At 59.9% G+C, this 115,343-nt stretch carries 93 protein-coding genes (2 of these 93 running past the window's edge); 55 read left to right on the top strand and 38 right to left on the bottom strand.

Annotation, left to right across the window (positions count from 1 at the left end; all coding sequences use genetic code 11):
- The 5 genes from ACSOSP_RS35615 to ACSOSP_RS35595 form a co-directional block, all read right to left on the bottom strand.
- Positions 1–127, bottom strand: the 5' portion of a protein-coding gene (locus tag ACSOSP_RS35615; protein WP_455315325.1) for a GNAT family N-acetyltransferase. 413 nt of this gene lie to the left of the window's left edge; 127 of the gene's 540 nt are visible here — the first part of the coding sequence; the start codon lies at positions 125–127; the stop codon falls past the left edge of the window.
- A 5-nt stretch (positions 128–132) separates the two neighbouring features.
- A complete protein-coding gene (locus ACSOSP_RS35610) occupies positions 133–699 on the bottom strand; it encodes a helix-turn-helix domain-containing protein (protein WP_455315324.1) in 567 nt (188 codons plus the stop codon).
- 272 nt (positions 700–971) lie between these two features.
- On the bottom strand, positions 972–3,092 hold the full coding sequence (locus tag ACSOSP_RS35605; RefSeq protein ID WP_455315323.1) for a phosphocholine-specific phospholipase C: 2,121 nt from the start codon (positions 3,090–3,092) through the stop codon (positions 972–974).
- Positions 3,093–3,938: 846 nt separating this feature from the next.
- Positions 3,939–4,415 (bottom strand): hypothetical protein, encoded by a 477-nt coding sequence (locus ACSOSP_RS35600; protein WP_455315322.1) that lies wholly within the window; start codon positions 4,413–4,415, stop codon positions 3,939–3,941.
- A gap of 644 nt (positions 4,416–5,059) precedes the next feature.
- Positions 5,060–5,245 carry a CsbD family protein gene (locus ACSOSP_RS35595; protein WP_455315321.1) on the bottom strand — a complete coding sequence of 62 codons (186 nt, stop codon included), beginning with the start codon at positions 5,243–5,245 and terminating at the stop codon, positions 5,060–5,062.
- Between the two features lie 260 nt (positions 5,246–5,505).
- Between ACSOSP_RS35595 and ACSOSP_RS35590 the strand changes: the two genes are divergently transcribed.
- Together ACSOSP_RS35590 and ACSOSP_RS35585 are read left to right on the top strand one after the other, a co-directional pair.
- Positions 5,506–5,865: a DUF2471 family protein gene (locus ACSOSP_RS35590; protein WP_455315320.1), complete on the top strand. Its 360-nt coding sequence runs from the start codon at positions 5,506–5,508 to the stop codon at positions 5,863–5,865.
- Between the two features lie 401 nt (positions 5,866–6,266).
- Positions 6,267–7,286, top strand: coding sequence for a tyrosine-type recombinase/integrase (locus ACSOSP_RS35585; protein WP_455315319.1), 1,020 nt, complete (start codon positions 6,267–6,269; stop codon positions 7,284–7,286).
- Between the two features lie 20 nt (positions 7,287–7,306).
- Here the strand turns inward: ACSOSP_RS35585 and ACSOSP_RS35580 are convergent, their stop codons facing one another.
- On the bottom strand, positions 7,307–8,521 hold the full coding sequence (locus ACSOSP_RS35580) for a DNA-binding protein (RefSeq protein WP_455315318.1): 1,215 nt from the start codon (positions 8,519–8,521) through the stop codon (positions 7,307–7,309).
- Positions 8,522–10,269: 1,748 nt separating this feature from the next.
- Between ACSOSP_RS35580 and ACSOSP_RS35575 the strand changes: the two genes are divergently transcribed.
- Positions 10,270–11,619 (top strand): RepB family plasmid replication initiator protein, encoded by a 1,350-nt coding sequence (locus ACSOSP_RS35575; protein ID WP_455315317.1) that lies wholly within the window; start codon positions 10,270–10,272, stop codon positions 11,617–11,619.
- Between the two features lie 103 nt (positions 11,620–11,722).
- On the opposite strand, the gene ACSOSP_RS35570 is transcribed toward ACSOSP_RS35575, so the two are convergent.
- Positions 11,723–12,787 (bottom strand): ParB/RepB/Spo0J family partition protein, encoded by a 1,065-nt coding sequence (locus tag ACSOSP_RS35570; RefSeq protein WP_455315316.1) that lies wholly within the window; start codon positions 12,785–12,787, stop codon positions 11,723–11,725.
- Positions 12,788–12,811: 24 nt separating this feature from the next.
- Positions 12,812–13,474 (bottom strand): ParA family partition ATPase, encoded by a 663-nt coding sequence (gene parA / locus ACSOSP_RS35565; protein WP_455315315.1) that lies wholly within the window; start codon positions 13,472–13,474, stop codon positions 12,812–12,814.
- A gap of 1,174 nt (positions 13,475–14,648) precedes the next feature.
- Here parA and ACSOSP_RS35560 point away from each other — a divergent pair.
- The 9 genes from ACSOSP_RS35560 (at position 14,649) to ACSOSP_RS35520 (ending at position 25,755) form a co-directional block, all read left to right on the top strand.
- Positions 14,649–16,034: a GntT/GntP/DsdX family permease gene (locus tag ACSOSP_RS35560; protein WP_455315314.1), complete on the top strand. Its 1,386-nt coding sequence runs from the start codon at positions 14,649–14,651 to the stop codon at positions 16,032–16,034.
- A gap of 66 nt (positions 16,035–16,100) precedes the next feature.
- A complete protein-coding gene (locus ACSOSP_RS35555) occupies positions 16,101–16,391 on the top strand; it encodes a DUF1272 domain-containing protein (RefSeq protein ID WP_455315313.1) in 291 nt (96 codons plus the stop codon).
- 169 nt (positions 16,392–16,560) lie between these two features.
- The gene (gene fae, locus ACSOSP_RS35550) at positions 16,561–17,100 is read left to right on the top strand and encodes a formaldehyde-activating enzyme (protein WP_455315312.1); all 540 of its coding nucleotides are present in this window, start codon (positions 16,561–16,563) and stop codon (positions 17,098–17,100) included.
- A gap of 77 nt (positions 17,101–17,177) precedes the next feature.
- Positions 17,178–18,215: an aldo/keto reductase gene (locus tag ACSOSP_RS35545; protein ID WP_455315311.1), complete on the top strand. Its 1,038-nt coding sequence runs from the start codon at positions 17,178–17,180 to the stop codon at positions 18,213–18,215.
- Positions 18,212–19,657: an NAD-dependent succinate-semialdehyde dehydrogenase gene (locus ACSOSP_RS35540; protein WP_455315310.1), complete on the top strand. Its 1,446-nt coding sequence runs from the start codon at positions 18,212–18,214 to the stop codon at positions 19,655–19,657. Before ACSOSP_RS35545 ends, ACSOSP_RS35540 begins: the two co-directional genes overlap by 4 nt.
- A 133-nt stretch (positions 19,658–19,790) precedes the next feature.
- Positions 19,791–21,158 (top strand): MFS transporter, encoded by a 1,368-nt coding sequence (locus tag ACSOSP_RS35535; protein WP_455315424.1) that lies wholly within the window; start codon positions 19,791–19,793, stop codon positions 21,156–21,158.
- A 374-nt stretch (positions 21,159–21,532) separates the two neighbouring features.
- Entirely contained in the window at positions 21,533–22,093 is a 561-nt protein-coding gene (locus ACSOSP_RS35530) for a fimbrial protein (RefSeq protein WP_455314379.1), read from the top strand.
- Between the two features lie 86 nt (positions 22,094–22,179).
- Complete coding sequence (locus tag ACSOSP_RS35525; RefSeq protein WP_455314380.1) at positions 22,180–22,932, top strand: fimbrial biogenesis chaperone; 753 nt, start codon at positions 22,180–22,182, stop codon at positions 22,930–22,932.
- 165 nt (positions 22,933–23,097) lie between these two features.
- Positions 23,098–25,755: a fimbria/pilus outer membrane usher protein gene (locus ACSOSP_RS35520; RefSeq protein ID WP_455315309.1), complete on the top strand. Its 2,658-nt coding sequence runs from the start codon at positions 23,098–23,100 to the stop codon at positions 25,753–25,755.
- A 220-nt stretch (positions 25,756–25,975) separates the two neighbouring features.
- Here the strand turns inward: ACSOSP_RS35520 and ACSOSP_RS35515 are convergent, their stop codons facing one another.
- The gene (locus ACSOSP_RS35515; RefSeq protein ID WP_455315308.1) at positions 25,976–26,845 is read right to left on the bottom strand and encodes a LysR family transcriptional regulator; all 870 of its coding nucleotides are present in this window, start codon (positions 26,843–26,845) and stop codon (positions 25,976–25,978) included.
- 296 nt (positions 26,846–27,141) lie between these two features.
- Here ACSOSP_RS35515 and ACSOSP_RS35510 point away from each other — a divergent pair, with 296 nt between their 5' ends.
- Positions 27,142–29,526 (top strand): GNAT family N-acetyltransferase, encoded by a 2,385-nt coding sequence (locus ACSOSP_RS35510; protein ID WP_455315307.1) that lies wholly within the window; start codon positions 27,142–27,144, stop codon positions 29,524–29,526.
- Positions 29,527–29,615: 89 nt separating this feature from the next.
- Here the strand turns inward: ACSOSP_RS35510 and ACSOSP_RS35505 are convergent, their stop codons facing one another.
- Positions 29,616–30,161, bottom strand: coding sequence for a hypothetical protein (locus ACSOSP_RS35505; protein ID WP_455315306.1), 546 nt, complete (start codon positions 30,159–30,161; stop codon positions 29,616–29,618).
- A 214-nt stretch (positions 30,162–30,375) separates the two neighbouring features.
- Positions 30,376–31,197 (bottom strand): IclR family transcriptional regulator, encoded by an 822-nt coding sequence (locus ACSOSP_RS35500; protein ID WP_455315305.1) that lies wholly within the window; start codon positions 31,195–31,197, stop codon positions 30,376–30,378.
- Positions 31,198–31,361: 164 nt separating this feature from the next.
- Between ACSOSP_RS35500 and ACSOSP_RS35495 the strand changes: the two genes are divergently transcribed.
- The 5 genes from ACSOSP_RS35495 to ACSOSP_RS35475 all read left to right on the top strand — a co-directional run bounded on the left by ACSOSP_RS35495 (position 31,362) and on the right by ACSOSP_RS35475 (position 36,035).
- Positions 31,362–31,727, top strand: a complete 366-nt coding sequence (locus tag ACSOSP_RS35495) for a UxaA family hydrolase (RefSeq protein ID WP_455315304.1) — start codon at positions 31,362–31,364, stop codon at positions 31,725–31,727.
- 4 nt (positions 31,728–31,731) lie between these two features.
- Positions 31,732–33,021 (top strand): UxaA family hydrolase, encoded by a 1,290-nt coding sequence (locus tag ACSOSP_RS35490; RefSeq protein WP_455315303.1) that lies wholly within the window; start codon positions 31,732–31,734, stop codon positions 33,019–33,021.
- Positions 33,022–33,056: 35 nt separating this feature from the next.
- Complete coding sequence (locus ACSOSP_RS35485) at positions 33,057–34,157, top strand: aldo/keto reductase (protein WP_455315302.1); 1,101 nt, start codon at positions 33,057–33,059, stop codon at positions 34,155–34,157.
- Complete coding sequence (locus ACSOSP_RS35480; RefSeq protein WP_455315301.1) at positions 34,154–34,996, top strand: amidohydrolase family protein; 843 nt, start codon at positions 34,154–34,156, stop codon at positions 34,994–34,996. The genes ACSOSP_RS35485 and ACSOSP_RS35480 overlap by 4 nt, the downstream gene beginning before the upstream one ends.
- Positions 34,997–35,186: 190 nt before the next feature.
- Complete coding sequence (locus ACSOSP_RS35475) at positions 35,187–36,035, top strand: ureidoglycolate lyase (RefSeq protein ID WP_455315300.1); 849 nt, start codon at positions 35,187–35,189, stop codon at positions 36,033–36,035.
- A gap of 396 nt (positions 36,036–36,431) precedes the next feature.
- Here ACSOSP_RS35475 and ACSOSP_RS35470 read toward each other — a convergent pair whose 3' ends face one another.
- Positions 36,432–36,875, bottom strand: coding sequence for a PaaI family thioesterase (locus ACSOSP_RS35470; protein WP_455315299.1), 444 nt, complete (start codon positions 36,873–36,875; stop codon positions 36,432–36,434).
- Positions 36,876–37,164: 289 nt separating this feature from the next.
- Positions 37,165–38,283, bottom strand: coding sequence for an AGE family epimerase/isomerase (locus tag ACSOSP_RS35465; protein WP_455315298.1), 1,119 nt, complete (start codon positions 38,281–38,283; stop codon positions 37,165–37,167).
- Between the two features lie 202 nt (positions 38,284–38,485).
- On the opposite strand from ACSOSP_RS35465, the gene ACSOSP_RS35460 reads away from it, so the two are divergent.
- Entirely contained in the window at positions 38,486–39,169 is a 684-nt protein-coding gene (locus ACSOSP_RS35460; protein ID WP_455315297.1) for an MgtC/SapB family protein, read from the top strand.
- A gap of 162 nt (positions 39,170–39,331) precedes the next feature.
- Positions 39,332–40,735, top strand: coding sequence for a hypothetical protein (locus ACSOSP_RS35455; protein WP_455315296.1), 1,404 nt, complete (start codon positions 39,332–39,334; stop codon positions 40,733–40,735).
- A 67-nt stretch (positions 40,736–40,802) separates the two neighbouring features.
- Here ACSOSP_RS35455 and ACSOSP_RS35450 read toward each other — a convergent pair whose 3' ends face one another.
- From ACSOSP_RS35450 to ACSOSP_RS35440, 3 genes are all read right to left on the bottom strand, one after another.
- A complete protein-coding gene (locus ACSOSP_RS35450) occupies positions 40,803–41,690 on the bottom strand; it encodes a VOC family protein (protein ID WP_455315295.1) in 888 nt (295 codons plus the stop codon).
- A gap of 9 nt (positions 41,691–41,699) precedes the next feature.
- Positions 41,700–42,497 (bottom strand): serine O-acetyltransferase EpsC, encoded by a 798-nt coding sequence (gene epsC, locus ACSOSP_RS35445; protein ID WP_455315294.1) that lies wholly within the window; start codon positions 42,495–42,497, stop codon positions 41,700–41,702.
- Positions 42,498–42,613: 116 nt separating this feature from the next.
- On the bottom strand, positions 42,614–43,525 hold the full coding sequence (locus tag ACSOSP_RS35440; protein WP_455315293.1) for a LysR family transcriptional regulator: 912 nt from the start codon (positions 43,523–43,525) through the stop codon (positions 42,614–42,616).
- A gap of 178 nt (positions 43,526–43,703) precedes the next feature.
- Here ACSOSP_RS35440 and ACSOSP_RS35435 point away from each other — a divergent pair, with 178 nt between their 5' ends.
- From ACSOSP_RS35435 to ACSOSP_RS35425, 3 genes are read left to right on the top strand one after another with little or no spacing between them, the layout of a single operon-like run.
- Positions 43,704–44,573, top strand: a complete 870-nt coding sequence (locus tag ACSOSP_RS35435; RefSeq protein ID WP_455315292.1) for an NAD(P)-dependent oxidoreductase — start codon at positions 43,704–43,706, stop codon at positions 44,571–44,573.
- 29 nt (positions 44,574–44,602) lie between these two features.
- The gene (locus ACSOSP_RS35430) at positions 44,603–46,114 is read left to right on the top strand and encodes an aldehyde dehydrogenase family protein (protein ID WP_455315291.1); all 1,512 of its coding nucleotides are present in this window, start codon (positions 44,603–44,605) and stop codon (positions 46,112–46,114) included.
- 55 nt (positions 46,115–46,169) lie between these two features.
- Positions 46,170–47,522 carry a DUF3100 domain-containing protein gene (locus ACSOSP_RS35425; protein ID WP_455315290.1) on the top strand — a complete coding sequence of 451 codons (1,353 nt, stop codon included), beginning with the start codon at positions 46,170–46,172 and terminating at the stop codon, positions 47,520–47,522.
- 106 nt (positions 47,523–47,628) lie between these two features.
- On the opposite strand, the gene ACSOSP_RS35420 is transcribed toward ACSOSP_RS35425, so the two are convergent.
- From ACSOSP_RS35420 to ACSOSP_RS35410, 3 genes are all read right to left on the bottom strand, one after another.
- On the bottom strand, positions 47,629–48,726 hold the full coding sequence (locus ACSOSP_RS35420; RefSeq protein WP_455315289.1) for a porin: 1,098 nt from the start codon (positions 48,724–48,726) through the stop codon (positions 47,629–47,631).
- 80 nt (positions 48,727–48,806) lie between these two features.
- Positions 48,807–50,153, bottom strand: coding sequence for an MFS transporter (locus tag ACSOSP_RS35415; protein ID WP_455315288.1), 1,347 nt, complete (start codon positions 50,151–50,153; stop codon positions 48,807–48,809).
- 551 nt (positions 50,154–50,704) lie between these two features.
- Positions 50,705–52,759 carry an FUSC family protein gene (locus ACSOSP_RS35410; RefSeq protein ID WP_455315287.1) on the bottom strand — a complete coding sequence of 685 codons (2,055 nt, stop codon included), beginning with the start codon at positions 52,757–52,759 and terminating at the stop codon, positions 50,705–50,707.
- Positions 52,760–53,249: 490 nt separating this feature from the next.
- On the opposite strand from ACSOSP_RS35410, the gene ACSOSP_RS35405 reads away from it, so the two are divergent.
- The 4 genes from ACSOSP_RS35405 (at position 53,250) to ACSOSP_RS35390 (ending at position 56,073) form a co-directional block, all read left to right on the top strand.
- Positions 53,250–53,402, top strand: coding sequence for a hypothetical protein (locus tag ACSOSP_RS35405; protein WP_200878703.1), 153 nt, complete (start codon positions 53,250–53,252; stop codon positions 53,400–53,402).
- Between the two features lie 560 nt (positions 53,403–53,962).
- Positions 53,963–54,262, top strand: coding sequence for a hypothetical protein (locus ACSOSP_RS35400; RefSeq protein ID WP_455315286.1), 300 nt, complete (start codon positions 53,963–53,965; stop codon positions 54,260–54,262).
- Between the two features lie 294 nt (positions 54,263–54,556).
- Entirely contained in the window at positions 54,557–55,456 is a 900-nt protein-coding gene (locus tag ACSOSP_RS35395) for a 3-hydroxyacyl-CoA dehydrogenase family protein (RefSeq protein ID WP_455315423.1), read from the top strand.
- Positions 55,453–56,073, top strand: a complete 621-nt coding sequence (locus ACSOSP_RS35390) for a flavin reductase family protein (protein ID WP_455315285.1) — start codon at positions 55,453–55,455, stop codon at positions 56,071–56,073. Before ACSOSP_RS35395 ends, ACSOSP_RS35390 begins: the two co-directional genes overlap by 4 nt.
- A gap of 61 nt (positions 56,074–56,134) precedes the next feature.
- Here the strand turns inward: ACSOSP_RS35390 and ACSOSP_RS35385 are convergent, their stop codons facing one another.
- Positions 56,135–58,114: a methyl-accepting chemotaxis protein gene (locus ACSOSP_RS35385; protein WP_455315284.1), complete on the bottom strand. Its 1,980-nt coding sequence runs from the start codon at positions 58,112–58,114 to the stop codon at positions 56,135–56,137.
- Between the two features lie 463 nt (positions 58,115–58,577).
- On the opposite strand from ACSOSP_RS35385, the gene ACSOSP_RS35380 reads away from it, so the two are divergent.
- From ACSOSP_RS35380 to ACSOSP_RS35365, 4 genes are all read left to right on the top strand, one after another.
- Positions 58,578–59,756 (top strand): quaternary amine ABC transporter ATP-binding protein, encoded by a 1,179-nt coding sequence (locus ACSOSP_RS35380; RefSeq protein ID WP_455315283.1) that lies wholly within the window; start codon positions 58,578–58,580, stop codon positions 59,754–59,756.
- On the top strand, positions 59,749–60,651 hold the full coding sequence (choW, locus tag ACSOSP_RS35375) for a choline ABC transporter permease subunit (protein WP_062085271.1): 903 nt from the start codon (positions 59,749–59,751) through the stop codon (positions 60,649–60,651). Before ACSOSP_RS35380 ends, choW begins: the two co-directional genes overlap by 8 nt.
- A gap of 57 nt (positions 60,652–60,708) precedes the next feature.
- On the top strand, positions 60,709–61,713 hold the full coding sequence (locus ACSOSP_RS35370) for a GlxA family transcriptional regulator (RefSeq protein WP_455315282.1): 1,005 nt from the start codon (positions 60,709–60,711) through the stop codon (positions 61,711–61,713).
- 147 nt (positions 61,714–61,860) lie between these two features.
- Positions 61,861–62,760, top strand: a complete 900-nt coding sequence (locus ACSOSP_RS35365; protein WP_419177980.1) for a choline ABC transporter substrate-binding protein — start codon at positions 61,861–61,863, stop codon at positions 62,758–62,760.
- Between the two features lie 51 nt (positions 62,761–62,811).
- Here ACSOSP_RS35365 and ACSOSP_RS35360 read toward each other — a convergent pair whose 3' ends face one another.
- Positions 62,812–63,918 (bottom strand): GlxA family transcriptional regulator, encoded by a 1,107-nt coding sequence (locus ACSOSP_RS35360; RefSeq protein WP_455315281.1) that lies wholly within the window; start codon positions 63,916–63,918, stop codon positions 62,812–62,814.
- Positions 63,919–64,200: 282 nt separating this feature from the next.
- Positions 64,201–64,335, bottom strand: a complete 135-nt coding sequence (locus tag ACSOSP_RS35355) for a hypothetical protein (protein WP_455315280.1) — start codon at positions 64,333–64,335, stop codon at positions 64,201–64,203.
- 407 nt (positions 64,336–64,742) lie between these two features.
- Between ACSOSP_RS35355 and ACSOSP_RS35350 the strand changes: the two genes are divergently transcribed.
- From ACSOSP_RS35350 to ACSOSP_RS35320, 7 genes are read left to right on the top strand one after another with little or no spacing between them, the layout of a single operon-like run.
- A complete protein-coding gene (locus ACSOSP_RS35350) occupies positions 64,743–66,137 on the top strand; it encodes an L-serine ammonia-lyase (RefSeq protein WP_455315279.1) in 1,395 nt (464 codons plus the stop codon).
- Positions 66,138–66,189: 52 nt separating this feature from the next.
- Positions 66,190–67,434 carry a sarcosine oxidase subunit beta family protein gene (locus ACSOSP_RS35345; protein WP_031356901.1) on the top strand — a complete coding sequence of 415 codons (1,245 nt, stop codon included), beginning with the start codon at positions 66,190–66,192 and terminating at the stop codon, positions 67,432–67,434.
- Positions 67,435–67,454: 20 nt separating this feature from the next.
- The gene (locus tag ACSOSP_RS35340; protein WP_031356900.1) at positions 67,455–67,757 is read left to right on the top strand and encodes a sarcosine oxidase subunit delta; all 303 of its coding nucleotides are present in this window, start codon (positions 67,455–67,457) and stop codon (positions 67,755–67,757) included.
- Positions 67,754–70,756: a sarcosine oxidase subunit alpha family protein gene (locus tag ACSOSP_RS35335; RefSeq protein ID WP_455315278.1), complete on the top strand. Its 3,003-nt coding sequence runs from the start codon at positions 67,754–67,756 to the stop codon at positions 70,754–70,756. Before ACSOSP_RS35340 ends, ACSOSP_RS35335 begins: the two co-directional genes overlap by 4 nt.
- A complete protein-coding gene (locus ACSOSP_RS35330) occupies positions 70,746–71,396 on the top strand; it encodes a sarcosine oxidase subunit gamma (protein ID WP_455315277.1) in 651 nt (216 codons plus the stop codon). Before ACSOSP_RS35335 ends, ACSOSP_RS35330 begins: the two co-directional genes overlap by 11 nt.
- Entirely contained in the window at positions 71,393–71,842 is a 450-nt protein-coding gene (locus ACSOSP_RS35325) for a dihydroneopterin aldolase (protein WP_455315276.1), read from the top strand. Before ACSOSP_RS35330 ends, ACSOSP_RS35325 begins: the two co-directional genes overlap by 4 nt.
- Before the next feature lie 7 nt (positions 71,843–71,849).
- Entirely contained in the window at positions 71,850–72,113 is a 264-nt protein-coding gene (locus ACSOSP_RS35320; protein ID WP_455315275.1) for a hypothetical protein, read from the top strand.
- 1 nt (position 72,114) lies between these two features.
- On the opposite strand, the gene ACSOSP_RS35315 is transcribed toward ACSOSP_RS35320, so the two are convergent.
- The 12 genes from ACSOSP_RS35315 to betI form a co-directional block, all read right to left on the bottom strand.
- Positions 72,115–73,347 (bottom strand): hypothetical protein, encoded by a 1,233-nt coding sequence (locus ACSOSP_RS35315; protein WP_455315274.1) that lies wholly within the window; start codon positions 73,345–73,347, stop codon positions 72,115–72,117.
- Positions 73,340–74,521, bottom strand: coding sequence for a glycosyltransferase (locus ACSOSP_RS35310; protein ID WP_455315273.1), 1,182 nt, complete (start codon positions 74,519–74,521; stop codon positions 73,340–73,342). The genes ACSOSP_RS35315 and ACSOSP_RS35310 overlap by 8 nt, the downstream gene beginning before the upstream one ends.
- Positions 74,481–75,572, bottom strand: coding sequence for a polysaccharide pyruvyl transferase family protein (locus tag ACSOSP_RS35305; protein ID WP_455315272.1), 1,092 nt, complete (start codon positions 75,570–75,572; stop codon positions 74,481–74,483). Before ACSOSP_RS35305 ends, ACSOSP_RS35310 begins: the two co-directional genes overlap by 41 nt.
- A complete protein-coding gene (locus ACSOSP_RS35300; protein WP_455315271.1) occupies positions 75,559–76,626 on the bottom strand; it encodes a glycosyltransferase family 4 protein in 1,068 nt (355 codons plus the stop codon). Before ACSOSP_RS35300 ends, ACSOSP_RS35305 begins: the two co-directional genes overlap by 14 nt.
- Complete coding sequence (locus tag ACSOSP_RS35295; RefSeq protein ID WP_455315270.1) at positions 76,623–78,071, bottom strand: hypothetical protein; 1,449 nt, start codon at positions 78,069–78,071, stop codon at positions 76,623–76,625. Before ACSOSP_RS35295 ends, ACSOSP_RS35300 begins: the two co-directional genes overlap by 4 nt.
- The gene (locus ACSOSP_RS35290) at positions 78,068–80,311 is read right to left on the bottom strand and encodes a polysaccharide biosynthesis tyrosine autokinase (RefSeq protein ID WP_455315269.1); all 2,244 of its coding nucleotides are present in this window, start codon (positions 80,309–80,311) and stop codon (positions 78,068–78,070) included. The genes ACSOSP_RS35295 and ACSOSP_RS35290 overlap by 4 nt, the downstream gene beginning before the upstream one ends.
- Positions 80,311–80,766, bottom strand: coding sequence for a low molecular weight protein-tyrosine-phosphatase (locus tag ACSOSP_RS35285; RefSeq protein ID WP_455315268.1), 456 nt, complete (start codon positions 80,764–80,766; stop codon positions 80,311–80,313). The genes ACSOSP_RS35290 and ACSOSP_RS35285 overlap by 1 nt, the downstream gene beginning before the upstream one ends.
- A 34-nt stretch (positions 80,767–80,800) precedes the next feature.
- A complete protein-coding gene (locus tag ACSOSP_RS35280) occupies positions 80,801–81,946 on the bottom strand; it encodes a polysaccharide biosynthesis/export family protein (protein WP_455315267.1) in 1,146 nt (381 codons plus the stop codon).
- Positions 81,947–82,034: 88 nt separating this feature from the next.
- Entirely contained in the window at positions 82,035–83,426 is a 1,392-nt protein-coding gene (locus tag ACSOSP_RS35275; protein ID WP_455315266.1) for an undecaprenyl-phosphate glucose phosphotransferase, read from the bottom strand.
- Between the two features lie 663 nt (positions 83,427–84,089).
- Entirely contained in the window at positions 84,090–85,778 is a 1,689-nt protein-coding gene (gene betA, locus ACSOSP_RS35270; RefSeq protein WP_455315265.1) for a choline dehydrogenase, read from the bottom strand.
- A gap of 11 nt (positions 85,779–85,789) precedes the next feature.
- On the bottom strand, positions 85,790–87,259 hold the full coding sequence (gene betB, locus ACSOSP_RS35265) for a betaine-aldehyde dehydrogenase (protein WP_455315264.1): 1,470 nt from the start codon (positions 87,257–87,259) through the stop codon (positions 85,790–85,792).
- 11 nt (positions 87,260–87,270) lie between these two features.
- On the bottom strand, positions 87,271–87,870 hold the full coding sequence (gene betI / locus ACSOSP_RS35260) for a transcriptional regulator BetI (RefSeq protein ID WP_031356884.1): 600 nt from the start codon (positions 87,868–87,870) through the stop codon (positions 87,271–87,273).
- Between the two features lie 210 nt (positions 87,871–88,080).
- On the opposite strand from betI, the gene fdhA reads away from it, so the two are divergent.
- Positions 88,081–89,280: a formaldehyde dehydrogenase, glutathione-independent gene (fdhA, locus tag ACSOSP_RS35255; protein WP_455315263.1), complete on the top strand. Its 1,200-nt coding sequence runs from the start codon at positions 88,081–88,083 to the stop codon at positions 89,278–89,280.
- Between the two features lie 950 nt (positions 89,281–90,230).
- On the opposite strand, the gene ACSOSP_RS35250 is transcribed toward fdhA, so the two are convergent.
- The gene (locus tag ACSOSP_RS35250) at positions 90,231–91,247 is read right to left on the bottom strand and encodes a GlxA family transcriptional regulator (RefSeq protein WP_455315262.1); all 1,017 of its coding nucleotides are present in this window, start codon (positions 91,245–91,247) and stop codon (positions 90,231–90,233) included.
- 454 nt (positions 91,248–91,701) lie between these two features.
- Here ACSOSP_RS35250 and ACSOSP_RS35245 point away from each other — a divergent pair, with 454 nt between their 5' ends.
- The 10 genes from ACSOSP_RS35245 (at position 91,702) to ACSOSP_RS35200 (ending at position 104,204) form a co-directional block, all read left to right on the top strand.
- Positions 91,702–92,991: a serine hydroxymethyltransferase gene (locus tag ACSOSP_RS35245; RefSeq protein WP_455315261.1), complete on the top strand. Its 1,290-nt coding sequence runs from the start codon at positions 91,702–91,704 to the stop codon at positions 92,989–92,991.
- Positions 92,992–93,005: 14 nt separating this feature from the next.
- Positions 93,006–93,977, top strand: coding sequence for a dipeptidase (locus ACSOSP_RS35240; RefSeq protein ID WP_299716374.1), 972 nt, complete (start codon positions 93,006–93,008; stop codon positions 93,975–93,977).
- Positions 93,978–94,011: 34 nt separating this feature from the next.
- The gene (locus tag ACSOSP_RS35235; protein WP_031356879.1) at positions 94,012–94,548 is read left to right on the top strand and encodes a DUF5943 domain-containing protein; all 537 of its coding nucleotides are present in this window, start codon (positions 94,012–94,014) and stop codon (positions 94,546–94,548) included.
- Positions 94,549–94,597: 49 nt separating this feature from the next.
- Entirely contained in the window at positions 94,598–96,661 is a 2,064-nt protein-coding gene (locus ACSOSP_RS35230) for an oxidoreductase (protein ID WP_455315260.1), read from the top strand.
- 2 nt (positions 96,662–96,663) lie between these two features.
- A complete protein-coding gene (locus ACSOSP_RS35225) occupies positions 96,664–98,583 on the top strand; it encodes a (Fe-S)-binding protein (protein ID WP_455315259.1) in 1,920 nt (639 codons plus the stop codon).
- Between the two features lie 3 nt (positions 98,584–98,586).
- Complete coding sequence (locus ACSOSP_RS35220) at positions 98,587–99,774, top strand: electron transfer flavoprotein subunit alpha/FixB family protein (RefSeq protein ID WP_455315258.1); 1,188 nt, start codon at positions 98,587–98,589, stop codon at positions 99,772–99,774.
- Positions 99,771–100,577, top strand: coding sequence for an electron transfer flavoprotein subunit beta/FixA family protein (locus ACSOSP_RS35215; RefSeq protein ID WP_455315257.1), 807 nt, complete (start codon positions 99,771–99,773; stop codon positions 100,575–100,577). Before ACSOSP_RS35220 ends, ACSOSP_RS35215 begins: the two co-directional genes overlap by 4 nt.
- Positions 100,578–100,651: 74 nt before the next feature.
- Positions 100,652–101,950 (top strand): aromatic ring-hydroxylating oxygenase subunit alpha, encoded by a 1,299-nt coding sequence (locus ACSOSP_RS35210; RefSeq protein ID WP_455315256.1) that lies wholly within the window; start codon positions 100,652–100,654, stop codon positions 101,948–101,950.
- Positions 101,951–101,992: 42 nt separating this feature from the next.
- Entirely contained in the window at positions 101,993–103,198 is a 1,206-nt protein-coding gene (locus ACSOSP_RS35205; protein WP_455315255.1) for an FAD-binding oxidoreductase, read from the top strand.
- A gap of 142 nt (positions 103,199–103,340) precedes the next feature.
- Positions 103,341–104,204, top strand: a complete 864-nt coding sequence (locus tag ACSOSP_RS35200) for a glycine betaine ABC transporter substrate-binding protein (RefSeq protein ID WP_455315254.1) — start codon at positions 103,341–103,343, stop codon at positions 104,202–104,204.
- An 81-nt stretch (positions 104,205–104,285) separates the two neighbouring features.
- On the opposite strand, the gene purU is transcribed toward ACSOSP_RS35200, so the two are convergent.
- Together purU and ACSOSP_RS35190 are read right to left on the bottom strand one after the other, a co-directional pair.
- Positions 104,286–105,170, bottom strand: coding sequence for a formyltetrahydrofolate deformylase (purU, locus tag ACSOSP_RS35195; protein WP_455315253.1), 885 nt, complete (start codon positions 105,168–105,170; stop codon positions 104,286–104,288).
- A 138-nt stretch (positions 105,171–105,308) separates the two neighbouring features.
- A complete protein-coding gene (locus tag ACSOSP_RS35190; protein ID WP_455315252.1) occupies positions 105,309–106,229 on the bottom strand; it encodes a choline sulfate utilization transcriptional regulator in 921 nt (306 codons plus the stop codon).
- Between the two features lie 142 nt (positions 106,230–106,371).
- Here ACSOSP_RS35190 and betC point away from each other — a divergent pair, with 142 nt between their 5' ends.
- The 3 genes from betC to ACSOSP_RS35175 all read left to right on the top strand — a co-directional run bounded on the left by betC (position 106,372) and on the right by ACSOSP_RS35175 (position 110,325).
- On the top strand, positions 106,372–107,910 hold the full coding sequence (gene betC, locus ACSOSP_RS35185; protein WP_455315251.1) for a choline-sulfatase: 1,539 nt from the start codon (positions 106,372–106,374) through the stop codon (positions 107,908–107,910).
- Between the two features lie 51 nt (positions 107,911–107,961).
- Positions 107,962–108,912 (top strand): choline ABC transporter substrate-binding protein, encoded by a 951-nt coding sequence (locus ACSOSP_RS35180; RefSeq protein WP_455315250.1) that lies wholly within the window; start codon positions 107,962–107,964, stop codon positions 108,910–108,912.
- 264 nt (positions 108,913–109,176) lie between these two features.
- Complete coding sequence (locus ACSOSP_RS35175) at positions 109,177–110,325, top strand: porin (protein WP_455315249.1); 1,149 nt, start codon at positions 109,177–109,179, stop codon at positions 110,323–110,325.
- 16 nt (positions 110,326–110,341) lie between these two features.
- On the opposite strand, the gene ACSOSP_RS35170 is transcribed toward ACSOSP_RS35175, so the two are convergent.
- The gene (locus tag ACSOSP_RS35170) at positions 110,342–111,325 is read right to left on the bottom strand and encodes a GlxA family transcriptional regulator (protein ID WP_455315248.1); all 984 of its coding nucleotides are present in this window, start codon (positions 111,323–111,325) and stop codon (positions 110,342–110,344) included.
- Positions 111,326–112,600: 1,275 nt separating this feature from the next.
- Between ACSOSP_RS35170 and ACSOSP_RS35165 the strand changes: the two genes are divergently transcribed.
- The 3 genes from ACSOSP_RS35165 to ACSOSP_RS35155 form a co-directional block, all read left to right on the top strand.
- On the top strand, positions 112,601–113,557 hold the full coding sequence (locus tag ACSOSP_RS35165) for a choline ABC transporter substrate-binding protein (protein ID WP_455315247.1): 957 nt from the start codon (positions 112,601–112,603) through the stop codon (positions 113,555–113,557).
- A gap of 14 nt (positions 113,558–113,571) precedes the next feature.
- A complete protein-coding gene (locus ACSOSP_RS35160; protein WP_455315246.1) occupies positions 113,572–114,501 on the top strand; it encodes a 3-keto-5-aminohexanoate cleavage protein in 930 nt (309 codons plus the stop codon).
- A gap of 132 nt (positions 114,502–114,633) precedes the next feature.
- Positions 114,634–115,343 carry the 5' portion of an L-carnitine dehydrogenase gene (locus tag ACSOSP_RS35155; protein ID WP_455315245.1) on the top strand. Its footprint extends 238 nt past the window's final position, so 710 of the gene's 948 nt are visible here — the first part of the coding sequence; it begins with the start codon at positions 114,634–114,636; its stop codon lies beyond the right edge, outside the window.

The raw sequence follows: 115,343 nt of genomic DNA, 5'->3' as shown, positions 1-115,343 counted from the left end.
CTTCAGGCTGCAGCGGATGCATGAAGCTGACCGAACCGCCGTTCGCAACCGTCTCGATCAAGAGCCCGCTGAGCATTTCGCACGTCGTCGACGAAGCGCGCAGTTCGCTGATTTCAATGTTCAACATGATGACTAAGTCCGGGCGAGAACAACGAGGTAGGTACAGGTCAAGGCGGTTTCGTTAGCGAGCGTCACCTCGGAAGGCGGACCGAACCCCAGGCAATCACCCGCGCTCAGATCGTATCGCTCGCCACCTTCCAGGATCACGAGATCGCCCACCAACACCCACACAACCTGACGGATATGGGCATAAGACGACGGCGGCAACGCCACCTGTCGTCTTGCCGGCAGATCGACCTGGACGATCTCCACCGGGTGATCCGGATTGTTGAATACCTGCTTGCGGAGATAGCCGGTCTTGGGATCGCGCCAGAGAGGCTGGTCGAGCGCCCGCGACAAGCGGTCTCCATTGCCTTCTGCCCTCACCAAAAGGCCCGCGAGCGTCAGGTCGAAGGCCGAGGCCAGTCGCACCAGCGTAACCGCGGTGGGGCTTATTTCCTCGCGTTCAATCTTGCTGATCGTCGCCTTGGCGACCCCTGAGGATTCGGCCAGATCTGCTAATGACCAGCCGCGCGCACTTCGTTCAAGCCGAATACGGCGGGCGATGCGAGGTCCGGTATCGTCTATTGAAAATGTCATATCGTCTATCATAGTAGACGATAGGGTCGTGCACAAGACGCGCTCAAAGCGTGGGGACTAGTGCGTTGATGGGTTTGAAGTTGGGATCAAGTTTTGTCTTCCAGCGCGGCCCGTCAGTGAGTACGGTGAGCGCGGCAGCGTCGGGTGCAGCGAATCACGCGCCCGGAAATAGCCGTGCTCGCAGCAGCAGATCATTTGGCAAATGCTTGCTGTGATCAGTTCAATACGCGCCGGCCGAAGCCGGCGCGCTCTGCCGCAGGTGCTCTTCAGACTCAGACAGCTTTCGTAACCGGCGCCGTGGCAGCAGGATCGCTCGTTCCCACCCGCCCCGTTTCAACGTGCCCTGCCAGGCGTCGCTGGAATGCCGGGTTAGATGGCATCGTGACCTGCAAGTCGTACCAGTTGCTGTTGCATGACAGGTCCCAATGGTCCTCTGCGGTTTTGAGCGCAGGTACCGCGATTGATCGCGGCGGCTGGCCGTAGGCCAGGTCGGTGACCGTGAAGACTACCTGCGCGGTGCTCTGATTGCTGAGCGTTAGATACACATTGCCGTTGGCCACGTCATAGCACGTCACCGTCTCGGGTTGCACGGCAGCGTCGCCTGCAACCGAGCCCGTGAAGCGGCGGAAGTACCCGTTCGGACCAAACACGCTCAGCGAGTATTGACCGTTCTTGTCGGCGGCCCAGGTATCGGAAAGCTGCTTGCCTGCTTCGACGGTATAACGCCTGGGCATCGCCGTTGGGTCAGCGGTGTACACATAGAAATTCGCGCCCACCTTGCCGGTATTCGCGAAGGTCAGCGTGTATGTCTGGCTTTGTACTTGCAACGTGCCGTTCACATGCAGCTCGTAGGGCAGCGGCCGCGTGGGACGTGTGCCCGGCTCCTGCGCCGCGATGACCTGCGCGGCGGTGGCAGCGGGCGCGGTCTGGCTGGTCGGCAACGCGCATTGCATATCGGCCGCAGCAATGTATCCCGACGTGCTCGGCAGCGCCGGGACGGTGGCATCGGGCTTCGAGAAATCGAACGCCGAAGTCAGGTCGCCGCAGATGGCGCGACGCCACGGCGTGAGGTTCGTTTCGATCACCCCAAAACGCTTTTCGATGAATTGCAGCACCGACGTGTGATCGAATACTTGCGAGCAGACAAAACCACCCTTGCTCCACGGTGAAACAACGGTCATCGGCACGCGCGGTCCGAGACCATAAGGCAGGTTGTCGGCGGTGTAGGTACCGGCTTGCGCGGCAGTCACCACGGTATGGCGTTCAAGCGTAATGTCCGCTGTGCTCAAGCCCGAGCCCGGCAACGTAGGCGCTTGCGGGGGCACCATGTGATCGAAGAAACCATCGTTCTCGTCATACATGATGAACAGCGCCGTCTTGCTCCAGACATCGGGGTTCGCGGTGAGGGCATCGAGGATCGACGCGATGTATTCCGCGCCGTAGAGCGGCGTGAATTTCGGATGCTCGGAGTAGGCGGCGGGCGGCAGCAGCCAGGAGACCTGCGGCAACGCGTTAGCCACCACATCCGCCTTGAGTTGCGTGAGCGTGCGCGCGACCATCGCCTTCGTGTTCAGCGCTGAACCGGCCGGCGCGTTCACGTAGTTCTGAAAGTTCGCCAGCACGTTGGTGCCGTAGTTGCCGCTGTAGTTATCGAAGCTCGTTCCCTGCTGATAGATCTGCCATGAGACGCCGGCCGCTTCCAGCCGCTCCGGATAGGTCGTCCAGTTGAACGGCGCCATCTGGAGCGTATCGAACTGGTTATCGACATAGTCGGTGTTGTCGAGCAACGGGCCACCGCCTGCTCCGGTCGGATCCACCATGCCGGTCATCAGATACATGCGGTTCGGATGCGTGTTGCCGGGTATCGAGCAGAAATAGTGGTCGCAGACGGTAAACGCGTCAGCAAGCGCGTAGTGAAACGGGATGTCCGCACGCACGTGGTAACCCATCGTCATGTCGGTCTTCTGCACCGCCCATTTGTCGGCGCGGCCGTTATCGATCGCGCCATGCGTGGTCGCCCATGTATGCGGCAACCCGCCTATACATTGCGCGTTGACGGCCGGGTTGGTCGTGTCGTAACGAAATGGCGCGATGGTCTGCGCCTGATTCTCCTGGCGCGGCTGGAACCATACCGGTAAGCCATTTGGAAGCGTCACGGGAAAGCGGTCGTTATACCCCCGCACGCCGCTCAGATGCCCGAGGTAGTGATCGAACGAGCGATTTTCCTGCATGAAGACAACGATATGCTCGACATCGTTGATCGTGCCGGTAACGGAATTCGGTTCGATCGCGAGCGCCTTGCGGATCGAGTCCGGAAAGAGCGACGCTGCAGCGCCGGCACCGGCCAGGCTGGCGGAAATTTTAAGAAAATCGCGGCGGCTCTTCGTGACCATGCGCTTACCTTTTTTGTGTTCTATGGGGAGTGATTGGCCGTCCGTCAAGCGTTCGGCAGCCGATTGCAGGGGACTATGTCGATACCATCCAAACGATCAGGATGACGAAGCAGGTGTAGCGGACGGGGGACAGCTCATCTTGGCCGACACGGACGCGCCACCGCATGCCGATTGATTCGACGAGTCCGAACTACCGCAGGCGGACAGCAATAGTCCGGGAAGTATCGACGCGACTATGAGCGCGCAGAGTCGAAGTTTCGACGTTTGCATGACTTTCTCAGGAAGGATCGGAGTGAACGGATACGCTCGGCGCATGCCCATCAAAGGAACGCACCGAAACGATGGCGCTGAGATTACCGGGTGTTTATGACAGGTAGGTGGGAAGATTTGAAAATATAAGGTAAGGATTATCGAGGCGAGAAGGTCTCGAGTCAGATTCGATTCGGGGTGACGTCGCTTGAGTGTTATGAGTTCGCACCCGGCTCCCGGAAAGCCTCACCGATGACGGTCCATGCTCTAAGAGCAGCACTTCTGCCAAGCCGTTGTTGGACACGATGCCGAAACTTTGTCGGTCTTAAGGTGAGCTGATACGGGATCGGCTTGAAGCGCAATCAGTCAGGGACGTTGACGCTTTTCGCGGAGGTGGCTTTTAATCCGGAGTCCATATCAGAGAGAAATCAGGACACAGGTGGCAAAGGGGCGAACGTCGGCAGGCCGATTTTCGTAGTCTATGAATTACGTGATCCGGCGACGCTCGAGATGGACTGCACGCTACCGTCTGCGATTCGCCTTTACTTTGCGACTCTCGAATGTGTCACGACTGGCCTCAACACCCTCGAAGAGATGTCACCAGAATCTGACGCGCAGTTGAAACCCTATCGTGAAGGGTAAGTCGCTAGAGGGGATCGGCGGAATCAGGATGATGTTTGCGCCAATACGACCGTACTCCGCCATGATGAGCGGCGCGAGGACTGGGCCCACTTTGTGATCGTGGCCGATACCCCATTTGCCATAGTCGTATCCCGATATCAAGCCGCCCATTGCGGCGAGTCGGATGTAACCCCAATGCGCGAATTCCGGCGCCCAGACACCGCCGCCGTAAAACGAAGGCGCCGTCAGCGAATTTCTGAAGTAGCCGCCGGCCAGCGCCCATTGCGGCGCAATCCAGCATTCAACGCCAATACCTGGATTGAATTGATCAAAGTGTTTTTTGGGATGGACGTGATATGAACCGATCATCGCGTCCGCCCATAAGCCATCACTGCAAACCTCGGCCGCCGAGACCTTCGATATCGCACCTAATGTCATCAGGGCCGCCAGCATGAGCGGGACACGGATCTTTTTTGAGACAGTCGCTGACGTTTTCATTCGGCTCAAACCTGTACGTTCTGCCGTCGCGGTCTCGCCGACCACGCCTTTTTATATAAAGTTCGAGCAGAACTTTACACGACTGCAATGGGCATTTGTGTGAAATTGGGGAACGAGTGTAGAGAAGCAAAGTTGTGCGCGGATGTGATATTTGGCTGAAGTCTTTTGGCTTTTTGAATACTTGGTGGCTGGACTGGATTCGTTTGCCGATTTGTAGTTCGTTTCCCGAGATAGCTCGCGGAGAGTTGGCAGGCGGGATGCGCAAGCGCGTAGCTTCCAATTGATGCGATCCGGGTCGCGTGAATCCGGGCGCGGCAACTGTCCGCCAGTGTCTGGAACTTGATGCGCATAAAGTTTTTCGGGTGCGCGTCGAAGAGGGGGGCCGAGCAAGCGAAGGGGGTTAGTTACAAAAGCTCTACCCATGAAGGATTCAGCAAGCCGTCTGGCAATACGCGCCAGGCTCGGCCAGCATATGCAACGGATATCGTGGCGAAGTAAACGTAAAAAGCCGTTCCAAATCCCTTTGGAACGGCCATTCACTTTTGGAGCGTGTGGCCAGCGACACGTGGTCAACTACCGCAGCGGCTCGGCATGATCGATCAAGGTTTTTTGAGCGCGTCCTTTAGGTTTTCGCGCGCATCGCCGACGCCTTTTTGCACCTTGCCAGCTGCCTGTTGCATATCGCCCTTGGCTTCCTGGCTCTTATCGCCGGTTACCTTGCCAACCACCTCGTTGACCTTGCCCTTGGCCTGATTTACCACACCGTCTTTCTGATCCTTGTTCATCTTGATCTCCTTTCGTATCGAGGCGCGAAATCCAGGTCTTCCGGGATTCGCGGCGTCATGTCAGGGAAAGCGCCCTGAACGTGTAATCAGAATGGCGATTTCGAACGCCGCAGAACAGCCTCACACGTCTGATTCCCACGTAGGCGGAATCGCACATACGCGGCGAGCGGTCAGCGCGACGCTAGAGGAACATTGCGATAAATACTGTATGTTTGTACAGTACACACCTTGGCGCAATGGCATGAGTGGAGGAGAAGACAATGGACTTCGACGAAGATCGTATGGACACCCCCGAATTCGCACGCGCAGTGCGCGACCTTGAGCGGATTACGCGCGATATAGCCGCGCGCTACATCGTGCAAGGTGTGCCTTTGACTTGGCGATTGTTGCTCGCCATTGAGGCGGAAGCGCTTGCGGATCTCGGTTTTGCGGGGCGACACGAGTCCGCACTCCGCGCATTGTTTGAGCGCCCGGACGATATGGCCTTCCCTGAAACCGATGATCTCGTCGATTTCGGCGCGTCGAATGCATTACCGCCCGTGTTTGTATTTGCCGTCGATGCCTACGATTGCGCAGCCCGTGCTGGACATCCCGAACTGGCAGTACCCGTGGCGCATTGAAATCTGAATTTGCGATCGTGCGGATTGCGCTCATTTCGACCGTGGCCGCCGGGAGACCGGCGGCCGTCACTCTTCCAATCGCGATTCGTGCTTGTGTCCTGCTCGAACAGGCTAGGGTCGCGTCGCCCGCCGTGCGCTGAGCAAACCACAATGGCCCGGCGACGTTCAACACGCCGTCATGCAAGACCTTACCCACGAGCGCCTGGCGACGCAGCTTTCAGGTTACGGGCGACATTGGGATAAGAGCTAAACCTCACAATCGCTTTGCATCACATGTCTTTCGACGCCCCCAATATTCGAAGTATTCAAATACACGGAAAAGCTCTGGCAGCAGACGCACAGTCAGCTTTCGCGTAACCTGTTGAACGCACGAGGTTTACAACTAACGGATTATCAAGCCAATGACCGCTCCCGCGAAAACGCACGAAATTTTCGATCACGAGCGCGCCAATTGGTACGCCGATCCGCATAGCGCGTTCGATTCCTGGATGGCGGATCAAGCGTTCAAAGCGTCTTCCGCGGACGTCTACCGAGCGCAATGGGGACTCTTCCTGGAATGGCTGACCGTCAAACGAATTGACCTTCGAACGGTTGATCGACTGGCGATCGAACAGTTCGTCACTCAATTAGAGATTCGAAAACCACAGCGCGTTCGCTATCTGCGCCTTATCGAACGGGTGCTTGACCATGTGCGCGAGATCGAGATGGCATCGACGAACCCAGCTCGTTTCATCGCCCAGGACGGCGAGGCCCCATGGCGAAATGCACGCGAAAATGAACCAACAGGGTTTCTCGCCCACGGTGAACGGGCGGCCCTGATCGGCTATCTTTTCTCTCCATTCGGCGATCTGCCGGCCGGACAGCGTTGGAGAGAGCGACGCGATCGTGCACTGGTCGGCGCATTCCTGGGCGGCGGGGTGAAAACGGGTGAAGCAGCAGCGCTGACCGTTAGTAACTATTCATGGAATCAGCCGTGGCTCGCTGTCGAGGCTACAAACCCCGCCTTGAATCGGGAAACCCGGCTCGCACCCTTCGCAATCGCGTTACTCGATCACTGGATCAGTGAGCGCAAAACAGCGCGATTACTCGGCAATCTGCTGTTTCCATCCGCACCATCGGGGCGCCCAATGCACAAGGCCACCATGCTGCGCGCGATCGATGCCGTGATCGAAGCCGCCGGCATTGCCGGTTCACGAACGGCACGCGCCAGTCCGCAAACCTTGCGCAATACCTTCGCAGCCGATTTGTTCGAAAGTGGTACTGCGGCCGAGCGCGTCGGGCAATGGTTAGGTTTCCAGCAACAAATCTCGGCGCATCGGCTGCATCGAGCATGGCAAAACTGGATAGGTGAGGAAATACGGGAGCGGGATCTGGCCGAGGCGCAAATAAGCGGTGTCGACGAAAGCCACCGATTCGAATAGCACCCGGCTCCCGAAAAGTCTCACCTCTCGGCCTGTTCACTCGCGTCAACGACCTCGGGAGAGTGAAATCGGGCTACGGCGAGCAGCCGTGAGGATGCCGTCCCTGATGACCGATCGCAATCGGGGCAGGACAACTCGAACTCGTCATCGTGCTGCGCAAGTTCAGGCTCGCCGGTGACGCACGTGGGACAGCTGGCCGGTACTGCGACAAAACCATCAATGTCTGTTCCCAACGTGCGCATTTCCTGCTCGGATAGCCGTCCTTCCTCGACCATCGTGCAGATTAGCCGGGCCACGTTTTCGCTCATTCCACTCTGTCCGAGCAACGCGTCACGTTCAAACGCCAGCGCATCGATCTCGTCCGATTGCTCGCGAATTTGCAGCTCCAGCCGGTCCGTGCGTGCCTTTGCGATGCTAAGTTGTTGAATAAAATCGAATTCCTTCTGGCTTGCCTGACGCACGCCCGCCTGGTAGGTCGCCGCCATACCACGCAAAGAATCAAGTTCCACGAGCATCGGCTTCACGCGCCGTTCGGCCTCACTGATTGCATCCTTGATCTGCTGCGCGTAATGCTCGGTGTTGTGTCGTAGTTCGCCATTCAACATATCCACGCGATCGCGCAGCGTGGCGTTAGCCGTTTGCTCTGTTTCGAGCCGTTGAGTCAGCGCAGCATGTTCCCGTTCCAACCGATGAATCGATGCCTGCAGGCTGCTTTGCGTGTCCAGTTCGCGTCCCCGCAACGATCCTAATTCGATCTCCAGTGCGGAATTGCGCGCTAACGCGGCGTCCGCGCGTGCTTCGCTGCGGCGAAGCGCTTCGTCGACCGTCGCACAGCGAACTTCTGCATCGCGAAGCCGGCTTAACGCGGCATCGACGTCATCTTTTGCAGCATGGCGCTCGTCTTCAAGCGACCGAATTGCAAATTCTTGCGCTTCCTGGAAAAGCTGCCCGAGCAATTCACCCGCTCGTTCCTGCAGTCCTTCCGGAATCGCTCCGCTGTCGATACGAACGCGCGACGCGGATCTGATCCGAGCCCAAAATGCGTCAATATCCTTAGGGATATCGCTTGCACTTCCGGTTTGCGTAAGATCCCTGACCGTCGCCATTGAAGGGCGTATGCCGAAATCGAAGAAAAGCCGCTTGCAAGCGTGCTGAGACAGATCTTGTCGGCGTGCACCATTGATCCGCATCGTCGCGAGTTCAGCGCGCAGCGCGAGACGTTCTGCGTCGTTCATACGAAGCTCCAAGTCAATTTCGTTCGTATAATAATACTTTACGTATCAACCGCTACACATTTAGGGCGGACGAACGGGCTCGTGCTTCTCGCTACTCTCTTTCTGCCCAAATAGCCTATATCACCCAACCAATGCAGTGGCATCCGTGAAACATGTCGAGGTTAATCCGTCAAGCCTTTGATTACTAGCGTTTTTTTCCAATCTACCCATTTTTGCTGATGTTCCACGGAGTTTTTGTTTCACGGTTCTCTTTCTCGGATCTCTCGGTTGCTTGAGAGTATTAGAAGTAAACACCTTTGAAACCTAGTTAAAGACGTTAACGCCACGGCAAAGCCTTACCAGATAAGGCTTTGCGAGCGGCTCGGTGAGGGTCTGCGGGATAGAAGGTGAGATAACGCGGGGGGCATCGGTGTATAGGTTCAGGGGCTAGCGTGAGGAGTCACGGGAGCAATCGTGAGCGAGTTCGGGAGGCGGGTGTTTGGCGACGGTGAGGAAATACAGGGGCTGCCTCGGCTGTCGTCCATATACAGGGGGACAGCGCACATCGACATGCCAATTTCTGCAGTGAGCGTTTGCAGGATAAAGGAAATAAGAAAATTCCAATGAAAATTAGGTAATTATTACCTATAGGTGAGGCTTTGCAGGGGTCAACCCGATTTCAGGGTGAGACTATGCGGGCGTGGACAGCTCATAGGGTCCAGTTTGCGGGACGTATAAACCGTAAAGGTGAGGGAATACAGGGGAGCTTCACTGCGGTATTCAAACCTGGCCAATTCGACAATCCTGCTGTTTTTATGGGGTATTTCTCGGAAACCAGGCTAGAGGTGAGGATTTTCGGGAGGCGTTTTGGGTTCGTCGAGGATCGCACCCACAGCTTTGGTTTAGTTCTAAGGTGAGGATTTTCGGGACCGCATGGTCTCGATCTAAGGCGCGAAAATCCTGTTTGGCGGTCATCCGGTCGACTTAAATCATATTAAGCACATGATTTAAAAAGACTTTGTATAAATTGGCTGAGGCCATATTGCGGCAAAGGTGAGTATTTTCGGGAGTGATGGTCTGCTGTTCGAAGCTACCTCCGTAGCCTGAAAAAGAGGCAAAGGTGAGCTTTTACGGGACTGAGTTTGGCTGAATTTGGGTACTGAAAGGGCTGCTTCGGTGCTGAATTCTAGAAAATCTTCGGTTTGTGACTCTAAAGGTGAGTGTTTGCAGGGGCCGATGAAGAGCATGTATCGATGCTGCGAACCGTGGCAAAGTACAAAGGTGAGGTTATGCGGGACCCCTTATCCGAGGTTCGAGAGGCTGTTTCGAGTCCTCAACTTGGCTGAATAGGGCTCCCCGGCGAGTCAAAGGTGAGCTTTTGCGGGAGTAATTGCGCGGTAATCGGCGTGTATCAGGGGGTAAAGCTTTGAAAACTCGACGATTCCAGCAATTTCTCTGCGTTTTCGTGAGCTTTCGCCTTCCGGGGAGATTTCGTAAAAACCACAGGGGCACGTAAAAAAATTTCAGGTGAGAAGATACGGGACCACGTTTGAGGCGGTTTGATTTGATTCCGCAAGCGCCCAATCCGTTTACCCGCATGGCGCGGGGCATAAATGAGATGAGGCGTGACGGTGAAGGTGAGAGTATTCAGGAGCGCACCTCAGTGAGTTTTACGCCTGACATCTCCTTCACCGCTACAGGGTGAGTGTGCACCTGTAGACGAGCTTCACCGTCATGAGTATGCTTTCCCAAAATCTCATGACTCCAGCATGGCAACCAAACGCGCGAAGAAGACCGATATAGTGAGTCCGAGTTCGGCTGAGCTGCGAAAAGCCGTCGAAGCTATCGCTATCCAGCCCAAAAGCGGCAAGATCACGCTTTTGACTCGCAAGTTATTCAACGTGCTGCTGGCTGTTGCTCAGCAGGCGGATGAATCTGGGGACACTTATCGCGCGCTTTTATCGGACATTGTCGCGAATGCGGCGTTCGATTCCAACGATACCGCGTTGGTGAAAGAGCATTTGCGCCGCATGGTGTCGGTGCAGGTTGAATGGAGCACAGGCACGTCGAGTCTGAAGCCTGGGCGCAAGTGGGGTATATCGACGTTGATCGCCGACGCCGAAATTCTCGAAGACCCTGCCACACGCCGGGTGTGGGTGGAATTTTCCTTCGCCCCGAAGATCAAGAAAAAGCTGCTCGACCCAGTGCAATACGCGCGCTTGAGTTTGCAATTTCAAAGTCAACTCCGCAGCAGCGCTGGCCTCGCGCTGTACGAAATCTGCGTCCGCTATTTGACGAACCCGAGTCATCTCACCATGCGCGAGACTTGGGAATGGTGGCGGCCGATTCTCTCAGGAACGCCTGACACCGAAGCGGGCGATGAAGCCAAGCGCGAGTACAAGTATTTCAAGCGCGACTATCTTCGGCCTGCAATAGCGGAAGTCAATGCCGTTACCAACATCTTTGTCGAGTTGATCGAGCACAGGGAGGGCCGGCGGGTAGCTGAAATTCAGTTTCGCGTGACCGAGCGCAAGCAACCCATGCTCGCACTCGACGAACATCCGAACGTGTTCGACAGTACGTTGGTCGATCGCATGGTGAAAATCGGGATTCCGCTGAAAGATGCGCAAACGCTTTACGCGGACAGCGAGGAAAACCGGATTCGTTCGGCGTTGCAAATGACCGAGCAGAGAATGCGGAGCACGTCGCTGCCCCCGGTTCGAAGTGCGGCGGCGCTTTTCAAGGATGCGTTGAAGAAGGGTTATGCGCCCCAGGTCGAAGCATTGCCGGCAATACCCGCTCCAGCGAAAACCAACGGGGCGCCGGCGGACGACCTGAAGGCGCGTTTGCTGAGCGAATATTCCGTGTTTCGCCGGAAGGAAGCGCGCTCGTTATACGAGGAACAAGGTGAGTCTGAACGGGAGCTGGCCCGTCAAACCTTTGAGGAAGATGTATTGCCGGAGCTCGGTACCCACATGCGTGACGATTGGCGCAAACGAGGGCTCGATTCCAAAATGGGCGAAACCTCGTTTTTCGATTGGCTTGCACGTAAGACATGGGGCGAGCCGACCGACGGCGACCTGCTGGCATTCACGTTGAATCAAAGCCGCACCACGTAAGAACCGCGTTGGAGGGACGCTTGCTGGGTTCGTATTTGCGTCTCCTGCGCGCGCCTCCCTTCTCGCTCTATTCATTTCCTCGTGGGTCGTTAGCTCAGTTGCATCATCGTTTTACCGTTTCCGCCTGGAGCATCTTCTCTATCTGTTGCAGGAGTTCGTCGCGTTTGTCTTTTGATAAACCACGTAAGCGCAATTCAAGCCTGTCGTCTCCATACGTCTTGAGATCGCCCACCGCAAGCCCGTCCAGCTTGATTTCCAACCGCTGCGCATAGCGTTGACGGCCTGCGGGTTTCGGCGTTTCTTGTGCGCTCGCACGACCTTTCACGATGTCTGCCACTTGTCGGGTGCTCAGATCATCCGATGCAATCTTGTTGATCAATCGCAGCGTGGCGTCCGCGCCGCGCGCCGTATGAAAGCGTGAAACCTGATAAGCCATGTTCGAACCAAATCGATCCGGCCGGGCTACCATCTCATGCATCACGTTCTCGGGTAACTTCGAGATAGCTAAAGCGACTGCGATGGTGGATTCGTCGAGGCCCAGGTGGTCAGCGAGTTCCCGCTGGCTCTGAAAGTGCTTTTCATCGAGGAAACGCTTCCAAACGATGGCGTTATCGAAGACGGTTTGCGAGTCCCGCTGGACGTTCAGGTCATAACCCAGCTTGTAGCTTTCGATGCCAATAGGAAGGTCGATGACAATCGCCTTCACGTTTTCCTTGTTGGCTTCCTTCAACGCCCGTACTCGCCGGCCACCGTCGCTAACAAAGAAAGTACCTGGGTTTTCGTGATCGGGGATTACGTGGATGGCTTGCTGCTGGCCCTGCTTTGCCAGATTGACGGCCAATTCTGCGATCGACGCCTTCAGATAAAAGTGCCTGGGATTGAAGGGGCTCGGTTTGATGGCCTTTAGCGGCAACTCAATTACCTGGCCGTGTACGTATCTGTTTTTCCGGCGCCACGCCTTGAAGTTTTCCGACTCCTGCGCAGTTGGGTCATCGTGAAACTCATCTTCGGCGTAAGCGCTGGAGCGGCCAGTAACCTGCTTATCGTTCCCTGCCTCTTGATTGACGATTTCGTCGATGGCGTTGATCCGATCAAGGGCTGTGCGCTTTTCGCTGCTGGTCGTATCCGGCCGGGCTTTGAAGCCTTTTGCGAACTGGGTAGGTTTCATTCAGGATCCTTTATGCGCATAAAGTCAGGGAAGCATGGCGAGAACTTCGTCTGCGCACGCACGTATTTCAATGGCGGCCAGTCGCGCGCCCCGGTCGCTCATCTGAAGTACGGTCTGGCCGAGCGCCATCGCTTGCTTGTAGCACTCGCGGGTCGGAATCTGCGTTTTCAGCAAGGGGAAACCCAACTCTTCCAACGCACGCTTCAGCTCGCGCGTCAGCATGCGTTTCTCCTCGGTTTTGTTGAGGAGAAACACTGCGCGCAGATCTTCATTCATGACCTGCGCTTGCTGAATGAGTTTGACGAGACCCACGCTGGACCAGTAGTCGGCGGGTGACGACGATGTCGGGACAATGGCAACCGTCGCAGCGAGAAGAACGACGCCCGATACCTTTTCCGTAATTGACGGCGGGCAATCGACGACGATTATGTCGTAGTCGTTGACGAACTTCCTGATCTCTCGATGAATTTGGGCCCCTGCTTCGGACAGGTTCACGATCGGGAACGGGATGCCGCTGGCCTCGTCGGACGCAGCGCTAGCCCAATGGACCAGGGTATTTTGTCCGTCCGCGTCGACGACGAGTACACGCTTTCCTTTCTCGTGAAACGCCGCGCCTAGATGCATTGCTATCGTGCTTTTCCCTACTCCGCCCTTCTGCTGCGTGATCGCAATGATTTCAGCTGCCACGTTTTGCTCCCAAATTTAGCTTTTCGAATTTTACATTGAAAAATCATTTTTTCTAGAGATAACTCGTCGCGTTGGCCGTTTGGTCGATTTTCTGTGGGGTTTATGCGCATAAAGTTGGGTGTGTGCAGTTGTTTGACGGCACGCCTGTCTTGTTGTCATTTAGAAATCCATGGGGGTGCGCCAAAAGCTCAGCGAGTGACTGGATTCTTGCGCTGCAGTCTGGTTTTGATGCTTGGTCTGTGTGACAGTGCGTTGGCGCGCTTCGGCAACAAATCGGGTTGTGAACTCTCGGTTAGTCGGATTGAATCGGGACAACTCAGCTTCGGTGTCGGGCCTCCGTCCGTTCTTTGGATATTTCACCAGCGGTTCGGCGTGCTCGGGCGCTGAATGAGGGTGCGGGCAAAGGGTCATGTCATCGCTGCAGAAGGCCGGTTGGTCTCGATTGATGAGCCCGCGAACCGCGTATTAAATGTAGCGGGCCGTCAGCCCTGCTTCATGGCAATTGACGTCCGTTCTTGATCGTCCCTGTTGCAGTGATTGCCTCGTTTGGCAGAAAGCGACCGCGAACCGAATGCGAGTCAGGAAGTGCGCCGCGGAGGCGGAGCTTTATGCGCATAAAGTCCACCGTCTCACCTGGTGATTCCAGAGGCTGTGAGTCCGACGGTCCGAATGTGCGCGCGTCGTAGATTAGATGAATCTCGATCAGTCGGCCTGGGGGGCGTCAGATGAGCGTACTTCTAGCCGTGCAGTTCGGGTACGAGAGATCGGGGGAAGGCACGACCGTCATCTACAGGCCGCCACCATCTCCCGGTGACATCGAAATTCACTGTCCCGTGCAGGACACTGCAGTCGTAATGCGCGCCACAATCGCTCATTTGGATTGAAATTTTAGTAATTGTAATTATTAAACATAATAGACGTCATATGCGAAAACCAACTCGCGGCCTCGCATCCACTTAATCCGGCACCTCCAATCAAACGTCATCCCCACCACATAAAATCACCTCCAAACCCCTACGGTCTGAAAGCACCCCAAGTATTTTGTAAGCCTTCGCTCGTAAAATCCGGCGACCGTGCGCGCCTGCTACTTACCAACACTGGCCGTCGCGGACAAACTGACAAATCAGCAAACGAACCAACCAGTCACTCCCTCCACTTAGCCAAGGGCATTTCAGTGCAACTGACCTCGACTCTCGCCGCGTGGTCCGCCCACGACACGCGTCTTCTTATCGCATGCGCGCTCGGTCTGGCGTCGATCATCGTTCTCATCAGCGCGCTGAAACTTGCGCCGTTTCTCTCGATCCTCGTCGGCACTTTCGTCGCGGGTTTCACGGCAAGCTTGCCGCTGGAAGCCGTCGCGGGCGCGTTCAGCAAAGGGGCGGGCGCAATCCTGGGGGACGTCGGCATCATCATCGCGCTCGGGGCGATGCTCGGGGCGCTGATGGCGGAATCAGGCGCGGCGGACCGGCTGGTCTCGACCATCCTCGATCACTCGACGCCGCGCACGTTGCCGTGGCTGATGGCGCTGGTAGCGATCATCATTGGCTTGCCGCTGTTCTTCGAGGTGGGTCTCGTCATGATGGTGCCGATCATCTTCGTGATGGCGCGCCGCTCGAAGCAGCCAATCCTGCGCATCGCGATTCCCGCGCTCGCCGGCATGACGACGCTGCACGCGCTGCTGCCGCCGCATCCGGGTCCGTTGATCGCGGTCAGTGCGCTGCACGCCGACCTCGGGATCACGATGGGGCTGGGTTTCATCATCGCCATTCCCGCCGTGATTCTCGCCGGGCCGGTCTACGGCATGTGGCTGTCGCGCCGCATGCACGTGGAGGAACCGGAGGAGATGGGCAAGCTGTTTTCATCGAAAGTCGATGCAAATGGCGCGCTCGATGCGCCGAGCTTCGGCATCTCGTTGCTGACCATTCTTTTGCCTGTCGTCCTGATGCTTGGCCGAACGGTGGCGAAACTGGCGATTCAGCCCGAAACCCTTCTCTTCGATACCCTCAATTTTCTCGGTGAGCCACTTATTGCCTTGGGACTCACCGTTCTTTTCGCGATCGTTGTGCTTGGCTGGACGCGCGGCATGCCACGTGACCGGGTGGGCGGCATCCTGCGCAAAAGCCTGCCGCCGATCTGCGCCTTGCTGCTGACCATCGGCGCGGGCGGCGGTCTCAAGCAGACACTGGTTGCTGCCGGCATCAGCACGACGATCGGCAAGATCGCTATCGGTTCGCACATGCCGCTGATCCTGCTGGCCTGGCTGATCGCAGTGGCATTGCGGCAGGCGACCGGCTCGGCGACCGTCGCGACCACGACCACCGCGGGGATCATCGCGCCGGTCGTGGCGGGGTTGAGCGCGACCCACAACTCGCTGCTGGCGCTGGCGATCGGCGCGGGTTCGGTGTTTTTCTGCCATGTCAACGACGCCGGTTTCTGGATGGTCCGCGAGTATTTCGGCTTGCAGTTGAAGCAGACCGTCTACGTCTGGTCGGTGTTGCAAACCATCGTGTCGGTAGTCGGCCTCGCGTTGACGCTGGTCATGTGGGGCGTGCTGACGTAAATCGTGGGTAGATTGACAAGGCAAGCGGGTGCTCCGATTCTAGAATGCGAAGAGGAGATATCGATCATGCTTGCCTTGCGCCCCTCTTGTGAATGCTGTGGAAAGTCGCTGCCGCCCAACGCGCGCGACGCGATGATCTGCAGCTTCGAATGCACGTTCTGCGAAACCTGCGTGGTGTCCCGGCTCGGTAACGTGTGCCCCAATTGCGGCGGCGGTTTCCAGCTCCGCCCGATCCGACCGAAAGCCATGCTCGAGAGGCGACCGGCCTCAACCGAGATACATCCGGCCGGCGTGGACGAATCAGCGCATCGCGCATTCTTCGATCGCTACAGTGCGATCCCGCCCGCCGAACGATAAACGCTGGCAGGCCCGAGGGCCGTCGGCCAGCGACGGCCATCTCCCCGGCCTCAGGGCATTCCCTGATCTGAGCGGCGCTCATACCTGTTCGCACGAATCGTCGATTCCTCCTCATCGACGCGCGCTCGCACAATCTGTTCATCGATCCACTCCTTGAACGGAAGCCAGCATGCCAACACCCCAAACCGGCCGCACCCTCCATATTGGCGAGGGCTTTGAAGGTCCCGGCGTCAATCTCGCTCACATCAACGTGCTTGTCGGCCCGCGCAACGGCCCCGCGGGCCAGGCGTTCGCCACGGCACTCGCTACGCCTTCGGCCGGCCACGCGCCGTTTGTCGTCATTGCACAACCCGGCGTGCCGACCAAACCGCTCACGCTCTATGTGAACAAGGCGCCTATCGCCGGCGAATTCCACGGCAACGCAACGTGGGGCGCATCACAGGCGGGAATAGCGAAGGCAGTTGCCGAATCACTCGAGGACGGCACGTTGCCGCCCGAAGCGGACAACGATTGGGTCGTGGTGACGGCGAACTGGGTGAACCCGTCTGCGGACGATCTCGACGCCGTCTTCCGCAACAACTACCGCGCGGCAAAAAACGCCATCAAGGCCGCCATGCTCGGCTCGCCGTCAAAGGAAGACGTGTTCGCCGCGGCGCGCGAAGTATCGAATCCTTTCTACACACCCCGCGTGCCCCAGTCAGCCCTTTAATCCAGCTAGCCCCGTAAAAATCAGCGCGCCGGTGCCGTGCCCGGCAACCGTCGCCGCGCGTCATGGAGACTCAAAGAATGGAATTCGTCCGTCTGGGCCAATCAGGCCTGAAAGTATCGCGCCTGTGTCTCGGCACCATGAATATGGGCACCCCGCAATGGAAGCCGTGGATTTTTGATGAACAAAAGAGTGAACCCATCGTCCGCCACGCGCTGGAGGCAGGGGTGAACTTCATCGACCTGGCGGATTTCTATTCGGCGGGCGTCGGAGAAGAAGTCGTCGGCCGCATTCTCGGGCGCCTTGCGCGGCGCGAGGAAATCGTGGTGACGACGAAGGTCGGCTATGACATGGGCGCTTACCAGAACGCCGGCGGTCATTCGCGCAAGCATGTGCTTGACGGTATCGACGCATCGTTGCGCAGGCTTGGCATGGACTACGTCGACATCTACATGCTGCATTACTTCGATACCGCCACGCCCGTGGAGGAAACCATGGGCGCGCTGAACGACATCGTCCGTTCGGGCAAGGCGCGTTATATCGGGGTTTCGACCATGTACACGTGGCAACTGGCGAAGATTGTCCAGATCTGCGAGCGGCACGGCTGGCACAAGCCCATCAACATGCAATTGCAGTTGAACCTCGCCTACCGCGAGGAAGAGCGCGAAATGATGCCGTATTGCGCCGACCAGGGACTGGGCGTGTCCGTCTTTAGCCCGCTCGCGCGAGGTCTCCTGACGTGTGACCCCGCGTCCACGCGTAACCAGACCGACTTCTTCACGTCGCAGATGTACGGCGACGCGGCGTCGCGAGAGATTGCGGCGTCGGTGGCACGCGTGGCGAAGCGGCGTGGCGTGAGCGCGGCGCAAGTCGCACAGGCCTGGGTGCTCCAGCGCGAGGGTGTCGCCAGCATGCTGGTGGGGGCAGATTCGCCTGCCCAGTTCGATAGCGCGCTTAGTGCGCTCGGCACTTGCCTGGACGCCGAAGAGTTATACGAACTCGACCGCAATTACACGCCGTGCGATGTCATCAATGACTACACGGCGGGCCGTCGTACCGCACGCGAAGCTCGCGCGCCGCAAGGCGACTTCGTTCAACCGATGAAGGACGCAGCATGAATCTGCTTCGCAAAGAGCATTACATCGATGGCGCCTGGCACAAAAGCGCCGAGACGTACGCGGTCCGTAATCCGGCTACGGGAGACGTGATCGCCGACGTCGCGAAGGCCGGTGCGATGGAAACGCACCAGGCCATCCGCGCTGCGGAGATCGCGTTTCCTGTCTGGCGCTCGCTCACCGCAAAGGAGCGCGGGGCGAGGGTGCGCCGCTGGGGCGAACTTATGCTTGAGCACCGCGACGCGCTCGCTGCACTGTTGACGCGTGAGCAAGGCAAGCCTCTTGCGGAAGCAAACGGCGAAGTGGCCTATGCCGCAAGTTTCCTCGAATGGTTTGCCGAAGAAGCGAAACGTAGCTACGGAGATGTGATTCCGAGTTCGAAACCCGGTTCGAAGATCATCGTGACACGCGAGCCGGTCGGGGTAGTCGCAGCTATCACGCCATGGAATTTTCCGCTTGCGATGATCACGCGCAAGGCCGGCCCCGCGTTGGCGGCCGGTTGCACGATGGTGTTGAAGCCGTCCGAGGAAACACCACTGAGTGCGTTGGCGCTCGCCGTGCTCGCGGCGCAAGCCGGCATTCCAGCGGGCGTGTTCAACGTCATATCCGGAGACGCTGTCGCGATCGGCGCGACGTTGACCGCATCGCCCGTAGTGCGCAAGTTGTCGTTTACCGGATCAACGCGTGTGGGCAAGCTGCTCGCCGCGCAATCCGCGGACACGTTGAAGAAACTCTCGCTGGAACTTGGCGGTAACGCGCCGTTCATCGTGTTCGACGACGCTGATCTCGACGCGGCAGTGCAGGGTGCGATGGCATCGAAGTTTCGTAACACCGGCCAGACCTGCATATGCGTGAATCGATTTTTCGTGCAGGCGGGGGTGTATGCCGCATTCACACAACGCTTGACCGAGGCAGTACGCAAGCTTCGCGTCGGGAACGCGCTCGAACAGGAAGTCGATCAGGGGCCGCTCATCAACGAGGCCGCTTTCCGGAAAGTCGGCGATCACGTCGCGGACGCACTGAGCAAGGGTGCGACCGTTCTAACCGGCGGCCGTGCCCACGCGCTGGGCGGGACGTTCTACGAGCCGACGGTGCTCGCTCATGCGAACCGCACCATGTCGATCGCGCAGGAAGAAACGTTCGGACCGGTGGCTGCGTGTTTTCGCTTCGAAACAGAGGCGGAAGCAATCAAGCTCGCCAACGACACCCCGTTCGGACTAGCCGCCTATTTCTATACGCGTGACCTGGGCCGCGCGTGGCGGGTAGCAGATGCACTCGAGACAGGCATGGTGGGAATCAACGAAGGAATCATATCGACGGAGGTGGCGCCCTTTGGCGGGGTCAAGCAATCGGGTCTTGGCCGCGAGGGATCGAAGTATGGCCTCGATGAATACATGGAATTGAAATACATGATGATCAGTGGCCTGATGGGCATGGACCACTGAACGCCGAAAGACGCTGGCTAGCGCCAGGCGGCGCTGCCGCGTACGCATAGCCAGCGTGTGCAATTGAAGAACATATAGGTAAGGAGACGCAGTGAGTCATCAGGACACGTCAAGCAGTGCATTCCCGATCAGTCTGCCGCCTCATGCGGGCACAACGCCTGTTCGCGGACCAGCACCTCAAACACCGAAGCCGGTTTTACTCGACGACATTCCGTTAAACCGGTTTCACATGAAAATTGCGGGCCTGACGTTTGGTGCGCACTTCACTGAGGGTTATGCGCTCGGCACGGTGGGATACGCGCTGGCATCGATGAACCGGCAGATGCCACTCGATTCATTCTGGATGGGTGCAATTGGCAGTTCTGCGTTGATCGGGATTTTCCTTGGTAGCCTCGTATTCGGCCGGCTGTCGGATCGACTGGGCCGCCAGAGCATCTTTCTCAGCAGTTTCATCATCATCACAATAGCGGCGTTCCTGCAATTCTTTGCTACGTCACCTATGGAGTTGTTCGCGTTGCGGGTATTGATTGGCTTCGGTATGGGCGGTGACTTCACAGTCGGCCATGCCATCCTCGCCGAATTTTCACCGCGAAAGCATCGTGGCGCGCTTTTGGGTTCCTTCAGCGTGGTGTGGACAATCGGTTACGTCGTGGCGAACGTGCTCGGCATGTCGTACGGAGATGCCGGACCCGACGCCTGGCGCTGGCTTCTCGCATCTGCGAGTCTTCCGGCGCTTATTGTGCTGGTGTTGCGTATCGGTACGCCGGAATCGCCGCGCTGGCTGCTTGGCAAGGGTCGTGTCAAGGAGGCGAATGCCATCGTGCTTAAGCATTTCGGGGCAGGGGTAACACTTGACGTGGAAGATGCAATGGCCAGGGTCGCCTCGAAACACGGTTATGCACGTCTGTTTCAACCTGACCTGATCCGCAGGACCTTGTTTAACTGCGGGTTCTTCGTGTGCCTGGTGATTCCGTACTTCGCTATCTACACTTTCCTGCCCGGCATCCTGAAAGTGATCGGATTGAACAACGGTTTCGGCGCAGATCTGTTGCTGAACGCGGTGCTGGTGATTGGCGCTGTGCTGGGAATTTGGCTGACCATCAAGTTGCCGCGCAGGCACTTCCTGATCGGATCATTCGCGCTCACGTGCGCAATGCTCGTGACCATGAGCTTGCTGCCATCGTCCGCAACGCTCGCCATGATTGTTGCGTTTGCTGTGTTTACTCTGACCATGTCTGCATTCAGCAATCTCGTTGGTGTCTTCCCACCAGAGTGCTTTCCGACAGAAGTGCGCGCGTCGGGTGTCGGGCTAGCGATCGCATGCAGTCGGCTTGGTTCGGCGATTGGCACGTTCCTCTTGCCCGTTGGCATCGCGGAGATCGGATTCCATTACACAATGATGGTGCTGGCCGCTGTGCTGCTGATTGGCATGATCGTATCGATGGCTTGGGCGCCCGAGACGCGTAACCTCACTTTGCGCGCCGCAAGCGGTTCCTCATAACCTTTACGCTCCTCCGCGGAAGCCACCGCTCCCGAACCCACTCACCAGTCTCAATCCATCAAAACACCAAAAGGCGTCCTCACGGACGCCTTTTGGCGTTCATGAACGCACCTTCTTCCCGCCCGCCCACGCACCATTGCGCAATTAAGAATTCTCAATTTTGTCCTAATTCTTTAAGAGCGTTCCGAGGGCCATCGTGGAGCCCCAGTCTTAATATTCATTCACTCGCAGACGAACCGGTTCATCGCCTCTCACACGAATCCGGACGATGAAAGAAAGGTGGCTCGCACTGCGCGGTCGGCATCGACTGGGATAGGAATCCTAAGCGCCGCACGTGTCTACAAACCTCATTCATTTCTCTATTGGAAACGTTCATGAAATCATTTCTCTCCACCGTCGCTGCTGCTGCAACTCTCGCTACATTGGCTCTGGCTTCAACGGGCGCAAGCGCGTCTGACGGCACGATCACCTTCACCGGTGCAGTCACCGATACAACCTGCTCGATCGATACCAAAGTCGCCGGCGCGGCTGACAAGAACGTCACGCTGCCGGTCGTGACCGACAGCGCCTTGAGCTCAACAGGCGCAACCGCCGGCACGACGGGCGCCACCGATCTGACCTTCACGCTGAGCGGCTGCTCGACCGAAACGAAGGCGGTTGCGCGTTTCGAAAACGGCCCGACGATCGACCAGGACACGGGTTATCTGATGAACCAGGCGCCCGCCGGTGCGCAAAACGTCCAGGTTCGCTTGCTCAACGCATCGCACCTGCCCATCAACGTCAAGACCGGTGAAAACAACGACATGGCGGGCAATGGTGCTGCCATCGTGACGGGTGCTGCGAACCTGAAGTACTTCGCTGAGTATTACGCGACGGGCAAGGCGACAGCCGGCCCCGTGAACACCTCGGTGCAGTACACGGTCGACTACCAGTAAGCCGTCCTCGACAGGCATCTGCGGGTGCAGGTGCCTGTTTTTTTACCGAAATATCGAGATACGTTTTTCACGGAGATGCATCAATCATGAAGTCCCTGAGTCGAATGGCGTGTGGTTTGGGTTTGGTGGCGGCCTTGTTCGCCGGAAGCGCGGGCGCGAGCGTAACGGTGGGCGGCACGCGGGTGGTGTATCCCCTTGAAAATCGTGAGGTGACGGTCAAGCTCACCAACGATCGCGCTGAACCGTCGCTGGTGCAGGTCTGGATGGATAAGGGCAACGCGGATGCGAAGCCCGGTGAAGCGAGCGCGCCGTTCGTGCTGACGCCGCCGATCTTCCGCATGGATGCGAAGAAATCGCAGACGCTGCGCATGATGTACACGGGCGATGCGCTGCCGCAGGACCGCGAGTCGGTGTTCTGGCTGAACGTGCTGGATGTACCGCCCAAGATCGCGAAGACCTCGGACACCGCAGACACCAACACGCTGCAGTTCGCGTTTCGCACGCGCCTCAAGGTGTTTGCGCGTCCGAAGGGCTTGGCGGGCACAGCGGATGAAGCGGCTGGCAAGCTGACCTGGAAGCTCGTGCCCTCAGCCGACAACAAAGGTTACGACGTGAAGGCGACCAACCCCACGGCTTACTACGTGTCGTTTAGCAAGATCGACGTGGTGGGCGCCGGCCAGACCTATACGAATGACGTGGGTGGCATGGTCGAGCCGCGTGGCACGGCGCAGTTTCCGGTGAAGAACCTCAAAACGGTGCCTGCCAACGCACACGTCAAGTACCAAGGCATCAGCGATTTCGGCGGCGCCCTGCCGTTTGATGTACCTGTCGCCCCGTAAAACCCCTAAGACTTCGCCTCTGACCGGGGCGAACTGAAGGTGTCGCGGGCCGAACCAAGCCGACGCCTTCCCAACACTCAACACGCGTTTTACCGAGCGGACTGTTCCGAACAGCCCGATGGGTCAACTCGCGTCTGAATTGTCCCCATCACTGCAGGCTGAATCATGAAACTCTCTGCTCAAACCGCATTCATTGCTCAGTACCCGGTTGCATTCCGGCTGCGCCTGAAGCCGCTTGCTGCAATTGCTTTCTCGATGATGGCGTGCGGTGCAATCTCTCAAGCCGTCGCCGATGCCGTGATCACGCCGCAAACCCAGGGCGGCGCCGTCGATGAAGTCAGTTTCGACAACACGTATCTGCGCGGAGAGGGAGGCACGGCGGTCGACACGAGCCGTTTCACGCGCGGCAACGCCGTGACGCCGGGGACATATTCGGTCGACCTGATCGTCAATGGAGCGCGCCTGGCGCGTGAAGACATTCGCTTTGCAGCGCCTGACGGCAAGCTGGGTTCAAAGCCCTGTTTCAGCCGCGCGCTGTTGCAGCGCGCGGGTGTGGATCTGGCCAAGGCCGATGCTGCCGCGGGACGAAGCGCCGCAACGGCAGAAACCTGCGATGAGATCGGTACCTTGGTCCCCGGCGCCACGGTCGACTTTGACTTCACGCAGCAGACGCTGGAGTTGAGCGTGCCGCAGGCGTTCATGAAGAACTCGGCGCGTGGCTACGTGTCGCCTGAACTGTGGGACCAAGGGGTCAATGGCGGCTTTATCAGCTACAACGCGAACACGTATCACACGGAAGGATCGGGCATCGGCTCGAGCCAGAGCTACCTGGGCTTGAGCGCGGGCGTGAACATCGGCGCTTGGCATTTGCGCCATCAATCGTCGATATCGGCCGGCACCGGCCAGAAGACCCAGTTCGACAACATCGCGACTTACGCGCAGCGCGATATCACCAAGTTGGGCTCGCAACTCACCGTGGGCGATGCCAACACGACCGGCGAGATCTTCGATGGCGTGTCGTTTCGCGGCGTGCAACTCGCCACCGACGACCGCATGCTGCCTGAATCGATGCGCGGTTACGCGCCGGTCGTGCGCGGCACGGCTGAAACGAATGCACGCGTGACGATCCGTCAGAACGGCCAGGTGTTGCAGGAAACGAACGTCGCGCCGGGTCCGTTTGAAATCACCGATCTGTACTCGACCGGCTACGGCGGTGACCTGGTGGTGACGGTGACGGAGGCCGATGGCCGCAGCAAGGAGTTCACGGTGCCGTTTGCATCGGTGGCGCAATTGCTGCGCCCGGGCGTCACGCGTTTCAGCGCAACGGCCGGCCAACTGCGCAACGATTCGCTCGATACGAAGCCCGTCTTCGGCCAGTTCACGATCCAGCGCGGTCTCACCAACACCGTCACTGCTTATGGCGGCGTGGTGGCATCGACGGGATATGGCGCGATGAACGTGGGCGGTGCGTTGAACACGGGCATCGGCGCGTTCTCGATGGACGTCACGGGCGCGGTGACCAGCATCCCGAACGCGCAGTCGATGCACGGCACGAGCTTGCGCGTGGGCTACAGCAAGTTCATCGCCGCCACCGACACGAACGTATCGGTGGCGGCGTATCGCTTCTTGACGGCGGGTTACATGAACCTGAGCGATGCGGCGACGGTGCGCGATATCGCAGACCATGGTGGCGATATCAACGCGATTTACCGCCAGCGCAATCGCATGCAGGTGTCGATCAATCAGAAGCTGGGTGATCACGGCACGATGTTCGTGACGGGCTCGTCGCAGAACTACTGGAACCACGGCGGTAGCGACACGCTGTTCCAGGCCGGCTACACCAACGCGTTCAAGTACGGCACCTACAGCCTGACGGCGGGGCGCACGCGTTCGATGGACGGGCAGTTATCGAACGACTTCATGCTGAGCACGACCATCCCGCTGGGCCACAAAACACATGCGCCGATGCTGACGACGAACGCCTCGCACAGCTCCGATGGCGCGACGAACATGCAGGCGAACGTCAGTGGTTCGCTGGGTGAAACGAACCAGTTCTCGTACAACGGATATGGCACGTATAACGCCGGGGGCACATCGGCGAACAATGGCAATGCGGGGGCGAGCGCGACGTATCGTGCGCCTTATGCGACGTTCAATGCATCGGCGAGTGGTGGCGCTGGAACGCGTCAGGTGTCGGCGGGCGTGCAGGGTTCGGTTGTCGCGCACCCGGGCGGGGTGACGTTATCGCAGACTGTGGGTGACACGATCGGCATTGTGGAGGCCCCTGCTGCGGCCGGTGCAATGGTGACGAGTTCACCGGGAACGAAGGTTGATTCACGCGGATATGCGGTGATACCGTACCTGTCGCCGTACAGCATGAACGTGGTGGATATCGATCCGAAGGGGACCTCTACCGATGTCGAATTTAAATCGACGTCAGCGCAGGTGGCGCCGCGCGCAGGCTCTATAGTGATGATGAAGTACGAGACGGTGAGCGGGCGCGCGGCATTGATTCAGGCGCCGAAACTGGGTGGTGGAGCGTTGCCATTTGGAGCGAGTGTGGAAGACGAACAGGGAAAAAGCGTGGGTGTGGTCGGTCAGGATAGCAGAATATTTGCGCGTGGGCTCGAAGATCAAGGTGCGCTGACGGTTAAATGGGGGAGTGGTCCGGTCGAGCAATGCCGGATCGCTTATACGCTGCCGAAGAAAGATGCGAAGGCTTATAACCCGGGGTATTTATCGCTGCAGTCGCATTGTGTGGAGGGGAGTGAAACGGTGGCGGGTGGGGACAGCGCAGTGACGCCGGCGGCTTTCGCACGGTAGAGCGGATAGTTGAACAGATGAGTGAACAGTGCGACGTGGAATTGTTCTTAAAAGCTGTTGAATTCGCCCGGCTGTCCTGCATATCTGCGTGAGACAGCGCCCGCAGCGGATCGGAAAATGCAAACCCAAACTTCACCATTTCATACCGCCAAGCATCCTCCTGGACGATGTTTGCGCTTCAGTTCCTGATCGTACTTCCATCGTAAGCCGAGACTGCCATTCAAACAGGCAGGGCAGCTTCATGGCGCAACCAATCGGCAAAACCGGTCACGGTGCTGGCGTCGCGATGCGCTTCCGGTACGTCCAGCCAGTATCCGAATGGTCCGCTGATCTCGACCTCCGACATCCTCACCAAAGCACCTTCGGCCAACTCATCAGCAATCATGTTCAGATCCACAACGGCAAGCCCTACGCCGCGACGAGCCGCGTGGATTGCCTGTTGCAGATTCGAAAATTCAATACCATTCTCGGCATAACGCGGAGGCAGTCCCGCTTTTGCCAGCCAGTCCGGCCAGAGGTTAAGACGCACGTCCTCATGCAGCACGTGAAGCGCCGGCAATCGATCCAGCAAGGTCTCGACCGGCATCCCGGTGAACGACGCCGATCCCACAAGCGCGTGCCGTTCCATCATCAACAGTTCGGACCACCCATGCGCCGCCGCGTCACGCCCGAAGCGCACGCTGCAGTGACACTCGTCGCTTTCCTGCGTACGAATAGACAGGTCGACGTCCGGCGACTGCTCCGCCAGTGCGCCCAGCCGCGACGAAAACCACTGCGTGGCGAAGGTGGGCGGCAGCGACACAATCAAACGCTTGCGTTCGACGGTTCCCGTCAGGTGACGTGTTCCGCGTTCGATCACGTCAAATGCCTCGGTCACCGATGGCATCAGCAACACGCCTGCCTGTGTCAAGCGGATCCCTTTGTGATCGCGCTCGAAAAGCTTCACGCCCAGTGACTCTTCCAGTAGCCTGATTTGTCGGCTTACCGCTCCTTGTGTGACACACAACGCTCGCGCCGCGCGATTGAAACTCAAATGACGCGCCGTTTCTTCGAAGAAACGCAACGCAATCAAAGATGGAAGATGTCGCATAGTAATTCCTGACCGCCCAACCTTCTCGGTTTTTTGTGTGGCCGAGTCGTGTAGCCGAGTAAACGTGCCTCCTCCGCGAACCAGAATTGCTCCTGTCCCGCGTTCGATCAAATTACCTTGGTTCCCGGTGCGAAACAATAGCCCGTTCGGTTGACGCTGAGACAAAACGAATTCTCATATCGGGCATTAGTAAATGTGAGAGCGCGTGTCGGGAAAGGCGGGACATAGGCCATCCGGCTAGTAGTTTGAGGCTCTCGAATCGCCTATGCTGGATACATCCCGGATATGGAGGCCGCATGACCGTACGCAATCTCGACGCACTGTTTAACCCGAAGTCGATCGCCGTGATCGGCGCGTCGCTGCGTGCGGGCAGTATCGGCGAAATGGTGTGGTCGCGGTTAAGCGCTGCCAACTTTGCGGGCCCTGTCTGGCCGGTGAATCCGAAGCATCGTCAGTTGAATGGGGCCGCGGTGTTCGCGCGCATCGGCGACTTGCCGGATATAGCGACCGTGGCGGTGTTGTGCACGCCGCCACCCACGTGGCCGGAGATCGTCAGTCAACTGGGAGCGCGTGGCACGCGGGCGGTGGTCATAATCGGGCAGGCAGGGGAGCCGGAGGGCCGCGACTGGACACGCCGAGCGCTTGCGGCTGCGCGGCCGTTCTTGCTGCGTGTGGTCGGCCCGGCGAGTGTCGGCGTGATGACCCCGGCTATGGGCGCGGTGCTGGGGGCGCCTTCATGCGCCATTGCGGCGGGCGGGGTGGCGTGGGTATCGGCGTCGAATGCGCTGACCAACGGCGTGATGGGCTGGGCGAACGCACGTGGCCTGGGTTTTTCGCGGGTGGTCGCGCTGGGTGACGAGGCTGACGTCGACGTGGGGGATATCCTTGATTTCCTCGCAAGCGACTCACGGACGCGCGCGATTCTGATGGCCATCGAATCGGTGCGGATGGCGCGCAAATTCATGTCGGCGGCGCGTGCGGCGGCGCGCAACAAACCCGTACTGGTTTTACGCACAGGTCACGATGATCCTTTCGATGCGCTGTACAGCGCCGCTTTCCGGCGTGCCGGCCTGGTGCGGGTGGACTCGCTCGACGACCTGCTCGACGAAATCGAAACCCTGGGCGTGGGGCGCGTGGCCGCAAGCGACCGGGCGACCGTCATCACCAGCGATCGCGGCGTGGCCGCGCTCGCTGCCGACGCGTTCGCCGCAGCCGGCGACGCGCTTGCGCTCTGGCCCGAGGCCGCGCGCGTATCGGTCGCCGCCGTGCTGCCCCACGCGCGTCTGGAGAACCCGCTACAACTCGGAGACACCGCCACTGCGGCGGACTTTGGAGCGGCGCTCGAAGCGCTAGCGCCGCATCGCGAGACCGGGACGGCGTTCGTAGTCCACGCGCCAACGCACACCGCGCCGGTCGCGGAAGTCGCGCGCGTGCTGATCGAGCAGCAAAGCCACGCGTATCGCGGTTTGCTGACCTGCTTTCTCGGTTGTGTGGATCGGACCACGCGTGACGCGTTGCACGCGCACGGCATTCCCGTCCATACCACGCCTCAACGCCTGGCGCGGGGTTTCGCACGGCTGGTGGATTATCGTCAGGGTCGCGAGATGTTGATGCAGACGCCCGATGGGCCGCGCCCCCAGACCCTGGTCGCGCTGGACAGCGCGCAGGCCCAGGTCATGGCCGCATTGACTGCGGGCGTCGCGGAACTGGACGGCGAGCGGGCGTCGCGGGTGCTGGCGCAGTTTGGCGTTGTCGTGAAGGCGGGGTCGGCTGGTCAGCGCAGCGTCGATGCCATTGAAATCGATGTCCGCTTGCTGAACCATCGTGTGTTCGGACCGGTGTTCGAGTTCAAGGCTGTTGGCGCGCTCGGTTTGCCGGACGCAATGCACGAATTTGCATTTCCACCGCTTAACCCGGTGTTGGCGCGAGACCTCGTGATGCGTTCGCCGAGGGCACGCGAACTTCCTGCGGAGAATTTGCTGGCGGCGTTAACGGCCTTGTCGCAGGCTGTCTGCGAGATCGAGCAGATTGTCGCGTTGCGGTTGACGGTGCGCGTGACCCGTCAAGCGGTCGTCGTGTATGAGCCCCATCTGACGCTGGCGGCGCATCGCACGCCGCTCGCCATTCAACCGTATCCGCGGCAACTGGAGGAAACGCTCGACTGGAACGGCTTGCTTATCACCGTGCGGCCGATCCGTCCCGACGACGAAGCCGCCCACAGCGCGTTCGTCGCCGCAATGACGCCAGACGATCTGCGTCTGCGGTTCTTCAGTTCCGTGCGCAGTTTTGATCACTCGCAGCTCGCCCGGATGACGCAGATCGACTATGACCGCGAGATGGCGTTTATCGCCGTCACGGGTGAACACGACGCCATCGTGACGTTGGGGGTGGCGCGCGCCATTGCCGATCCGGATAACGAGACGGCCGAGTTTGCGGTCGCGGTGCGCTCGGATCAGAAGGGCAAGCGGCTGGGACTCTTGCTGTTGACTCGGATCATCGCGTATTGCCGCACGCGCGGGACACGCTGGCTGGTCGGCGAGGCGTTGCGCGAGAACACCGGCATGATCGGACTCGCGCGCCGTTTAGGATTCGAGATAACGGCCACGGAAGATCCGGGCGTGACCGGTTTCAGGATGCGCCTGGCTGAAGGAGAGGCAGAAGCCGGCGTGCTGCCGTCATGAAGGCTGAGAAGCGCTGGCATCCGGCCGCCGTGGTGAGCGGCCAGAACGTGTGCTGCAAGATGCTTGCCCGCGAGGCGCTGCTCTTCGAATCAAGCCGGCAGCTTTGCGAGCGCGTCGTCGACTTGTGTGCGAGATACCGCCAGCTCGTCCAGCCACGCATCGGCATATGTGCTGCCGGTTTCACGCTCCAGACGCGCGATCGTCGCAGCGCAGCGCGTAGCGTCCTTGGGCGTGGCAATAAACGCTTTAACCGACGCACCCGACGTGAACGCTTCGAACAGCGGAACGCGAATGTCGTCCGGCAGCGCGCGAGTGGTCCATTGATACGGCTTGCCGTTGAACGACAACTGCGGCGGCAGCACGCGCTCTTTCTTCGCCGCGGGAATCAGGCCGAAATTGCGGGCAGCATTGGCGATCTGGTCGGCCGTAAAGAGTTCGTCCGCGCCAATGTCGAACTGCTTGATAAACGTTTCGATCGACTGCATCGCGGCCGCGCGGTCGTCGCGCTTTTGCTGCGCGCGGGCGACGATATCGCGCAGTTCGTCCGCTTCCTCGCTCGTGATCGTGAAGCTGGACTGCTTTTGCTGAAGTTCGGAGAAGCGCTGAAATTCGGGATCGGAGAGGAGTTTCGCCATTGCCTTGCGTAGAAAAAGACGCGAAACGTCGCGGGGAGCGACAATCCGCTTTTTTGAGAGGGTCGCCATTCTAACGCGTCGCGCGGATCTGGAACCTGGCGAATCCGCGAACCGGAGCTTCCCAGCGAATCGACCTGAATCTTTCCGCCTGTTCTGCCAATAAAATCGCTCGCCGAATGTATCCAACGAAGTTACTCGTCGAGCTTACCCGCACCTAAGCCGCGCTCGAACCCTGCGAATCACTGAACTCCACATCCGGTTCGCGAAACATTGAAAGCGCCGCCGCCGCTTCACCCAACAGCGCACTGACCTCGTCAATGGAGGGCGCCACGTATTCGTCGATACGCCTGAGATACGGGCACGTCAAAGTCGCAATCGCCTGGCCCGACGGTCCAAGCAGCGGAAAACTCACGTCCATCACGCCGAAGGTCTGCTGACTCTCCTTATGCAGAAAACCGTCCTTGCGAATCTGTGCGTACGCATTTTCCAGCGCGAGCGGATCGAGCGCGGACTCTCCTTTCACACGCGTGTGTTCGGCCAGCATGTGCGCGCGTTGTTCCGCGCTCTGGAACGCGAGGATCACGCGGCCCGAACCGGTATCGATCAACCCGACCCGCGCACCGAGGCGCACCGAAATCCCCCATGTTCCGGGCCCGTCGACCTGCGCGATCACCAGCAGATTGCCCCGGTCATAGGCGGCGAGATGGCACGACTGCTCCGCGCGATCGGCGAAACGCTGCATGACCGGCAGGGCTTCCGCGATCAGGCGGTTCATCGGCGGATGCCGGTGCGCGAGCGCATACAACTTCAGGCTCAGCGAATAACGGTCGCCCGCGGGCGAGCGCACCACGTACTGCCGCGCAACCAGCCGCTCGAGCATCCGATACATCTCGCTCGCGTTGCGCCCGAGCGATTTCGTGATCTCGGCGCGCGTGAGTCCATCCTTTTGCTCGGCGAGCAGCTCGAGGATATCGAGACCTTTATCCAGCGCGGGAGCGCGGTACCGGTCGGCGTCGGTGGGATCGTCTGCCTGCATGATGGCCTTCAGTTAAGTCGCTTAAAAACAAGATGCTAAGGGAAAACACGGACCGCCCAGCGGCGCAGTTAGCTTGACTTCGACTTGTCCGCATATGAATAATACGTTCACTGATAAATGATTGTACTGATGCAAACCCGCGGCATGACCCATATGACCGCTGAATGCCATCCGTTCCCAAGGACGTTTCTGTGCAGCAAACCCCTCACAAATCCACCGACGCCCGGCTCATTCTTCAAAGTCCGCAGGACAATTGCCTGATTGCCGGCGCGCGCCTGCAAGCGGGGGAGCAGGTGGAAATCGAGGGGGAGTTCGTTACGCTGTCAAAGACCATCGACCTTGGTCACAAAGTCGCTCGCCGCGCGTTGCGGACAGACGAAAAAGTGCTTCGATATGGGGCGATCATTGGCCATGTGACGTCGGACGTTCAGCCCGGCGAACATCTGCATACGCACAATCTCGAGAGCGACTATCTCCCGACCTATACCCACGACGCCGGCCATGCGTTTGTGGATCACCGGGACCGCTAAACCAATGACTGCTACCTCTACCCCGTCGCTTCAAGGATTCCTGCGTGCCGATGGGCGTAAGGGCATCCGCAACGTCATCGCGGTTGCGTATCTCGTCGAATGCGCGCATCACGTGGCGAGGGAAATCGTCACGCAATTTCGTCCGGCGTTCGACGCCTTCGACGACCCCGCTGCTGATCGCGAACCACCCGTGCACCTCATCGGCTTCCCGGGCTGCTACCCGAACGGCTATGCCGAAAAGATGATGGAGCGATTGACCACGCACCCGAACGTGGGCGCGGTCCTGTTCGTCTCGCTCGGCTGCGAGAGCATGAACAAGCACTATCTGGTCGACGCCGTGCGCGCGAGCGGCCGCCCGGCCGAGGTCCTGACGATCCAGGAAAAAGGCGGGACGCGCAGCACGATCCAGAATGGCCTGGACTGGATTCGCGACGTACGTGCCACGCTCGCGCTGCAACCGAAAGTGCCGATGGCGCTCGACGAATTGATCGTCGGCACGATTTGCGGAGGCTCGGACGGCACGAGCGGCATTACGGCAAATCCTGCTGTGGGCCGCGCCTTCGATGCGCTGATCGATGCCGGCGCCGCGTGCATTTTCGAGGAAACCGGTGAACTGGTCGGCTGCGAATTCCACATGGAAAGCCGGGCGGCGCGGCCGGAACTGGGCCGTGAAATTGTCGCGTGCGTGGACAAGGCCGCGCGTTATTACTCGATCATGGGACACGGTTCGTTCGCGGTCGGCAATGCGGATGGCGGCCTTACCACGCAGGAAGAAAAGTCCCTCGGCGCGTATGCGAAAAGCGGTGCATCGCCCATTGTGGGGATCGTCAAGCCCGGCGACATTCCGCCCGTGGGCGGTTTGTATCTGCTCGATGTCGTTCCCGATGGCGAACCGCGTTTCGGTTTTCCGAACATTAGCGACAACGCGGAAATCGGCGAACTGATTGCTTGCGGAGCGCACGTGATCCTGTTCACGACCGGACGAGGTTCGGTGGTCGGTTCGGCGATTTCGCCCGTTATCAAGGTGTGCGCGAATCCGGCGACCTATCGAAATCTTTCCGGCGACATGGACGTGGATGCGGGCCGTATTCTGGAAGGCCGTGCCACGCTGGACGAAGTTGGCCGCGAAGTATTCGATGCCACCGTGAGCGTGGCGGCGGGTGCCGCGTCGAAGTCGGAATCGCTAGGGCATCAGGAATTCATCCTGACCTATAAGAGTTTCGAACCGGTCGGCCCGGCGTGTCTGCCGGCGAGCGCTACGCCGCGGCATGCGGTATCGATTACGTCGATTTGAGCCCAAGTTAGAGCCCAACAAACAAGTCCAACGCAATGAACCCAATCACCGGAAATCCCGTTGTGAAAAAGCGCAAAGTGGGCAAGACCTCGCTGGAAGTCACGGCGTTGTCGCTGGGCAGTGCGCCGCTGGGCGGCCTGTATCACGAGCTTTCCGAGGCAGACGCGCGAGCGACCGTGGACGCGGCGTGGCAAAGCGGCATTCGTTTCTTCGATACCGCTCCGCACTACGGCCACACGAAAGCCGAGCACCGGATAGGCGACGCGTTGCGCCAATACCCGCGCGAAGACTACGTGTTGTCGACCAAGGTTGGCCGGCGCTTTGTCCCGCGCACCACGCCTTACGACGGCAGCGAAGGCTGGTCGGACCCGTTGCCGTTCCAGGCGATCTACGACTACACCTACGACGGTATTCTTCGATCGTTCGAAGACAGCCAGCAACGCATGGGTATTGTCGATATCGACATTGTGCTGATCCACGATATCGGCCGCGTCACGCACGGCGAAAACAACCCGCGCTACTGGCGGCAACTAACGGACGAAGGCGGTTTCCGGGCGCTGGATGAACTGCGTACATCGCGGGGCGTAAAAGCTGTTGGGCTCGGTGTGAACGAAGGCGCTGCAATCCAGGAGGCGATGGCGGAATTCAATATCGATTGCGCGTTGCTGGCGGGACGCTACACCTTGTTGGAACAAGCGGTACTCGATGACTTGCTGCCGGAATGCGAGAAGCGCGGCGTCAGCATCCTGTTGGGCGGTGCGTTCAATTCGGGCATTCTCGCCCGGGGACTGACGTCCGATACGGCGCCAAAAGCGGACAACCTGAAGTTCAACTACGGCGATGCACCGCCGTCGATTATCGAACGCGTCGATGCGCTGGAGCGGATCTGCCGTGCGCATGGCGTCGCCTTGTCGAGTGCAGCGCTGCAGTTTCCTTATGCGCATAAAGTTGTGGCTACGGTCCTGATGGGCGCACGAAATCCAGCGGAAGTGCGTTCGAACGCGGCTTCGTTTGCTGATCCGCTGCCTGACGTTTTGTGGGATGCGTTGCGAGCGGCCGGTTTGTTGCATCGCGACGCGCCTGTGCCTCGCATCGATCAAACAGGCATCGATCACACCGACGCAGGAAAACCATGAGCGATGAACGGATCGACGCGCATCAGCATTTCTGGGACCCATCGCGTGGTGACTATGGCTGGCTGACGCCCGAGTTGCAGACCTTGTACCGCGTCTTCGGTCCCGCTGATCTGAAACCTCTTCGTGAAGCAGCTCACGTTGCGCGCACCGTGGTCGTCCAGGCTGCGCCGACGGTCGATGAAACGCGCTATCTACTCGAGCTCGCTCGCGACGACGCGTCCATTGCAGGCATTGTTGGCTGGGTTCCGCTAGATGCACCGGACTGCGCGGAATTGATTGACGAACTGGCGCGCGAACCCAAACTCAAGGGCGTGCGCCCGATGCTGCAGGATCTGCCCGACGACCGCTGGATCGAAAACCCCGCATTAACTCCTGCAATTCACGCACTGATCAAAAACGATCTCGCCTTCGATGCATTGATTTATTCGCGCCATGTACCTTCGTTGAAGGTGTTCGCCGCGCGCTTTCCCGAACTGCGAATCGTCGTCGATCATGGTGCGAAGCCGCAGATCAGGGATGGTCACGCGGCATGGCAAAGCTGGGCGGACGGCATAGCCGAATTGGCCGAACTGCCACAAGGGCTGGTCTGCAAACTCTCAGGTCTGGCGACTGAATCCGCGCCCGGTTGGTCGGTGGCCACGCTCAAGCCCTATGTCGATCATCTTCTCGACTGTTTTGGGCCCGATCGGCTGATGTGGGGCAGCGACTGGCCCGTGCTGAACCTGAACGGCGACTATGCGCAGTGGTCTGACGCAGCGCGGCAATTGACGGCTCACCTTGATGTGTCTGCACAGCAGGCAATTTTCGGCGATACCGCCCGCGAGTTTTACCGGCTGTAGACGTTGAGAAATACGCATGAAGAATGAGCGTGGTATACCCGGAATTGCTCAACTGCAATTGCAACGAAAGCAGAGAATGGTAAAAAGATTGGCACGATCGGCAACCCAACTGTCCGACCTATAAAAACGACCGCTCAGACCGAACATCTCGAAACCGAAGCAAAACCTGAAAATTGAAGGATCACTCACGATGAAACTGCTGCGCTATGGGCCGAAGGGTCAGGAAAAACCGGGTTTGCTGGATCAGAATGGCAAGATTCGCGATTTGTCGAAAGTAGTCGACGACATCGCCGGCGCGGCGCTATCCGACGCCACGCTCGCGAAATTGCGTGCGCTCGATCCGGCCTCGCTGCCTGAAGTGCCGGGCGAACCGCGCATTGGCCCTTGCGTTGGAACCGTGGGCAAGTTTGTTTGTATCGGACTGAACTACGCCGATCACGCCGCTGAATCGAACCTGCCCGTGCCGACAGAACCGGTGCTTTTCGGCAAGTGGACAAGCGCCATTTGCGGTCCGAACGACGACGTCGAAATTCCGCGCAACTCGAAGAAAACGGACTGGGAAGTCGAGCTCGGCGTGGTGATCGGCAAGGAAGCAAAGTATGTCAGCGAAGCGGACGCGCTGGATTATGTCGCCGGATATTGCGTGATCAACGACGTCTCCGAGCGTGAATGGCAGCTCGAGCACGGCACCCAATGGGACAAGGGCAAGGGTTTCGATACCTTCGGTCCGATCGGTCCGTGGCTGGTCACGAAAGACGAGATCGCCGATCCGCAGCAACTCGATATGTGGCTCGAAGTGGACGGACATCGTTATCAGAACGGCAGCACGAAGACGATGGTGTTCGGCGTGGCGGCGCTGGTGTCGTATTTGTCGAAGGTGATGAGCCTGCAACCCGGCGACGTCATTTCCACCGGCACGCCGCCGGGCGTGGGCATGGGCGTCAAGCCGTCGCCGGTGTACCTGAAGGCCGGGCAGATGATGCGGCTCGGAATCCAGGGTTTGGGCGAGCAGCAACAACGTACGGTCGACGCGAAGTAAGCCCTTCGAATCAAACGGCTTATTGCGGCGCAACTCGCCAATCAGAAGACCGACGAGCAAATTAGCGCTGGGCCGGTAAGCTCAAAAAAAGGTCGTTCCAACGTGAGTTGGAACGACCTTTTTACGTAGTGCAGCTTTAAGGCAGCTGGACTGCCCGAAAGTGTCAACCATGTCCCCGGTCCAAACGCTCCGGCCGGTGGGATGATTCGTTGTCGTCATTCAAGCCGCCGACGGTTCATCGAACGTGGCGGCCTCACTCCAAAAACGCGAATGCTTTCACTGCGTTAACCTTTAAGCGCATAAAGCCGGGTCTCGATACTGCCGTCGCAAAACCACCGCAAAACCACCGCATCGGTGAACGCATAAAAAGTCCGCTAAACCAACGCCCCAGCCCGCTCACTCGTTAAACACCGGCTCAAGCTCCGCCGCCATTTCGCTGATCCGATGGATGGTTCCCTGCGCGACCGCCACGAGCCTTTCGGCGCCGCCATCGGTGACGTACACATCGCATTGGCAGGTCGCCTGCGTCATGCCGGCGTAGATCACGCGCGCACGCGCCATCAATGTGCCCGAGACTGCGGGCCGCAAATAATTGATCTTGTATTCTCCCGTGACCACTTTCGGTCCCAGACGCAATGCGCCGGCGAAGGTCAACGCGTTATCGACGAGATAACTCACTACCCCGCCGTGCACAAAACCATGTTGTTGCCTGAGTTCGTCGCGGATGGTCAAACACAGCGTGAGACTCGAGGAGTCGACTTGCATGAGCTTCGTTCCCAGCAAGGCGCTAAACGGCTGCGCATTCAATGCGCCCCGTGCGATATCGACAATTTCGGCCATTCGGACACTCCTACACTTGGTTTCGGTCCAGTCAGCGTGAGTCCCACAATCCGCACCGGGGCAGGCGCCTTCGTCGCGGTCCTGCACAAGACTGTAGGTAGCGCATGGTCACTCCGCAAGGACGATCTCAAAATCGCGGACAAATTACCGGGTTTGCACGGACTTTCTCAGTGATTTGAAACGAAAACGCGCAAAGCGTCCGACATCGCGCTGAATTCTCCAGCCGCAACAAAAACCGCCTCGCAGGTTGGCGAGGCGTTCAATGCCGGAGGGCGCCAGGCGTCAAATGTCAGGGCAACGCGGCGTAGGCGGTGGCCAAGTGATAAGGCGTGGTCGACGGCAATTCCGGGCGCATGACCACGCCTTCTGCCGACTGGCTCTCGATCCACCCTTGCGGTCGAAGAAACCGCGCGGCGAAACGCGCGATCTGCGCGGGCAATTGCGCGCGCACGGACTTGTCCGCGTGCGTTGCAAGAGCACGCAGGTATTCAGTCTGAGCCCAGATGCGCTGCGTCGAATCGATCACGCCGCCCTGGTCGTTCAGCGACGCCGCTACGCCGCCGGTCACCGGATCGACTCCGTGTTGCTGCACAAAATCGAATCCGCGGACTAGCGCCCGATTCAGCCCCGCCGCATCGAAAGCCGGGTGCCGGCTCGCCTCGACGAGAAACAGCCACTCGAACTGGTGTCCCGGCTCCAGCCAGTTATTGGCGCTGCCAATCGTCAATTCGGCGATGCAGCCCGTTTCCTCGTGCACGAAAGCCTGCGCGAACGCCGCTGCAAGCTTTTCCAGCCGGTGATCGAAGATGGGATCCGCGCTCGCTTCACGCGCGGCGAGCCACGCCTCGGTCAGATGCATCAGCGGGTTTTGCAGCGGCGGCCCGAGCACAGCGGAAAAATCTTCCGCCATCGCGGAGCTGAACAAACCGCCAACGCCACTGCCCATCCGCCGCTCGATCAACACCGACGTTTCTTCGAGCACCGCCAGCGCTTGCTTCGCGGCGGCGGCACCCGCCCGTTTCGCATATTCCGCGCACGCAAAAATCACGAACGCATGCGTGTACAGGTCCTTTTGGCGCTCATGCGGCGCACCGTTTGCGTCGACGCTATAGAACCAACCGCCGTTTACCGTGTCCTGAAAATAGGTCCGAAGCGAAGTGAACAGCGTATCGGCGTGTTCGATATCGCCTGCCTGGGAGAACACGAACAGCTGCCGCGCGCAGGCCATGGCGCGATATCGCTGCGGCGGCAGGGGCGTGCGGCCGTCCTCGGCAACGGCTTCGAAGGCCAGCCGCAAGCCCGCGTTGAAGCCGGGTCCACGCCAGATCGGCAGTACGACACGTTGATAGTGCGCACGAAGGGCGGCGGCGGTCGGGGGCGTTGCGGCGGTCGGATCTGGGTCGTGCATACGGCTTTATCGATGTTGGTTGCGCGCGGCGGCGTACGAGGAATGACGTGGAACGTGTCGGTGCGCCACCCGATGCGGGGCACCAAGGATAAATCAAAACACCCGCGCTCCGGCACAACGGTGGTTTATCCGCGCGGCGGCTTTTGCGCGCGCTCCGCGCAATCATCCCATCACACAACACCTATAAGGAGCAAATCCACTCATGTTAAGCAATGTAGAACTCATTTCCCGGCTGGTTCTGGCCGCCGCGCTCGGCAGCGTGATCGGTTTCGAGCGCGAACGGCTGTCATGGGCCGCCGGGCTGCGCACGCATATGCTGGTCTGCGTCGGTTCAACGCTGATCATGATGGTGTCGGCATTCGGTTTCGCCGATGTCCTCAGCCGCGAGCACGTCGTGCTCGATCCGTCGCGGATCGCGGCGCAGGTCGTGTCGGGAATAGGCTTTCTCGGCGCGGGCTCAATCCTGTTACGCGGCGAGATCGTCCGCGGCCTTACGACGGCGGCGAGCCTTTGGTCCGTCGCCGCGATCGGGCTTGCTGTCGGCGGTGGCATGTACACGGCGTCCATCGCCGCAACTATTATCATTTTGATCATCCTCGCCGGCATCAAGCCGCTGGAGCGGCGTTTCATTTCCGTGAAGCAGCGTCGACAGTTGACGTTGCTCGTCGATCGCGGGACGCTGAATTTTCATGCGCTGCATGAGGCGCTGGGGGCGGGCAGCGTGCGCGTGAAGCAGTTCGTGGTGCAGCAAAGTGACGATTCCCCGGAGCTCGATGAGGTGCAAATCTCGCTTTCGCGGGTATCGTCGAATGAATACGAGACGATCTGCACGCGGCTGCGCGCGCTGGAAACCGTGCGGGAATTCAAGGAAGAGGGGCCGGCTTGAGACCGCGCGCGTCCGTAGCCCGGACGCGCAAGCGTGCGACAATGCGGCCTCGAAAACCCATGCAGCCGCTTTTTTTGTTGCGAGGCGCTGAGCCGGACCGCTTGATCGGGCGTGTTTTTAGCCGCCCGGGTTGCGTCTGCCCACGCTGTCAATCATCGACTTATGCCAGATTCCGCCGTAAATCCCGCTCTGCAGGTTGCTGATGCCGCTGGTTCGCATCGTACCGATGGTGCTTCCACTTCCGTTTCCAAATCCAAGTCTGCTGGCCGTCCGGCTGAATCAGATGCCGATGCCAAGCTCGCCCGCGCCGCACGCTCGGCGCAGCGCCTCGCGTTGCTGAGCCGGGCGCCCTACGGCGCGCCCACGCTCGATCTGTTCGCCGAAGACGCTGAGCGCGCCACGCTCCAGGCGTTGAATACCGATATCCGCCAATCTTCGTTGCCCGGCTTCGAGTTGCCTGAGGTTTTCATGGCAGCTGTGCCGGGCGAGGACGGATCGTTCGGCGTGGTGCGGGCGTGGCGCACCGGGGCGTTATCGGTGGACAGTGCGGGTGTGTCGAGCGTTGCCGTGTCGCGCGATGATGCGGCGACGACGCAGGATAGCCAGGCGGCCGACGCTGCATCGCTGGAACTTGAGTTCGACGATGTTCCCGCACCCCATGAAGTCGTCGCCGGGCCGGTCCGGCCCGAGCCGCTGGACGACGGCGCGCAGGACGTAACGTTAGTGGCGACATCGGGTGAAGGGAACGCGCAGGGTTCAAGCAAGCGCGCGTCTGCGGCGCGGTCCAGAGGTGCTGCCCGAAACGTGTCGATCACTGAACCGTCGCCGACCGTCGCAACGCCAGAAATTGAGGCGGTGGAACACACAGATGGGCGCACCGGTGCCGACACGCAACGTCCGAGCGGCTCGCCGGATGCATCGAGCATGCCGAGTACGCCGAACGCATCGAACACCCCAAGCGCACTGAATGCATCGAAGACCTCAAGCACACCGAACGCCGCGAGCGCCGCTACGAAGCCAGTCACATCCGCGTCCCCGCGCGACGCCGCACGAGCCGCGGCAACTCCCCACCGCGTGCAGCCGCAATCGCTCGCGGCTGCATTAATCGACGATGACCGCCGGACGCGCACGGGCGCCTCAAGCACCCCACAAGCGCCATCCCGCGAAACGTCAGAACTCGATACCGCCCGCGCGAGCGCGTACGCTGACACCATCGACGCGCTGTATGCCGTGATCGCGGATCAGCGCGGCGCGGCGGCGGTCTTGTCGCGACGAGTCAAAGCTATCTTCGTGATCGTGGTCTGCGTGTTGATCGTGACGGTTGCGGCGGGTGTGGCGCAGGCCGTCGCGCTGGCTCGGCTGGCGCGCGAAAACACGGCCCAGCAGCAGCGCATCGAGCAATTGATGCTGACCCAGCAGGCCACGCTGGCGTCTTTCTTCGATACCGATTCCGACACCATCGAGGTTCCGAACCGGGGCAATGCGAACGCATCCGCTGCTAGCAAGAATCAGGACGCCGAGTCGCATAGCCGCGCCGCGAAGCGGGCTCAGAGCAAATCGCATTGATATTGAAACGCGCGTGGACAAAGCGCACCGCAAGCTAAAAGAGGCTTCGTCCGCGCACTGATCCCCATCACTCGACGAATTCGATAATCGTATTACCGGCGGCTTCGGGAGCGACAGCAACGCCGCGAGCCGTTTCGCCATGCACGACGCCGTTTTCCGACAGGATGCGTTCTGCGGCGCGCAAGTCGCGAACGCGAATCTGAAGCGCGAACCCGTGGGGTTTGTCCGTGTAGCTCACCGGCAAACCGACGCAAGCAAAACGTTCGAGTGCCTGTGAACGCGTCAAGGCCACTACGCGTCCACAACCCGTGTCGGCTTCGACATGCCCGTCGATCCGCGACGTGTTCTCCGCCCCGAACAGCTTCGCCCAACGCGCTTCGAGTACCCCGGGTTCCTCTGCGACATAAATGACTTCATTGACCGCATTCGCGCCGTTCGGATGATCCTGCCAATCCTTCCTCCAGATGAACTCCGGCCGATGCTGCTGGCACAGGAAGTTGGATACATCGCCCAGATCAGGGTCCATCACCATGCCGAGCGAGACCACCGCTTCATCGGGCGTGCCGTCTGCCTTGATCAGCTTGCGCCGGAAGTCCACGCGCTGCTGCACGGGCAGCCCGGCCGCCTTGACGGCTGCAAAGTCGCCTTCGATATCCTTGCTGTGAAGCGCAAGCAGTCCAAGGCCTTCGGAGCGATCGAGGAACTGGCCTAGCGTTCGTCCGTAGCAGAAGCCATCGACGGCGTTCGTGCCGAACTTCGACGCATCATCGATACCAATGAGTTCGATGAAATTATTCTCGAACATCATCAGCGTCAGCACCGACCCCCAAGGGTGATAGGAAAGAGGACTGGGCGAGAAGCCGAGCTTGGAGTAATGCTCGACGGCCGCCGGATGATTCCTGACAGAAACCACCGGATGGTCAATACCCAGGCGATGCTGATGCAGTGGAATCATTTTGGAATCCTAGCTATTCGAGGAAGAGGAAGAAGCAGAGGGAGCAGTGATGGCCGCATACGTGCCCGAAACCGCCTTGATGACCTTCGCTGGAACGCCTGCTGCCACCATCCCCGCGGGAATCGACGTACGAACCACGCTGCCCGCCGCAATCACTGCGCCTTCGCCTATCTCGATGTTGCCAAGAATGATCGCGTGGGCGGCGAGCGTTGCGCCGCGCCGAACCTTCGGGTGCCGGTCTCCGGCTTCGGCAAACGTGCTTCCGAGCGTAACGCCGTGCCACATGCTGACCTCGTCTTCAACGACCGCGGTCTCGCCAATCACAATGCCCATCGCGTGATCGACAAACAGGCCTTTGCCAATCCTGGCCGCCGGATGGATGTCGACGTTATAAGACTTCGCGCCCCAGTTCTGCAGAAGAACGGCGAACGTCTTTTCACCGGCAAGCCAATGAGCGTTTGCAATGCGATGAGACTGAATGGCGTGGATCCCCCGAAACGATAAAAACGCGGTCAGCGCGTTCGGGCAAGCCGGGTTGGACGAGGCGATCTTGTGAACATCGGCGGCGGCGCTTGCGTCGCTACCGGTCTGCTTGATGACGGCGCTGAATTCGGCGGCCATGTCGGGCAGGGTTGCGTCCGAGCGCATCAAGTCGGCGGCAAGCAGCGCGGCGAAGGCCTCTCCGAATGTTTCGTGCCGCAGGACGCAAGCGTCGAAGTAACGCTGCATGGCGGGCCGGGCCTGTGCTTCGTGTTCCGCTTCTGCGCGGATGGTTTGCCAAAGCGCAGCGGGATCGGTGTTGATCAAGGTCTGTCTCCTGTCACGACAGTGTCCACCGCGAAAATTGAACGAGCGATGCCCGGCATGGGCAAAATTGTTCTAAAAATTAGATGCTGAGCGATCGGGTTTCACGCACATCGCGCTTACCGAAACGCCTGCATCTGCGACGACATCAACTGCAGCATCCTGTTCGACGCCACCGACAACTTCCGTCCCACACGGGTCACAAGATGCGCCTCGGCTTTCATCAGGATCGGATGATCGATCTCGATGGCGAGGAGCGCACCTGCTTCCACTTCCATGGTCACGGCGAACGCGGGCAGCACGACCAGGCCGAGACCGGACATCGCAAACTGCTTTAGGAGGCCGATCGAATTGGTCGTGACAACTGGCTCGAGGCGAATCTTCTCTGCAAACTCGACTGCCTGAAGCATTTGGCGGGTGCCATAGGTGGGATGGGTCGCGGCAATCGGGTAGGTGGCGAGCTCCTGCACGCTCATGGATTTCGTTTTGCTCCCGCGCAGGAAGTTCGGTTTGACAATCGCCATCATCGGTTGCCGCTTGATCGCGCGAGAAACAATTTTCGGATCGCCCGGCGGGTTGTAGACCAGCCCGATCTCGCCTTCGTCTTCTGAGATCCGGCGCATGACATCGTTCGTGCTGCCGAGGTCCAGATTGAGCTTGATGCCGGGATATTGCCTGCAGAAATGCTGGATGGGACCGGCAAGGACATCGGAAACAAAACCCTCGCCAAGGATCACATTGACGTTCCCGGTCCGCAACCCGCGTAGCTCCTGCAGCCGCGATATGAGGTCGTCTTTATGCGCGAGCTGTTCGCGGAAATATTCGATCAGGTACTGGCCGGCTTCCGTCGGCTTGACTCCGCGAGCGTGCCGCTCGATCAGCGCCACGTCCAGTTCCGTTTCGAGCAAGCCGATCTGCCGGCTGACCGCGGACGGCGCGACGTCGAGCCAGTCAGCGGCGGCGCGGATGGTCCCGCAACGAACGGCTTCGAAAAAATAGACGATTCGGCTTTCAGTCAGGTTGTCGGCCATTGCGCGGGGTTCCCGGGGTTTCTGACAGTCGTAGCGTTCTAATAATTAGAACATTCTCAATATTGGCGCTGATTGATTATAGGGGCTCGCCGGTCGAAGATGACAACTCCAAAACACGTTCGCCGACCGGAAGATCTGCTCTATCCGATCGACGGCGTATTCGCTACGGAGTGGATTTATGAAGACGGTCGGGGTCATCGGACTCGGAAACATGGGGCGCGGAATGGCCCTTTCGCTCAAGCGCGGCGGCTACACGGTGCTCGGCTTCGACGCGTCGCCCGGCGTCGCTAGCAAGCTCGACGCAGAGGGCGTGTCCGAGCGCCCATCCATTGCCGACATCACGCGCGATTCGGACGTCCTCATTCTTTCGCTGCCTACATCGGCGATTGTGGAAGAGGTGGTGCTCGGCCCGGGTGGCGTGGCGGCAAGCGCCAAGCCTGGCCTCATCGTGGTCGACACCACCACGGCCGAGCCCAACAGCACGCGCAAGGTGGCGGCAGCGTTGGCTGAAGTGAACGTTGGTTTCGTCGATGGTCCCGTCAGCGGTGGTCCGAAGGGCGCGGCGACCGCGACCATGACCATGGTGCTGGGCGGTTCCGGCGAAGATGTCGCGGCTGTCGAGCCGATTCTCGCGGTCATGAGCGCGAAGCGGGTGCATGTAGGACCTGTCGGTGCGGGACACGTGACGAAGATCATCAACAACCTGCTGACGGGCGTGCACTTGCTTGCCACCAGCGAGGCGGTTCGCACAGCGAAAGCGGCCGGTGTCGATCCCGAGAAACTGGTTGAAGCGCTCAACGGCGGCTCCGGGCGCAACAGCGCAACGCTCACGAACTACCCCACGTGGATCTTCACCGACAAGTTCGATTCAGGCTTCACGATGAAGCTGATGCGCAAGGATGTTCGCCTCGCAATGGACTTGCTGCGTAGCCAGAACATCGACGCACCGATTGCCGAGGAAGCGGGGCGGTTGTGGGCGGACAGCGCCCAATCGATTGGCGATGCGGAAGACTTCAACCGCATCGTTCAGTTTATCGAACGGAAATAAGTCAGGACGAGTAAGACATGGAGCCAGATATGGAAAACAACGCGGCAGAAAACCTTTTAGCCGCCTTCGCGCATTTCTTCCCGAACGCCAGGACGATTGGATCATTTGTCGGCGGCGAGTTGGTCGAAGGCACGGGTGAGCTGATCCAGTTATACGACGCTGCGACGGGCAAGCCGAGCCTCGCCTACAAGGACGGCGGCGCGGCGGTGGTGGAACTTGCTGCCGACGCAGCGCAGCGCGCCCAGAAACAATGGTGGGCATTGACGCATGCCGCGCGTGGACGCGTCATGTTCGAGATCGCGCGTGAGTTGCGCAACAACGCGGAGAGTATCGCCCGTCTCGAGTCACTGGGTTCGGGCAAGCCGATTCGCGACTGCCGCGGCGAAGTGGCGAAAGTCGCCGAGATGTTCGAGTACTACGGCGGCTGGGCGGACAAGTTCTACGGCGATGTCATTCCCGTTCCAACCTCGCACCTGAACTACACGCGTCGCGAACCGGCTGGCACGGTCCTGCAGATCACGCCCTGGAACGCACCCGTCTTCACGTGCGGATGGCAGGTCGCACCGGCCATCTCGATGGGCAACGCCGTCTTGCTGAAGCCATCGGAACTGACGCCGTTCACGTCGTTGGTAGTGGGACTGCTTGCTGAGAAAGCGGGCGCGCCGAAGGGCCTCATTAACGTCCTTGCAGGCCTTGGCCAGACCGTTGCGCAAGCGGCCATCGCGCATAAGGTCGTGAAGAAGGTTGTGTTCGTCGGGTCGCCTGCAACCGGCGTGCGCATTGCCGAAGCGGCCGCGAAACGCGTGCTGCCATGTGTGCTGGAACTCGGCGGCAAGTCCGCCAACATCATCTTTGCCGATGCCGATCTCAAGCGCGCCGCGCTGACCGCCCAGGCCGCGATCTTCGCCGGTGCGGGCCAGAGTTGCGTCGCGGGTTCGCGACTGCTCGTGCAGCGTTCGATCTATGACGAGTTCGTCGGCATGATTGCGGCGGGCGCGAAAAAGATCAAGGTAGGCGCACCGCTCGATGACGCGACCGAAGTCGGTCCCATCAATAATCGCACGCAGTACGAGCACATCATGAGGATGATCGCGAGCGGGGTTCAGGCTGGCGCCACGCTCGCGGCCGGATCGGTTGAGAGGTCCTCAGGTGGCTACTTCGTGTCACCCACTGTGTTGTCGAACGTGACGAACGAGATGGACGTAGCGCGTACTGAAATCTTCGGTCCGGTTGTCGCTGCAATTCCCTTCGATACTGAGGAAGAAGCCCTTAACATCGCGAATGACACCGAGTTTGGTCTGGCCGGTGCGGTGTGGACGAACGATGTGGGCCGGGCTCATCGGGTGGCGGGGCAGGTCAACGCGGGAACGTTCTGGGTCAATGGCTACAAGACCATCAACGTAGCGTCCCCGTTCGGCGGTTATGGCTTGAGCGGGTACGGACGATCCAGCGGTGTTGAAGCGTTGTACGAGTACACGCAGACCAAGAGCGTCTGGGTGGAAACCGCCAGAGACCCGGCCACGACGTTCGGCTATTTGTAGAGCAACGTGTCCTCTCGCCGCTAATGAAACGCGAGAGGGCAACAGGGAGATAACAATGGACAGTACGTTGGCCGCGCAGCAACGGGGTAGTGGTGGCGGTAGTGGATTAAGGAGCGCAAAGCTGTTTCTCTATGCGGCGATCATCCTGTTGATAGCCGAGTTCATCGGCTCGTTTACGTTCAAGGTCGGGCCGGGGAAAGTCGTCTTGTTGCCCATGATCTGGGCGCTGTTGCTGGGCGCTGCCTTGGGACTCGCGAGTGAGCGATGGAGCGGCGCTGCACGGCTTGACGTGAAGACGCAGTTCCTTGCAGCAGCGATCTTGCAGCCTGCGCTTTTGCTGTTCGTCGCCAAGCTGGGACTGTTGGTCGGCGGTGCGTTGCCGAAGCTTGCAGCTGCCGGCTGGGCGCTGGCGTTTCAGGAACTCGGCCACTTCGTCGGCACGATCCTGCTGGGACTTCCGCTTGCATTGCTGCTCGGTATCAAGCGGGAAGCGATCGGCGCGACGTTCTCGGTTGGGCGTGAGCCGAGCCTTGCGATCATCGGCGAGAAGTACGGCATGGACTCTCCTGAAGGGCGAGGCGTGCTGGCTGAATATTTGACGGGTACCGTGTTCGGCGCGGTCTTTATCGCGATCCTGGCGGGCTTCGTGGCAAGCCTGAACATCTTCCATCCCCTGGCGCTTGCGATGGGTTCAGGCGTCGGCTCGGGCAGCATGATGGCCGCTGCCTCTGGCGCTATCGCCGCGCAGCAGACGCCTGAAATGGCGAAGACGGTTCTTACATTCGCTGCCGCCAGCAACCTCATCACGACGACGATCGGCACGTATTTCACGCTGTTCATTTCGCTGCCGATGGCCGTGTGGGGATATCGCTTGCTCGAGCCTTTGATCGGGCGGACGAGCAAGGCTTCCGATGCATCGGAGGCGATTGAAAAGTCCCGTCCGAAGCTGGGCGATGTTGAAACGGCCGCGCCTCAACTTGGCTATCGCGGCAAGCTGCTCGCATGGGGCGTCACCGCTGTGTTCGCGCTCGGCTGCGACTGGATCACCCATGGCACCACGCCGCTCATGGGGCTTCCGGGTATGCTGATCATGGTGCTCGCGACCATTGTCGGCGATGCCATCTACACCGTGACCGGGCGCAAGATTCCTGCGGTCTGCTGGGTGTCGATCGTCGCGATGTTCATGACCTCACCGCTGTGTCCCTGGGCATCGCAGATATCGGCGTATAGCGCGCAGAACGATTTCCTCGGCATAACAACGCCGATGCTGACGTTCGCGGGCTTGTCGATTGCGAAGGATATTCCGGCGTTTCGCAGGCTCGGCTGGCGCATCGTGCTGGTGTCGTTCGTCGCGAATGCCGGGACGTTTCTAGGCGCTACGCTGGTGGCTCAGATCTTCCACGTGTAGGACGATGGTGTTTCGATAGCGCCGTCATTTTCCTGTGATGGCGCTTTCTGGTCGCTCTTCGCTCATCCAAGCTATCGCCATGTTTGAAGCTGGCGCTTCGCCCAGACTAGAACTTGTGAGTCATGCCAATGCGCAAACCCAGCTGGTTTCCGTTATCGGGTGTGCCTTGCGCGTTTGAGGCAAAAGCGGTTGGCCCCAGATCGGGGGCGCCCACCATGACGCGGGAAAATCCGCCCAGGCCGGTGGTCCGGGTGTATCCCGCCAGCACGTACACTTCGGTGCGTTTCGAGAGCGCATGAAATCCAGACAGGTTGAACTGAAAGGCGTTGCCGGCCAGGTCGTTGCTGATCCGGGTGTAAGCACCGCCAGCGTAAAACCTGGCCGCGGGCGTTGCGTAGTAATCGAGCCCGGCCTCGATCGTGCGCACGACCTGATCAGGCCGTGCTGCGCAGGTGGAAAAACAGAGCGTGTTTGCTGCGGTACTTCGGGTGTCCGTATAGGCCAGATGCACCGTCGCAGGACCAAGAACATATTGTCCATCCACGACGGCGACTCCGCTCAGGCGCTTGCCATCCACATTGTTGATGCGCAGATAGGTTGCCCCCAATCCAAGAGGCCCGTTGCTGTAGTTGCCGCCGGCGTTGAGTATGCGCATGGCCGCACTGTTGCCCGCGATTCCGCCGAAGCCATATTGCCCTGCGAAGGTGAATCCGTTCAGACTACCGGTTTGGTATTTGATGGCGTTATTGACCCGGTCCGCCAGGCGATCCACCCAGTGTGAAAGACCGGTGTAGTTGTTGGCACGGGAGGCTACATTGGCGTGGTATGAAGCAAGATCTGTATCGATTGTGTACTGGCGTCCTATGGTTAGTGTTCCTAACCGGTTTTGCAGGCCAACGAAAATCTGCCGTCCGAAGAGCAGGCCCCCCTGCGTGCTGGCGCCGTTGTTCAGGGCGAAGCCGCTCTCGGCCGTAAATAGGGTTTTGAGACCCCCGCCTAGATCTTCAGCCCCCCGTATGCCCCATCTGTTGCCGTAGAGCGTGCCTGAATCAACGCGTACCACGCCGCTATTTTCGGTACCGGAATGATTGGCATAGTCCACGCCTATGTCCAGAGCTCCATACAACTGGACGCTCGATTGCGCATGGGCCGCGCCGCAAATCAAGGCAGTGGCTACGCCTATTGGCAAGAAATTCTTCATCATGCTGTGTTTATTTGCGTGATCAAAGGGACACGGCTAAAGGGGCGTGACTACGGGGGGTGGCCCGTGTAATCGGCGTCCCGTCATGGCTTGATTCGCTCCACTTTCCCGACCAGAAAGATGTACGAAAGCGCCCCCAGCAACGCCACGCTGGCCACATACGTGATGGCCGGTGCAAAATTGCTGCCGCTGGCCAGGTAGCCGATGGCGAGCGGTGTCGAGACGGCAGCCAGATTGCCGACAAAATTAAATACGCCGCCCGTGAGGCCCAACATGTTCTCGGGGGCCAGCGACGTCACCAGTGACCATGTGATGGATGCGAAGCCATTGCCGAAAAACGCGACCACCATGAAGAAAATGACCCATGCGCTCGAGTCGGTGTAGTTGGCGCCAACGATGCAGGTCGATATCAGCAGGCCCGAGATGATCGGGAATTTACGGGCAAAACCAACACTGGCGCCTTTGCGGATCAGCCAGTCGGAAAACAGGCCCGCACTGATGACACCGCAAAAAGCCGCGAGAAATGGCAGAGAAGTAAGGAATCCTGATTTGATGAAATCCATGCCGCGATACTTGACCAGATACGTCGGAAACCAGGTGAGGAAGAACCACAGCGTGGAACTGACCGCATACTGGCCGAGATAAATCCCCCACAGCTTGCGCTTGCTCAATACGACTTGAAGCCCTGCCGGATTGAACCCCGACGCCTGGACTGCCCTCGTGTGCCCGAGGTCGACCAGGCCGCCGCCTTCGCTGATCAGTTCTATTTCGGCGCGATTGGCGCCTTTGAAGCGCCGTGGTTCCCGGTACACGGCATACCAGACTGCGGCCCATATAATTCCCGCCGCGCCCGTGCCGATGAAGACGACGTGCCAGCCGTATCGATGCTGCAGCCAGGCCAGCACGGGCGTGAGGAACGCCAGTCCGACAAACTGGCCGGACGTATAGATTCCGATTGCCGAGGCGCGTTCGCGTTCGGGGAACCAGGTAGTGACAACGCGGCTGTTGATGGGATAAGCCGGGGCTTCCAGCGCGCCTACCGCGAGCCGCAAGCCGAATAACCCCGCAACACTGCCGACGAAACCCATGGTCACCGTTGCCAGTGACCAGGACGCAAGCGCGAGCGCATACAGAAGGCGCGGCGGCACGCGGTCCACCAGCCAGCCGCCGGGGATCTGCATGGCGGCATAGGTCCAGCCGAACGCCGAGAAAATCCAGCCGGCCTGGACGGGACTGATGGCGAGCTCGCGCATCAGTTCAGGCGCCACAATCGACAGATTGCTGCGGTCCAGATAGTTGATTACCACGGTGACAAACAACAACATCGCAATCAGCCAGCGCTTGCGGCTTGCTGGCTGTCGAGAAACGCGTGCAGACTTGTTTTCATCTGAAACGGTATCAGGTTGGATATCCGGCGTGGTATCGGTCATTTAATGCGTCCTTCCAATCTAAATGTGACTGAAACAATTAACACTTGTTAATATTGGGATTCAGCTTCCCTAATCGATATTTGTGAAATTTGTTGACATCGACATGCTTGCAGAGGGAGATTGGATTGCGAAAGCCCGGCGTTATTGCGATGTGGTGTTGCATCTGTTCAATGTCCGCGATGCCCGTCCTGTATGCGATCAGCCACCGCCGAGGCACGCCTTCGCGTGCATCCAACTGTGCTTGGCTGCTGCTGGATCCTTAACTTGTCGGGGCGATTAAATTGCATTCCGCGTGAACGGCTTAAACGCACTTTATTTCAGGTAATTCGATTTGTCGATGCAAGGTGCATGGTGCCGAAATGTGGGAAATTCAGTCCCGGTTACCTTGTCAATGCTTATCCGATTATTTTGAGATAATGCCCGCGAAGTATTTTAGAGATAATGACCTTGTCTACGGATGGAACCTTGTCGCGCAAATCGGGCGTGAAGACGCGGCTTCTCAAGTGATCTTCGATTCAGGCGATCCAAAACGGCCGGTGCGCCTGTCCTGCTCAAACCTCATCGAGTTTCAGACCCTCGGCGTGTTCGATCAACAACCGGCGCAGCAGCACGACCTGATTGACCGCATCCGCTTCGAGCAGCGAGAGGCCGTGTTTCGGAAAGCTCTCCTGAGCATCGGTACCCGCGTCACCTCCCAACCCGATCCGCGCTTCGATACCCTTGCCAACACCCTCAACCCACGCCGCAAGGTCCCGGTTCGGCGCGGCGCCCGCACGGCCAAAACGAGCTCGAGTCGCCGTGCCCGCCACGCGTCGCAACAGCGCGAGAGCGGTCGAGCCGGTCCGGTCGTCGTTGCTCGTATCGAGTTTTTCCAGCCTCAGTCGGGCCAACACCTCTTCCGCGTTATTGCTCGCCAGACCCGCTGCACGCCGTAGACGCTCCAGTTCGATCTCACCGTCTTCGCCACGTCCTAGCGACGCGCCAAGATAGCCAAGGTTCGCCGCCACGGCCTTTGCCAACCGGTCGCTGAAGCGGCTGGGTTCGCGGCTTGGCCAGAGAAGAAAGGTTGCGAGCAACGCAATCACGCAGCCGAACACATTGTTCTCCAACCGTGTCACGGCGTAGGCAAGCTCGGCGCCCCCAGGCGCTGCAAAGTCGGCGACCAGCACAAACGCCGGGGTGATGAACAGCACGAACAAGCTATAGCTGACGGGCCGCAAGGCCATCGTCGCGCAGACCAGCGGGAACACCACCAGCGAGATCGCTATCGGCGAATGAACGACCAGCCCAATGGCCGCCGCCAGCAATCCGCCGACAATGCTCCCCGCCGCCCGTTCGATACTGCGCGGCCAGCTCGTCGCAATCGACGGCTGCAGGATCAGGAGCGTTGCCATCGTTGCCCAATACCCGAAGGGCAGATGCAGCAGCCTGACGGTCAGAAAGGCCGCCGTTGCGGCCACGCCGACGCGAGCTGCATGGCGTGCGCCTATCGATTGCGTCGATGCATTCGCCTTCAAGGTTTCCACACCGCGTTGCAAGGTCGTGAGCGCGGCGGACCACACGCTTGCGCGTCGCCGAGCCGGCGATTCGAGCTCGCTGAAGTCGACATCGAAACTCAGCGACACGGTCTCGCCCAACGCAACCTCAAGCTGGCGAGCGAGCGCCTGCAGCCGCTCGCGCAAAGCGGTGGGCGGCTCCCAGGGTTTGTCGGCAATGGAGCGTGCGAGCCGCGCGAGGACTTCGGCGAACGCCTCGAGCACGCGCATCGCGCGCGGCAGGTTGGGCAGGCGTTGATGGCCGCGCTCGCAGGCATCGGTGACTGCGATGAGGTACGCGAAGATCCGCTCGCTGTCGGCTAGCGCGAGCAGCAGCATGTCGTACGTGTCCTGCCGGTCCGTTTTCGATGACGGCACGCGGGCGAGCGCCTTGCGCGCCAATTCGATATCACTGCGCGCCTTGCCCCGAAAGCGCGAAGCGTGCGAGGCCCATTCGCCGAAGCCCGCGCTGTCTCGCTTGAGCAGCCGTGCGCCGTCGCTCGCGATGTCCGCGAGGCTCGTATACGCCGATCGCATGGCCGCGCGGCTTGCGCCGAACGGGTGAATCCGCCACACGGTGAAGCTGAGCACCGTCGCGAACAGGCAGCCCACGAAGTAGAGCGCGAGAAAACGCAATTCGTGGCGCGATCCATGGACGGGTTTGTCCACCATCACCACGCACGCAGTGGCCGCGAGAATCGCGACCTGGGCGGACGCCGCGCCCCACACGCGTGCGAGCGCGCCGAGAGATGAAAAGACCAGCACGGCGACAGCCGCGGCCAGAATACCCACGCCTGACGCATACGCGCTCAGTCCGCCACAAACGGTCGACAGCACCGCGAAGCCCGTCATGGACGCGAATCGCATGCGGTTCGAACCGGCGGCATCGGCGAGACAAGTCCAGAACGCGCCGATGGCGGCCCACGAGAACTCGGGCATGTGCAACAGGTTGCCGAGAAGCAGCATGGCGGTCGATGCGAACGCCGCCCGCAGCCCTTCGGACAGGTCGGCCTGGCTCAACGCGAACGAGACCATCCAGACGGGCCGATGGCGCGCAATGGAATCCAGCATTCGGGAGAACGCTTTAGTGCGGCGGCTTGCCGCGTGTCGTGACTGCCGGTGAAAATTGCGAAGGCGGAACATGGCCTGGCTTATCAAGTGGTGGATGCCGGTAATCGGGTGGCTAAAGCATGACGTGCGTGATCGCTGCTATCCGATCGAGCGTCCTGGACGTCGGTTCGGTGGTGCGAGGCGGTTGCGGACTAATTTTCGAAGCACAAAAATCGGATCCAAAAAAGTTGCTGTGAATCCAGCCAAAAATGTCTCCGGTGCCCCAGGCTCTTCAGGCGCCGTTTCTCACTGCGTTCCGCTTACCGCCGCGGGGCTCGCAATCCTGTAATTCCTACTGATTTCAGACGGATCAATGACCCCGGTATGTGGCGGAAACGCAATTATGTAGAAAAACTACAGAAGAAATGTTGCGTTGCACTAGAAATCAGCTAGTGAAAACCCTATAATGACATCTAAGGGATAACCCTTGACCACTTACCTGGAGTTTGACATGAGCTACCTCTTCGCATTGCTGCAAAAATTCGCATCGTTGTTTGAATCGCCGCATCTGCCGTTGGATTCGGACTACTCGTACCAAGCGCGTCAGCAAGAAGCAGAGCGCATTCGCAAGTCGCGCGGCACGATCATGGGTATTCGTCTGTGAGCTGTAAGGAAGGCAGGCCGGACCGTTGGAAAAACTGAAATGTTGTTGATTTGTGCTTGACAAGGTTTTTTCGTACTGCGGTCCGTCTGCTTTCGTTGTTGTGGGTTATGTAGTTTTTCTAGCTTGATAGTTTCATCGATCGCCACATTTGTCCTTAGGGACTGCACGGCCATCTGGTCGTTTTTGCGCGATATCCCTCTCCGGCGCCGCTCGGCGCATGCTTCCCCGATCATCTCCCCGTTTTGCTCTCTCGGCGCTCGACTCGGCCAATCCTCGATTTCATATTTTCATTGCTTACACGCCGCCGGGCGAAATAGTTCCAGCTTGCTATGTCGGACAGACGCAAAGTCGATTGAAATCAATGGCTTGAAAAATTCCGATGCAGTCAGGACGCGCCGAAACCGTTGATACGAACACTTACAAGCGCTCACGTCGTGCAACCTTACGCCCCGCTAAAGTGGTTTCAACGACGCGGCACCTGACACACATCAGCCAACGGCATTTCGTTTCGGCCGACCGCGCGTTCTTAAACGAAATCAAGCTGAAAAGGGAGAATAGTCATGAATACCTCACGCTCAATCCTGGCTGCGATGCTGACCGGCGGCGCGCTCTTGACCGCAACAACTGCGTTCGCGCAAGTCGATAACGGGATGATCCACGGACCCGTGCCTGAGCAAGCTTATGCGCAACCGCACATGGTGCAGGCCGCCGTGGTGATCAACCTCGGCTGGCATGGCGACCGTTATTGGGATGGTCACCGCTACTGGCAGCGCGACGAATGGATGCGTCACCACCCGCATGACCATGGTCCATCGCACGCATATCACCACGACGACCACGGTCCGGATCACCACGGCTAATCACCGGCCACAGGTTCTTGTTGTAAAAACCGGCTTCCCGCAAGGGGAGCCGGTTTTTTTTTGCTCAGTGCTTTTGCCGGCCTGGACGGGGAGACCTGCTTCAAGTCATAGGCCATCTGCTGTCCCGCGCGATTGAAGGCGCTGCGCTATCCTTGGTGGCGGCCTTGAGCCGCATCGGACGGCTTCGACGTGTCTCTCCAGGACCCGAACAGGCTGTCGAATCGAAGCTCGGAATTTAAGCATTGCGGGGAAAATTTGAATCAAATCACTATCGGCGTGGTGGGCAGCGGCTTGATGGGCGTCGGCATTGCGACGCAAGCGGCGCTGCATGGCTATCCGACCATCGTTCACGACATAGACGCCGCGCGCCTTGCATCGGTGCATGGCAAAGCGGAAGCGATCCTCGACGAATTGATCGACGCCGGCGTCTTCGATGCACAGGATAAACAGGGCGTACTCGCGCGTATTGAAACGACAGACCAACTCGCGCGCGTGGCCACGGCGGGTTTCATCGTGGAAGCCATTCCGGAGGTGCTCGAACTGAAGAACCGTACGTACCGAGCGCTTGAACCGCTGTTGCGCGACGACGCTATTTTCGCGAGCAACACGAGCGGCTTTCCGCCGGATCTGCTCGCCCAGGTGCTGCAAAACAAGGCGCGTTTTGTGATCGCGCATTTCTGGAATCCGCCGCATACCATTCCGCTGGTTGAAGTCGTCCCGGGCACCGAAACCGATCCGGATGTCACGCGCCGCACGGCTGAACTCATGACGGCGATCGGCATGGAACCCGTTGTGCTGACGAAGGCAATACCAGGATTTGTAGGCAACCGCCTGCAGTTCGCTGTGCTGCGCGAGGCGCTCGCCATCGTGCGCTCGGGCGCGGCGACGCCGGAAGTGGTCGATACCGTGATGAAGGCGTCACTCGGGCGGCGCTATGGCATGGTCGGACCGCTGGAAAGCGCGGATCTCGGTGGCCTGGATACCTTGCTGGATATCGGCTCGCACCTGATGCCCGAGCTCGCCAAGGACGAAGACGTGTTGCAGTTGATGCGGGAGCATGTGCAGAAAGGGCGGGTAGGCGTGCGTAGCGGGCAAGGGTTTTACGAATGGGACGACGCACACCATTCGCGAGTCAGACAAGGGCGCAAGCGCCTGATCCATCACACTGCAAAGAAGACCGGAAAGCACTCATGAGCGACAGCAACGCCGACCATTTCTACCATCCCGACGAGGGCCACCGGTTACGCCACGATCCGTTCAAGGCGATCGTCGCGCCGCGGGTGATCGGCTGGATTTCGAGCTGCGACCCGGACGGCCATGTGAACCTCGCGCCCTACAGTTTTTTCGGCGCGTTCGCTTCGTTCCCGCACATCATCGGGTTCTCGAGCGAGGGGTTCAAGGACAGCATCGCAAACATCGAAACGACCGGTGAATTCGTGTGGAATCTGACGAGCAAGCCGCTTGCCGAGAAGATGAACCGGACATCCGCGACCGTGCCCCACGAAATCGATGAATTCGAGCTGGCGGGACTCACCAAAGCGCCTGGCGTGAACGTGGCCGTGCCGCATGTGGCGGAGTCGCCGGCCGCGCTCGAATGCAAGTTGTTGCAGGTCGTGCGGCTGAAGTCACTGGACGGCACGCCGATGAACAACTGGCTCGCGCTTGGGCAAGTGGTTGGCGTGCATATCCGGCGCGAGTTCCTGAAGGACGGTCTCTTCGATACCGCCGCCGCACAGCCCATCATGCGTGCGGGGTATCGCGGGGACTACGCGGGTATCGGTGAAATGTTCGAGATGATCAGGCCGGGCTAGTGATTGTCCAAGCCGCCGCGTCTATTTCGGGCTGGAGCGCTCGGATCATCGGCCTCGGAAATCAAAGCCGGAACACGCTCACCGCACGGCTCAACTGTTCGGCCTGCTCGAGCAAGCCGGCGGTCGATTGTTCTGCTTCTCCAACCAGCGCCGCATTCTGCTGAGTCGCTTCGCCGATCTGCGCCACGGCAAGGTTCACCTGCTCGATGCCGCTCGATTGCTCACGCGACGCCACGCTGATCTCGCCAATGATCGTGTTCACCCGCGCGACGCGCTCCACGATCCCGTTCATCGTGCCGCGGGCTTCTTCGGCGATCCGGTAACCATCGGCGACGCGGCCAACCGATACCGCGATCAGCGCCTCGATCTCCTTCACCGCCGCGGCGCTGCGCTGAGCCAGCGCGCGCACTTCCGACGCCACCACGGCAAAACCCCTGCCGTGCTCGCCGGCCCGCGCCGCCTCCACGGCCGCGTTCAATGCGAGGATGTTGGTCTGGAACGCGATGCTTTCGATCACTGACGTGATGTCTGAAATCTTGCGCGCTGACGCGTCGATTTCACCCATCGTCGCAACGACCCGGCCGACCGCTTCGCCACCGGCGCGCGCTGCATCGGATGCCGATGCCACGAGCTGATCCGCCTGCGCCGTATTGGCGGCGTTTTGCTGCACGGTGGACGTGATCTGCTCCATGCTCGCCGCCGTTTCTTCGAGACTGCTGGCCTGCGTCGCGATGCGCAGCGAGATGTCGCTGCTGCCCGCCGCCATCCGTCCTGTGCCGTCCGACATATCCGCCGACGCGCTGCGCACCTGCGTCACGATGCGCGCAAGGCCGGTCGCAATGCCGTCGATGGCAATCATCAGCCGGCCGATATCGTCCTCCCGCGTGGTCGCGAGCCGCACGCTCAGATCGCCCGCCGCGATGCGTTCGGAGGCTTGCGTCAGTTGCGCGAGCGGCCGGCCCACCAGCCTCGCGACCGCGACGAGCAGCACGGCCACGAACGCGGCGATCACGATCAGCCCGATCAGCAGGAAGCGGTTGCGCGTGGCGCGCACGCCCGCGAGCAATTCGTCGCGATACGCAATCCCGCCGATCAGCCATTGCCATTCCGGCACCGTGCGAAACACGATCTCCTTCGCGCCGCCGTGCACCTTGGGATCGGCGGCGTCGGGTATCTCGGGGGCGTCGAAGGAAAGACGGCCTTCTTTCGCGTCGAGCATCTGCTTGAAAGGCGCGATGCGTTCATCGGCGAGCGGGGCGGCGGTACCAGTTGCAGGACCGCCCAATCCCGGATGTACGAGCAGCTTGCCGCGATTCGGCCCGTTCGAGGCATCGATAACGAAGAAGTAGCCGTTCTGGCCGATCGTCAGGTCGCGGATGTTCTGCTGCAGCGTTGCAACTTCCGGCGTGACGTCCACGCCAACAAACAATGCGCCGATCACGCGTCCCGACGCATCGGTGACGGGCTTGTACTCGGTGATGTACTGCTTGCCGAAGAGCGTTGCCATGCCGATAAAGCGTTTCCCGTCCAGCATGAGCGCGTACGCCGGGCCCTTGCGGTCGAGCAGCGTACCGATCGCGCGTGCGCCGTCCTGCTTCTTCAGCGATGTCGTCACGCGCACGAAATCGTCGCCGGTGCGCGCAAACACCGTCGCGATGGCGCCGCTGCGTTCGAGGAACTGGTCGGGAATCGAGAAATCGAGGTTCATCGGCTTGTCGCCGGCCTTGAATGTGGGTGTCGCCACGCCACCGATATCCACCTTCTGCGTTTCATCGAGCGCGAAATCCGTGGGCAGGAAGCTCGAAAAGAGCGTCATGTAGCGCTCGACTTCGGCGCTGACGGCCTTGTCGTAGAGGCGGATCATCGTGCCGATCGCGCGGTTGTCGTCGTCCATGCGTTCGAGCGCCTGCGCGTCGATTTGCTCACCCGCCAGATGCGTGACCGCGATGGTAAACCCGGCTACGACCGTGGCCGCGAGTGCACAAGCGAGGATGGCGAATTTCGCACCGACACTTGCCCGGCGGATGTTGAATAGAGACATGGATGAACCGGATGAACGAAATGTAGGGGATATGAAGGGTTAACGGCATCGGCTCGCGATTCTTGATCGCCGCGGTTCCACCGCGTCCCTTACGCACGCTCTCAAAGCAGCCAAATCCCGACATCGTCCATCCGGCCACAATCCTGGAATATGATGAGCCGGACGGAAAAAGCGGCCGCAACCCGAACGACACAGCGTCTAAAACTCAAATAAGCCCAAAAAAACTTTACGAATCGACCGTCCACTTGCTCTGGCGCGACATGTAAAAAAACGCCAAAATCGGCCCCGCACTGCCCGCAAACCCTTGCCCCACAAGCCTCCGGCTTTTGATCCGCCAAAAATGGCAAATCGGAGTGTCGTATTTCCACATGTGACTGTCGGAAATAGTCGGCAACCCGCACTTTTTTCTGGCAACTATGTATGCAGAGCGCGGACGCACGTCCGCCAACCAGGAGAGCGTTCGATGAATTCCCACAAGGTCGTGGTCGAAAACCTGTGCAAGGTGTTCGGCACGAGCCCGAAGCAGGCGATCGACATGCTTGCCGGCGGCGCAACGAAGGAAGAAGTTTTCGCCCGCACCGGACAGATTGTCGGCGTCCATAACGTGTCCTTCGAAGTGAAGGAAGGCGAGATTTTCGTGCTGATGGGCCTGTCGGGTTCAGGCAAATCGACACTGATCCGCCTCATCAACCGGCTGGTCGAACCGACCGCCGGCAAGGTGCTGATCGATGGCCGCGACGTGGCGTCCGTGCCGCGTTCCGAGCTCACGTCGCTGCGCCGCAAGGACATGAGCATGGTGTTCCAGTCGTTTGCGCTGATGCCGCAACGCACAGTGTTGTCGAATGCGGCGTTCGGGCTGGAAGTGGCGGGTATCGGGCGCAAGGAACGCGAGAAACGCGCGATGGCCGTGCTGGAGCAAGTGGGTCTGGCGCCGTTCGCGCAGAAGCTGCCGGCCCAGTTGTCGGGCGGAATGCAGCAGCGCGTGGGCCTGGCGCGGGCGCTGGCCGTGAACCCGTCGCTGATGATCATGGACGAGGCATTCTCCGCGCTCGATCCGTTGAAGCGCAAGGAAATGCAGAACGTGCTGCTCGATCTGCAACGCGAACAGCAGCGCACGATCATGTTCGTGTCGCACGATCTGGAGGAAGCCCTGCGCATTGGCACGCGCATCGCGATCATGGAAGGCGGCAAGGTGGTGCAGATCGGTACGCCCCAGGAAATCATCTCGAACCCCGCAGACGACTACGTGCGGGCGTTCTTCGAAGGGATCGACACCAGCCGATACCTGACCGCCGGCGACCTGATGCAGACGGACGTGGTGCCGTTGATGAAGCACGGTTCGCAGATCGACGCATCGAGTGTCTCGCAGGCGCTCAACGGCAGCGCCGACTACGCGTTCGTGATGGACCACGAGCGCAAGATTCGCGGCTTCGTGTGCCGCGACGCGATCGGGCAGGCATCGCCGGAAATCAATCTCATTGAATGCATCCAGCGCACCACGCCGCTCGACGTTGTCGTCAGCCGGGTGGTCAACAGCCGTGCGCCGCTGCCGGTGGTGGACGCGGATGGATCGTATTGTGGTTCGGTCAACAAGACGAATGTTCTCAAGGCTCTGACTCGGCATCGAGGTTCCCATGTCTGAAATTATCCCGCTCGGTACGTGGGTCGATCACGGTGTCAAATACCTGCTCGACCACGATGCAAACACCTTCGACGCTATCGGTAAAGTCATCGAGAGCTTCGCCGCGCTGATCGAACACGGCCTGCAGTCCATCCCCATGTGGCTGATGATGGCGATCTTCGTCGGCATCGGCTTGTGGCGCGTCGGCTGGCGCTTTGCGCTATTCACGTTGCTGTCGTTGCTGCTGATCTACGCCACCGGCTTCTGGGACGAGATGGTGATCACGCTCGGCCTGACACTGTCCGCCACCTTGATCAGTTTGCTGCTCGGCATTCCGCTCGGAATCTGGACGGCGAAGAGCAAGACCATCGAGACGATCGTGCGTCCGGTGCTCGACCTGATGCAGACCATGCCGGCTTTCGTGTACCTGATTCCGGCTGCCATGCTGTTTGGTCTTGGCCGCGTCCCGGGGATCTTGTCCACGGTTATCTTCGCCATGCCGCCTGCTGTGCGTTTGACGTCGCTGGGTATCAAGCATGTGAACCGCGAGATCGTGGAGGCGGGTCAGGCATTCGGCTGCACGCCGTGGCAACTGCTTTACAAGGTGCAGTTTCCGAACGCGTTGCCGTCCATCATGACCGGCGTCAACCAGACCATCATGATGGCGCTGTCCATGGTGATCATCGCTTCGATGGTCGGCGCCGGCGGTCTGGGCAACGACGTGCTGGCGAGTATTCAGCGGCTGGATATCGGGCTGGGGTTTGAGAGCGGTTTGTCGGTGGTGCTGCTCGCGATCATTCTTGACCGCATCACGGAAAGCTTTGGCCGGTCGCCGGGTATGGCGCGGGCGCCGCTGCTGTCGGGGCTTCGCAGCGTGATGCGCGTGCGCCGCGCACCGGCTGCGCAGCAAAGCTAAGCAATCAGGCAGCGAAGTAGACGTAAAGCCAGGCCAGGGCTCAAGGATAAAAACCCGATGAAACGCGATGCGATGGTGCCGGACAGGATTCACCCTCCTGAGAATTCACCGTTATCGAAGCTTGCGCACTTCGGGTTCCTGACGCTGCCTAATTTTTCGATGATCGCGTTCACCAGCGCCATCGAAGTGTTGCGCATGGCGAACTACGTCGGCCGGGCCGAGCACTACACATGGTCGGTGATCACCCCGGACGGCGAACCGGCGCGCGCGAGCAACGGCATTACCGTGAAGCCGACGAAAACGCTGGCCGAAGCGGGCACGCCGGACGTGCTGATCGTCTGCGCGGGCTGGCATGTGCGCGATTACGTGGATGACAAGGTGATCGCATTGCTGCAGCACGTCGCGGCGCAAGGCGTGCCGCTTGGCGGCGTGTGCACGGGCGCGTATGCGTTGCTCGCGGCGAACTTACTGGATGGGTATCGATGCACGGTGCACTGGGAGGACATGTCGCCGTTGCACAAGCGTTTCCCCGACGTGCGATTCGCCGATGAACTCTTCGTGATCGACCGTGACCGCGTGACCTGCACGGGCGGGACCGCGCCGCTCGACCTGATGCTGAACCTGGTTGGGCAGCGGCTCGGGCAGGCGCATGCGGCGCAGGTGTCCGAGCAGTTCATCGTGGAGCGGATTCGCGGCACGACCGATTACCAGCACATTCCTGTTGATGCGCGTGTGGGTTTTTCGCGTGCCGAGCTGATCGAGGTGGTGCGGCTGATGGAGGCGAACATTGAAGAGCCTTTATCGCTTGAAGAGCTCGCGCGGCTGGTGAAGCTTTCGCAGCGCCACTTGCAGCGCATGTTCAAGATGTTCCTGAGTGTTTCGCCGACGCATTATTACCTCACGCTGCGGCTGCGGCGAGCGCGTGAGCTGCTGCGCAATACCGATGCATCGATCTCGCGTGTAACCGCTGTGTGCGGCTTTCATTCGCCGTGTCATTTCAGCAAGGCGTACCGCGCGCAGTTTGGCCACGCGCCGAGTATTGAGCGCAGGCAGTCGGCTTAGTGATCCTTTTAGTGATCCGTTTTTAGACGTGGTGCGCTCATTGGGGCGCGGCATCGTCGTGTCTGGCAGTTTCCAAAATAGGGAGAAAACATGAAACTTCACGGAATCGCGTCATCGTGCGCGCTGGCTGTCTTGCTGAATGTCACGATGTCCGGCGGCGCGTTCGCGGCTGATCCGGCCACGTGCCAGAACGTCCGTTTCGCCGATGTGGGCTGGACCGATATTGCCGCGACCACGGGTCTGGCGACCACCGTGCTGCAGGGCCTCGGATACAAGCCGACGAAGACCATCGCGTCGGTTCCTATCACGTTTGCCGGTATCAAGAACAAGCAGATCGACGTATTCCTGGGCTACTGGTCACCGACGATGGACCCCATTGTCGATCCGTTCCAGAAGGCGGGCCAAGTCAAGGTATTGCCGGCGCCTAACCTGACGGGCGCGAAATACACGTTGGCGGTGCCGGACTATGCGTATAACGGCGGCCTGAAATCTTTCGCCGATATCGCCAAGAACTACGACAAGCTTGACGGCAAGATCTACGGCATCGAGCCGGGTAATGACGGTAACGCATTGATCAAGAAAATGATCGATTCGAATCAGTATGGGCTTGGCAAGTTCAAGATGGTCGAGTCGAGCGAGGCCGGCATGCTGGTGGAAGTAGGCCGCGCGATTCGCGAGAAGAAGTGGATTGTGTTCCTGGGTTGGGAACCGCATCCGATGAACGTGACGATGAAAATCGATTACCTCAGTGGCGGCGACGATGTCTTCGGACCGAACTATGGCGAAGCCAAGGTGCTGACGGTAACGCCGCCGGATTATGCCGCGCGCTGCCCGAACGTGGCGAAGCTGGTCGATAACCTGCGCTTTTCGACGGACATCGAGAATCATGTGATGACGCCGATCATGAACAAGACCGATCCGAATGTTGCCGCGAAGCAGTGGCTGAAGGCGAATCCGGCTGTGCTGGATAAGTGGCTGGCAGGGGTGAAGACGTTTGACGGCAAGGATGGATTGCCGGCTGTGAAGGCGTATGTAGCGGCGCAGTAACTTTGTTCGCGCCGGTGGACCGTGGGGTCTGCTGGCGCGGGTGACAAAAATCTAGATAGCCTGGGCTCGCCCCGGAAAAGTCTCATCGAAATCCGCGGCAAGGTCGAGCGTCGCGGTGCTCGCGGCATCGTCGGGTGTTGCCGTGCCACGCTGCTCGCGGTACATCATCGGTGGAAGCCCGAACTGCTTCCTGAATTCCCGCCCCAAATGCGACGCATCGGAAAAACCGCAACTCGATGCAATGTCCGCCACCGTCTTGTCCGAACTCGTCAGCAACCAGGCAGCGGTCCGCAACCTGACCTGCTTCGCGTAGGCCTGCGGCGCCTTGCCGGTCTCCGCCTTGAACAAACGCTCCAGTTGCCGCGTCGATAAATCCAGTTTGTGTGCAAGCTCATCGAGCGTCAACGAACGCCCCACATGCTGTTCCATCAGCAGGATTGCCCGCTTTACTTTCGGATGCGTGGCAGGTGCAAGCCCCGGCGGATGCGGCTGCGGCGCGTTGCCCTTCTGCATGTCGTCCACCAGCAAGATGCGCAACGCCTTTTGCACCGTGGCGGCCTCGAAATGCCGCAGCAGGATAGCTGCGGCAACATCAATGGATGCCCGTCCGCCCGAGCACGTAATGCGACGGTGATCCATCACGAACAAACGGTCGGCGACCAGCATCTCCTCATTCACGCCCGGAAAACGCTCGACGAAATCCCAGTAGTGGAACCAGCTCACGCAGATGCGGTAACCATCCAGCACGCCCGCCCGCATCAGGGAAAACACACCCGTGCAGATTCCGACAAGCGTCGCGTCCGTGGTCGCGGCACGGCGGATGAATTGCAGCGTGGCATCGCTCGCGCCCGCGCCGGAATGCAGCAGGCCGCCCACAACCACCACGTAGTCGAAGGGCTCCGCTTTCTCGAAGGTTTCCCAAGGCGTGATCTGGATGCCGCAACTCGCGCGCACCGGCGCAAGCGTTTCCCCGATCACGCTCCACGAGCAGCGCACAGGCTTGCTGAAATCGCCTTCATCGGCCGACAGGCGCAATAAATCGACGAAACCGGAAAACGCCGTCAGCGTGAAATTCGGCAGCAACACAATGCCAAAACGGATGCGCTGTTTGGACGCCGTGTCGGGCGATTGAGGGGGAAGAAGGTCAGCGGGATTCATGCGCTTGCCAGAGATGTGCAGCCGTCATTCGGGCCATAGGGGATGGGCGACATGGCCACCCGGTAATCAATCAGCATATCACCGTCATTAACCGGTCTGAAATACCGGGATTTACGCGGTCATCGTGACGCCGTGGGTTTGATAAGCCTTGCACGGAATGCAGAACGGAAAACGGCTTGCCCTGATCAGGGCAAGCCGTCTCCGATAGTCAGCTGTCTGCCGGCTATTTTTTAAGCATCAAGGCCGATTTAGTACGAGCTCGATTTTGGCTTGGTGGCCCAATTAATGAGCAGCGTGGTCGACGTGCTTGGCCTTCGTGTATTTGTGATGATGATGCGGCTTTGCATACGACACAGCCGGCGCAGCAACAGCCGCAACGATAAAGACCGCGAGGACTTTCTTCAGAATATTGTTCATGGGATGAACCTGATGGGCGAGAGTTTGGTGACTGGTTGATTCGAGCGCATTCGAAGATGCCGACACAGTGTATCGCAGCGATTGTTGAACCCCGAAGGGTAAATAAGTCCCATGCTGAAAGTGTTGTATACCGCCGACACGTCATTCTTGCGCCGATTTTCCGCCTTCATTCCTGCCCGATTTATCGCATTACGCCGCGTACCAGTCTTGGTGTGTTTCATCTTCTTGTGCTGTGCCATGCCGGTTTTCGCCGCCGATCATCGCTAAAGCGCCTTGCCGTCCGCCCGTGTTGCCGCACTGACGCCGCCATCCCACGAGCATGCCGTTTTTGTTCTATCAGCCGAAATTGGCATGGGGTGCAATGGCTACCTAGTGAAATCCCATGCAGTCCACCGACAAGGCACCCCATGAACGTTAGCGTTTTCGATCTGTTCAAGATCGGCATCGGTCCGTCAAGTTCGCACACGGTCGGCCCGATGATCGCAGCGTGCCGCTTCGCTTCGCATATCGAAGACGCAAACCTGCTCGCGTTCGTGCGCCGTGTGCGGGTGGATTTGTTCGGCTCGCTGGGCGCGACCGGCAAGGGTCATGGCACCGATAAAGCCGTGCTGCTTGGACTCGAAGGCAATCTCCCCGACACGATTGATCCGGATGTGATCGAGCCGCGTCTGCGGGAGATCCGCGAGTGCAAGAGCCTGAACCTGCTCGGCAAGCAGGCGGTTAAATTCGACGAGCGCGAGCACATAGGTTTCTTTCGCAAGCTGATGCCGGGCGCGCCGGGGTCGAGCGTCGTGCATCCGAACGGCATGCGCTTCCAGGCCTTCGATGAAAACGGCCAGCTCGTCGTCGAAAAAGAGTACTACTCGGTCGGCGGCGGTTTCGTGATCAACAGCGAAGGCACGCGGGTGAATGGCGTGCAAGCGGGCGGTGGCGTACCGCATCCGTTTCGCACCGGCGACGACCTGATGCGCGTGTGCCGCGAGACAGGTTTATCGATTGCAGAGATCACGATGCTTAACGAATCCGCCTCGCGCCCCGAACGTGAAGTGCGCGACGGCTTGCTCGCGATCTGGCGCGTGATGGCCGCGTGCGTGGAACGCGGCTGCAAGGTGCGCGGCGAATTGCCCGGCCCGATGCACGTGAAGCGTCGTGCGGCCGACCTCTCCGCGCAGTTGCGCAAGCATTCCGAAGAGTCGTTGCGCGATCCGCTCTCCATGCTCGACTGGGTCAATCTCTACGCGATGGCCGTGAACGAGGAGAACGCCGCCGGTGGCCGCGTGGTGACCGCACCCACGAACGGCGCGGCCGGCGTGATCCCCGCAGTGCTGCACTACTACGTGAAGTTCATGCACAACTCGACCGACGAGGGCATCGTCACGTTCCTGCTGACCGCGGCGGCTATCGGGATCATCTACAAGGAAACGGCGTCCATCTCCGGCGCCGAAGTCGGCTGCCAGGGCGAAGTCGGCGTGGCGTGCTCGATGGCCGCAGCAGCGCTCGCCGCCGTCATGGGCGGTACGCCGACGCAAGTCGAGAACGCCGCCGAGATCGGCATGGAACACAACCTCGGCATGACCTGCGACCCCGTTGGCGGGCTCGTGCAGATCCCGTGCATAGAACGCAATGCGATGGGCGCGATCAAGGCGCTCAACGCGGCGCGCATGGCGATGAAGGGGGACGGCACGCACTACGTGTCGCTCGACAACGTGATCAAGACCATGCGCGAAACCGGCGCGGACATGAAGACGAAATACAAGGAGACGTCACGCGGCGGGTTGGCCGTGAACGTCATCGAGTGCTGATTTTTAGGTTTGGCAACCGCATTTGCACCATCAACAAGTTCAAGGAAACACCATGAGCCGCTATTCGATCTTCAGCCTGTTGCGCAACGGCATGTCGTATCACGAGAACTGGGAACGCCAGTGGAAAAGCCCGGAGCCCAAGCAGGAGTACGACGTGGTGATCGTCGGCGGCGGCGGGCATGGTCTCGCGACTGCGTACTATCTCGCCAAGGAACATGGCGTGCGCAACGTCGCCGTGCTCGAGAAGGGCTGGATCGGCGGTGGTAATACGGCGCGTAACACGACCATCGTGCGTTCGAATTATCTGTGGGACGAATCGGCGGCGCTGTACGAAAAGGCGATGCAGTTGTGGGAAGGGCTTTCGCAAGACCTGAACTACAACGTGATGTTCAGCCAGCGCGGCGTGATGAACCTCGCGCATACGCTGCAAGACGTTCGGGATACTGAACGTCGGGTGAACGCGAACCGCCTGAACGGTGTCGATGCCGAATTCCTCACGCCTGAACAGATCAAGCAGATCGAGCCGACCATCAACTTGAATAGCCGATACCCGGTGCTCGGTGCGTCCATCCAGCGTCGCGGCGGCGTAGCTCGTCATGATGCTGTGGCATGGGGTTTTGCGCGCGGCGCGGATCAGGCAGGTGTGGATATCGTGCAGAACTGCCAGGTGACGGGGATTCGCCGCAACGGCAGCCAGGTGATCGGCGTGGATACCACCAAGGGTTTCATCAAGGCCAAGAAGGTTGCGGTCGTCGCGGCAGGCAATACCTCTTCGCTTGCCGATATGGCCGGCATCCGGCTTCCGCTGGAAAGCCATCCGTTGCAGGCGCTTGTGTCTGAGCCGATCAAGCCGGTGGTCAATACAGTGGTGATGTCGAACGCGGTGCACGCGTATATCAGCCAGTCCGACAAGGGCGATCTCGTGATCGGCGCCGGTGTCGATCAATACACGGGCTTTGGTCAGCGCGGCAGTTTTCACATTATCGAAGGGACACTTGAGGCCATCGTCGAGATGTTCCCGGTGTTCTCGCGCGTGCGCATGAATCGTCAGTGGGGCGGGATTGTGGATGTGTCGCCGGATGCGTGCCCGATCATCAGCAAGACCGATGTGAAGGGTTTGTACTTCAACTGCGGCTGGGGCACGGGCGGCTTCAAAGCGACGCCTGGTTCGGGCTGGGCCTACGCGCACACCATCGCGCACGACGAGCCTCACGCATTGAACGCGCCGTTCTCCATCGACCGGTTCTATACGGGTCACCTGATCGACGAACACGGCGCTGCGGCCGTCGCCCACTAACCGGCTCTTGGAGAGAAGACATGTTGCTGATTGAATGCCCCTGGTGCGGGCCACGCGCCGAAAGCGAATTCTCATGCGGCGGCGAAGCCGATATCGCGCGGCCGCTGGACACCGAAAAGCTCACCGATAAAGAATGGGGCGACTACCTGTTCATGCGCAAGAACCCGCGCGGCGTGCATCGTGAGCAATGGATGCATGCGCAGGGTTGCCGCCGCTGGTTCATGGCGCAACGCGATACCGTGAGCTATGCATTCCAGGGCTATGAAACGTTCGCCCGGCCGCTCGCCGTGATGGAACAGAAAGAAGAAGGACAATCCAAATGAGCCAGAAAGACCGACTCGCCACGGGCGGGCGCATCAACCGCGCGATCGCGCTCACGTTCACGTTCAATGGCAAGACGTACCAGGGCCATCAGGGCGATACGCTCGCCTCGGCGCTGCTCGCGAACGGCGTGCATTTCGTTGCTCGTAGCTGGAAGTATCACCGGCCGCGCGGCATTGTGACGGCCGATGTGGCTGAACCGAACGCAGTGGTTCAACTCGAAACCGGCGCTTACACGGTGCCTAATGCGCGCGCCACCGAGATCGAGTTGTATCAGGGGTTGATGGCGAGCAGCGTGAACGCCAAGCCGAGCATCGAGAACGATCGCATGGCGGTGAACCAGAAGATTGCCCGGTTTATTCCGGCGGGCTTCTACTACAAGACCTTCATGTGGCCGCGCAAGTTCTGGCCGAAATACGAAGAAGTGATTCGCGATGCAGCGGGTCTGGGCAAGGCGCCGGAACATGTGGATGCGGACCGTTACGACAAATGCTTCGCGCATTGCGACGTGCTCGTGGTCGGCGCAGGACCCTCGGGTCTGGCTGCGGCGCATGCGGCGGGCTTGTCGGGTGCACGGGTGATTCTCGTCGATGACCAGCCTGAACTCGGCGGTTCGCTGCTGTCGTATCGCACGGAAATCGATGGTGCGCCGGGCTTGAAGTGGGCGCAAAAAATCGAAGCTGAACTGCGCAAGATGCCGGATGTGAAGATCCTGTGCCGCAGCACGGCGTTCGGTTATCAGGATCACAACCTCGTCACGATCACGCAGCGTTTGACCGAGCATTTGCCGGTAACCATGCGCAAGGGCACGCGGGAACTGCTGTGGAAAGTGCGCGCGAAGCGGGTGATTCTTGCCACGGGCGCGCAGGAACGGCCCATCGTATTCGGCAACAACGATCTGCCGGGTGTGATGCTGGCGTCGGCGGTGTCGTCGTATCTGCATCGCTATGCGGTCCTGCCGGGACGCAATGCGGTGGTGTTCACGAACAACGACAGCGGCTACCAATGCGCGCTCGATCTGAAAGCGGCAGGCGCGCAGGTGACGGTAGTGGACCCGCGTCTTGCGAGCGACAAGGGCGCATTGCAGGCCCAGGCGAAACGCTACGGCGTGAAGGTCCTGAATGGATCGGTCATCACGGTGGCGCATGGCAAATTGCGCGTGGCGTCGGTCGAGGTCAGCGCCTATTCGAACGGTACGGTCGGCGTGAAGCAAGCGGACCTGTCTTGCGACCTGCTTGCTGTGTCCGGCGGCTGGAGCCCGATCTTGCACCTGTTCGCGCAGTCCGGCGGCAAGGCGCACTGGCATGACGAAAAACTTTGCTTCGTACCCGGTAAAGCGATGCAGGCCGAGAGCAGCGTAGGCGCGTGCGCCGGCGAATTCACGCTTGCCCGTGCGATCCGTTTCGCGGTCGATGCCGGCGTGGACGCCGCGCGTGCCACAGGTTTGATCGTGGCGCGTCCGACGCCGGTGCAAGTGGCCGAGGTCAGCGAAGCGCCGCTCATGCCGTTGTGGCTGGTCGGTGGCCGCGAACTGGCGACACGGGGTCCTAAGCAATTTATCGACTACCAGAACGACGTATCCGCGGCCGATATCTTCCTGGCCGCACGTGAAGGTTTCGAGTCGGTCGAGCACGTGAAGCGCTACACGGCGATGGGCTTCGGCACGGATCAGGGCAAGCTCGGCAACATCAACGGCATGGCGATTCTCGCTCAGGCGTTGAACAAGACGATCCCCGAAACCGGCACTACGACCTTCCGTCCGAACTATACGCCGGTCACGTTCGGCACGTTCGCCGGCCGTGAGCTGGGCGAGTTCCTCGATCCGGTCCGCAAGACCGCGGTGCACGAATGGCACGTGGAAAACGGCGCGGCGTTCGAGGACGTCGGCAACTGGAAACGGCCTTGGTATTACCCGAAGAACGGTGAAGACATGCACGCGGCCGTTGCGCGCGAGTCGCTGGCAACACGCACGAGCGTTGGCATTCTCGATGCATCGACGCTTGGCAAGATCGACATCCAGGGTCCCGATGCCGCGAAGCTGCTCAACTGGGTGTACACGAACCCGTGGAGCAAGCTGGAAGTGGGCAAGTGCCGCTACGGCCTGATGCTCGACGAAAATGGCATGATCTTCGATGACGGCGTGACCGTGCGCCTCGCCGACCAGCACTACATGATGACCACCACCACCGGCGGCGCGGCGCGCGTGCTGACGTGGTTGGAGCGCTGGCTGCAAACCGAGTGGCCCGACATGCGGGTGCGGTTGGCATCGGTGACGGATCACTGGGCGACCTTCGCCGTGGTGGGTCCGAACAGCCGCAAGGTCTTGCAAAAGGTCTGCCGCGATATCGACTTCGCCAACGCCGCGTTCCCGTTCATGAGTTATCGCGAAGGGACCGTGGCGGGCGCTGCGTCGCGTGTGATGCGGATCAGTTTCTCGGGCGAACTTGCTTACGAAGTCAACGTGCCGGCGAACGTCGGGCGCGCTGTGTGGGAAGCGCTGATGGCCGCCGGCGCCGAGTTCGACATCACACCGTACGGCACGGAAACCATGCACGTGCTGCGGGCGGAGAAGGGTTACATCATCGTCGGTCAGGATACCGACGGATCGATGACACCGTACGATCTCGGCATGGGCGGATTGGTCGCGAAGTCGAAGGACTTCCTTGGCAAGCGCTCGCTGACGCGCTCGGATACGGCGAAGGCGGGGCGCAAGCAACTCGTCGGCTTGCTCGCGGAAGATGCGTCGTTTGTGATTCCCGAAGGCTCGCAGATCGTTCCGGGTCCGTTCACGGGTGATACCGCGCCGATGCTCGGTCACGTCACATCCAGCTATTTCAGCCCTATTTTAAAGCGCTCGATTGCGATGGCTGTCATCAAGGGCGGTCTCGACAAGATTGGCGAGTCGGTGATGATCCCGCTCGCAGGCGGTAAACAGATGCCGGCAAAAATCACGAGCTCGGTGTTCTACGACAGCGAAGGAGCACGTCAACATGTGGAATGAAAACAGAAGCAACCAGACGGTCGTGGATCGCGCAATCGGGCAGGGCGTGTGGCAGGAGTCACCGCTCGTAGGTGTGGATGGTCTGCTGAAAAAACATCAGGCGAGCGCGTCGAAGGCGTTTCGTCTCGTCGAGCGGCCGTTCCTCGAACTGGTCAACGTGCGTGGGGATCTGCGCGACGCCGCGTTTGTTGCGGCGGTGGAAAGCGTGATTGGTTGCAAGCCGCCCGAGAAGCCGAATACGACGGCGACGGGCAACGGCTACGACCTGATGTGGCTCGGCCCGGACGAGTGGCTTGTGCGTTCGACTGCTGCGCATTCAGCGACGCAGGCCGCGCCGATGGAAGCCAGGTTGCGCGAGGCGTTCAAGGGATTGTTTGCCGCCGCCGTCGATATCGGCAGCGGTTACACCGTGCTCGAAATCAGCGGCACGCGTACGCGCGATGTACTCGCACGCGGGTGCCCGCTCGATCTGCATCCGAGTTTGTTCTGCGTCGGCCAATGTGCGCAGAGCCATTATTTCAAGGCTTCCGTGACGGTGCTGCCGACCGGTGACGACAGCTTCGACCTCGTGATCCGCCGCAGCTTCGCGGACTACTTCGTGAAGATGATGCTCGACGCGGCAGCGCCGCTGATGTCGTGAAACCGTACGAAGCATTCGGAACATTAAGCCCGGGCGGCCGAGGCTGGCGCATCGTTGTCGATGAGTTCGTGGTGCCTACGCGTATCGGCTTGCATGCTCGGGAACATCTGGCGCCGCAGCCCGTTGCCATTGATGCGAGCCTGCATTATCGAGGTGTGCCGGCCGAGGAAAACGCGCACGAGCTGATCGATTACGAGGCTTGGTGCGAGGGCGTGTCGAGCTATCTGGAGAGCAAGCCGCATACACGCTTGCTCGAAATGCTAGCGGTGGAAATTGCGGCGCTATCGTTCACACGATGGCCCGCGCTCGATGCGCTGACGCTGCTGCTGTACAAGCCGAAGATTCGCGAAGGCACGCGACGCGTGGGCATTGAACTCGATTGGCATCGTGCAGATTTCGACGTATGGCGTGCATCGGCCGAGTTGCATGCGGCGGCAGTGGGCTGAAACGGCCATGACGTCGACGCGCGTTCAAACCGCCGGACTTTCGCAGCTTGCGTGCGAGCAGCATGATCCTTATGCGGCGCTCGCGCTGCTCGATCGCAGCGTAGCGCTCGGGCACCGGAGGATTGCGTTGATCCGCTATCTGCATGCGCAGTATCTCGGTGCGCCGCTCGAGCCGCGCCATCATGAGTATGTTCACAAGGTGGCCGAACGCTTGAGCACCGAGACGATTGCGCGCATAGCGATGGCCGCGCGTGCGCGGCTCGAAAGTTGATTCAGCGTGCGGCTTGAATGTCGAACGATCGCCGCACGACCATCAACGACGAAGCCAGCACACAGCCGCACGACACTGCGACGGACAACGCGGCACCCACCACACCGAAGGCGACACAGAGCGCCGAAAGCAGCGAGAGCGAGCCGGCGACTTCCATGGTCGAGAGGATGAGGAACGATCTCTTGCTGATTGAGAACACCATTAGAGAGGTGATCCGGCAGGCGAACATAAGCGCGGCGCCCGTAAAAATCAGCGAGAGAAACAGCCATTGAATCGAGGGTGCACCAAGACTCGCCGTGGGGAATAGTCTCATTTTGTAGGCGCAGAAGGTCGCGAGGGCGAGCAAGACAAACGCCAACGCGCCAAGCGCGAAGCCCAATGAAACAGAAAGGCGTTTCGCCGATGCTAAAAACCATCCCCGCATGCGCGAATGGACGACAAGCGCGAGCGCTTGCCCCAGATTGAATGCGAGGTTATGCACGCTTTTTGCCCCGCGATACAGCGCCGCACCCGCTGGCCCGAGAAGCATCGCCGCGATGATCACATCGAGGTGTTTCGCTCCCGAGAAGATCGCGTTCGAATACCAGCTGCTGACCAGTTCCTTGCCGCCGAGTTTCGCCAGTTGCGGGAATGCGGCTATTCCCCGAGCGCTGCGCTGATTGACTTTATCGTGCTGGCGCAAGGCAAGATAAGTGCCCAGCAGCATGGCTCCATAGGAACCCTCGACCATCAGCAGCAGGTCAGGAAGATACGGCGACCAGGACGCATTCTTCGCGACAAGCCAGACCACTGCGCAACGACTTAGCGCGGACACGGTGGAGACCGAGCATATCGCACCATTGCCGCCATTGAGACGCAAATAGCCGAGTGCGAAATGGGACATCGCGTACCCCACTGGAGCGATAACGAGTACGGGTAAAAGATGCGGGATTGCGATAGCGCCGTAACGTGACAGAATGCTTGCCGCCACGATAAAGAACAGCGTGGAACCGGTCGCACTGAGCGTATCCAGGAACAGCAAGCTCTGGAAGCGATCACGAATTTTCGCGACGCTGTAGAGCCGTGCCGATCCGAAGTTGAACACATCTATCGACACAAAGAATAACGCCACCAGCGCGTACGAACGGCCTAGCCACGCGGCATCGAGATATCTCAGCGCGAACACGACCGCGAAGAAGTTGCTGATGGCGGGCAACGCCGAGCCGAGCGTCACATACACCAGATCCTTACGCATTGAGATGAGCCCGGGCGAGCGCCGCGCAATACGCGCGATAGCGCGATTGCAGCGCGGAGTAGCCAAAGGGTCGCGCTGCCCCGCGATCAGATTCAGCGCACAGAGCCAGCAGTGTCCTGTCGCGGGCCAATGTTTCGATGCGCGTTGCCAACGCGATGACATCGCCGGCTGGCACCATGCTTGTCACGTTCAATACTTCGGAAATACCGCCCACGTTTGACGCGATGACCGGGGTACCGGCAGCCATTGCTTCCAGCATTGCGCGCGGCATACCTTCCTGATAAGAGGGCAGCACGAACACGTCATGTTGCACGACATGAGCGGCTACGCTGTCCGCATCGATGAGCCCCAGGAAACGTACGTCATCGGAGACCCCGAGCCTCGCCGCCTGCGCTTCGAACTCACTGCGCAGCGCGCCATCCCCGATCAAGGTCAGAGAACAATCGACGGCTCGCCGACGTAACTCCTCCATGGCCTCAAGCAGGACCCCATGGCCTTTGCTGTGGTTGTGCATCATGGCGGTGTTGATGATTCGCAGGTGTCCGTCGGACGCAGCCGTGCGCACGCCGGATGTCTGGAACAATGCGTCGGGAAGATACACATCGCTGAAACTGAACATCTTGTCCGGGCTCTGTGCGGGGTAGCGGATTTGCAAATAGTCGCGCGTGACGTAGTGAACGGTGAGCGCATGCCTTGCCGCAAAGCGCGTGCTCCAGCGATGAACGAATCCCGCAATCGAACGCAATGGATGCTTCGACGCCGACGCGCTGAAATAATCCGCGGGATCGGCGACCACTTCGACCGAGAAGCGCTTGCCGCTTATCAGGCACAGCAGTAAGGCGAGCGACGCGATATTGCCGGGGAACCGGATCAGCACAATCGACGCCGCCGAGATTTCCCGGCAGAGCCGAACCAGCAAACGCGGCAAGCTCTTGACGAGCCCCGACGCGCCGCGGTTAGCTCCCAGGTCCACGAAGGAAACACGTTCACCCACGACGCTCTCTCCCACCGCCTCGGTTGCAGGAAACGAACGCGCGACGATGACGACGTCGTCGAAACATTGCGCAAAACGCGCGCCAAAACGTGCATAGCCCATATGCGGACTGATGATCTGACCGGCTACGCGGCGGAAGTTACCGTCCATGATCAGCGTGATCGAACGCTCGCAGTTCATGTTTGATGGCCTCCACAAAAAATTGATGACTGTGCTGCGCGCTGCGCTCGACACGCGACCAGTACTGCTCCTCATCGAGCACAATCGATCGCACTGCGTCAGCGACAGCTTGCGGGTCGAAGTCGCTCGCATGAAACGCGAAGTCATCCAGGCCAAGATCGGCGAATGCGGCACGGCCTTTGCGCTCGTAGGCCAGATGCACGCTTGGCACGCCGGCCAGAATGCTCTCCAGGCTCCCATGCAGCCGCACTGAGACGACTATCGCGTTGCCCTCAGCAAGCACGTCCTTGAGCAGCACTGCGTTGTTCACACCCAGATGCTCCCGGTAGAACACGTCGTCGCTGTTGCCGCGGCCGCGCGCCTGGACGGCCAGCTTTGCATCAGGAAGAAGCGCCATGAGCGCGCGGACCCGTTGCAGATAAGCATCGCGATACGGCTTTCCCTGCAGGTCGCGAAAGACCAGGTAGACCTGCGGTGCGACGGCGGCGGGGCGCCTTAACGCACCCGCCATCGCATCCCTGGCGATTTCCAGAACCACCAGGTCTCCGGTGCGGGTTGCACCGGGGTGTGCCAGTTCGAGCACGCTTTTGTCGTCGCGCAGGAAAATACGTTCGACATGGCTGCGCACCAGCGACGCCAGCATTTTGCCGGGACGCGTATCGAACGGTCCCACGCTCTGAGGGAAATAGATTCGGTGGCTACGGCCGCCGATGCCGGACATGAAGATCTGGCTGCCATGTGCAATGAACGACTTCCAGCCTTCCGACTTGCTCGATGCGCGCAGGTAGCCGCCGCCCACGCCGAAATAGACGACCCGACGGCGTGAGAACGCGTTGCCAATCCTGCACCACAAGAACTCGCCCAGAGATATCAGCTTGATATTCGGGTCGTCCAGATAACCTGCGAATGAAGCCTTGTCCAGACATACAACCGTGATTGTCCGGGTCACGCCCGCAGCGCGGATCGCCTTCAGGCTCAGTTTGACCAGCAGTCCGTCGCCGCTGTTGTGGGAGCTATAGGCGTGCAGCAGATAGTAGTCAGGGGCGTTCATAGCAACTCATCAGGGTGTTGAGGAAACGATCGATCTGAAACGTACTTTCGAAGACGTGACGCGCATTTGTGCCCATGCGTCGGCATTCATCCAGCGTCAGCCGGTTGAGGTTGTCGGCCAGGCAATGACCACTTAGTTCGCGGAGGATGACGCCGTTATACCCGTGGATGACCTGCTCAGGCAGCGAGCTTTCTCCGGAAACGACAATGACCTTGCCCGCCCGCATGGCTTCAATAGGCACGAGCGCAAGCCCCTCCCAGCGCGAGGGCACCACGACCACATCCATCTCCTGCATCGCGTGCCGGATCCCGGCGGCGTTGAGCCAGCCGTGATACGTAATACAGGTGTCATCGCTTGCGCCCTTGTTCGCGTCAATTCCCCCGCGCACCGCTGCACCGTACGCATGAAGCTCAAGCCTTGCATCAAGCAACGGCAATGCTTCAAGAACCACATCAAAGCCTTTCTGATAATCAAGGCGTCCGAAATATCCAACTTTGATCGAATGGGTTTCATCTTTTTGTTTCGGGGCATAGACATGATCGTCGGAAGCAATGCCGGTATAGATAAACTCGATCTTCTCAGCCGGAATCCGATATCTGCGCGCGGCGCGCAGTTCGTCAAACGACATGCAGAGAATCTGGTCGCAGCGTCGCGCGAGCATTCGTTCGACGAGACCATACCCCCACTTGGCCGGTGTCGTCACGTCCGTCTTGAGGAACGACCACGCATGTGGCGTATAGATGATCCTGACGCCGGCATGGTTTCGCATCCGCACATACATGCCTGGAAACGAACTGTGGCAGTGGACAACATCGGCGTACAACGACGCTATGCAGCGTTGCAGGCGTCGCGAGATCGACCAGAACCTGGCAGGGTTGCGGCTCGATCGATAGTGGACTATGTCCACACCCTCGATATGCAAACCACCCTCCAATTTTCCCAGGTCGCAAAGAAGCGTCACCTGGTGGCCAAGGTCTCGTTGCTTGATAGCCAGCGTCTGCACGTAGGTTGCAATTCCGCCGGTCCACGTTTCAACTACATGAACGATTTTCATGACATGCGCCCTCCGCTGGCGACGGTGTCTTGGCCACGCCCGGAGAACCTCAACACGAAGGCCATCGGCAGCGCGAACAAGACGATCCAGCGCACGACGTAATAAGCGATGACGTTGGAATCAAATAAAAAGAACAAAAACGGCAACGGCATCAGGACGATTTTCAGCGGTAGCCATTTTCGATGACGCGAGTCGCTTAACGCGTTGACAGCGACTAACAACAATGCAGGAAATCCGAAGGCCAGCACGTAGCCAATCAAGCCGAAGTTCGCCAGAAATTCACCGGGCATGCCGAACAAAAGCGTGGTTTCGTCACCGCCGGATGACTGGACGTCACTCACGATGCCGCTTTTTTCCTGAGCGAATGTGGCGGGCCGGTCATCCCATATCGCTTTCGGTACGATCGAGGCTGCGGCTCCCGCAAAGCTTCGTCCCATGGGCAGATCGTAGGAGGTCTTCATCACCGTTTCGATTGTTTGCGCCTGTACGTCGAAGCGCGAAAGATCGCGAAACAGGAAGAAGCTGACAGGACCCATGCTGAGTTCGAGTGCGCGTTGATCCGCGAATCGTTCGGTCAGTTCACCGAGGTCGGAATAGTCGACGCCAAACTTAAGCGGCATCAGCAGCAATGCGATTACCGCCAGCAAAACGGCCGACGTTTTCGCCGCACGGCGGCTAACGGGTGCAATCAGGAAGTGATAGAGCAACGCGGCAAACAGGTAGACAAAGATGATGCCTTGACGATTTCCAAACACACCTGAAGACAGCCAGCCGAGTACGCCCAGCTGAGCGAATGCGAATGCCGTCATCAGCTTGCTGCAGCGAGGGCGCAGCGTCAGGCATACAAAGATCCAGAGCGGCGCAGTGTTCGCGAGGGCCTGGACAATGCCGAGGCCTCCGAGCGGATCGTAGTCGGTGACCGAGCTTTGAAGTCTTTCGTCGTAGAGCTGGACAATGTTCGCGTAACCCCCGAGCTTCACATAGATCAGCACGATGGCGGCAACCGAAGCCAGCGCGAAAAAGTACACCAGTCCCGTCACGCCCGTCTGCCCATAGGCGATGCGCTCACGCGGCCCCAGACGGCGCTGCGCGACGTCCAGCGATAGCTTCAGGAACCAGACTCCGGCAATGCTGAGCAGGAACCACAACATGACCGATGTACTGTCTTGCGGGAGCAGGTTGAGATAGATCTCGTCCCCGGCGGCGAGTTGCCAGGCGGGAAGTACACAGAAGGTCGCAAGCAGGAAGAGCTTGAACAGACGCAGCAATTCATTGCGCGGACGGATCGCGAGAATACTCACAGCCAGGATGGCCGCGAGCATCGCGGTCAATCCGGTGATCTTGCCGAGAAACAGCGTGCCGACCGCAATCAGGATACTTCCCGCCGCGAGCACAAGCATGGGTACGGAAGCCTGTTCGCGGCGTTGTATTGGACTGGCGGTCATTTTTTCGACCCTTTTCCCTTGGCCGGCGCGTCGTACTCATATGCCACATACCGGTATTGACCGTACTTGGAGCCGTAACGCAAACCTTTGGAGTCGAGGCCATTGAAGATCACGCCCTTGACGGCTACGTTCGCCTGTTCGAGTTGCTTCGTCGTTTCAAGCAGCTCGCCGATAGTCGTGCGCTTGAAACGACCGACCAGGAATACCGTCGCGCAATGGGCGGCAATGTTGGCGGTATCCGAGACAGCGAGGACCGGCGGTGTATCGACGATCACCAGGTCATATCGTTCGCTCAACTGGTCCAGGAGACGCGCCATGCGCTCGCTCTGCACAAGGTCGGCGGAGTTCGGCGGCAAGACGCCCGTGCTGATGAAGTCGAGTCCGGCGGTTACGTCGCGATGAACCACGTCGTCTATGGTCGCGGTGTCTATCAGCAGATCGGACAGACCTGACGTGCGTTGCTTGCCGAAGTACTGGTTGAGGTAGCCCTTGCGCAAGTCTGCATCGACCAGCAGGACACGCTTACCGGCGGCAGCGAGTACGGCGGCAAGGTTGGCGGATACAAAGGACTTACCGATGGATGCTGTGGGCCCGGTGATCACCACGCGATTATTCGCGGCTCCGAGCATCCCGAACTGCAACGCGGTGCGGAAACTGCGCAGGCTTTCAATGGGTGCGTCGGTTGGCCCCGATACCGCCAGCAGATGCACACCCGGAAGACGTGCATGAATGGCCTTGGCGTGTGTCAGTTGCGCCGGCGAGAACGGTACCGTTCCATACACTTTCATGCCGGTGTGCTGTTCGATCTCGTGCGCGTTGGTCAGGCCGCCAAACAGACCATCGCGAACAAATGCGGCGACTACACCCAGCATCATGCCGATGATCGCCGCCAGCGCGAGAACCATTGCCTTACGCGGTTTGACCGGTTCTTCGGGGATATTGGCAAAGTCGATCTGACGGACGGTACCGACCTTGCCGGCCTTCACCAGTTTCAGGCGCTCGACGTTATTCACCACGTTGACGTAATTATCGCTATCGACCTGAAGATCGCGCATGAGCCGCAACGAATTCTGTTCGAGCTCGGGCAATGTCTTCATGCGGGTCGCCACGCTGCTGCTTTTTGCGCTCACTGCGTCAATCTGCTTGTCGAGTGCGCGCAATGCCGGATGACCTGGCGCAAAGCGTGTCAACAACTCGGCCTTCTGCTGTTTCAGCGCGAGTAACGAGCTCTCTGATGCGACGCTTTCCTGCAGATACGCCGTGCCTTCCTGACTCAGGTTGAAGGTGCCACTCTTGTTGCGAAGTGCGTTGTAGCTATCCTCGGCGGCGCTTAGCTTCGCCTTGAGGCGCGGCATCTCGCCTTCGAGGTAGGAGAGGGAGCTTTGTGCTTCCGCTGACCTGCGTTCGACGTTCTGCGTCACGTATTCCTGCCCGATCTGGTTCAGGATGGTTGCCGTCAGCGAAGGATCGGTTCCACGCAGCGTGGCGCTGATGATGCCGCTTTGCTTTCCTTTCGCCATGATGTTCAGGTTCTGCTGCAGGCTCGACACCGTCTTGGGTTGCGAGTTGCGCACGAGAATGAATTGCGCCCCGGCCTTCGCATGAAGTTCAGTGACGAGCAGACGGAACGTGCCCACGTCTTGAGTAACCTGCAAGGGAGCGCCCACATGACCGCGGATCGGTTGCGCGAGATCGGAATTGTCGAGTTGGAACGCACCGTCACTCAACACAGTCAGCGTGATTTTTTCGCCTTCAATCGACTTGGGAACATCGAAGGTCGCGATCTGCAGCGACTCCGCACCCCACGCGTAGCCACCCATGCCGAAGAGTCCCGGATTGGAGAGGTGCTTGTTACGGCCGGCGATCCATGAGCCGATGAGCGGAAAATACTTTGGCTTTGCATCGATATAGAGTTGCAGCGTATCCACTGCTTTCCCCACCACCATGCGCGAGGGCAATATTTCAAGTTCGGCCGCAGCTTGCGTCTTGACGTCGAACAGGGACGACGCGTCGCCCAACAGACTGCTCGCGTTCATGCCGCTGTCTTCAACCTGGATCAGCATATCTGCCTCGTACACCGGCGGCGCGATGACCGCGTACGCCGCGCCGATGGCGAGCGTAATAGCCGTGATTACGCCGATGACGCGGCGGTTCGCAAGCAAGACATCCAGATAGCGAACGAGGTCGAGTTCCTCGACGGGCGACAACGCGACCGTGGTTTTCGTGTTTTCGGTTTTCATTAGTATTTCTCTGTATTCGGTTCTTGAAGTGCCCGGATCTGGGGCACCCAACTGCTTACACACTGCTCGATCAAATGGAGCGCGTGTTCAAAGGAAGAGCGAGGTTGGCGATACGGATCGGGGATGTCCGGCCCTTCGTGTTCGCCGAGACAAAACACCTTTCCCGCCGACGTTGGATAACGCCGATGCACCTCTTGTTTCTGCTGCCGGTCCATCACCAAGATCAGGTCCGCATGGGTCACCAGCGCAGAGTTGACCTGCTGACCCCGGTGCGCCGAGATATTCAGTCCTGCTTCGGACATCAATGCAATCGAGGTGGGGTCGGCGGGCGCGCCGATCATTGCGTCGAGGCCGGCGGAGCGAACCGTCATGCCGGGCAACGCGCGTAACAGCAGCGCTTCGGCCATCGGGCTTCGACAAATATTGCCGATGCACAATACGAGGATGGTTTTCATGCCAGCGACGCTTCGGTGAGATTCGCGGCGGCCATCATTTCGCTACCACTGCTGCCGTCAGGCCGGCATTGACCGCGGGCATCAACAGGCTGAGGATGCGGCTGAAGCGCACGAGGTTGCCGCTATCGACGTAGACTACGTCGCGTGGCTGCAGATCGAACTGGTTGGCGAGGACCATCGAGACGGGGGATTTCGCATCGAGATGGAAGACCTGCGGTTCGTCACTGATCGAGCCGCGGATCACGTACACCTGCCCCGGGTCCGATGAATTCGCGGTGACGCTGCCCGCTTGCGCAAGTGCGTCAGCAAGTGTCAGCTTGCCGTTTCGCATGGGCAACGCAGTCGAGGGCTTATTCACTTCGCCCATGACGAAGACCCCGCTTTCATCGCGTGCAGGAACCCGCAGGACGTCACCGCTGCGCAGCACGATGTCCGAGGGGTTCTGCCCGCGTTCGAGCAACTGGGACAGGTTGATCGAATGCGAAACGCCGTCGCGCACGAGCACCATCCTGCTTTGATCGGCGCTCGCGCTGAAACCGCCCGCGCGGCTGATGGCTTCATAAAGTCCCATCGGAATGTCGTTGATCGACTGAGGTCCCGGTGTATGAATTTCGCCGTCCACGTACACTTGCGCTGCGCGATAAGAAGCCACGCGAAGCGTCACCTGGGGCTCGACAAACGATTTGGTGAGCGCCTTCGCCAATACGGCTTGAGCATCCTCGGCGCGCATTCCGGCCACGTGGACTCGTCCCGCATACGGGAACATCACGTTGCCTTGCTGGTCGATGACGAAGCCCGCGACCGGATCCGCCGCGCGCGTGACCGTCTGCGATGGTCCCGATTGCGCGGCAGCCAGCTCGGGATGATCCCAAACCGTTATAGTCAGGACGTCGCCCGGGCCAAGCACGTAGGGCGTGGGCGCGGTGATCAGCGATGCGGAGGACGATGAGACAGTCCGCGCCGCTTCGCGCATCTGCTTGAGCAACGTCACGTCGATTTCGCTGATTGGAACTGTTGGTTCTTGCTCCGTTTTCTCACCTGTCTGGAAGGCCGTTCCAGCATCACCCCCGTGAATGTTCATGCCGGGCGCTAGTGCGCAACCGGACAACACCGTGCTGGCAACGCCCAGGGCAATCAGACGGCGCAAGCTCGTGTGGGATTGGATATTTGATGGTTTCATTAGGGCCTTCCTTGATTGATTGAGGTGTGGCTCGCGATCCTTGTTCGATGAGGGCGCCAGCGCTTGAATACGAATCCCCTGGCGGGCGTCAGTAAGCATTGCTGTGCCTCAGCCCTTTCATGACAGTCGCGATCAGGATGTGCATGTCGAGCGCAAACGACCAGTTGCGCAGGTAGTACAGATCGTGGTCCACACGGCCCTGCATTTTTTCGATGCCGTCGGTTTCACCGCGGAAGCCATTGATCTGTGCCCAGCCGGTAATGCCGGGCTTGATGCGGTAGCGATGGATGTAATCGTCCACGACCGTTTGATACAGCGCGTCATGTTCGATCGCATGAGGTCTCGGACCGACCACCGACATATCGCCGATCAGCACGTTGAAGAATTGCGGCAGCTCATCAAGGCTGGTCCGACGCAGAAAAGCGCCTACACGAGTCACGCGGGGATCGTTGCGGGTTGCCTGCTTGAGCACCCCGGTCTCCGATGCGTGCACGGTCATCGACCGGAACTTGAAGATCCGGAAGACATGGCCGTCGGCGCCTTTGCGAAGTTGGGTGAATAACACCGGCCCACGCGAGGAAAGCTTCACCGCGAGGGCAATCACGAGCATCAGCGGCGCCAGCGCGAGGAGGGCGAGCGCAGCAAATGCGCGATCGAAAATGTCCTTCTTGGCGAGCGCCAGCGCCGACAGCGGCGATGCAACCAGGTTGATCGCCGGCACACCGAGCAGATCGATGACACCGCCGTCGAACAGGGCGAGGCTGCGCACATCGGGGAAAAAGCGGATGTTGATGAGGTCGCTCTTGAACTCATCCACCAGTGCGGCCATCCGCGGCTGTTCCGACAAAGGCAGCGCGAGCCAGAGTTCGCGCACGTTTTCCGAGCGGACACGCCGTACGAACGCTTGCGTTGATGCATAACGTGCAACGGCAGCGTCCGACACATCGCCAGTCGGATGAAGCTCGAGCGTCACGACTGCGCGAAAACCCGATTCAGGCGTAGCTTCCATCTTGCGCATCAAGGCATCGCATTGTTCGTGCGTTCCGGCAATTGCGACGCGGCGCAGATTCGAACGGGCATAGCGGGTTCGACCCAGAATGATGGTCGCAATCAGCCGTGACGCCATCAACGCAAGCGCAGTGGCGATGGTCCAGTATCCGAACCAGAGACGCGATATGAGATCGGCGCGGTGGATCGAGAACATCACGAGCACGGTGCAGATCTGGATGGCGAGCCAGGCGAACAGGATCTGTCCGGCAACGGTGGCCGGCGATCGCGAGGGCTGTGTCTGGTACGCGCCGGCAGCGGCGAACAATGCGAGCGAGATTGCCGCTGAAAACGCTGTGGTCGATGCCGCGACCGCGGTTGCCGATGCTGCCGGAGCAAGATCACCGCAGCGGATAGTCCAGCCGAGCGCAGCGCCCCCGAGGATCAACGCGAGATCCAGCAGACGGGCGAGCAGTCCGTTCAAGGTCAGCATGATTGCCTCCGATCAAACCGGCCGCGCATGCTGATTCCGCCGCAGGAGATCGCGATCGACCTCGTCACCAGAGCGAGGCTGGCGCAACGCCTTTCGCGCCTGCTGTTTCGCCCTGTATTTTTAAAAGTCATTGTGATCAATTAAGTTAAATGAATAATGGAATTAACGGGCTCATGATTTTTTCGGAACACGCTTATCAATGTCGGATTAATCTGAATTGAAATTCAGTTAATCGAACGGAAGATGTGCGCGATACGAATGTTCTCAATGAGCCCGTGAAAGCCGGCGAGAGCGAGAAACAACCAAGCATTAGGGCCCGTTTGGGCGGTTCTGCGGAAAGGAACTTCGCCGTGCTATTGAGTGGCCCTATTGTCAACGCGCGGCGGCGGCATGCTGATCGGATGAGTCTTAATAAATCGGGCGCACTCTTAAAACATTGCCTTTATAGAGTGCGGAATTTGCATGTGTGAGATAAATCGACAGGCGGGCAGATAAAATTGGGAATCGGTTGAGGACTTGAAAAATTTAAATCGGCTTGATCCTAATAATTTCTCGATATAAATCGTTACATGCAGAGAGTCATCGAAGCAAAAGAAAAAGGCATCGCGGCCGCTAAGCCGGGATGCCTCAGGATACGAACTAAGTTGCAGTAAGCGCTGACGGTCAGGTCGCGGCGATTGTCTCCGCGTGACGCGCCTTGGCCCCATGCGCGACGAAATACGGCGTATCAACACGAGCGAGCGGCTCACGTCCCCGTATCTTGTCCGCGATCTTTTCGGCCAGCATGATGGTCGGTGCATTCAGGTTGCCGGTCACGATCAGCGGCATGATCGACGCATCCACCACGCGCAGCGATTCGAGCCCGTGCACGCGGCCTTCGTTATCGACAACAGCCATGGCGTCATAACCCATCTTGCACGAGCATGAGGGATGGAAAGCCGTCTCCGCCCGTTGCTTCACGAAGGCGTCGAGTTGATCATCGGTCGTGAGGTCGGCACCCGGATGCAGTTCACGTCCCCGATATTTCTTAAGCGCCGGCTGATGCATGATTTCGCGCGTAATGCGGATCGCATCACGGAATTCACGCCAGTCAAGCGGGTCCGACATGTAGTTGAACAGGATGCTCGGGTGCGCGTTCGGATCGCGTGACTTCAGCTTGATGCGGCCGCGGCTTGGCGATCGCATGGAGCCCACGTGCGCCTGGAAGCCGTGCATCTTGATCGGGTTCGAGCCGTTGTAATTGATCGCGACCGGAAGGAAATGGTATTGGATGTTGGGCCAGAGGTCGTCGTCGCGCGTACGGATAAAACCGCCGGCCTCGAACTGATTGCTCGCGCCAATGCCGGTACCGTTCAACATCCATTCGATCCCGATCTGCGGCTGGTTCCACCATTGCAGCGCAGGATAAAGCGACACGGGCTCAAGGCATTCGTATTGCATGTACATCTCCAGATGGTCCTGGAGATTCTCGCCAACGCCGGGCAGGTCATGGACCAAAGGGACATCGAGTTCACGCAGCCATGTCGAGCGGCCCACGCCCGAGCGCTGCAGTAATTGCGGCGATGCAATCGCGCCACTGCACACGAGTACCTCGCGGCGCACATGCGCGGTGACACGGTCGCCACTGTGCAGATAGGCCACGCCGATCGCTTTTTTCCCGGCGAACAAGACGCGATCCGTGACGGCATGCGTGACTATCGTGAGATTCGGCCGGCCCTTCGCCCGGTCGAGATAACCGCGTGCGGTGCTGGAGCGGCGGCCCTTCGGCGTCACGGTCCGGTCCATCGGGCCGAAACCTTCCTGGCTATAGCCGTTGAGGTCATCCGTACGGGGATAACCTGCCTGCACGCCCGCTTCGACCATCGCGGCGAACAAGGGATTGTTGCCGGGCTTCGAGGTCGTCACGTGTACCGGACCGTCACCGCCGTGATACGGATTCGCTCCGGCGTCGCGGGTTTCCGCTTTGCGAAAATACGGCAGGCAATCGGAATAGGTCCAGTTTTCAAGGCCCTTTCGCTCGGCCCAGCCATCGTAGTCGAGCGCGTTGCCGCGGATGTAGCACATGCCATTGATCAGCGACGATCCGCCCAGTCCCTTGCCGCGGCCGCATTCCATGCGGCGGTTATTCATGTGCGGCTCGGGATCGGTTTCGTAAGCCCAGTTATAGCGCCTTCCCTGCAGCGGGAACGCCAGCGCGGCGGGCATCTGCGTGCGGAAGTCGAAGCGATAATCCGGACCGCCCGCTTCGAGCAGCAGCACGGTCACGTCAGGGTCTTCGGTGAGACGCGAGGCGAGCACGTTGCCCGCCGAACCCGCGCCCACGACGATGTAGTCGAACTCGTTCGCGCTCATTGCGTCGCTCCTCAGAATACGGGTTGGTAGGGACCGAGCTCGACCTGCACGGACTTGATGCTCGTGTAGTGCTCGAGCGTGGTGATCCCGTTTTCGCGGCCTACGCCCGACTGCTTGTATCCGCCCACGGGCATTTCTGCGGGCGATTCGCCCCACGTATTGATCCAGCAGATGCCGGCTTGCAGGGCGTGAATTACGCGGTGTGCGCGGGACAGGTTTTCCGTGACGACGCCTGCGGCAAGGCCGAATTCGGTGGCGTTCGCACGGTCGATCACTTCGGTTTCCTCATCAAACACGAGGATGCTCATGACAGGGCCGAAAATTTCCTCGCGCACGATGCGCATGTCGTCGCGGCAATCGGTGAAGATGGTCGGCTCGATATATTGCCCTCGAGCGAATGCGTCATGCGTGATCCGTGATCCACCGGCGATCAGTCGCGCACCTTCTTGCTTGCCGCTTTCAATAAAGCCCAGGACCTTATGCAATTGTGCCGCGCTGATGAGCGGGCCGAAGTTGGTGTTGGCGTCGGTTGGTGAGCCCACGCGAATACGCTTCACACGCTCCAGCACGAGCGCTTCGAAGCGCTCATACACCGGTCGCTGGACGAACACGCGCGTGCCGTTCGTGCAGACCTGGCCGGAACTGAAGAAGTTGGCGCTCATGGCGATGTCGGCGGCGCGTTCGAGATTGGCGTCGTCGAAAATGACAAGCGGGGATTTGCCGCCCAGTTCCATCGTCACTTCTTTCAGCGATGAACCGCCGGCCATCGACATCACTTTCTTGCCGGTCTCGACTCCACCCGTAAACGAGATCTTCGCGATATCCGGATGCGCGGCAAGCAACGCGCCTACGCGACCATCGCCCTGCACGACGTTGAACACGCCATCGGGGACGCCGGCTTCGGAATAGATCTCAGCGAGCTTCAACGTGCTGAGCGGCGTGATTTCGCTGGGCTTGAAGATCATCGCGTTGCCGGCGGCAAGCGCGGGGGCTGACTTCCAGCAGGCGATCTGGATCGGATAATTCCATGCGCCAATGCCTGCACAAACACCGAGCGGTTCACGCCGCGTATAGACGAACGAGCTGGGCCGCAACGGGATCTGCTGGCCTTCGATGGCCGTTGCAAGTCCCGCGTAGTATTCAATGACATCGGCGCCGGTGACAATATCCACGGCTTGCGTTTCGGCAATCGGTTTGCCCGTGTCGCGGGTTTCGAGCGCTGCGAGTTCGTCGTTGCGTTCACGCAAGATGTCCACCGCGCGACGCAGGATACGCGAGCGTTGCATGGCGGTCATGGCGGCCCATTCGCGCTGCCCTTCGCGAGCCGAGCGCACGGCACGATCGATATCGGCTGCGCTGGCTTGTTGCACGCTGGCCAGCGTTTCACCCGTGGCCGGGTCGAGCGTGTCGAAGGTTTCGCCGCTGGTGGCGTCGACGTAAGCGCCGCCGATGTACAAGCGCTGCAATTCGAATACGGGCATGGCGTAGTCCTTTAAGTGAGGGTCCGGCCGCGTGTGTCGAGCACGAGGTCGATGTAATCATTGGCCAGGCGCATGGCCGCTTTCGTGTCGAACGGCTCGCCCGACAGCGCGCCGCGCAACCACAGGCCGTCGATCAATGCGGCCAGGCCGCTTGCGGCGCGCCGGGCAGCGGCACGGGGCAGCGCCTTCGAAAAATCAGCGCACAAATTGGAATACAGGCGTCGTGTATTGACGTTTTGCAACCGCCGCAATTGCGGTTTGTGCATGCTCTCCGACCAGAACGCGAGCCAAGTTTTCATCACCGGATTGCTGACTTGCGCGGCATCGAAATTCGCAGCCACTACCGCACGCAAGCGCGCGCGGGGTTCGTCTTTCGCGACCCGGCGCCTGCGCGATGTTGCGTTCCACAGGTCTCGCAGCACGTGGCGCATGGTGGCTTCGAGCAGGCTGTCCTTGTCGCCGAAATAATGACTGACGATACCCGTGGAAATGCTCGCGCGCTGAGCGACCGACGCCAGCGTCGTGCCGGCAAGACCGGCATGGTCGATGGTGAGCAGCGTGGCGTCGATCAACTGCGCCCGGCGGATTTCGCGCATTCCGAGCTTGGGCATGGGTTTTATATAAGTAGCGTTGAGAAAATCAGGACTGAATGCTAGGTATTTTATATTGATTGGTCAATCAATATAAAACCCCGATGTCGGATTCTGTCAAACCCATGTCGTGTTCGATGCGCGTCTGTGGTGCGCCACAGGGCTACGCTCGTTAGGCGGTGCATGGCGCTGATCGCCATGCGGATCGTCCACGAGACAAGGAGACAGGCAATGAGCAGTAATCGCGGCGTCGTGTACCTGGGGCAGGGCAAGGTTGAAGTGCAAACCATCGACTATCCGAAGATGGTTGATCCACGTGGCCGGCAGATCGGCCACGGCGTGATTCTCAAGGTCGTCACGACCAATATTTGTGGGTCAGACCAGCATATGGTGCGCGGCCGCACGACCGCGCAGGTCGGCCTCGTGCTCGGGCACGAGATCACTGGCGAGGTGATCGAGATTGGGCGCGACGTGGAGACGCTTAAGATCGGCGATCTGGTTTCCGTGCCGTTCAACGTAGCATGCGGCCGTTGTCCGACCTGCAAGGCGCAAAACACGGGCGTGTGCCTGAACGTCAATCCGTCGCGCCCGGGCGGCGCCTATGGTTACGTGGATATGGGCGGCTGGATTGGCGGCCAGGCGGAATACGTGATGGTCCCGTACGCCGACTTCAATCTCCTGAAGTTTCCCGACCGCGACCAGGCGATGGCGAAGATCCGCGATCTCACGTGCCTCTCCGACATCCTGCCTACGGGCTATCACGGCGCCGTGATGGCGGGTGTGAAGCCGGGTTCGACCGTGTACATAGCGGGCGCGGGTCCGGTCGGAATGGCCGCGGCGGCGTCCGCTCGTTTGCTGGGCGCGGCGTGCACGATTGTCGGCGACATGAACGAAGAGCGCCTCGCGCACGCGCGCAAAGTTGGCTTCGAGACTGTGGATCTATCGAAGGACGCAACGCTCAGTGAGCAGATCGCGGCCATTCTCGGTACACCGGAAGTGGATTGCGCAGTCGATTGCGTGGGCTTCGAAGCGCATGGTCACGGCAGCAGTGGAAGCCATCAGGAAGCGCCTGCCACGGTGCTGAATTCGCTGATGGAAATCACGCGGGTAGCGGGTGCTATCGGAATCCCGGGTCTCTATGTCACCGACGATCCAGGCGCCGCCGACGCAGCCGCGAAGAAGGGTGCGCTGAGCATTCGCTTCGGCCTGGGCTGGGCCAAGTCGCATTCGTTCTTCACCGGGCAGACGCCGGTCGTGAAGTACAACCAGAACCTGATGCAAGCCATCTTGTGGGATCGCCTGCCGATCGCGGATATTGTTAACGTCTCGGTGGTGACGCTCGATCAGGCGCCGGACGGGTATCGGCAATTCGATGGCGGCGCGCCGCGCAAGTTCGTGATCGACCCGCACGGGATGTTGAAGGCGGCGTAGGGGGGCGTTCGCACTTGGGGTGGGGGGGGTGGGGTCCTATGCTGGGGATAGTGGTTCTGGGTCTATGCCGGGTTGTTGCTTTCAGTGTTTGTGGTCTGCTTGATTCGGCTATTTTCTTTACCACTATTAGCCACTGCGCGTGGCGGCGCGTCATTTCTTGGTCCTTAGCGACAAAGAAACGAAGCAAAGAAAGCGCTTTCAAAACGAGGGCACGTAAGTTGACCTAGCGTGCAGTTTCCACGTTTTTGGCACCCCAAAAGCACGGTGCTCGCAAGAGCTACGGATGTGTGAACCCCTCCTTCTCGCGAATTCTTACACGCACACGCTTCGCCCCGCACGCTCTCGGGCAAGCACCCTTGCCAAGAAAACCCGCGCGGCCCCACGCGTATCTGCTACTACGGCTCGTCGCGGTTTACCTGCTTGGTCAGCGTGGTTGCGGGGGTCACATTCGTTGGGTACGGCCTCGCATGTTCGCGGCCTCGCTTTGAGGTGGGTTGGCGACGTGGTTCGACGTGCGTACAAATTTGGTGGGTGGTTTTACGCGGATAGCGCGGGGTGTTCCTTGGGCAGGTTCAGTCACTGGTGGCGAAGCGTGTGGGTATCGGTGTTCGGAGAAGGAGGGTTTCACACATCCGCCGCTCTTGCGAGCACCGTGCTTTTGGGGTGCCAAAAACGCAGGAACTGCACGCTGGGTCAACTTATGAGCCCGCGTTTTGAAAGCGCTTTCTTTGCTTCGTTTCTTTGTCGCTTTGGACAAAGAAATGACGCGCCGCCACGCGCAGTGGCTAATAGTGGTAAAGAAATGAGCCAACGCAAGCAGACCACTAAGGCCGAAAGCAGCAACCCGGCAATGACCCCGACCGCTAACGCAGGAACCTAGCAACCCGGCATCAACCCCGACCGCCAACTCTAAACCCCAGCCACCATCCCCGAGTGCGAACGAAAACCACCTAAGCGGCGTTTTGAGCAATCGCCAACGAAGGAGCGGCAACCACGGCAAGCGGCGGCAACTGGCGACGGCGTTCTCGCGTGGGCGCCGTGCCGAATGAATCGCGATAGCTCTTGCTGAAATGGCAGGCCGATTGAAAGCCGCAAGCCATGGTGATGTGCATGATCGACATATCGGTCTGCAGCAGCAATTCACGCGCGCGGCGCAGCCGCAGCGTCAGGTAGTAATGCGTAGGCGTCATGCCAAGGTGCTCGCGGAACAGCCGCTGCAATTGCCGCTGCGACATCCCCGCCAGCCGCGCGAGTTCTTCGCGCGACAACGGCTCTTCTATGTTGTTCTCCATCAGCGAAATCACTTCGAACAGCGACTTGTTCGCCGAGCCCAGCCGCGCGACCAGCGGCATGCGTTGCTGCGCGCTGGTATCGCGAACGTGCTCCACGATGAACTGTTCTGCAATCTGCGTGACCTTCGCCGATCCCACGCGCGTGGCGATCAGGTTCAGCATCATGTCGAGCGGCGCGACGCCGCCCGTGCACGTGACGCGGTCCCGGTCGATCACGAATAGCTCTTTGAGAAAGCGTGTTTCCGGAAATTCCTCTTTCAGCGCCGACATGTTCTCCCAGTGAATCGCGCACGCATAACCGGCGAGCAAACCGGCACGCGCAAGGGCATAGGTGCCGGTGCAGAGACTGCCGAGCACGCTGCCCAGCCGCGCAAAACGGCGCAACGCAGCCAGGTGCGCAGGCGTGGTTTCGCGCTGGACATCGATGCCACCGACCACGAACACAATGTCCGGTTGTCCCACGCACTCGACTGGTCCGGTATCGACGGAGAGGCCATTGCTTGCCGCCACGGGACCACCGTCCGGGCTCACGATCGACCACGTGTACAGCTTTTGCCCGGTCAGATAGTTCGCCATGCGCAGCACTTCGATAGCGTTGGTGAACGCGATCATCGTGAAATTAGGCAGCGGCATGAACGCGAAATGCGCGAGCGACGCGGTTCGGTCGGGGGACATGGAGGAGGGAATCCTTCGAATCTAGGGTGTGGCTGTGTCGTGGGGACACGACTACGGACATTTTGGAGATCTTTGCAACATGCATGCCATCAGGCTAAACCCTATCTGCATTGAAGCTTACGGTGGCGTAAGCGCCTGGCGACGCACCGCGAAGGGGATCGAGACCTCGTTGAGCACCGCACGCGAGCGAGAATTGTCCGCTGCGGTGCAGCATGGAAATGGCATGCCGGACCGGTATCTGGCGACTTGTGTAAAACGGACGCGAATGTCGGAAAAGGCCAAGAACACGTCTAAATTCATAAATTGGCGCGTGGGGTGAAAGTCAAGAATAGACGCATCGGAAAGCGGTTCGCAGCGTGGTTTCAAGCGCCTTTGCAGGTTGGCTCATGAAGCAAATCCATGAAGCAAACCGTCTTTCAAAAAACGACTTGTCCCCGAACCCACGGATGCTTCAATGTCAAATTCCCCGACTCGCCCCGCCGCCCCGTTCTTCGAAGAACCGCTTGCCACCCGCGACGCGCCAGTACGCAGCGCAATCCTGAAGGAGCTGGAACGCCAGCAGTCGCAGATCGAACTGATTGCATCGGAGAACATTGTCTCGCGTGCCGTTCTTGAGGCTCAGGGTTCGGTGCTGACCAACAAATATGCGGAAGGTTATCCGGGTAAGCGTTATTACGGCGGCTGCGAATTCGTCGATGAAATCGAAACCCTTGCGATCGATCGCGTGAAGCAGATCTTCAACGCGCAGTTCGCCAACGTGCAGCCGCATTCCGGCGCGCAAGCGAATGGCGCCGTGATGCTCGCGCTGACGAAACCGGGCGACACCGTCCTCGGCATGTCGCTCGATGCAGGCGGCCACCTGACGCACGGCGCCAAGCCGGCCATGTCCGGCAAGTGGTTCAACGCGATCCAGTACGGCGTGAACCGCGAGACCATGCTGATCGATTACGAGCAGATCGAAGAACTTGCTCTGCAGCACAAGCCGACGTTGCTGATTGCGGGTTTCTCGGCTTATCCGCGCGAGCTGGACTTTGCGCGCTTGCGTGCCATTGCTGACAAGGCCGGTTCGAAGCTGATGGTCGACATGGCGCACATTGCCGGCGTGATCGCGGCAGGGCGTCATCAAAACCCGGTCGAGCATGCGCATGTGGTGACGTCCACGACGCACAAGACACTGCGCGGCCCACGCGGCGGTTTTGTACTGACCAATGACGAAGACATCGCCAAGAAGATCAATTCTGCGGTGTTCCCGGGCCTCCAGGGCGGTCCGCTGATGCATGTGATCGCTGGTAAGGCCGTCGCCTTCGGTGAAGCGCTGCAGCCCGGTTTCAAGACTTACATCGATAACGTGCTGGCCAACGCGAAGGCGCTGGGCGAAGTGCTGAAGGCCGGCGGCGTCGATCTCGTGACTGGCGGCACCGACAACCACTTGCTGCTCGTTGATCTGCGTCCGAAGGGCTTGAAGGGCAATCAGGTCGAGCATGCGCTGGAACGCGCCGGCATCACCTGCAACAAGAATGGCATCCCGTTCGATCCGGAAAAGCCCACGGTCACCTCGGGTGTGCGTCTCGGTACGCCCGCCGGCACCACGCGTGGTTTTGGCGTGGCAGAGTTCCGTGACATCGGCCGCCTGATCGTGGAAGTGTTCGACGCGCTGCGCGACCACCCCGAAGGTCACGCCGACACCGAGCACCGCGTGCGCCGCGAAATCTTCGCGCTGTGCGAACGCTTCCCTATTTATTGAATCCGGAGCAAGAGATGAGCACACTTCACGACAGCAGCATCATCATCGACGGCCTGAACATTTCGAAGTTCGAGCCGTCGGTATTCGAGGACATGAGAAAGGGCGGCGTAACCGCGGTGAATTGCACCGTGTCGGTCTGGGAGAGCTTCCAGAAGACCGTCGACAACATTGCTGAAATGCGTCAGATGATCCGCGAGCACAGCGACATCCTCACGCTCGTGCGCACGACGGACGACATTCGCCGCGCAAAGAAAGAGAACAAGACGGGCATCATTTTTGGTTTCCAGAACGCGCACGCGTTTGAAGACAACCTGGGCTACATCGAAACATTCAAGCAGCTTGGCGTGAACGTCGTGCAGCTTTGCTACAACACGCAGAACCTGGTCGGTACCGGTTGCTACGAGCGCGATGGCGGTCTTTCCGGTTTCGGTCGCGAAGTGATCCAGGAAATGAATCGCGTGGGCATCATGGTCGACTTGTCGCATGTGGGCGGCACGACCTCTTCGGAAGCTATCGCCTTCTCGAAGAAGCCGGTGTGTTATTCGCATTGCTGCCCGTCCGGCCTTAAGGAGCATCCGCGCAACAAGAGCGATGAGCAGCTTAAGGAAATTGTCGACGCAGGCGGCTTTGTCGGCGTGACCATGTTCGCGCCGTTCCTCAAGCGCGGCCCGGATGCGACGGTCGAAGATTATCTCGAAGCCATTGAATACGTGGTCGACCTGATTGGCGAAGACAACGTGGGTATTGGCACGGACTTCACGCAAGGCTACAGCACGGAATTCTTCGACTGGATCACGCACGACAAGGGCCGTTATCGTCAACTGACGAACTTCGGCAAGGTCGTGAATCCAGAAGGTATCCGAACGATTGGCGAATTCCCGAACCTGACCGCCGCGATGGAACGTGCCGGCTGGGGCGAGTCGCGCATCAAGAAGATCATGGGCGAGAACTGGGTGCGCGTGTTCGACAGCGTCTGGAACGTCTGAGCCGGCTCACCCGATAAAAAAAGGAACCCACACGATGCAACCGCAACTGCCTATTGACGTCGATCCGGAAACCGGTGTCTGGACGACCGACTCGCTGCCCATGCTGTATGTGCCACGCCACTTCTTCACGAACAACCATCTGGCGGTTGAAGAAGCGCTCGGCCGCGATGTGTACGCGAAGAGCCTCTATACCGCAGGCCACAAGTCCGCGTATCACTGGTGCGATAAAGAAGCGAAGCAACATGGCATTAGCGGCATGGCCGTGTTCGAACATTACCTGAAGCGCTTGTCGCAACGCGGCTGGGGTTTGTTCTCGATCGAGAAAAGCGATCCGGCTGCGTCAACCGCAACCGTGCATCTGCGTAACTCGTCGTTCGTGCTGGCGCAACCGGGCAAGGAGGGCAAGCTTTGCTACATGTTTGCCGGCTGGTTCTCGGGCGCGATGGACTGGGTCAACGACACCGCACCGGAAGGCACGAAGAAAGGCCCGAAGTCATTTTCAGTCGAGACGCAATGCGCGGCCGAAGGTCATTCGCATTGCGTGTTCGAAGTGACGCCGCTGGCCGCGTGAACGAGTAATAAAGCAGCGTAGTACATAGATAAATCCGAGGTCGACCGCGATGCGTTACCCCAACCTTTTCAAGCCTCTTACGCTGAACAAGCTGACCTTGCGCAACCGCATTGTCAGCACCGCGCACGCGGAGGTCTACGCGGAGCCGGGTGGTTTGCCCGGTGACCGGTATATCCGTTATTACGAAGAAAAGGCCAAGGGCGGTGTGGGACTGGCCGTATGCGGCGGCTCGAGCCCGGTGTCCATCGATAGTCCGCAAGGATGGTGGAAGTCGGTGAATCTGGCGACCGACAAAGTCATCGATCCTCTCTCGCGCCTGGCCGAAGCCATGCACAAGCACGGCGCGAAGATCATGATCCAGGCGACCCACATGGGCCGTCGCACCGCGTATCACGGCGAGCACTGGCCGCATCTTATGTCACCGTCCGGCGTGCGCGAACCGGTGCATCGTGGCAACGCGAAGATCATTGAAGTGGAAGAAATCAAGCGCATCATTTCCGACTTCGCCGCGGCTGCCAAGCGCGTGAAAGATGCGGGCATGGATGGTGTCGAAATCTCGGCGGCTCACCAGCATCTGATCGACCAGTTCTGGAGCCCGCGCACGAATTTTCGTACCGATGAATGGGGCGGCTCGCTCGAAAACCGTCTTCGCTTTGGTAACGAAGTGCTCAAGGCCGTGCGTGAAGCGGTAGGTCCCGACTTCTGCGTCGGCCTGCGCATGTGTGGTGACGAATTCCATGAGGACGGTCTCGATCACACGCAGTTGAAAGAGATCGCACAGTCGATGTCGGAGTCGGGCCTTATCGACTATATCGGCGTGATTGGTTCCGGTGCCGACACGCACAACACGCTAGCGAACTGCATGCCGCCAATGGCGTTGCCACCCGAACCGTTCGTGCATCTTGCGGCCGGCATCAAGTCGGTGGTGAAGCTGCCCGTGATGCATGCGCAAAGTATTCGCGACGCAGGGCAGGCCGAGCGCTTGCTGGAATCCGGCATGATCGATCTGGTCGGCATGACGCGCGCGCAGATCGCCGATCCGCACATGGTCATCAAGATCCGCGATGGCCGAGAAGACGAGATCAAGCAGTGCGTGGGCGCGAACTATTGTATCGACCGGCAGTACAACGGTCTTGATGTGCTGTGTGTGCAGAACGCGGCGACATCGCGCGAAGAAACCATGCCGCACGTGATCGAAAAATCACGTGGGCCGAAGCGTAAGGTCGTGGTCGTGGGTGCGGGTCCTGCGGGACTCGAAGCCGCACGCGTCGCGAAATCGCGGGGGCATGACGTCGTATTGTTCGAGAAGAACGATTATGTCGGTGGCCAGATCATGCTGGCGGCGAAGGCGCCGCAGCGCGAGCAGATGGCAGGCATCGTGCGCTGGTTCGACATGGAAACGAAGCGCCTCGGCGTGGATCGCCGTCTGGGAGTCGCCGCCGATGACAAGATGATCATGGCGGAAAAGCCGGATATCGTCGTGCTGGCAACGGGCGGTTCATCGTTCACGCAGCAAGTGCCGGCGTGGGGCGTAGCGGATGGTCTCGCCGTGAGCTCGTGGGACATCCTCTCGGGCAAGGTCGAGCCGGGCAAGAACGTGCTGGTCTATGACGGCGTCAGCACGCACGCAGGCGCGGGCGTGGCGGACTTCATCGCGAGCCGGGGTGGCAACGTCGAGATCGTCACACCGGATGTGAAGGTTTCCGACGATGTGGGCGGCACGACCTTCCCGATTTTCTATCGACGTCTGTACGCGCAAGGCGTGATCTCCACGCCCAACTACTGGCTCGACAAGGTGTATGAGGAAGACGGCAAGAAGATCGCCGTGATCCGCAACGAGTACACGGAGGAGCAGGAGGAACGTGCGGTCGATCAGGTGGTGATCGAGAACGGCATTACGCCGAACGACGATCTCTACTGGAAGCTGAAGCCGGAGTCATTGAATCGCGGCCAGATCGATGTGCACAAACTGTTCGCCTCCGAGCCGCAACCGTCCCTGAGTGAAGAACTGGGCAACGGCCGCTTCCTGCTGTTCCGCGTTGGCGACTGCATCTCCATGCACAACATTCACGGCGCGATCTACGACGCGCTGCGCCTCGTCAAGGACTTCTGATAATGAGCCCGGTGTTTGTCATTACCGTGTTGTTGTGGCTGTCGGTGGCGGGTCTGGCATTCGCACTGTTCAAGCGTGCCGCGTATTGGCGCGAGGGTCGCGCGACGGCTGCCGGTGCATACGGCTGGGGCAATTTGCTGTCGATCCCGAAGCGCTATTTCGTCGATCTGCACCATGTGGTCGCACGCGATCCGTACATTGCCAAGACGCACGTGGCAACAGCCGGCGGTGCGATTGCCGCCATGGCGCTGGTGTTCCTCAACTACGGGCTGGCAATCTATTCGCCGTGGCTCGACAAGCTGATCTTCCTGGCAGCGCTTGTGATGCTGGTCGGCGCGGTGTTCGTGTGGCGTCGCCGGCATGGCGCGAAGGCCGTGCCCGCGCGTTTGTCGCGTGGGCCGTGGGATAGCTTGCCGTTGCTGCTGGGCTCGTTCGCACTCGGGATCGTGCTGTTCATCGCGTTGCCCGCTGCGGCCATGTCCGGCGCATTGGCCATCATCGTCGCGTTGCTGATTGCCGTGGGTGCTTTCACGATGACCTTCGGCGCCGCTCGCGGTGGTCCGATGAAACACGCGCTCGCCGGCTTGCTGCATCTCGCGTTTCATCCCCGGCAAGAGCGCTTCACCGGCCGCAGCCACGAGCATGATGTCGTGCCGCCGACCGCGCTCAAGATGCCCGTGCTCGATGCAAAGGAATATGGCGTCGGCAAGCCGGTGGAGTTTCGTTGGAATCAATTGCTGAGCTTCGATGCCTGCGTGCAATGCGGCAAGTGCGAAGCGGCTTGTCCGGCGTTCGCAGCGGGTCAGCCGTTGAACCCGAAGAAGCTGATCCAGGATCTGGTGACAGGGATGGTCGGCGGCACGGACGCCGCGTATGCAGGCAGCCCGACGCCTGGCATCCCGCTCGGCAAGCATTCGGGTGCACCATCGAAGCCGCTGATCTCGACGATGATCGAAGCCGATACGATCTGGTCCTGCACCACCTGCCGCGCGTGCGTTCAGGAGTGCCCGATGCTGATCGAGCATGTGGACGCCATCGTGGATATGCGGCGTAACCAGACGCTGGTCGAAGGCATCGTGCCGGGCAAGGGTCCCGAAACGTTGGCGAACTTGCGTGAGACGGGTAGCGCGAACGGCTTCGATATCGGCGCGCGTTACGACTGGGCGGTGGATCTGCAAGTGCAGGTCGCGCAGCCGGGACGACCGGTCGATGTGCTGCTCATCGCAGGCGAAGGTGCTTTCGATATGCGCTATCAGCGCTCGTTGCGCGCTCTGGTCAAAGTGATGAACAAGGCCGGCGTGGACTATGCAGTGCTTGGCGGCGTGGAGACGGATACCGGCGACACGGCCCGTCGTCTCGGCGATGAAGCCACGTTCCAGCAACTGGCGACGCAACTCATCGCGACCCTTTCCAATTATTCGTTCAAGAAGATCGTCACCGCCGATCCGCATGTGATGCATAGCCTGCGCAACGAATATCGCGCGCTGGGCGGCCTGTATGAAGTGCAGCATCACACGTCATTGATCGCGGAGCTCGTCGCGAGCGGTAAGCTCACGCCCGCCGCTGAAAGCGCGCTTGCCGCCGGTAAGAGCGTCACATATCACGACCCGTGCTATCTCGGCCGCTATAACGGCGAGACGGAAGCGCCGCGCAAGCTGCTCAAGTCGATCGGCATCAAGGTGGTCGAGATGGAGCGCAACGGCATGCGCGGACGATGCTGCGGCGGTGGCGGCGGAGCGCCGCTCACGGACATCCCCGGCAAGCAGCGTATTCCCGATATCCGTATCAACGACGCTCGCGCGATCAATGCGGAGATCGTCGCGGTCGGTTGCCCGAACTGCACGGCGATGCTGGAGGGCGTCGTTGGTGCGCGGCCGGAAGTGCTGGATGTGGCTGAACTTGTTGCAGCGGCGCTGGAGTAAGCAATGGACACCATCAAACGAATTAATCCGCGCCGGCCATTTTCCATCACGGCAGAAGGGCTAAAACGCATTACGCTGGGGTTTGTCGGCGCGTCGGGGGACGTCAATGCTGTTGCGTTGGGTGGGCATCGTGAACAGGCGAAGACTCGCCGAACGATGGCTACTGCGCAACGCTCATTGCTTGTTGCCGCTCATAGCGACCGTGGTTCGCTGGATGACCACGCGCGGCAAACACTCGCTGCCGCCGCGTTACTGGCGGACTCGACAACGCAAGTCGTATTGCTCGTGCTGGGCGAATTGAAGGACGACGCGGCTGCGCTCGGCGCCGACAAGGTGATCGAGATGCCGGCGTTCGACCGTCGTGCATTCACACCCGATAGCGCGTTGGACGCGCTTGCCACGTGCGTCGCGGCATATTCGCCCGCCCATGTTTTCCTCCCCGATAACGCGACCGGCGACGGCGATCTCGGACGCCGATATGCCGCTCAAGCGAAGGCATCGGTGGCGGCGCATGTGGTCGAAATCGACGCTGCGCATGTGTCGGTTTATAGCCAGGCGCGCAAGGCGTTTGCCGTGCGTTCGCTTCCCGATGTGATTCTGCTTGCTCCGAATGCTGTCGATGTAAGGCTACCGTTCGTCGGCGCTGGCGAGCGGGTCGAGGCGGAGCAGTTTGCCGTTGCAAGCCTTCAAGACAAGAGTCCTTATAAAGATCTCGGCATCGAGGAAATCGATGCCGCGCAAGTGGCGCTGGAAGAGGCTGATTTCATCGTGTCGGCGGGTAATGGAGTAACGGATGTCCCGGCGTTCGAGCGTCTCGCCAGCACCGTGGGCGCTGCAATTGGCGCAAGCCGGGTAGCCGTCGACGATGGCAAGTTCCCGCGAGACAAGCAGATCGGCGCAACGGGAAAGACGGTCGATGCGAGCATCTACATTGCGTTCGGTATCTCCGGCGCGGTGCAGCACTTGCAGGGCATCAAGGATTGTCGTCACGTGATCGCGGTGAACCTGGACGCGAGCGCGCCAATCGCGAAACGCGCGAACCTGACGATCATCGGCGACGCGCAGGAAACGATCGCGGCGTTGACCGACGCCGCCGCAGCCGCGCGTCACGCGCGTGCCAACCCGGGCTCGCTAACATCGTCCGGAGGCAACGCCTCGAGCAGGGCAAAGCTGGAAGGAGCGCTCGCATGAGCCACGCATCGACCACGAAGCGCGTAAGCAAAATCGCCGTCCTCGTCTCGGTCGGACGTCATCCGGTGAGTGGAACTGCGCGCTACAGCCGCAACGACGCCGCCGCGCTGACGCTGGCAACGCGGCTCGCCGCGCAACACCACGCGACGCTCGACGTGTTGCACGCAGGCGAGCCGACCAATCCCGCATTGCGCGAATATCTCGCGTTGGGCGCGGCAAAGGTGGAAGTGCTGGCGGTGGCCGTCGGCGACGAAATTGCGCCGGCGCTAACCGCACGCTTGAAGGGTTACGACCTCGTGCTGACCGGCACGCGCGCGGAAGGCACGGAAGACAGCGGCATGCTGCCTTACCAGCTCGCCGACGCTTTGGGCTTCGCGCTGCTTGCATCGGCGGTGGACATAGGAATTGAAACGGACGCTGAAACGGCGCACGTCACCGTCCGGCAATTCCTGCCGAAAGGTTTGCGCCGTCGCGTGCGGGCAAGCTTGCCTGCGCTTGTCGCGGTACATCCCATGGCCAACGCCACGCCGCGTTACGCCTACGCGAAACTGCGCGAAGGCAGGATCGAACCCGTGCTGGTGAGTGCCGCCAACGCATCGGAGAGCAACGCCTGGTCGATCAAGCCCGCGACGGCAAAACCCGTGCGGCTGGCGGCGGCCGAAAAGCGTTCGGGCCATGCGCGCATGCTCTCGGCCACGACCACGGAAAGCCGCGGCGGCAGCGTCGTAATTGAAGGGACTTCCGTCGAAAAAGCACAAGTGATCCTGGCCTATTTGCGCGAGCATCAACTCGTCGATTACTGATTTGCGACACGAAAATTCCCGCACGGTTCGGGCACATGCAAGCTCGGGCGGGGCACCAAAACACGGAGTACACGATGAAAGTTTCCGCAGACGTTCGCGCAATGATCGAACGCCGCAAGAAGGGTCACACGCTTGAAGCGCCGTTCTACGCGAGCGAGGAAATCCACGCGCTCGACATGGACGCGATCTTCCGGCGGCACTGGATCCAGGTCGCGGTCGAACCGGACGTGCCTGAAGCGGGCGACTACATGACGGTGGAGCTCGGCAACGACTCCATCCTGATCGTGCGCGACGACGACATGCAGATCCGGGCATTTCATAACGTCTGCCGGCATCGCGGTGCGCGCCTGTGCAGCTCGGAGAAGGGCTCGCTCGGCAATATCGTGTGCCCGTATCACAGCTGGACCTACAACCTGAACGGTGACCTGATGTTCGCCGAGCACATGGGCGAGCAGTTCGACAAGTGCAAGCACAGCCTCAAGAAGGTCCACGTCGAAAACCTCGCGGGCCTGATCTTCATCTGCCTCGCTGAAACGCCGCCGGCAGATTTCGCCGTATTGCGCGCTTCGATGGAACCGTATTTGAAGCCGCATGGTCTCGCTGACTGCAAGGTGGCGGCCGCCATCGATATCATCGAAAAGGGCAACTGGAAGCTCACGATGGAGAACAACCGCGAGTGCTATCACTGCGTCGCGAACCATCCCGAACTGACCATCTCGTTGTACGAATACGGCTTTGGTTATCAGCGTTCCGCCGACAACGAAGAAGCGATGGCCGCCTTCGAGAGGACCGTTGAAGAACGCACGGCGCAGTGGGAAGCGATGAACCTGCCGTCGAAGGAAATCGACCGGCTGTCTGACCTTGTGAGTGGTTTCCGCACTCAACGTTTGCCGCTCGATCGCAGCGGTGAATCGCAGACGATGGACGCCAAGGTGGCATCGAAGAAATTGCTTGGCGGTTTCCAGCAAGCCGATCTCGGTGGCCTCTCGTTCTGGACGCAACCGAATTCGTGGCATCACTTCATGAGCGATCATATTGTGAGCTTCTCGGTGATTCCGCTGTCGGCCGGCGAGACGCTGGTTCGCACTAAATGGCTCGTGCACAAGGACGCGAAGGAAGGCATCGACTACAACGTCGATAACCTCACCGCCGTCTGGCGCGCGACCAACGACCAGGACCGCGCGCTGGTGGAATTCTCGCAACTCGGCGTGACGAGCAGCGCGTATGAGCCGGGTCCGTATTCGCCGTTCACGGAAGGCCTCGTGGAGAAGTTCTGCGAGTGGTATATCGGCCGGCTCGACGACTACGCGAGCACGCCGGATGAAGCAAGCGTCAGCGATCACGGCGAGAAAGTCGTGTCGTTTAAGCGCTGATCAAGACTCAACGTCGCCCATAAAGTTTTAGCGGAGAAACAGATGATGCGCGATCAGGCGACGTTCGAGCCTGCCCCGAACCGAGTGACCCAGCCCGAGTTCTGGGGCACGCTTCCCGCCCGTTGGGACAGCGACACTGACGAAACGCTCGTCTGCTGCCACGTTCGTCAGGAAACGCACGACGTAAAGAGCTTCTTCTTTCGTGCGCCGGTTGAGCGGACCTTCGTTTTCGAGCCCGGCCAGTTCATCACGCTGGAGTTGGAGATAGACGGCGAGTCGATCAATCGCTGCTATACGATTTCCTCGCCGCCTACGCGTCCTCACACCATTTCCATCACGGTGAAGCGCGTGCCGGGCGGCAAGGTGTCGAACTGGCTGCACGACAATCTCCAGACGGGCGGCAAGGTTCGCGTGCTGGGACCCGCCGGCGAATTCACCTGCGCGCGGCATCCGGCGCGCAAGTTCCTGTTTTTATCGGCGGGATCGGGCGTGACGCCATTGATGTCCATGAGCCGTGCGCATCACGAACTCGGCGAGGATCGCGATATCGTGTTCATGCACAGCGCACGCACACCCGACGACATCATCTTCGCGCGCGAGCTCGATCTGATTGCGTCGAACCAGACGAATTTCCGCACGGCTTTCGTGTGCGAAAGAGTCGGCGCGCGGACGAACTGGCCCGGCGTAACAGGCTTCCTCACGCTTCCGTTGCTTAAGCTTGTCGCACCAGATTTTCTGGAGCGGGAAATCTTTACCTGTGGTCCGGCGCCGTACATGAAAGCAGTGCGTGATCTGCTTGCGGAAGGCGGCTTCGACACGACGCATTATCACGAGGAGAGCTTCTCCTTCGAGACGATCGCCGAAGTCGCGGCACAACTGACGACTGCGCACGTGGCCGATGCCTTGCATTCCACAGAAACATTCAGCGAGATGCGGGAAAACGCGATCGGCTTTGATCCAGCGCCTGAACCCGCACCTGTCGAAACCAGCTTCAAGGTAAGTTTTGCCAAAAGCAATCGCGAGATCGAATGCGGCAGCGCGCAGCATGTGCTGGACGCGGCCAAGAAATCGGGCGTGCGCTTGCCGGCATCGTGTACGCAAGGCATGTGTGGCACCTGCAAGGTCAAGCTGCTTTCGGGCGAAGTCGATATGAAGCATAACGGCGGCATTCGTCAGCGCGAGATCGATCAGGGCATGGTTCTGTTGTGCTGTAGCAAGCCGCTGACGGACCTTGTTGTCGATAAGTAGGGTATTCATCAGGACTGGCGGTACAGCCGGACAAAACGAGGTCGCATCCGGACAACTGGGTGTCGAAAAAAAACCAGTCGGCGCTTTTCTGGCCGGTGATTCTTAAGCCTCAATGGTGAGGACCGCAAAGGGGAGTACGACAATGAGACTGATCAAGAAACTGCTTGTTTTAAGCACCTTAAGTGCTGCGCTGGCTGCAACCAGCGCAGGCGTGATTGCCGCCGATGCGAAGCCGACCATCAAGATCGGCTACGTGGAAGGCTGGGACGACAGCGTGGCGACGTCGAACGTGGCGGCTCAGGTCATCGAGAAGAAGCTGGGTTATCCCGTGCAACTCGTGCCGGTCGCGGCCGGCGTGATGTGGCAGGGCGTGGCGCGCGGTGACCTCGACGCTACGTTGTCGGCGTGGCTGCCGGTCACGCACGGCGCGTATTGGGAAAACTTCAAGACGAAGGTCGTCGATCTCGGCACCAACTTCCCTGACGCGAAGATCGGCCTGATCGTGCCGGAAGATGCGGACGTGACGAGCCTGACGGATCTCGAAGCGAAGAAGTCGGAGTTCGGCGGGCGTATTGTCGGTATCGATGCCGGCGCCGGCGTGATGTCGAAGACGAGCGAAGCGATCAAGGCATACGGCCTGGACTACACGTTGATGCCGAGTTCAGGCAGCGCAATGACGGCGGAACTGGCACGTTCGGAAAACGCGAAGAAGCCGATCATTGTGACGGGCTGGAAACCGCACTGGATGTTCGCGAAGTACAAGCTGAAATTCCTGGAAGATCCGAAGAAGGTGTTCGGTGAAGCGGAGCATGTGGACAGCGTGGTGAATCCGGAGCTCGAAAAGAAGGCGCCTACGGTGGTCGCTTTCCTGAAGAAGTTCCAATGGAAACCGGGCGAGATCGACAGCGTGATGCTGGCCACCACGAACGGCGCGAAGCCGGCCGCTGCTGCGGATGCGTGGGTGAGCGCACATGGCGACCGTGTGTCGAGCTGGACTGCTAATTAAAGGTTCCCAGCTTTAGCTTCAACGAAACAACGCCGCTTTTTAGCGGCGTTGTTTCGTTTCAGAAGCTGATTCAAAGGCCGATCACAACACCACCGTCCGGTCGCCGTTGATAAACACCCGCCGTTCAATGAACGCCTTCACCGCGCGCGCAAGCGTGATGCATTCGACATCACGCCCAGTCGCGAGCAAGCGTTCCGGCTTGTACGAGTGATCCACGCGCTCGACCACTTGTTCGATGATCGGACCTTCATCCAGATCATCCGTCACGAAATGCGCCGTGGCGCCGATCAGCTTCACGCCACGCGTATGCGCCTGGTGATACGGCTTAGCACCTTTGAAACCGGGCAGGAACGAATGATGGATGTTGATCGCGCGTGCGGCCAGTTTCCGGCTCGTCTCGCCTGACAGGATCTGCATGTAGCGCGCGAGGATCATCAACTCGGCGCCGGACGATTCGAACAAGTCGAGCAGGCGCGCTTCCTGTTGCGGTTTGGTATCGGCGGTAACGGGCAGGTGATGGAAGGGCAGTCCGTGCTGCAAGGCAAGCGGTTCCAGGTCACGATGGTTGGACCCGATCCCGACAATGTCCATCTTCAGTTCACCCATACGCCAGCGGAACAACAGGTCGGCCAGGCAGTGCTCGAGCTTCGACACCATGATGAGCACCTTCGGCCGCGCAGCCACGTTGTGAATCGCCCACGTCATGGAGAAATGTTCGGCGATCGGCGCGAATTCCTGCTGCAATGCGGCGATCTGCAGCGTTTCATCGTGATCCACTCCGTGGAAAACACAGCGTACGAAGAAGCGCTGGCTGAGGTCGTCGTCGAAGACGGTGAGTTCATCGACGTAACACTGGTGCCGGTCGAGGAAGCCTACCACGGCGGCGACCTGCCCCGCGGCGCTGGGACAAGCGACCGTCAGGACGAGTTGATGGGAAAGGGGGTCATTGACGTTACTGCCAGCCATGCGGATCTCCACTATGCAAATGGCGGCGCCGCGAACGCGGCGCGCATGCATTGCAGTAGAACAAATTGCATGGGACGGCGGCTAGAAGCTAAACGCCGTGACGCTGGTATCGGAGCGTCAGGGGCGCTTGGGCGGGTCTCAGGCAGCCACGCCGCAATCAGCCAGCAGCCAGTCGCGAAACGCACACACAGCCGCGGTTTGAGCGCGCGGCGCACTCAGGAGATATCCGCTGTCCGTCGTCACCGGGATATCGAACAATTCGATCAGTTGTCCGCTCGCGACGAGTTCATCCACCAGCGGCGCCCAGCCGAGCGCCACGCCCTGGCCCATGATGGCCGCGTGCGCGACAAAACCGTAGCTATTGAACGTAATCCCGCGATGCGCGGGCGGCGCCTCCAGCCCGTGCGCCGCGAACCAGCCGTGCCACGACAGCCAGCGCTCCGGGTTCGTGGGTTGCAGATGAAGAAGCGGCAGACCAACGAGGTCCGAAGGATGGCTGGGCCTGCCATGCCGCGAGAAAAACGCGGGGCTGCACACAGGCGTGACTTGCTCGGGAAATAGCTTGACTGTGCCGCGTCCGGCCCAGTCGGCCTCCGCCTGACCAAAACCGATCACGATATCCGCATGGTCGTGATCGGCGGCGAATACGTCTTGCGCCGTGGTGATCCTTACATCGACGTCAGGCATCAGCGCCTTGAATTGCGACAGGCGCGGCATCAGCCAATACGTCGCGAAGCCGAAGTCGGTGAGGAGGTTGAGTGAACGCTGCGCGGGTGTTGCGTGGCGGGCGCGAATGTCGTTGGTCGCAACCCGGATAGTGTCGAGGCTCTGGCGCACCGCTTCGAACAGGCGCACGCCGTCCTCGGTGAGCGTCACGCCCCGGTGGCCGCGCTCGAACAGCGCCGCGCCGAGGGTTTCCTCGAGCTGCACCACGCGCTGGCTGACCGCCGGCTGCGTGGAGCCCAGTTCACGGGCGGCCGCGGTAAAGCTGGCGAGACGCGCGGCGGACTCGAACATCGACAGCGCCTGCATGGGCGGCAAACGATCCTGTCTCGGCATAAGTCCCCCTTATGTGCTCATAACGTTTTGCTCTCTTCACAGCCGCACAGTGAACGGCAATAGTGATGCACGACATGAGCCGTTCGCCGTGCGTTTGCTTTGTGCTGCGCCACTTTCCTGATTCTATTCGAGCCCCGCTCCGATGCTTAAACGCAAACCGAATATCCTTATTCTGATGGCCGATCAAATGACGCCGTTCGCGTTGTCCGCGTATGGCCATCACGTGACGAAGACGCCGAACATGGACGCGCTCGCCGCCCGCGGCGTGGTCTTCGATTCAGCGTATTGCGCGAGTCCGCTCTGCGCGCCGTCGCGCTTTTCGTTCCTGTCGGGCAAGCTGCCCTCGGCTATAGGTGCCTACGATAACGCCGCCGAATTTCCCTCGCAAACATTAACGTTCGCCCACTACTTGCGCGCGGAGGGGTATCGCACCATTCTCTCGGGAAAGATGCACTTTTGCGGCCCGGATCAATTGCACGGTTTCGAGGAGCGCCTGACCACCGACATCTATCCAGCGGATTTCGGCTGGACGCCGGACTGGGACGACTTCGAGACACGCCCGAGCTGGTACCACAACATGAGTTCCGTGATTGATGCCGGGCCGTGCGTGCGCACGAACCAGCTCGATTTCGACGATGAAGTGACCTACACCACGCGCCAGAAGCTATTCGACATTGCGCGTGAGCGGCAAGCCGGGAAAGACGAGCGGCCGTTTTGCGTGGTGGCTTCGCTCACGCATCCGCACGATCCTTACGCGATCCCGCAGAAGTACTGGGACATGTACCGCGACGAAGACATTCAAATGCCTGCGCACCGCGACACGCTGGATGCCGCCGATCCGCATTCGAAGCGCCTGCGTTACGTGTGCGAGACCGACAAGACGCCGCCGACGGACCAGCAGATCCGCAACGCACGCCATGCGTACTACGGCGCGATTTCTTACGTCGATGCGCAATTCGGCGCGATCCTCGAAGCGCTCGACCAAGCGGGACTGGCTGACGACACCATCGTGATCGTGACGTCCGATCATGGCGAGATGCTTGGCGAACGCGGTCTTTGGTACAAGATGACGTTCTTCGAAGGCGGCTGCCGTGTGCCGCTGATCGTGCACGCGCCGGGGCAATTCAACGCGGCACATGTGAGCGCTTCGGTCTCGCATCTCGACTTGCTGCCGACGCTGGTGGAACTGGGACGTGGCACGCCGCGGTCCGCGTGGCCCGATACGCTCGATGGCCGCAGCCTCGTGCCGCATCTGCGTGGTGAGCCGCATGCACACGACGAAGCCATCGGCGAGTACCTGGCCGAAGGCGCAATTGCACCGATCGTGATGCTGCGGCGTGGCGACTTCAAGTTCATCCATACGCCGTCGGACCCCGACCAGCTTTTCAACGTTACCGAAGATCCGCTGGAACGCAGCAACCTCGCCACGCTGCCCGATTACGCCGCAAGGGTCGCTGCGTTCCGCGAGGAAATTGCCGTGCGTTGGGACCTGGGTGCGCTGCGCGAAGAAGTCGTGCAAAGCCAGCGACGCCGGCAATTTCACTTCGAAGCGACCACGCAGGGCAGGATTGAATCGTGGGACTGGCAACCATCGGTAGACGCCAGTCAACGTTATATGCGCAATCACATTGACCTCGACACGCTTGAAGCCATGGCGCGTTTTCCCGCCGTGACGCGCTAAAGCCGCGCCGATGCATTACAACCAAAACCACACCACCCACAGGAAGCCAACATGAAAAAGCCCTTTAAACACGCGCTATTCTGCATTGCGGCGCTCTGCGCATCCATCGGTGCGGCAGTCGCCGCAGAGCCCCAAAGCTGCCTGCAGGTGAAGATGGCGGACCCGGGCTGGACCGACATCGACGCGACCAACGCCATGGCCGGTGTCGTGCTGAAAGCGCTCGGTTATAAGCAGAGCGTCTCGAACCTTTCCGTGCCAATCACGTATCAAGGCTTGAAGAAAGGCCAGGTCGATGCGTTCCTGGGTAACTGGATGCCCGCGCAAGGGCCGCTGGTCAAACCGTTCGTCGATGAGAAATCGATAGACGTGGTGCACCCGAACCTGACCAACGCGAAGTTCACACTGGCCGTGCCGGACTACGTGGCGGCTGCCGGTGTTCACACGTTCGCCGACCTGCAGAAGAACCTGGACAAGTTCGACGGCAAGATCTATGGCATTGAACCGGGCGCACCGGCGAATCAGAACATCAAGAAGATGATCGATGAGAAGGCCTTCGGACTAAATGGCTGGAAGCTGGTGGAGTCGAGTGAGACCGGCATGCTGACGCAAGTCGAACGTTCGGTGCGCGACAAGAAGTGGATCGTGTTCCTTGCTTGGGAGCCGCATCTGATGAACACGAAGTTCCATCTCACCTACCTTGATGGCGGCGATAAATACTTCGGCCCGAACTTCGGCGGCGCGACAGTCAATACGGTTTCGCGGGCGGGTTACGCGGGCGAATGCCCGAACGTGGGACGCCTTTTCAAGCAGATGACATTCAACGTCGACCTGGAGAACGGCATCATCACCGATGTCCTTCAAAACAAGACCAACGTGGATACCGCTGCTGCAGCAGCGCTTAAACGCAACCCCGATCTCGTGAAGGGTTGGCTTGACGGCGTTACCACGAGTACGGGCGCAAATGGGTGGCAGGCTGTGCAAACAGCGCTTGGTTCCAAATAACAACAGTGCGTCGCACCTGGACAGGTTTACGTCGCAAAAGGTCGAGCCCCACTAAATATGGCCTCTTACTTTTGCAAGGCTGGTGGATGCGCTTGAATCTCGGTGCATGCACCCGCGTCCCATGCGTCAGATCACTGTAGTACGCCAGTCTCTGCAATAAAAATTCGAGCGAGAAGCGCTGCGCGATATCAATCCATCGCCGGAGCAGCGCGGACCTCGCTTGGTCCAACGAAACGTGCAAGCGGGTATCAGGGAGAATCAACGATGAAGAAGCGAAATGCCGTAAAGCTGGCGGCCCTCGCATTGAGCGCAGGCGCCGTCTCCGCACCTGCTTTGGTTCAAGCGCAAAGCAGCGTAACGCTGTACGGTATCCTCGACGCCGGTATTACCTACGTCAACAACACGGGTGGTTCGCACGTCGTCAAATTCGACGATGGCATCTCTTACGGCAACCGGTTCGGCCTCAAGGGCACGGAAGATCTGGGCGGAGGATTGAAGGCGATCTTCGTGCTCGAGAACGGCTTCCATCTGGGCAACGGCACGTTCGCCCAGGGCGGTGCGGAATTCGGCCGGCAGGCGTATGTGGGCTTGCAGAACCAGTGGGGCACGATCTCGGCGGGTAACCAGCTCGACCTGACCAACGAGTTCATGGAGGGTTACAACATCTCCTCGTTCGGCAGCGGCTACGCGATCCACCAGGGCGACTTCGACCGCATGAACGGCGACCGCTTGCCGAACTCGATCAAATACATGTCGCCCGATATCAGCGGCCTGACGTTCGGCGGCTTGTATTCGTTCGGCAATGTTGCCGGTGATTTCCACGAGAAGAGCGCATACAGCTTGGGCGCGCACTACGCGCACGGCGACTTCACGATCGGCACGGCGGTTACGCGCCTGAACAATCCGAACGGTATCTATGCATTCGACCCGTACGCGATGATCGGCACGAAGACCTTCCTGGGCCAGACCGTTGCAACGGTGAACGCGACCACGGGCGCAGTAACTGATTTGTTCAGCAGCACCGCGTTCAACGTCGACAGCCAGATGACTTACGGCATTGGGTCTTCGTATGCACTCGGCAACCTGACGCTGTTGGGCAATTACACCTACACCACGATCAAGGGCTTCGGACAGTCGTCGCACATGCACGTGGGTGAAGGCGGCGCGGAGTACAACTTCACGCCTGCGTTGATCCTGTACGGCGGTTACCAGTTCACGGCGTTTGAAGGGCACAAGTGGAACATGGGCTCGCTCGGGCTGCATTACCTGTTGTCCAAGCGTACCGATGTCTATGTGTCAGGTGACTACCTCAAGGCATCGAGTGGTGTGAACGCGGTGATCGGCTATAGCTTTACGCCGTCGACGTCGAGCACGCAAAGCGATGTTCGCATTGGTATCCGGCACTCGTTCTAAGCGTTATCCGTTTGTTTCAGCTGGCCGCGACGGTTTCCCGAACGGGCGCCGTCGCGCGAGGCGAACTGCGGTCCTGGCGCGGGCTTGAGCCGAAGCGCGTGCGGTAGGTGCGTGAAAAGTGCGAGGGTGATTCGAAGCCGCACGCCACGCAGATGGTGGTAATGGACATGTCGGTTTGTTGTAGCAATTCGCGGGCGCGTGCAAGGCGCAGTCCGAGATAGAAGTGGGTGGGTGTGTCTTTCATTGCCGAGCAGAACAGGCGTTCAAGCTGACGCCGCGTCACGCCGATTTCCTCTGCCAGTGCATCTGGCGACAGGGGTTCCTCCATGTGTTGTTCCATCACGCCGATCACCTGGATCAGCTTGCGATTGTGGATGCCGTAGCGTGCGGCGATCTGCATGCGCTGGTGGTCCGAGCGTTGGCGGATGCGTCCGAGCACGAATTGCTCGGAGACTTGCGCGGCGAGTTCGGCGCCGTGGCGGCGGCCGATCAGGTCGAGCATGAGATCGATGGAGGCGGTGCCGCCGGCGCAGGTGATGCGTCGCGCGTCGATTTCGAATAGCTCCTGGCTGACCGTCAGCGACGGATAACGCTCCTGGAATGCCGATGCCGCTTCCCAATGCAATGTTACGCGCTCGTGCTTGAGGAGCCCTGCTTCGGCCAGTACGAAACTTCCTGTATCGATACCTCCTAGCGTTGCGCCTTCGCGATCCATGCGCCGGAGCCAGTCGCCCATTTCGCGTGTGTATTGGCTTAGCGGGTTGAAGCCTGCCACGACGATGACGTTGGTGGCTTCGTCGACGTCGGCGAGGGCGGATTCTGCGTTGAGCGAGATGCCGTTGCTGGCGCAGACCGGGCCGCCGTCGAGGCTGAGGATGTGCCAGCGGTAGAGTGCACCGCGGAAGCGGTTGGCGACGCGTAGCGGCTCGATTGCCGACATGAAGCCGATGGACGAAAACTCGGGCAGCAGCAGGAAGTGGAAGTCTTCGGTGGCGGGCATTACACGGTGGGAGCGATTTGCAATCGGACTAGCAAGCTAACAAGCGGAAATTGCGGGCGCAATGGGGCCAAATCCTAGGTTTTTCGTTCGCACTCGGGGATGGGGGGTGTCAGGTTTTGGGGTTAGTGGTTGGGGTCAGTGCTGGGTTGCCAGGTTCTTGCGGTAGCGGTCGGGGTCGATGCCGGGTTGCTGCTTTCAGGGTTAGCGGTCTGCCTGAGTTGGCTCATTTCTTTATCACTATTAGCCACTGCGCGTGGCGGCGCGTCATTTCTTTGTCCAAAGCGACAAAGAAACGAAGCAAAGAAAGCGCTTTCAAAACGCGGGCTCGTAAGTTGACCCAGCGTGCACTTTGTGCGTTTTTGGCACCCCAAAAGCACGGTGCTCGCCAGAACCACCGGTGTGTGAAACCCTCCTTCTCCGAACACCGATACCCACACGCTTCGCCACCAGTGACTGAACCTACCACAGGTGCACCCCGCGCTATCCGCGGACAACCACCCACCAAATATGAACTCGCGTCGAACCACGTCGCCAACCCGCCTCGAAACAAGGCGCTCGGATAGATGAGGCCCTAACGTCAAAAAATAACCGGGCCAATCATGCCGACGAAGCAGCTAACCGATGAAGACCTGAAGCCGTAAATACGCGTGAGGCCGTGCGGGTTTCCTTGGCAAGCGTGCTTGCCCGAGAGCGTACGGGGCGAAGCGTGTTCGTGTCAGGATTCGCGAGAAGGAGGGGTTCAAACATCGGTGGTTCTGGCGAGCACCGTGCTTTTGGGGTGCCAAAAACGCACAAAGTGCACGCTAGGTCAACTTATGAGCCCTCGTTTTGAAAGCGCTTTCTTTGCTTCGTTTCTTTGTCGCTTTGGACAAAGAAATGACGCGCCGCCACGCGCAGTGGCTAATAGTGATAAAGAAAATAGCTCACTCACGCAGACCACTAACCTTGAAAGCAGCAACCCGGCACTGACCCCGACCGCTAACGCAGAAACCTGGCAACCCGGCACTGACCCCGACCGCTAACGCAGAAACCTGGCACCCCGGCATCAACCCCGACCACTAACCCCAGAACCTAGCAACCGGCATCAACCACAACCTCCACCCCACCCACCCCCAACCCCCCATCCCGAGTGCGAACGAAAAAAACCTGTCGCTAATAGTCAACTCCCGGTCGCAACCGGTCGCCTCCCCACCATTATGCGGCGTTACTTTTATGCACGGTCGGACATATCCGAACGCGTCTGTCCCACACGGAAAATTACCGGAACAGGAAGCCATGACATCACTCCCGACAACGAAAAAGCTGCTCGCCTGTCTGTTTCTCGCATTGACCTCCTTCGGCGCATCCGCGCAAAGCAAGGAAGACGCAAGCTGCCATACCGTTCGATTCGTCGATATCGGCTGGACCGACATCACCTCGACCACCGCGCTCGCATCAGTCGTATTCGAGGGCCTGGGCTACGACCCGAAGATCACCCAGGCCTCCGTGCCAATCTCGCTCGCCGGACTGAAGACCAAGCAGATCGACGTGTCGCTGGGCTACTGGTGGCCCGTGCAGGAAAAAGCGGTCCAGCCGTTCATCGACGCAAAGCAGATCGACAAGCTCGATCCCCCAAATCTCTCCGGCGCCAAAGCAACGCTCGCCGTGCCGAGCTATGAATACGACGCAGGCCTGAAGACCTTCCAGGACATCGCGAAGCACAAGGACGAGCTCGACGGCAAGATCTACGGCATCGAGCCGGGCAGCAGCGCGAACGCTTCGATCCAGAAGATGATCGATACCAACCAGTACGGCCTGGGCGGTTTCAAGCTGGTTCAATCGAGTGAAGCCGGCATGCTGGTCACCGTCGACCGCGCCGTGCGCGACAAGAAGTGGGTCGTGTTCCTCGGCTGGGAACCGCATCCGATGAACATCCAGATCAAGATGAACTACCTCTCCGGCGGCGACGCAGTGTTCGGTCCGAACTACGGCGAAGCACGCGTCTATACGCTGACCAACCCCGACTTCCTGACGCGCTGCCCGAACGCCGGCAAGTTGGTGTCGAACCTGCGGTTCAGCACGCAACTGGAGAACCAGCTGATGATCCCGGTCATGGCCAAAGTGCGACCCGCCGATGCAGCCAAGGACTATCTGAAGAAAAATCCGCAAGTGCTGGATGCATGGCTCGCAGGCGTAAAGACGGTGGACGGCAAAGATGGCCTGCCGGCAGTGAAGCAATATCTTGGTCTTTGAAAGGACAACGCAATATGAACCATGAAGTGATCGTGACTTGTGCGGTAACAGGCGCGGGAGACACCACGAGCAAACACCCGGCCATCCCGGTCACGCCCAAGCAGATCGCGGAGGCGGCCATCGAGGCCGCGCGAGCGGGCGCCACCGTCGCGCATTGTCACGTCCGTGATCCGCGCACGGGCCGCGGCAGCCGGGACCCGGCGCTGTACCGCGAGGTGGTGGACCGCATCCGTTCATCGGATGTGGACGTGATCATCAACCTGACCGCGGGCATGGGCGGCGACCTGGAAATTGGCGCAGGCGAAGCGCCGATGCAGTTCGGCGCCGGTACCGATCTGGTCGGTGGCCTGACCCGGCTCGCGCACGTTGAAGAGTTGTTGCCGGAGATCTGCACGCTGGACTGCGGCACGCTGAATTTCGGCGATGGCGACACGATCTACGTCTCCACTCCCGCGCAACTTCGGGCGGGCGCGAAGCGCATACAAGAGCTGGGCGTGAAGCCGGAACTCGAGATCTTCGATACAGGCCATTTGTGGTTCGCCAAGCAAATGCAGAAAGAAGGTTTGCTCGATGACGCGCCCCTGTTCCAGCTTTGCATGGGCATCCCCTGGGGTGCACCGGCGGACTTAGGCACGCTCAAATCGATGGTCGACAACATGCCGGCAGGCGCGCAGTGGGCAGGGTTCGGCATTGGCCGCATGCAGATGCCGATGGTCGCCCAGGCGATGTTATTGGGCGGCCACGTGCGCGTGGGTCTTGAAGACAATCTGTATCTGGATCGTGGCGTGCTCGCGAGCAATGGGACGCTGGTTCAGCGCGCGGTAGAGATCATCGAGCGGCTGGGCGGTCGTGCATTGACGCCGGCAGAAGGACGAAAGAAGCTGAAGCTGCCCGCACGCGGCGAGCGTTTGCTTGACCGCCGCAAGATCGAGCAATTCGCGTAAGGGCGCAGAAGATGCAAGCCTGAATCCCGCTGACGCTGGCCGTGCGACCAGCGGGAATCTCAGGCCCAAAACAGCTTCAAAAACCAAAGCTTCACAGCAAGCAGAAATCCAAATTAATAAGGAATCCGGTATATGCAAGTCAAGACGTTTGCGGCGTTGGGCGTAGGGGTAATTGGAAGCGGCTGGGTATCGCGAGCGTTAGCGCATGGACTTGACGTAGTCGCGTGGGACCCGGCGCCGGGCGCCGAGCAGCAACTTAGGGCGAACGTCGCCAACGCATGGCCAGCGCTCGAACGAGTGGGACTGGCCGAAGGGGCATCGCAGGAAAGACTGCGCTTCGTTGCGACCATCGAGGAGTGCGTCGCCGACGCTGACTTCATTCAGGAAAGCGCGCCAGAGCGGGAAGACCTGAAGCTGACGCTGCATGAGAAAGCATCCAGGGCGGCGAAAGCGGAAGCCATCATTGCGTCGTCGACATCCGGTTTGCTGCCGACGGATTTCTACGCGAGCGCCAAAGACGCGTCGCGCTGCATCGTGGGCCATCCGTTCAACCCGGTCTATTTGTTGCCGCTGGTCGAAGTTGTTGGCGGCGAGAAGACTTCGGAAGCGACGTTGCAAGCGGCATCGGCGTTTTACGAATCGATAGGCATGCGTCCGCTGAGAGTCCGCAAGGAAGTCCCGGGTTTCATCGCGGACCGCTTGCTGGAAGCGCTGTGGCGCGAAGCACTTCACCTGGTCAACGAAGGCGTGGCGACCACCGGTGAAATCGACGATGCCATTCGTTTTGGCGCAGGCATTCGCTGGTCGTTCATGGGTACGTTCCTGACCTATACGCTCGCAGG

This window comes from Caballeronia sp. KNU42 (assembly GCF_053760385.1).
The sequence above is the reverse complement of the archived record's forward strand: the minus strand, read 5'-3'. Positions and strand labels throughout refer to the sequence as shown.

What these genes read in the sequence shown, in the direction of transcription:
- ACSOSP_RS35610 (WP_455315324.1), bottom strand. Translation starts at nt 699, where the DNA reads ATGACATTTTCAATAGACGATACCGGACCTCGCATCGCCCGCCGTATT.
- ACSOSP_RS35605 (WP_455315323.1), bottom strand. Translation starts at nt 3,092, where the DNA reads ATGGTCACGAAGAGCCGCCGCGATTTTCTTAAAATTTCCGCCAGCCTG.
- ACSOSP_RS35600 (WP_455315322.1), bottom strand. Translation starts at nt 4,415, where the DNA reads ATGCTGGCGGCCCTGATGACATTAGGTGCGATATCGAAGGTCTCGGCG.
- ACSOSP_RS35595 (WP_455315321.1), bottom strand. Translation starts at nt 5,245, where the DNA reads ATGAACAAGGATCAGAAAGACGGTGTGGTAAATCAGGCCAAGGGCAAG.
- ACSOSP_RS35590 (WP_455315320.1), top strand. Translation starts at nt 5,506, where the DNA reads ATGGACTTCGACGAAGATCGTATGGACACCCCCGAATTCGCACGCGCA.
- ACSOSP_RS35585 (WP_455315319.1), top strand. Translation starts at nt 6,267, where the DNA reads ATGACCGCTCCCGCGAAAACGCACGAAATTTTCGATCACGAGCGCGCC.
- ACSOSP_RS35580 (WP_455315318.1), bottom strand. Translation starts at nt 8,521, where the DNA reads ATGAACGACGCAGAACGTCTCGCGCTGCGCGCTGAACTCGCGACGATG.
- ACSOSP_RS35575 (WP_455315317.1), top strand. Translation starts at nt 10,270, where the DNA reads ATGGCAACCAAACGCGCGAAGAAGACCGATATAGTGAGTCCGAGTTCG.
- ACSOSP_RS35570 (WP_455315316.1), bottom strand. Translation starts at nt 12,787, where the DNA reads ATGAAACCTACCCAGTTCGCAAAAGGCTTCAAAGCCCGGCCGGATACG.
- ACSOSP_RS35555 (WP_455315313.1), top strand. Translation starts at nt 16,101, where the DNA reads ATGCTTGCCTTGCGCCCCTCTTGTGAATGCTGTGGAAAGTCGCTGCCG.
- fae (WP_455315312.1), top strand. Translation starts at nt 16,561, where the DNA reads ATGCCAACACCCCAAACCGGCCGCACCCTCCATATTGGCGAGGGCTTT.
- ACSOSP_RS35545 (WP_455315311.1), top strand. Translation starts at nt 17,178, where the DNA reads ATGGAATTCGTCCGTCTGGGCCAATCAGGCCTGAAAGTATCGCGCCTG.
- ACSOSP_RS35540 (WP_455315310.1), top strand. Translation starts at nt 18,212, where the DNA reads ATGAATCTGCTTCGCAAAGAGCATTACATCGATGGCGCCTGGCACAAA.
- ACSOSP_RS35530 (WP_455314379.1), top strand. Translation starts at nt 21,533, where the DNA reads ATGAAATCATTTCTCTCCACCGTCGCTGCTGCTGCAACTCTCGCTACA.
- ACSOSP_RS35525 (WP_455314380.1), top strand. Translation starts at nt 22,180, where the DNA reads ATGAAGTCCCTGAGTCGAATGGCGTGTGGTTTGGGTTTGGTGGCGGCC.
- ACSOSP_RS35520 (WP_455315309.1), top strand. Translation starts at nt 23,098, where the DNA reads ATGAAACTCTCTGCTCAAACCGCATTCATTGCTCAGTACCCGGTTGCA.
- ACSOSP_RS35515 (WP_455315308.1), bottom strand. Translation starts at nt 26,845, where the DNA reads ATGCGACATCTTCCATCTTTGATTGCGTTGCGTTTCTTCGAAGAAACG.
- ACSOSP_RS35510 (WP_455315307.1), top strand. Translation starts at nt 27,142, where the DNA reads ATGACCGTACGCAATCTCGACGCACTGTTTAACCCGAAGTCGATCGCC.
- ACSOSP_RS35505 (WP_455315306.1), bottom strand. Translation starts at nt 30,161, where the DNA reads ATGGCGAAACTCCTCTCCGATCCCGAATTTCAGCGCTTCTCCGAACTT.
- ACSOSP_RS35500 (WP_455315305.1), bottom strand. Translation starts at nt 31,197, where the DNA reads ATGCAGGCAGACGATCCCACCGACGCCGACCGGTACCGCGCTCCCGCG.
- ACSOSP_RS35495 (WP_455315304.1), top strand. Translation starts at nt 31,362, where the DNA reads ATGCCATCCGTTCCCAAGGACGTTTCTGTGCAGCAAACCCCTCACAAA.
- ACSOSP_RS35490 (WP_455315303.1), top strand. Translation starts at nt 31,732, where the DNA reads ATGACTGCTACCTCTACCCCGTCGCTTCAAGGATTCCTGCGTGCCGAT.
- ACSOSP_RS35485 (WP_455315302.1), top strand. Translation starts at nt 33,057, where the DNA reads ATGAACCCAATCACCGGAAATCCCGTTGTGAAAAAGCGCAAAGTGGGC.
- ACSOSP_RS35480 (WP_455315301.1), top strand. Translation starts at nt 34,154, where the DNA reads ATGAGCGATGAACGGATCGACGCGCATCAGCATTTCTGGGACCCATCG.
- ACSOSP_RS35475 (WP_455315300.1), top strand. Translation starts at nt 35,187, where the DNA reads ATGAAACTGCTGCGCTATGGGCCGAAGGGTCAGGAAAAACCGGGTTTG.
- ACSOSP_RS35470 (WP_455315299.1), bottom strand. Translation starts at nt 36,875, where the DNA reads ATGGCCGAAATTGTCGATATCGCACGGGGCGCATTGAATGCGCAGCCG.
- ACSOSP_RS35465 (WP_455315298.1), bottom strand. Translation starts at nt 38,283, where the DNA reads ATGCACGACCCAGATCCGACCGCCGCAACGCCCCCGACCGCCGCCGCC.
- ACSOSP_RS35460 (WP_455315297.1), top strand. Translation starts at nt 38,486, where the DNA reads ATGTTAAGCAATGTAGAACTCATTTCCCGGCTGGTTCTGGCCGCCGCG.
- ACSOSP_RS35455 (WP_455315296.1), top strand. Translation starts at nt 39,332, where the DNA reads ATGCCAGATTCCGCCGTAAATCCCGCTCTGCAGGTTGCTGATGCCGCT.
- ACSOSP_RS35450 (WP_455315295.1), bottom strand. Translation starts at nt 41,690, where the DNA reads ATGATTCCACTGCATCAGCATCGCCTGGGTATTGACCATCCGGTGGTT.
- ACSOSP_RS35440 (WP_455315293.1), bottom strand. Translation starts at nt 43,525, where the DNA reads ATGGCCGACAACCTGACTGAAAGCCGAATCGTCTATTTTTTCGAAGCC.
- ACSOSP_RS35435 (WP_455315292.1), top strand. Translation starts at nt 43,704, where the DNA reads ATGAAGACGGTCGGGGTCATCGGACTCGGAAACATGGGGCGCGGAATG.
- ACSOSP_RS35430 (WP_455315291.1), top strand. Translation starts at nt 44,603, where the DNA reads ATGGAAAACAACGCGGCAGAAAACCTTTTAGCCGCCTTCGCGCATTTC.
- ACSOSP_RS35425 (WP_455315290.1), top strand. Translation starts at nt 46,170, where the DNA reads ATGGACAGTACGTTGGCCGCGCAGCAACGGGGTAGTGGTGGCGGTAGT.
- ACSOSP_RS35420 (WP_455315289.1), bottom strand. Translation starts at nt 48,726, where the DNA reads ATGATGAAGAATTTCTTGCCAATAGGCGTAGCCACTGCCTTGATTTGC.
- ACSOSP_RS35415 (WP_455315288.1), bottom strand. Translation starts at nt 50,153, where the DNA reads ATGACCGATACCACGCCGGATATCCAACCTGATACCGTTTCAGATGAA.
- ACSOSP_RS35410 (WP_455315287.1), bottom strand. Translation starts at nt 52,759, where the DNA reads ATGCTGGATTCCATTGCGCGCCATCGGCCCGTCTGGATGGTCTCGTTC.
- ACSOSP_RS35405 (WP_200878703.1), top strand. Translation starts at nt 53,250, where the DNA reads ATGAGCTACCTCTTCGCATTGCTGCAAAAATTCGCATCGTTGTTTGAA.
- ACSOSP_RS35400 (WP_455315286.1), top strand. Translation starts at nt 53,963, where the DNA reads ATGAATACCTCACGCTCAATCCTGGCTGCGATGCTGACCGGCGGCGCG.
- ACSOSP_RS35395 (WP_455315423.1), top strand. Translation starts at nt 54,557, where the DNA reads ATGGGCGTCGGCATTGCGACGCAAGCGGCGCTGCATGGCTATCCGACC.
- ACSOSP_RS35390 (WP_455315285.1), top strand. Translation starts at nt 55,453, where the DNA reads ATGAGCGACAGCAACGCCGACCATTTCTACCATCCCGACGAGGGCCAC.
- ACSOSP_RS35385 (WP_455315284.1), bottom strand. Translation starts at nt 58,114, where the DNA reads ATGTCTCTATTCAACATCCGCCGGGCAAGTGTCGGTGCGAAATTCGCC.
- ACSOSP_RS35380 (WP_455315283.1), top strand. Translation starts at nt 58,578, where the DNA reads ATGAATTCCCACAAGGTCGTGGTCGAAAACCTGTGCAAGGTGTTCGGC.
- choW (WP_062085271.1), top strand. Translation starts at nt 59,749, where the DNA reads ATGTCTGAAATTATCCCGCTCGGTACGTGGGTCGATCACGGTGTCAAA.
- ACSOSP_RS35370 (WP_455315282.1), top strand. Translation starts at nt 60,709, where the DNA reads ATGAAACGCGATGCGATGGTGCCGGACAGGATTCACCCTCCTGAGAAT.
- ACSOSP_RS35365 (WP_419177980.1), top strand. Translation starts at nt 61,861, where the DNA reads ATGTCCGGCGGCGCGTTCGCGGCTGATCCGGCCACGTGCCAGAACGTC.
- ACSOSP_RS35360 (WP_455315281.1), bottom strand. Translation starts at nt 63,918, where the DNA reads ATGAATCCCGCTGACCTTCTTCCCCCTCAATCGCCCGACACGGCGTCC.
- ACSOSP_RS35355 (WP_455315280.1), bottom strand. Translation starts at nt 64,335, where the DNA reads ATGAACAATATTCTGAAGAAAGTCCTCGCGGTCTTTATCGTTGCGGCT.
- ACSOSP_RS35350 (WP_455315279.1), top strand. Translation starts at nt 64,743, where the DNA reads ATGAACGTTAGCGTTTTCGATCTGTTCAAGATCGGCATCGGTCCGTCA.
- ACSOSP_RS35345 (WP_031356901.1), top strand. Translation starts at nt 66,190, where the DNA reads ATGAGCCGCTATTCGATCTTCAGCCTGTTGCGCAACGGCATGTCGTAT.
- ACSOSP_RS35340 (WP_031356900.1), top strand. Translation starts at nt 67,455, where the DNA reads ATGTTGCTGATTGAATGCCCCTGGTGCGGGCCACGCGCCGAAAGCGAA.
- ACSOSP_RS35335 (WP_455315278.1), top strand. Translation starts at nt 67,754, where the DNA reads ATGAGCCAGAAAGACCGACTCGCCACGGGCGGGCGCATCAACCGCGCG.
- ACSOSP_RS35330 (WP_455315277.1), top strand. Translation starts at nt 70,746, where the DNA reads ATGTGGAATGAAAACAGAAGCAACCAGACGGTCGTGGATCGCGCAATC.
- ACSOSP_RS35320 (WP_455315275.1), top strand. Translation starts at nt 71,850, where the DNA reads ATGACGTCGACGCGCGTTCAAACCGCCGGACTTTCGCAGCTTGCGTGC.
- ACSOSP_RS35315 (WP_455315274.1), bottom strand. Translation starts at nt 73,347, where the DNA reads ATGCGTAAGGATCTGGTGTATGTGACGCTCGGCTCGGCGTTGCCCGCC.
- ACSOSP_RS35310 (WP_455315273.1), bottom strand. Translation starts at nt 74,521, where the DNA reads ATGAACTGCGAGCGTTCGATCACGCTGATCATGGACGGTAACTTCCGC.
- ACSOSP_RS35305 (WP_455315272.1), bottom strand. Translation starts at nt 75,572, where the DNA reads ATGAACGCCCCTGACTACTATCTGCTGCACGCCTATAGCTCCCACAAC.
- ACSOSP_RS35300 (WP_455315271.1), bottom strand. Translation starts at nt 76,626, where the DNA reads ATGAAAATCGTTCATGTAGTTGAAACGTGGACCGGCGGAATTGCAACC.
- ACSOSP_RS35295 (WP_455315270.1), bottom strand. Translation starts at nt 78,071, where the DNA reads ATGACCGCCAGTCCAATACAACGCCGCGAACAGGCTTCCGTACCCATG.
- ACSOSP_RS35290 (WP_455315269.1), bottom strand. Translation starts at nt 80,311, where the DNA reads ATGAAAACCGAAAACACGAAAACCACGGTCGCGTTGTCGCCCGTCGAG.
- ACSOSP_RS35285 (WP_455315268.1), bottom strand. Translation starts at nt 80,766, where the DNA reads ATGAAAACCATCCTCGTATTGTGCATCGGCAATATTTGTCGAAGCCCG.
- ACSOSP_RS35280 (WP_455315267.1), bottom strand. Translation starts at nt 81,946, where the DNA reads ATGAAACCATCAAATATCCAATCCCACACGAGCTTGCGCCGTCTGATT.
- ACSOSP_RS35275 (WP_455315266.1), bottom strand. Translation starts at nt 83,426, where the DNA reads ATGCTGACCTTGAACGGACTGCTCGCCCGTCTGCTGGATCTCGCGTTG.
- betA (WP_455315265.1), bottom strand. Translation starts at nt 85,778, where the DNA reads ATGAGCGCGAACGAGTTCGACTACATCGTCGTGGGCGCGGGTTCGGCG.
- betB (WP_455315264.1), bottom strand. Translation starts at nt 87,259, where the DNA reads ATGCCCGTATTCGAATTGCAGCGCTTGTACATCGGCGGCGCTTACGTC.
- betI (WP_031356884.1), bottom strand. Translation starts at nt 87,870, where the DNA reads ATGCCCAAGCTCGGAATGCGCGAAATCCGCCGGGCGCAGTTGATCGAC.
- fdhA (WP_455315263.1), top strand. Translation starts at nt 88,081, where the DNA reads ATGAGCAGTAATCGCGGCGTCGTGTACCTGGGGCAGGGCAAGGTTGAA.
- ACSOSP_RS35250 (WP_455315262.1), bottom strand. Translation starts at nt 91,247, where the DNA reads ATGTCCCCCGACCGAACCGCGTCGCTCGCGCATTTCGCGTTCATGCCG.
- ACSOSP_RS35245 (WP_455315261.1), top strand. Translation starts at nt 91,702, where the DNA reads ATGTCAAATTCCCCGACTCGCCCCGCCGCCCCGTTCTTCGAAGAACCG.
- ACSOSP_RS35240 (WP_299716374.1), top strand. Translation starts at nt 93,006, where the DNA reads ATGAGCACACTTCACGACAGCAGCATCATCATCGACGGCCTGAACATT.
- ACSOSP_RS35235 (WP_031356879.1), top strand. Translation starts at nt 94,012, where the DNA reads ATGCAACCGCAACTGCCTATTGACGTCGATCCGGAAACCGGTGTCTGG.
- ACSOSP_RS35230 (WP_455315260.1), top strand. Translation starts at nt 94,598, where the DNA reads ATGCGTTACCCCAACCTTTTCAAGCCTCTTACGCTGAACAAGCTGACC.
- ACSOSP_RS35225 (WP_455315259.1), top strand. Translation starts at nt 96,664, where the DNA reads ATGAGCCCGGTGTTTGTCATTACCGTGTTGTTGTGGCTGTCGGTGGCG.
- ACSOSP_RS35220 (WP_455315258.1), top strand. Translation starts at nt 98,587, where the DNA reads ATGGACACCATCAAACGAATTAATCCGCGCCGGCCATTTTCCATCACG.
- ACSOSP_RS35215 (WP_455315257.1), top strand. Translation starts at nt 99,771, where the DNA reads ATGAGCCACGCATCGACCACGAAGCGCGTAAGCAAAATCGCCGTCCTC.
- ACSOSP_RS35210 (WP_455315256.1), top strand. Translation starts at nt 100,652, where the DNA reads ATGAAAGTTTCCGCAGACGTTCGCGCAATGATCGAACGCCGCAAGAAG.
- ACSOSP_RS35205 (WP_455315255.1), top strand. Translation starts at nt 101,993, where the DNA reads ATGATGCGCGATCAGGCGACGTTCGAGCCTGCCCCGAACCGAGTGACC.
- ACSOSP_RS35200 (WP_455315254.1), top strand. Translation starts at nt 103,341, where the DNA reads ATGAGACTGATCAAGAAACTGCTTGTTTTAAGCACCTTAAGTGCTGCG.
- purU (WP_455315253.1), bottom strand. Translation starts at nt 105,170, where the DNA reads ATGGCTGGCAGTAACGTCAATGACCCCCTTTCCCATCAACTCGTCCTG.
- ACSOSP_RS35190 (WP_455315252.1), bottom strand. Translation starts at nt 106,229, where the DNA reads ATGCCGAGACAGGATCGTTTGCCGCCCATGCAGGCGCTGTCGATGTTC.
- betC (WP_455315251.1), top strand. Translation starts at nt 106,372, where the DNA reads ATGCTTAAACGCAAACCGAATATCCTTATTCTGATGGCCGATCAAATG.
- ACSOSP_RS35180 (WP_455315250.1), top strand. Translation starts at nt 107,962, where the DNA reads ATGAAAAAGCCCTTTAAACACGCGCTATTCTGCATTGCGGCGCTCTGC.
- ACSOSP_RS35175 (WP_455315249.1), top strand. Translation starts at nt 109,177, where the DNA reads ATGAAGAAGCGAAATGCCGTAAAGCTGGCGGCCCTCGCATTGAGCGCA.
- ACSOSP_RS35170 (WP_455315248.1), bottom strand. Translation starts at nt 111,325, where the DNA reads ATGCCCGCCACCGAAGACTTCCACTTCCTGCTGCTGCCCGAGTTTTCG.
- ACSOSP_RS35165 (WP_455315247.1), top strand. Translation starts at nt 112,601, where the DNA reads ATGACATCACTCCCGACAACGAAAAAGCTGCTCGCCTGTCTGTTTCTC.
- ACSOSP_RS35160 (WP_455315246.1), top strand. Translation starts at nt 113,572, where the DNA reads ATGAACCATGAAGTGATCGTGACTTGTGCGGTAACAGGCGCGGGAGAC.